This is a genomic window from Aeromonas sp. 75A (assembly GCF_051919425.1).
Taxonomy (GTDB): Bacteria; Pseudomonadota; Gammaproteobacteria; order Enterobacterales; family Aeromonadaceae; genus Aeromonas; species Aeromonas veronii.
Window position 1 is genome coordinate 2,285,001 of record NZ_JBQBES010000002.1, and the last position, 110,193, is coordinate 2,395,193.

The following is a 110,193-nucleotide window of genomic DNA, read 5'->3' on the forward strand; positions in this document are numbered from 1 at the left end:
TGAAGATGCGGTGTACCCGCGGCTAGACGGAAAGACCCCGTGAACCTTTACTACAGCTTGGCACTGAACATTGAACCTACATGTGTAGGATAGGTGGGAGGCTTTGAAGGCGTGACGCCAGTTGCGCTGGAGCCGTCCTTGAAATACCACCCTTGTATGTTTGATGTTCTAACGCAGGGCCCTGAATCGGGCTCGCGGACAGTGCCTGGTGGGTAGTTTGACTGGGGCGGTCTCCTCCCAAAGAGTAACGGAGGAGCACGAAGGTTGGCTAATCCTGGTCGGACATCAGGAGGTTAGTGCAATGGCATAAGCCAGCTTAACTGCGAGACGGACAGGTCGAGCAGGTACGAAAGTAGGTCATAGTGATCCGGTGGTTCTGAATGGAAGGGCCATCGCTCAACGGATAAAAGGTACTCCGGGGATAACAGGCTGATACCGCCCAAGAGTTCATATCGACGGCGGTGTTTGGCACCTCGATGTCGGCTCATCACATCCTGGGGCTGAAGTCGGTCCCAAGGGTATGGCTGTTCGCCATTTAAAGTGGTACGCGAGCTGGGTTCAGAACGTCGTGAGACAGTTCGGTCCCTATCTGCCGTGGGCGTTGGATGATTGAAGGGAGTTGCTCCTAGTACGAGAGGACCGGAGTGAACGAACCTCTGGTGTTCGGGTTGTCACGCCAGTGGCACTGCCCGGTAGCTAAGTTCGGAATCGATAACCGCTGAAAGCATCTAAGCGGGAAGCGAGCCCTGAGATGAGTCATCCCTGACCCCTTGAGGGTCCTAAAGGGCCGTTGGAGACCACAACGTTGATAGGTGGGGTGTGTAAGCGCGGTGACGTGTTGAGCTAACCCATACTAATTACCCGTGAGGCTTAACCATACAACACCCAAGAAGTGTTCTAAGGCTTGTAGCAAATACCAAGCGAACTACTTACGTCAGCTTTCTCAGATTGAAGATTTTTGCCTGGCGGCCATAGCGCCGTGGAACCACCTGATCCCATGCCGAACTCAGAAGTGAAACGCGGTAGCGCCGATGGTAGTGTGGCATTCGCCATGCGAGAGTAGGACACTGCCAGGCACCCAATTAAACAGCGATGTGAAGAATCACATCACTGGCTGCGAGGATGACACCTCACTGACGCGGCAAACAATTTAGCGCAAGCTAACCGAATGCGGAGCGGTAGTTCAGTCGGTTAGAATACCGGCCTGTCACGCCGGGGGTCGCGGGTTCGAGTCCCGTCCGCTCCGCCACTAATTTGAAGGCCTTCCCGATTGGGAAGGCCTTTTTGCTATGGGCGGTTTTGTCCATAAAACCCACAGGTTTGCATACCAGAACGAACGTCAAAGCCCAGTCTCACGACCGGGTTTTGATGTTTTTAGCCTGCTGGTGAGCTGCCGACGTCCCACCACGATGACAATACCTTCCCCTGTTGGTGTTCTTGCTACTGTTTCCACCTCTGTATCGCAACACATCCCATCTTGGCCATATTGTTCTGCTGCGAGCTGATAGAGCTTGAGGATTAAATCAGGCCATCTTGCAACGGTACGTCATCGCTTCCACTTGTTTGTGTAATCCCCTTTTTTGCTTATGGATTTATTCCATTAAAACAGTCTCTTATCAAGAATTAGCGATTCTGCGGCAGGAATACCACACGAATCAAATGATAATGATTATTGTTTGAATGATCGGGGCGGGGTCGTTACAATGCGGGCTGATTAATAAAGTGCTTTTCAAATGAGCCTTTTCTAATACTGCGTCTGGCCGGATGCCAGGGCGTTGTAACGAATGAAGTAAGGGAATACGCCACCTTCCTACTAAAAACGTTCAGGCTAAAACATGACAACAGTGAAACCGAACAAGCTTGCCTTGCTGATCTGCTCCCTTCTTGCGACCCAGGCCTATGCTGCCAAACAAGAGGTGATGGTCGTCACCGCTTCCGGCTTCCAGCAGAAGATTGAAGACTCAGCTGCCTCCATCTCTGTGATTACCCGTGAGCAGCTGGAAAAGCGGGCATATCGCGATGTGACCGATGCCCTGAAGGATGTTCCCGGTGTTGTGGTGACCGGCGGTGGCAGCAGCAGTGATATCAGCATTCGCGGTATGGGGTCGAAATACACCCTGATGCTGGTTGATGGCAAGAAGGTGGATAGCCGTGGCACTCGTCCGAACAGCGATGGTCCGGGTATCGAGCAGGGCTGGCTGCCGCCACTGCAGGCGATTGAGCGCATTGAGGTCGTCCGTGGTCCTATGTCATCCCGCTATGGTTCAGATGCCATGGGGGGCGTGATTAACGTGATTACCCGCAAGACCACCGGCCTGGCCTGGCAGGGCTCGGTTCATGCTGATTCGACCTTCCAGGAGAACAAGGATGCCGGCAACAGCTTCCAGACCGATGCCTATACCGCAGGTTCACTGATCGATGGCGTGTTGGGGTTGCGTTTCAATGGTCAGCTCGCCCATCGTGGTGAAGACAAATTTACCCAGGGTTTTGCCGAGCAAGAGACTCGTAGTGGCACGGCAGTGCTCAGCTTCAAGCCTGATGACCATAACCGCTTCGATCTGGAAGCCAGTCGCAGTCTGCAGGATCGGGATCGCACGGCCGGCAATTCGCTGGCTGCCAAGGCGAAAGATAGCCTTAACCGCTACGAGCGCACCAACTATGCGCTGACCCATGATGGCCAGTATGATTTCGGCTCTTCCAGCAGCTATCTGCAGCAGGAGACCAACACCAACCCCGGCCGCAAGATGGAACTTACCAACACCATCGCCGATACCCATACCCAGTTTATTCTGGGTGATCACTACCTGAGTGTCGGTGGTCAGTATCGCTATGAGGATCTGCACGATCAGGGCAATACCCTGAAAGTGGCCAACCCTGCCGAGCAGCTGACCCGCTGGAGTTGGGCGATGTTTGTCGAGGATGAGTGGTCACTCACTGACAGCTTTGCCCTGACCGGTGGCGCCCGCATGGATCGGGACCAGAACTACGGCTCTCACTGGAGCCCGCGCCTCTATGGCGTCTGGCATCTGGATGACAGCTGGACCCTGAAAGGGGGCGTATCAACCGGTTACCGCTCCCCTGACTTGCGGATGTCGGCGGCCAACTGGGGCCAGGTCACCGGTGGTGGCAGCCTGGATGGCATGCTGGTCGGTAACCCGGACCTCAAACCCGAGACTAGCGTGAGTGAAGAGATCGGCCTGCTGTGGAACGGTCATCAGGGCTTCAACGCCGGTGTTACCCTGTTCAACACCGACTTCAAGAACAAGATCTCCGAAGTGCGTCGCTGCACCAGCAAGAGTGATCCCGCTTGTACCCTCAATGGTCACAGTTATGACTTCATCAGTGATCGGGTCAACGTCGACAAGGCGAATATGCGCGGTGTCGAGGGGATGATGGATTGGGCCATCAACGAGGATTGGTCGGTCAGCTCCAGCTACACCTTTACCCAGTCCGAGCAGAAGAGTGGTCCACTGGCGGGCCATGCCCTCAACCAGATGCCCCGTCACATGTTCAACGGCAGTGTTGACTGGCAAACCACCGAGGATCTCAGCCTCTGGTCACGGGTCAACTTCCGTGGCGAGACCTCCGAGTACCTGAGTCGTGTGAAGATGGCGGAAGGGACCCCTTCCTACACCTTCTTTGATATGGGCCTGGTCTACAAGGCCAACAAGCATCTGGATATGACTGCCGGCGTCTACAACCTGTTCGACAAGACAGTAGATTACAGTAGCTATGGCACTGTGCTGGATGGTCGCCGTTACAACCTGGGCGTGACTTACAACTTCTGATAGGGAACCTGTCATGCGGCCGCCATCTTCCGATGGTGGCCGTTTTTATTGCGCGTCCGTCAGGGGGCTATGCCTGATAGGGGGCGGCTTGCCAGGTATTGCGCCCCAGTCCCTTGGCCTGATACATGAGGGCGTCAGCCTGCCGTAGTAGCTGGTCGGCATCAGCCTCTCTCTCTGCGGCTACCCAGACTGCCCCGGTGCTGATGGAGAGGGTCACCTCGCCGCTGCTGGTGTACAGGGTTTGCCGGTTGCTCTCCAGGCAGATACGCTCGGCCCATTGTTCTGTCTCTGCCAGTGTGGCCAGCGGCAGCAGCAGGCAAAACTCCTCGCCGCCGATGCGAGCCAGCAGAGCCTCTTCGGGCAACAGGTTGGTCACAGTCGTGGCCAGCTTTTCCAGCAACAGATCCCCGATGCCATGACCAAAGCGGTCATTGGTCTCCTTGAAGTGATCCACATCGAACAGCAGCAGAGCACAGGGAGCCCCGCTTGCCAGTCGTTGGTCCATGGCGGGCATGAATGCCCGTCGGTTGAGCAGGCCGGTCAGGGGGTCGGTACTGGCTTGTTTCTCCAGTCTGGCGTTGGCGCGGCTCAACTCGGTGGTGCGGCTGGCAACGGCGCGGCGCAGTTGCACTATGTAGGCCACCATGATTAACACTCCGGCAAACAGTAGCCAGGGACCGAGATGGATGGGGTAGACGGTTTCGACATGCATCCACTTTCGGATGATCCGCTCTCGATCGCTCTCTTTGAGCTTGGCGAACCCCTCTTCCAGCCGGTGTAACAGGGCAAGGTCGCCCTTTTTCACTGCAAAGCGGATCTGGTCGGTATAGAGGTGGCGAACCGGAATAAAGCGGGTGGGATCGTCGGAGGTATAGATGTAGAAGTTGGCGACCTGCAGATCGGCGATAAAGGCCTTTATGTCGCCCCGAAAGGCCGCCGCCAGCAGGGTGTCATTGTCATTGAAGGTCTGCAGTCTGGTGCCGGGAAAGTAGCGTCTGGCGTAATACTCCTCGTAGCCACCGGCTACCACACCGACCGTTTCATGGAGCAGGTAGTAGTGGACATCGGTGCCGCGCAGTTCGCTCGAGAAGAAGAGTTGGGAGTCGAGCTGGGCGAGAGGCCGGCCATAGTCGAACAGTTTGTCCCGCTCCGGTGACCAGAGCAGTCCGGCGTGAACGTCCGCTTTCCCCTCATGGAGCAGGTCGAGGGAGCCTTGCCAGTCGACCAGCCTGAACTCGATCTTCTGGCCGGTGACCCTGGCATATTCACGCCACAAATCGATCAGCAGGCCATCCGGCTGGCCCGACTCATTGATATAGGAGAAGGGCTGCCAGGCTTTGGAGTTGGTAATGATGAGCGGCTCTTCCGGGGCTTTGGCCCAGGCTGGCAGGGCAAGGGCGAGCAGCAGGAGCCCCCATCCGATACTGACTATGACTCCTGTCCTGGAAGAGGCCATCCTTGCTCCAATCCGTTGCCGTATACCGTCCCGTGGTCACCGATTATCACCGTCTTTCTGATCGAAGAACAAGCGCTCAAATGATGAAGTTTGCATGATGAAAATGGCGCCATGACAAGGCTGGCGGATAGAGTGACTACTTACAGCGGCAGGCTGATCCGCGCCTCCAGTCCCCCTTGTGGCCGATTGAGCAGGGTCAGCTCGCCGCCGTGCTGATGGACCAGAGTGCGGGCAATGGAGAGCCCGAGCCCCACGCTGCCTGACTCGGTGTTGCGCGCTTCATCGAGCCGCACGAAGGGTTTGAACACATCCTCGAGCCGCGCCGGATCGATCCCCGGCCCGTTATCGCAGACCCGGATCAACAGCTCCTCCTTGCGCCGCTCCAGCGACACTTCGGCGCTGCCGGCATATTTGATGGCGTTGCCGATCAGGTTCTGCAGCACTCGGCGCAGGGTGTTGGCCCGGCAGGCGTAGACCTCTTTGCCTTCCGCCAGACAGGTGACCGGCTGGCCGGTATCGGCATAGTCATCGCACAGGCTGACCAGCAGGCTGACCAGATCCAGCTCGCGGGTGGCCTCCTGCTGCCCCTCCTCGCGGGCAAAGCTGAGGGTTGCCGCCAGCATCTGTTCCATCTGTTGCAGGGTCTGCTGGATGCGCTCCTTGTCCTCGCCATCGGCCAGAAACTCGGTGCGCAGCCGCAGGCTGGTGATGGGGGTGCGCAGATCGTGGGAGATGGCCGCCAGCATCCGGGTTCTGTCCTGCACGAAGCGGTCGAGTCGGGTGTGCATCCGGTTGAAGGCCTGAATCGATTCGCGGATCTCGGTTGGCCCTTCCTCTTTCAAGGGCTCGATATCCTCGCCCCGTCCGAGCCGCTCCGCATTGCCTGCCAGCTGCTTGAGCGGGCGGGTGGCGCGGCGAAACAGCAGCACCATCAGCCCGATCACCAGACTGGCGACCAGCATCAGGTTGAGGGTGGTCTGCCACGACCAGCTGCCCGCCTCCTTGTCGACCAGCGAGCTGAACTGCAGCCAGCCCCCCTGCGGTAGTTCGATGGAGCCATAGAGCCGCATATCCCGCGGTGGGGGCGGTCCCTTGCGATCCCGCATCATGCGAGCATGATGTTCCCACGCCTTGCTGCGCTGAGTATCCTCTTTCAGCTCGGCACTGATCTCGACGGTGAGGCCGGGGGGGTAGTTGAGGCGCGAGCGCACCAGCTGCTCGAAGCGGGGGCTGCGGTTATCCGGTTGCAGCGGTTCGTCGGAGAGGCGCAGCAGCAGGGTCTCGCTGCGGCTCGCCTTGAGGATCTCGTCATAGAGGGACGGGGGGAGAGGGAGAGCAGTCTGACCACAGAGATGATCCGCTGCATGGCGTTGCGGCTGTTGACGAAGCCGAGCGCCTCCTCCCGATCCGTGCGGTATATCTGGATGCTGAGCAGCTGGATCAGGATCAGCCCCGCCAGCGCCACCAGAATGATCTGGCCGGTCAGCCCCTTGGGCCACATCCGTGCCCACAGTCGTCGCAAGGCACCCACTGTTTAAACCTGCGTCACGTCGGCGGAGAACATATAGCCGCCACCCCAGATGGTCTTGATCAGCTCCGGATTCTTGGGATCCCGCTCCAGCTTGCGGCGCAGGCGGCTCACCAGGGTATCGATGGCGCGATCGAAGGCTACCGCCTCGCGGCCACGGGCCAGATCCAGCAGTTGATCCCGGCTCAGCACCCGTTGCGGGCGTTCGAGAAACACCTTGAGCAGATCGAACTCGGCGGTGGAGAGGCTCAGGCCCACCCCATCCTCATCGACCAGCTCCCGGCGATTGACGTCGAGCAGCCAGCGATCGAAGCGCAGATCCCGGGTCAGGGTCTCGGCGGCGGGCTGGGTCTCGGCCTGGGTGCGGCGCATCACCGCCTTGATGCGCGCCAGCAGCTCGCGCGGATTGAAAGGCTTGGCCAGATAGTCGTCGGCCCCCATCTCCAATCCGATGATGCGGTCGGTCTCTTCCCCCATGGCAGTGAGCATGATGATGGGCAGGTTCGATTTGACCCGCAGCTCGCGGCAGAGGGTCAGACCATCTTCACCCGGCATCATCAGATCCAGCACCAGCAGGTCGAACTCCCGCTCCTCCAGCAGTCGCTTCATCTCCTTGCCATCCCGGGCGCAGCTGACCCGCAGTCCGTGCTGTTCGAGAAAGCGTTTCAAGAGATCGCGGATCTCGCTGTGGTCATCGACCACCAGAATGTGGGTGTTGCCCTGGTTCATGAATACCTCCCCTGCTTGGCGTTGGCACGAGTATACGAAAATCCGCCCGGCGGTTTGTGTCAAAGTGTGCCAGATCCGCACGATGCCACACTCTGCTACAAAAAAGGGTGAGGCTGGCAAAGTTCAGACACCGATAGGGTGTTTACTTGAGGGCAAGGCAAGAGCGCCGAACCAGAATTATCCCTACAGGAGATAGACCATGAAAAAGCTGACCAAAACCCTGCTGACCGCCGCCCTGATCCTTGGCCTGCCGCTGGGTGCCTATGCAGCCAGTGAAGCGGCCCCCACTGGCCAGCCCGGTGCCATGGTGGATTGCCCGATGGACGGCGGCGGCATGATGGGTGGCAAACACCACGGTGGTCGCCACGACAAGATGGCCCGCATGCAGAACATGACCCCGGAGCAGATCCAGGCCAACCTGCAGCAACGTTATGACCGCATTGAAGATCCGGCCAAGAAGGCGGAGTTCATCAAGAAGCTCAACGAGCGTGCCGCCGGCATGACCAAGCACGCCGAAGCGATGAAGCAGTTCGCCGAAGCGAACCAGTAACAGCACCAGCTGTTATCAACCCAAGGGTGGCCGAGGCCACCCTTTTTGTGATCGTATCGATCCATTTTCGCCCGAATCCTTATCTTGCTGTCGCTTATGTGAGCGATGGCAAACGCGCCGTGAGCGAATTGCAAGATAATGCCCGCTCATATAACAAGCTGCAGTTAGCAGTGGCCGAAAACAGGAGGGGGTATGGGTTGGGATCTGGGGACAATCAAGGGGCGATATACCGCCGTTTTTCTGGGATTCATGGTGGCGGTCTGTGTGCTGACCGTAATCGGCATCCAGTTATGGGTCAAACCCGAGCTGCAACGGGCGGGTGAGCAGAATCTGGTGCTGCGGGTCAGCGAGATTGCGACCGACATTCGCGATCAGCTCAACGGGGTGCAGAGCCAGTCACGCAGTATCACTCAGCTGGTTGCCCAACTGCCGAGTGAGCAAATCGATGCTGTTCTCCCTGCTCTGATCGATCAATATGGCAATGCCATGGTGTTTGGTGGCGGCATCTGGCCGATGCCGGATCAGCGGGAAGCCGGTCGCATCAAGTTCAGTACCTTCTTTCATCGGGATGGTGCCAACAAGCTGATCCCCAACACCTACTGGAACTCGGCCGAGGCGCCCAACTATTTCGAGCAGCCCTGGCACAGAGCCGGGCAGCAGGCGGCGAAAGGCATGTGTGTCTGGGCGGCGGCTTACAAGGATGGTGCCAGCCAACAGCCGCGCACCAACTGTGCCATGGGGATCTATCGTGACGGCTCCCTTTACGGAGTGTCTACCATCGATGTGACGCTGGGTTTCTTCAATGATCTGGTCGCCAAAAAAGAGCAGGAGATCGGTGGTCAGGTGATGATCGTCGAGGCCGACGGCAAGATCCTCAGCAAGAATGGTCGTTTGAGCGGGGATGTGGTGCTGGGCAACCTCTCATCTCACGGGGACTATCCCTTTGCCAGCGCCATCGCTAGCCTGCTGGGGCCGGGTAATGGCGCCGCGTTGCAGCGCACTACCTTTCAGGATCTGGGTGAAGAGCAGACATTGCTGATGCAACCCATCGAAGGAACCCCCTGGCTGTTGGCGGCGGCGCTGCCGACCAGCACCCTGACCCACGACAGTCAGGAGGTGCTCAAGACGCTGGCTGCGATCCAGCTACCGCTAGTGGTGCTGCTGTTTGCGCTGATGTTGATGGCCATCAAGCAGCTGGGCAGTCGACTCGACACCCTCAAGCAGAACATCGATGCGCTCTCGGCCGGAGATGCTGATCTGACTGCCCGGATCCGGGTCAAGGGGCACGATGAGCTGGACCATATCGCTCAATCGGTGAACCGCTTTATCGCCTATCTGCAGCAGATGATGTTGCAGGTGACCGAGACCACAGAGCTGATTACCCGTGAATTGGCCCAGCTGGATCAGCAGACGGGGCAGGCCAGACGCATTCTCGGTGAGCATGCCGCCGAGACCGATCAGATAGTGACAGCCCTGACCGAGCTCAGCTCCACTGCCGACAATGTGGCGCACCACGCGAGCGATTCCGCCAGCTTTACCGAGTCTGCCAATGGTCAGGCGATTCAGTCCCGTCAGGTAGTGGGTCAGGCCTCTGCCAGTGTGGCGGCGCTGATCGATGAAGTGGATCTTGCTGCGACCAAGGTATTGGGGATGCAGGAAGATGCTCGCCAGATCAGCAGTGTACTCAGCGTGATCGGCGATATTGCTGCCCAGACCAACCTGTTGGCACTCAACGCGGCCATCGAGGCGGCGCGGGCCGGTGAGCAGGGGCGCGGTTTTGCCGTGGTTGCTGATGAGGTGCGCGCACTGGCGGCGAGAACCCAGAATAGCACTGCCGAGGTGGGGAGCATGCTCTCCCGGTTGACGCAGGGGGTGGCCGAAGCCGTGGTGGCCATGGAGCACACCAAGCAGAGCTGTCAGGCGGCGACCGAGCATACCGAGCAGGTGACAGGCGGGCTCGACAAGATGGCGGATGCCGTGGTGCAAATAAACGATCTGGGTACCCAGATTGCGACTGCGGCAGAGGAGCAGAGCCGGGTGACCGAAGAGATCAACCGCAACATGGTCACGATCCGCGACATGGTCAATTTGCTGGTGGATAACGGTCAGAATACCGAACAGAGTTCGGCCACCCTGCTGGAGTCCAATCGCCAGCTGGTGGCGTTGGTACATCGCTTCAAGGTGTAACAAACCGATAATGAAAGAGGGGGAGCCCGGTGCTCCCCCTCTTGCTATCTGTGCCGATGCGGGCGTGCAGCCACTCCACCGGACGAGCAAACTTAGCCCTGAGCCTTGTCGGTCAGGTCTACTTTCTTGACGGTATCACCTTCGAACTTGATAACGACGTTCTTCTTGGCTGCGTCGGTATCTTTCAGCAGGGTTTTGGTGGTTTCTGCCAGCAGCGGAGAGGCCTTCTTCAGGGCATCCAGATCATAAGTCCACACTTCCAGACCGGATTCGGTCTTGGTGGTGGCAGGAGCACCCAGCTTCTCTTTAATAGCCTGCTTGTTGGAGCCGCCTTCCTTGATATCCAGTGCCGTCTTGATGGCTTCGTTGGATGCGCTGTCCACTGCACCGGATACGGCGGTATTAGCTGCATCCTTGACGCTGCTGGTGACGCTGTCGGTCAGCGAGTCCATCAGGCCAGCATTGGCAAACAGGGGCAGGGTGGTGAGGGCTACCAGCAAAGTCTTTTTCATTTTTTACAGATTCCATTGGTTCAAATGAGGCGGCTATGGAACCAATAAAAGAGCTGGGTGTCAAGTGAGGCAGCTATTGAGCGGTCTGTTAACTGTGTCTCATTTTTCACCAGCTGCAAATAGTTTTGGTATCTCCCGCACCAGCCAGCTTTTGGCCTTGCCCATGGTGTCTCGCCGCCAGGCCAGCACGACCTGGAGCTGATGGCGATATTCGGGGCTGATCACCTTGAGCCGTCCGGCCCGGATGTCCTCCTCAATCCAGCTTTGTGGCATGGTACCGACGCCAATTCCTGCCAGCAGGGCATCGCGTTTCTCCGCCATGGTGCTGACGGTGAGGCGTGGCTGCTTGTCCAGCAGGCGGTAGGTGAGCACCGGCTTGCGCAGGGCGGTATCGGCGACGGCGATGGCGCGATAGCGACGCAGGGTCTCGTCGGCCAAGGGTTCGGGCTCCTGATGCAGCGGATGATCGGGATGGGCGACGTAGAGCATCACCTCGTCCTTGATCACCTGATGCTTGATGCCGGTCATCATGATGTCCGGGTTGATGGAGGAGATAAGCAGGTCGGCGCGGCCATCTTCCAGACACTCCCAGCTACCCGCCAGCACCTCGGCCCGCAGCCGTAGTCGGGTATCGGTCTGCTCGGCCAGCTTCTCCACCAAGGGGTAGAGGGCCTGCACCGGGACCAGCGCATCGACGGCGACTGTGATGTCGGTCTCCCAGCCACGGGCCAGCGCCCGGGTCTCTCCCACCAGATGCTCGGCTGCCTCCAGCAGCACCCGGCCGCGCTCCAGCAGCATGCGTCCGGCCGGGGTGAACTTGGTGCGGTGGCCGCTGCGGTCAAACAGCATGGCATCCAGTTCGTCTTCCAGCTTCTGCACCGTATAGCTCAATGCCGAGGGCACCTTGCCCAGCTCGTCGGCCGCCGCCGCAAAGCTGCCGCGGCGGTCGATGGCATCCAGCACCCGGATTGCCTCCAGGGTCAGCGCCCGCTCTTTGTTCGATTCCTTGGCCATTCCTCACCTTCAATTTTTTTGAATATGTTTGCCAGTTTATCTCGCTAACAAGTTAGGTCATGTCACTTTAATATTCAATCAACGCTTAGGCAGGAACGTCGAGCGGCCAAATATGCGGGTAGTTCCGCACTGTGACACACCAAATCGGTCTGTCTGATGTCGGTGAAAGAACAACACACTATTTGAATAACCTCTTGCATGGATGCATTGATTCTGGCCGAAAAGGCCTTGGCAATGACATATAAAACAAGAGAGTGAATGAACATGAAAAACGTAATCAAGATGCTGGCCGTTGCAGGCCTGATGACCACTGGTTTCGCCCAAGCTTCCGTACCGGCTGACTTCAATGCCATGCCCGGCGTGCTGTTTGTGAACTGGAACGCCACTGCCGCAATGGATGGCAAAGCCAATCCGATGCTGGAAGTGCGTGACGAGTCTGGCGATCTGCTGGCATCAGTCCACGCCAATCTGACAGGCACCCAGCAGGTGCGGATCCCGAGCCGTACCCAGGGCAACCTGACCGTCAGCCTGGCTGACCAGAGCAGCGAATACCGTATTCCGTTCGGTATCGGCAGCGGCAAACAGCGTTAATCAACCGTCCCGGTAGGTGAGGAGCAGACCATGATGCAATTGAGGGCCGCAGAAGCGCGGGGCAAGGCCAACTTTGGCTGGCTGGACGCGCGCCACAGTTTCTCCTTCGGTCACTACTATGACCCGGAGTGGATGGGGCACTCGGTACTGCGGGTGATCAATCAGGATCTGGTTGCGCCGGGTGGCGGATTCGCCACCCACCCTCACGCCAATATGGAGATCCTCACCTGCGTGCTGCAAGGCACCATAGAGCACAAGGACAGCCTCGGCCATGCCGAGCAGATCCCGGCAGGGGATTTCCAGCTGATGAGCGCAGGCAGCGGGATCCGCCACAGCGAGTACAACCCCTCGCAGACGGATCCTCTCTCCCTGTTGCAGATCTGGATCGAGCCGAACGAGTTCGGCACGCCACCCGGATATCAGCAGAAGAAGATCGAGTCCAGACCGGGCATGACGCTGGTGGCGTCACCGGATGGCGAGGATGGATCGCTGCGGATCCGCCAACAGGCCCGCGTATGGCGGCTGGAACTGGCCCCGGGCGAGACGCTCGAATGGGCACTGGCTGGCCGACACGGTTACCTGCAGATGATTTCAGGGGAGTTGACCGCCAACGGTCTGGCTGCCCGACCCGGCGACGGGGTACTCAGTCGTGATGAATACCGGTGGGAGCTGGTTGCGACCAGTGCCAGCCAAGCTCTGTTATTTGACCTACCCTGAAGCAGTCAGCGGTGATGTGACACAAACGAGGAAGATGAAATGGACAAGATGAAAGATGTAGCGCTGCTGGCGGGTCGTGTACTGCTGGCGCTGATGTTCGTAATGGCGGGCTGGAGCAAGATCGGCGGGTATGCCGGTACTCAGGGCTATATGGAAGCGATGGGCGTGCCGGGCTTTATGTTGCCGCTGGTGATCCTGCTTGAGCTGGGTGGTGGCCTTGCCGTCGTGCTCGGTCTCTTTACCCGCAGTCTCTCCGTGCTGCTGGCCGGTTTCACCCTGATGGCTGCCTTTATTTTCCACTATCAGCCTGCCGAACAGATGCAGATGCTGATGTTTATGAAGAACGTCTCAGTGGCCGGTGGTTTCCTGGCGCTGGCGGCGGCCGGAGCAGGGGCTTTCAGTGTGGATGCCCGTCTCGGCAAAAACTGGTAATGCCCTGAAGAGTCAAGTTTTCCAATGCCTTTTGGCCGGTGCAACTGCACCGGCTTTTTTCTGTCTGCGTTTTCCGGGTAGGTGAGGTGACGGCACAAATCTGCGGCGCCCCTCATGGTTCGGCGGTTTACCCGCCTGCTGGCCACAAGAGCCTTTTGCATCTTCCCCCCCGATCCCCGACAATTCCCTCTCTTGTGAAGTGACGGAAATGGCTCGCCTTTTCCCTCGCCCCCTCTCATCCACAGGCGGGAATTGCTCATGTTTACCCTCTACCACTCCAATCAGCTGGATCTGCTCAAAGAGCTGCTGGTGAGCCGCATCCGACAGGCCCCCCTCTCTCACCCTTTCGATCGGGAGCAGATCCTGGTGCAGAGTCCGGGCATGGCCCAGTGGCTCAAGCTGGAGCTGGCCAAAGCCTTCGGCATCGCCGCCAATATCGACTTTCCGCTGCCCGCCAGCTTTATCTGGGAGATGTTTACCCGGGTGCTGGCGGATGTGCCGCGCCAGAGCCCCTACAACAAGGGATCCATGAGCTGGCAGCTGATGACCATTCTGCCCGCCTTGCTGGATTGCCCCGCCTTTGCCCCGCTCGCCGCCTATCTGGGCGGGGGAGATGAGGAGGAGCCTGCCAAGGAGCCCGAGCAGGTGCGGCTGTGGCAGCTCTGCCAGAAGGTGGCGGATCTCTTTGACCAGTATCTGGTCTACCGGCCGGACTGGATCGCCCGCTGGGAAGAGGGGGAAGGATTGAGTCAGGAGCTGGCCGGGGTGAGCGGTCAGGATTGGCAGCCCGAACTGTGGCGCGAGCTGGTGGCTCGCACCCTGGCGCTCTCTCCGAGCGGTTACCACCGTGCCAACCTCTACGAGGAGTTTATCCACGAGCTGGCGCGTACCGCCGATCTGCCGGGCAAGCTGCCGCAGCGGGTCTTCGTGTTCGGCATCTCGGCGCTGCCGCCGCGCTATGTGGAGGCACTGCTGGCCCTCGGCAGCCGACCGGAGGTAGAGGTGCACCTGTTCGTCACCAACCCCTGCCGCTACTACTGGGGGGATCTGCTGGATCGCAAGACCTTGGCGTGCCTCGAAAACAAGCTCAAACCCGGCACCGATATCGAGACCTTGCAGGGCCCCGCCAACCCGCTGCTCGCCTCCATGGGCAAGCTGGGGCGCGACTACCTGCATCAGCTGATGGAGCTGGAGGTGCCGCAAATCGAGGCCTTCGTCGATATCGACGAGGTGGATGCCAAGGGCAATGTCAGCCTGCTGCGCGCCATCCAGAAGGATGTGCTGGAGCTGGCCGAGCGAGGCGCCGGCCAGTTCGATCTCGACTGCAGCCACCACAAGAGCCCGATCGATCCGGCGGATGGATCCTTGCAGATCCACGCCTGCCATGGCCCGATGCGCGAACTCGAGGTGCTGCACGATCGGCTGCTGGCGCTGTTCGAACAGGATCCCACCCTCACCCCGAAAGACGTGGTGGTGATGATGCCGGATGTGAACAGCTACGGCCCCTACATTCAGGCGGTGTTTGGCGCGCGCGGTCAGATCCCGTTTGCGGTCTCGGATCGGGCGGCGAGTCAGGAAAGCCCGCTGCTGCAAAGCTTCCTCGCCCTGCTCAGACTGCCCAACGCCCGTTTCGGGGCGGGGGAGCTGCTCGCCATTCTCGAGGTGCCCGCCGTGCTGCGCCGCTTCGAGCTGGATGACGACGAGTTCAACCAGCTGCGGGTCTGGGTGCAGGAGACCGGCATCCGCTGGGGGCTGGACGACGGCTACCCCGTGCGGTTCGATCTGCCGCCCATGTCCGGCAACAGCTGGCTGTTCGGCCTGCGCCGCATGCTGCTCGGCTTTGCCATGGGGGATGGCGAGCCGGTGGCGGGCATCTTGCCCTACGCCGATATCGAGGGTCAGCAGGGGCTGGCACTCGGCAAGCTCGCCTGGTTTGTCGATTCGCTGGCCGAGTTTTTGCCCCGCCTGCAACAGGCGCAGCCGCTGGCCGAGTGGAATGCCTGCCTGCGGGCACTGCTGGAGCGCTTCTATCTGGCTGACGAGGATGAAGAGCGTCAGCTTCAGCTTATTCGCAGCCAGCTGGCCGAGTGGCAGATCCGGCTCGGCGAGGCTCGCTTCGAGCAGCCCATCACCGCCGACCTGTTGCAGGACTACCTCGGCAGCGTGCTGGGAGAGTCCCGCTCCAGCCAGCGCTTCCTCGCCGGTCAGGTCAACTTCTGCACCCTGATGCCGATGCGCTCCATCCCCTTCAAGCAGGTCTGCCTGCTCGGCATGAACGATGGCGTCTACCCGCGCACCCTGGCCCCCATGGGGTTCGATCTGATGGCGGTGGCGTCGCGGCGCGGGGATCGCTCCCGTCGCGATGATGACCGCTACCTCTTCCTTGAGGCGCTGCTGAGTGCCCAGCAGGGGCTCTATATCAGCTATCAGGGCTTCAGCGCGCAGGACAACAGCGACAAGGTGCCCTCGGTGCTGCTGGCTGAGCTGATCGACTATGTGCGGCAGGGCTTTGTGCTGGCGGGGGATGAGGATCTCGATGACGAAACCTCCGGCAAGCGGCTGCTCAACCACCTGATGGTGGCGCACCCGCTCACCCCCTACAGCCGCAACTACTTCTACCCGGAGGCGGGTTCACGCCTCTTTACCTATGCCGCCGACTGGCTGCCCGCCCTCAATCCGGTGCGCGGCGCGGCCAACTTCCAGAGTGGCGAGCTGCCGCTGCCCCCCGAATGGGGCAAGGAGCAGGGGCTGGAGCTGGCGGAGCTGCTGCGCTTCTATCGCCAGCCCACCAAATATTTCCTCAACCGTCGCCTCAAGGTGTGGTTTGAACTGAACGAAGCCAACATCGAGGACAGCGAGCCGTTCGAGCTGGATGGCCTGCAACATTATCAGCTGAAAGATCTGCTGCTCGATGCCCATCTGGCGGAAGGTGAAAGTACCGAGCGTCGCGAGCGGTTGCAGCTCACCGGCCTGCTGCCGCAAGGGTGGTTCGGCAGCCTGCTGCTGGACGATCTGGATGCCGAGATGGGCAAGCTGGCGGATCGGCTGCGGCCATGGGTTGCTGCCAATGAGTCAGAAAAGCAGGCGGTGGAGATCGATATCGCCCTCACTCAGGGCCAGCTGCAAGGGTGGATCGACACCCAGAAGGGGCGCTTGCTGGTGGTCAAACCCGGCAGCTTCAACGGCAAGGATCTGCTGCTGGGCTGGATCCAGCACCTCTGCCTCTCATTGAGCAGCGCCCCCGGCGACACCCTGCTGTTCGATGCCAAACAGAGCCTGCGACTGCCTGCGCTCGCTGCCGACGAGGCGCGGCCCAAGCTGGCAGCGCTGGTGGCGTGCTGGGCGCAGGGGATGAAGCGGCCGCTGCCCTTCTTCCCCAACACTGCCTGGGATTGGCTCAAGGCGATCGAGAAGGATCCCGACAAGCCGGAGGCGGCCGACAAGGCGGCTCTCACCCGTTTCAACGGTGGCTGGATGATCAATGGGGAGGGGCAAGACGTTTACGTCGCCCGCTGCTTCCCCGAACTCGATGACGAGGTGCTGGGCCAGTTGCAGGCGCTGGCCCGCGAACACCTGACCCCGCTGCTCAAGACCCTGGAGGAGCTGAAATAATGGCTAACCCGCTCAATACCCTGCGTTTTCCCCTCCATGGTGAACGACTGATCGAAGCCTCCGCCGGTACCGGCAAGACCTACACCATCGCCGGTCTCTATCTGCGTCTGCTGCTGGGCCATGGCCCGCTCATCGAAGAGGGGGCTGATGCCGGTCAGCCGAGTGCCCACGAGCGGCCGCTCTCGGTGACCGAAATTCTGGTGGTGACCTTTACCGAAGCGGCCACCGCCGAGCTGCGCGGGCGGATCCGCGGCCGCATTCACGAGGCACGGCTCGCCTTTATGCGCGGCCATAGCAGTGACACCCTGCTGGCCCAGCTACTGGAAGAGGTGGAGGATCACGAGCTGGCGGCCCGCCGCCTGCTGGCCGCCGAGCGCCAGATGGACGAGGCGGCGGTCTTTACCATCCACGGCTTCTGCCAGCGGATGCTGAAACAGAACGCTTTCGAGTCGGGCGCCCTCTTTGAAACCGAATTTCTTACCGACGACAGCCAGCTCAGGCTGCAGGCGGTGAGCGACTACTGGCGCGCCGAGTTCTATCCGGTGGATAAAGCCCTCGCCAGCGCGGTGCGCGCGCTCTGGCCAAGCCCCGCGGCCCTGCTGCGGGAGATGGGCAGCTGGCTCGACAACAGCGAGCTGGAGATCCACCCCGCGTTGGGGGACGAGACCCTCGCCGCCCGCCATCAGGCGGCTATGAGCCGCATCGCGGCGGTGAAGAGCGAATGGCTGGTGCAGACGGACGAGATCCGCCGCCAGACCGACGGGCAAGTAAGCCGCTACACCGGCAAGAACTACGAAGGGTGGCTTGCCAAGATAGCCGACTGGGCACAGGACGAGAGCAGTGGCTACGCCATCCCGAAGGAGCTGGAACGCTTCGGCCAGACGGTGCTGGAGGAGAACCTCAAGAAGGGGGGGGCAGTGCCGACCCTGCCGCTGTTCAGCCAGATCGATGAACTGCTGGCGAGCCGCCCCGGTATTCGGGATCTGATCCTGCAACGGGCGGCCAAGGTGGTGCGCAGCCGGATGCAGGCCAGCAAGCGCCAAGCCCATCAGCTCTCGTTCGATGACCTGCTTAAAGACCTCGATGGGGCGCTCGGCTCAAGCCTTGGCGAGCGGCTCTGCGAGCGGATTCGCGCCACCTACCGGGTGGCGATGATCGACGAATTTCAGGATACCGATCCCCAGCAGTACCGCATCTTCCACCGTCTTTACGGTGGCCATAGCGACACGGCGCTGTTGATGATCGGTGACCCCAACAGGCCATCTACGGCTTTCGCGGCGCCGACATCTTTACCTACATTCAGGCGCGGCGAAATGTGAGCGCCCACTACACCCTCGGGCGCAACTGGCGCTCCAGCAGTGCGCTGGTGGGGGCGGTCAACGGCCTGTTCGAGCGGGCAAAAGATCCCTTCATCTACGAGGCGGATATCCCCTTCCTGCCGGTGGAGGCGCAGGGCAAGAGCAAGGCGCTGCTGCTCGATGGTGCCACCGCCCCTGTGCTCCACTGCTGGCAGCTGACCGGCCAGCCCACCTTCAACCGGGGGGATTACCAGAGCAAGATGGCCCGCGCCACCGCCGCCGAGATCCACCGGTTGCTGACCCTGGCCCGCGAGGGCAAGGCGCTGATCGGTGACAAGGCGGTGAAGGCCGGGAATATCGCCGTACTGGTGCGTACCGGCGCCGAGGGCAAGCTGGTGCAGCAGGAATTGGCGCGCCTCGCCATCGCCTCCGTCTATCTGTCGAACCGCGAGAGCGTGCTGGAGCAGACGGAGGCGCGGGAGATTTTGCTGATTTTGCACGCCTGCCAGAACCCGAGCGAAGAGCGTAGCCTGCGGGCGGCGCTGGCGACCGGCCTGTTTGATCTCGACGCCAAGGCGCTCGATGGGCTGGCCAGCGACGAGCGGGCGTGGGAGAGCGCGGTGCAGGAGTTTATGGAGTACCGCAAGATCTGGCACCGCCGCGGTGTGCTGGCGATGCTGCGGGCCCTGCTGCACCGGCGCAATCTTGCCTCTTCGCTGTTGGCGAGCCCCTATGGCGAGCGGCGGCTGACCAACTTCCTCCATCTCGGCGAGCTGCTGCAACAGGTGAGCAGCGAGCTGGATGGGGAGTATGCCCTGCTGCGCTGGCTGGGGGAGGCGGTGAGCCGCCCCAACGGGCAGGATGCGGAGCAGGTACTGCGCCTCGAATCCGAGCGCAAGCTGGTGCAGATCGTCACCATCCACAAATCCAAGGGGCTGGAGTACCCGCTGGTATTCCTGCCCTTTATCTGCAGCCATAGAACCGCCGAGACCCCGCTCTATCACGAGGCGGACGAGGCGGGCAATCGCACCATTCTCGATCTGACCGGCGCCGACTCGTCGCTCGCCGAAGCGGACAGGGAGCGGCTTGCCGAAGATTTGCGGCTGCTCTATGTGGCGCTGACTCGGGGCGTTTACGCCACCTGGCTGGGGCTGGCGCCGGTGCGGGCCGGGGCGGGCAAGTCGGAGAAGACCGACCTGCACCACACCGCCATCGGCTACCTGCTGCAAAAGGGCGAAGAGGGGGATGCACAGACGCTGTCGACCGCCCTCACCGAGCTGGCGCAGGCGCTGCCCGGGGTGGCTGTCGGTGAGCCCTCGCTCACCCGTCCAGCCCCGCTGCCGCCAGAGGAGGAGCTGCTGGGCGAGCCGCAGGTGCGCCACTTTACCGGTTCCCTTGAGCGGGACTGGTGGATCAGCTCCTACTCCGGGCTGGCGGCGCAGGGCCATGGTCACAGCAAAGGTGTCTTGGCCAACCCCGGCTTCGATGACGAGGTGGTGACCGAGGCGGCTGCATTGGCTTCCGAGCAACCGGAGGAGGCCCCCCAGCCCTCCATCTTCACCTTCCCGAAAGGGGCGCGCCCCGGCACCCTGCTGCACAGCCTGTTCGAGACCATCGACTTTCAAAGTGCCGGCGGCGAGCCGCTGGCAGAGCATATCGCCAGCTTGTTGTTGCAAGACGGCTTCGACGAGAGCTGGGCCCAAGTGCTGCAACAGCAGGTCGAAGCGGTGCTGGATACCCCGCTCGATACCGGCTTTGGTGAGCCGGTGCGGCTGCGGGATCTGGCGCCCGAGCGCAAACAGGTGGAGCTGGAGTTCTTCCTGCCCATGGGGCGGGTGACGGCACCGGCGCTGACGGCCCTCTGCCAGCAGCACGACCCGTTGTCGCGGGGCAACAAGCCGCTCAGCTTTGCCACCGTGCAGGGGATGCTCAAGGGCTTTATCGATCTGGTGTTCGAGTGGCAGGGGCGCTGGTATCTGCTCGACTACAAATCGAACCACCTCGGCATGAGCCCCGCCGATTACAGCCGTCCGGCGCTGGAGCGGGCGATGGCCGAGCACCGCTATGACCTGCAATACCAGCTCTACTCGCTGGCGCTGCACCGGCTGCTCACCCTGCGCCTGCCGGGCTACGACTTCGAGCAGCACTTTGGCGGCGTTTTCTATCTGTTCCTGCGCGGCATGCCGCAGGGGGGCATTTTCCATACCCGCCCGAGCCGTGAACTGGTACTGGGGCTGGATGAGTTGTTTAGAAATGGTGATCGCTCTGGCGGTGTTTCATCAGCAGAATTAAACGAGGTAGAGGCATGAGCGGCACCATGATCAGCACCGCAGCCAGCGCAATGATGGTTGAACGGTTGAAAAAACTGGCGCTGGCTGGCCGCATCCGCCAGCTGGATCTGCAATTTGCCCGGCTGGTGGCCGACCTTGGCGGCAGCCCCGAGCTGGTGCTGGGGGCTGCGCTCACCTGCTTCGAACTGGGGCGTGGCCATGTTTGTCTGCCGCTGGAGATGCTCGCTGCCGGATCCCTGCGCCCGTTCGGGCTGGATCCCCAGCAGAGCCGGGATCTGTTGCTGGATCTGGCGGAGCCTGCCCGCTGGCCCGCCCTGTTTGCGGCAAGCCCGCTGGTTGGCTGTGAGCAGGATGACGGGCTCGCCCCGCGCTGGCCGCTGCGGTTGTGGCACGGGCGGCTCTATCTCACCCGCTACCACGATTTTGAACTGGGGGTGGCCCGCCATCTGCGCGCTTTGAGTGAACGTGCCGAATGGCCGGAGATTGCCGCGGCCCTGTCGCGGCTGTTTGCCCGCGACTATGGGTTGGTGTTCGCGGCGCTGCTCAAGGCCCGCCTCGCGCCCGACTTCTCGGCCCGTCACTTTATCGAGAAGTATCTGGATCTGGTGTTCCCCAATGAAGTGGATTGGCTCGCCATCGAAGGGCTGCTGGCCAGCGCCCAGGCGGCGAGCGATCTTGGCAAGCTGGATGCGCTGGTGCCCGAGGCGCTCTGCTGCAACGGCCAGAAGCTGGCGGCGGCCACCGCGGCGGCGCGCCCCTTTGCGGTGATCTCCGGCGGCCCCGGCACCGGCAAGACCACCACGGTCGCCAAACTGCTCGCCATTCTGGTGGAGACCGGCCTGCAAGCGGGCAAGGCCCCGGCGATCCGGCTGGTGGCCCCCACCGGCAAGGCGGCGGCGCGCCTGACCGAGAGTATCGGCTCTGCCCTGCAGGCCCTCGATTTGCCCCCCGAATGGGTCGAAGCGATCCCCACCGAAGCGGGCACCCTGCACCGGCTGCTCGGGGTCATTCCGGGGCGCAGCCAGTTCCGCCACCACGCGGGCAACCCGCTGCACCTCGACTTGCTGGTGGTGGATGAGGCCTCCATGGTCGATTTGCCGATGATGGCGCGCCTGCTCGATGCGCTGCCGAGCCACGCCCGCCTGATCCTGCTCGGCGACAAAGATCAGCTCGCCTCGGTGGAGGCGGGGGCCGTGCTCGGCGATATCTGCAGCTTTATCGAACAGGGCATCAGCCCGGCGCAGGCGGATTGGCTCTCCCGCCAGACCGGCTACCGTTTGCAGGGCACGCCCGCGGGGGCGCCGGTGCGCGATAGCCTCTGTTTGCTGGCCAAGAGCTGGCGCTTTGATCAGCATTCGGGCATCGGCCAGCTGGCACGCGCCTGCAACAGCGGCGATGCCGCGGCGGTGGAAGCTGTCTGGGGCATGGGCTTTGCCGATATCAGCCTGCACCCCTGGGCGGGGGAGGCCTACGACGCCCTGATTGCCCAGGGGGTAGCCGGTTACGGCAGCTATCTGAAGGCGGCCCGCGCGGGGGAAGCGCCCGCCGCCGTGTTCAAGGCATTCAACAGCTTCCAGATCCTATGCGCCCTGCGCGATGGCCCGTTCGGGGTGCTGGGGCTAAACGAGCGGCTGGAACTGGCCCTGTCACGGGCCGGCCTGATCGCCCGCGATGGCGACTGGTATGCCGGTCGCCCGGTGATGGTGGTGCGCAACGACCACGGGGTCGGCCTCTACAACGGCGATATGGGGCTCTGCCTGCCCGATGAAAGTGGGCGGCTCAAGGTATGGTTTGAGCAGCAGGATGGCACATTGCGCGCCCTGTTGCCCAGCCGCTTGCCGCCCCACGAGACTGTCTACGCCATGACCATCCACAAATCCCAGGGATCGGAGTTTGCCCATACCGTGCTGGTGCTGCCCGACAGCCCCAGCCCGCTGCTGACCCGCGAGCTGGTCTATACCGGCATCACCCGCGCCAAGGCGCGGCTCGATCTCTACGGCGATCGCGCCCTGCTGGCCCAAGCGGTACGGAAAAAGACCGGGCGTTATTCCGGATTGGCACAGAGGTTGGGGGAGTGAACTATTGGACAGCGGTAAAGGGATTTGCTGCTATCTAATAACGGCTTTGTTAAGTTAAACCATAGTTCTAAGAATAAATTAAGTATTGACTTAATCTTAAGGGTTGCATAATGAAATATAACGAAAGTCACTTGGATAGAAATTTGAGAAGTTGGTTTGAAAATGACAATACACATCAGCTTTTGAGAAGTATAAATCTATCTGAAGGGAGCTTACGAGGGCTAACTAAATGTCGTCTTGATATAGACTTTCCAATTTTGGCTATTGCAGGTAGAAATGGTGTTGGTAAATCAACAATGTTAGCACTTGCTAGTTGCGCATTTCATGGAAAAAAGGATTTTTTCAAATTACCTAATAGACGAATGCCTTATTACACATTTGCAGATTTTTTTATACAACATTCTGAAGATGTGCCACCAGAAGGAATCAGCATTTGGTATGGTATTGCTCACGACAATTGGAGAGTAACAGATGCTCTACCTAATAAAATGGGTGTTAGATATCAAGTAAGAAAGAAAAAACGTGGTGGTAAATGGAATGATTATGGGGACAGAGTTAGACGAAATGTTGTCTTCCTCGGTATAGATAGAATTGTTCCACATAATGAAAAAAGTCAATCAAAAAGTTACTCTAGATCCTTCTCTTATGCAGGAGGCCATGGGTGGGAAGATAAGGTTAAGAGTGCAGTAGGTTTTATTTTAGGGAAAAATATGATGACTTTAAATTTGTTTCATATTCTAAGTATCGCCTCCCCATTGTGACTGTAAATGGTAAAACCTATTCAGGTTTCAACATGGGTGCTGGTGAAAATGCTTTGTTTGAAACATTTTCAGTTATGTATTCTGTTGCTGAAGGTGCACTGGTAGTGATTGACGAAGTTGAGCTGGGATTGCATGCTGAGGCACAGAAGAAATTTATGCAATCGCTGAAACAAATATGTAAAGAAAGAAGGATTCAAATTATATTCACGACCCATTCCAAAGAGATATTTAGCTCACTTCCTGATGATGCCAGAGTATTTATAGATAGTGTTAATGGTGTCTCAAGTATATTAAGTGGCATATCGCCAGAGTTTGCTTTTTCAAAATTGAGTGCAGAATCATCAAATGAGCTTTCCTTATTAGTAGAGGATGATGTCGCAAAAATAATAATTCAGGCTGTCATTCCAAAATCTTTAAGAACTAGGTTGTCTGTAGAGGTTATAGGTTCGGCATCTGCTCTTTCAAGACAGCTTTCGGCGAATTATAATAGAAACAAAAAAGAAAATATAATTGTGCTTTATGATGCTGATCAAAAGGCAAAAGAAAAACATAATCTAACTCATGCTTATGAAATGACAGAGTCTAGTAATGATAAAGAAGAAGTAAAAGAATGGCTAAAAAGTCGAATGTTATATTTGCCTGGTAATACATGGCCAGAGAGATGGCTTATCGACAGATTAATGGAAAAAATAGATGTTGCTTCACACTTATTTAATGTGGATGCTGATGAGTTTTCTGATATTTTAAAGACGGCTCGCGGCTCAGAGAAGCATAAGGAAATATATGTCATAGCCAGTCTAATAGGCTTGGATGAGGCGTATGTATTAAATGCAATAAGTGGGTTCATATGTACGGGGTTTAAGTGTGAGTTTGATGAGATCATAGCCTCTTTGAGTGAGGCTTTATGAATGTCCATATAAAACAATGAATACCGGCTTCATAGATGTTGGGCTTCGCAGGCTCAGCACCAACCTACCGATTGTGTAGGTTGGTGCTGAGCGTAGTGAAGCCCAACGTTTACCGCGAAATCTCTTTTTCCTTCCCCTCATCACCGACCCTTCTCCTCCTTTTCTAATAAACGGGAGAAGGGAGTAATGCCGTCACCGCTGTCCGATTACGCTTCGCTAATCGAACCTACGTGGCTGGCGAGCATACTTCCGGTGCTGCTTTATCCCCTCTCCCTCTGGGAGAGGGTGAGGGGAGCGGGTTGGCACAATATGCTGCACTTGGTCGCCCCTCTTGCGCCGCCCGATTATTCCATCCCCCAAATGACTGAATCGTGAGTTAAATCCGGTAAATGGGGCGCGCTTGAGCCACACTTATGACCACCCTGACTCAGCCTGCGCCGTGAGTGGCCGATAACCGGGGAAACGTGGTGCGGTGGGGTTCTGGCTGACAGATCTGTTGCAATATGCCAAGGTAGCGCCTCACGACAACAGCGCGATTCCCCGTGGTGGCGCGGGGCGGAAGAACAAGGATAACTGCTATGGTGCAGGACAGTGACACGATCAGGATCTCGGATGTCAGCGAGGCCGTGGTGCATGGCATTCTGGAGGTGACCAGCGATGGCATCTGGGATTGGCATGCCAATACCGGTTTTGTCTATCGCAACCCGGGCTGGTACCGGATGCTGGGTTACGAGCCTCACTCCCTCGGCAATACCGTCTTCACCTGGGAGAACGTGATCCACCCCGACGATCTGGCGGCAGTGATGGCGAAGTTCGATCTCTGTCTGAGCGGCAGCGCCCACGAGTATCGCGCCGAGTACCGTTGCCGCTGCCGGGATGGCAGTTACCTCTGGATTGAGGATTGCGGCCGCATCATTGAGCGAAATCCCGACGGGTCTGTGGCGCGGATGATCGGCGCCCATCGCGATATCCACGCCAGCAAGTTGTTGCTGGAGCAGCTGGAGCGGCGCAATCAGTCGCTGGAGCAGCAGGTTGCCGAGCGCACCGCCGAGCTGGTGCGACTCAACGAGGCGCTGCAACAGAAAGCCGAGGAGAACCGTCTGCTGGCAGAGACCGATGCCTTGACTGGCGCCGCCAGCCGCTATCGGCTGGAGCGGGCGTTGCAGCTGGAGTGCGAGCGGGCGCGCCGCTTCCATCAGCCGTTTACGGTGATCGCCATGGATGTGGACAACTTCAAGCAGATCAACGACAGCTATGGCCACAACGCCGGGGATCAGACCCTGATCAACATAGTGGCGCTGGTGCGCCGCCATATCCGCGAGATCGATCTGCTGGCCCGCTGGGGCGGTGACGAGTTTATGGTGTTGTTGCCCAACACCGGCCGCGAGGATGCGCTGGTGGTGGCGAGCAAGTTTCAGGCATTGATGGCGAGCGAGCCCATCTGCCCCCATGCGCCCGCTACCATGAGCTTCGGGCTGGCGGAGTATCAGCAGGATGAGCAGAAGGAGAGCCTGATGGTGCGCGCAGATCGGGCGCTCTATCAGGCCAAGCAGCTGGGTAAAGACCAGATCTGCTAACGCGGGGTACGGAAAAAGAGCAGTAAAAAGGGCCGCAGGTTTGAAACCTGCGGCCCTTTTGTATTGTGACTGACGCGGCGCGACTTAGAAGTGGTAGCGCAGACCCAGCTTGAAGGTATCCAGAGAGTAGTGCTCGTCACCCAGGCTCAGGGCGTTGAACTGGCGCTCGTAACCGATACCGGCAGAGAAGTGGTCGTTGAAGGCGTAGTCCAGACCTACTTCCAGATTGGGGTGTACCTTGCTCTTGGTTGCGCTCTCGTTTACCTGACCGCTGAAACCGAGGAGGGTGGCGTTGCCGACAACTTCCACTTCGGTGCGGGTGTAGGCGATACCCGGTTTGGCATAGGCGCTGAAGCCCCAGGCCAGCGGCTGGCTCAGCTTGGCGGCCAGGCTGATGCTGCGGGTTTCGATGGTGGTGTCGGCAAAGCCGGTTGCAATCGGGGAGGTCACCCAGGTCAGCTGATCCATCTGCTGGGCGTGCAAGCCACCTTCAACGGCCAACCAGGGTTTGAAGCTGTAACCCACGATCAGGCTGCCGCCGTCGAGCTGGTCGTCGATCACTTTGGCGTCATAGGCGTCTTTGGCAGCACCATCGAGATCCATCTTGGAGGTGGTCAGATCCAGACCTGCATACCAGCCTTCGGCATGGGCGCCGCCATTCATGGCCAGAGCAAGCAGGGAGAAAGCGGCAATTTTATTAAACTTGTTCATGGATAAATAACCTTGTGTTGCGTGAACTGCGTGTGATTTATATTGCTCAATCCATGAAGCTTTTTATATTTCCGTCATCGCTCTGCTTTCACAGAGGGGCCGCAGTATAGTCAGCACATTTCTGAATAACAAGAGAGTGATTTCCCCATCTTTCTAAATATGACTGGCTGCAAGCAGGGTCATTTTGTTTAATAAATGGTGTTATTAGAGTTTTAGCTTTATTGAGATTTAAATAATTAACTGGTGAGGTAAATGACAGGCTGAGAGTTCGGTTTTGATTCTATGTGATTGATTTGTATCGGCATTAAATTTTCATTCGAGCGTGGCCGTGATGAGTTGTCTAAAAATTGGCATCTCAGATATCACTGATTGGCATCAGGTTCTTTTCGATGTTTTTTTGAACGATTCACAAGGTGAAACCGTGAGAAAAAATCTATCTTTTTGCCTGTTTTTTGCTCTTTTTGAGGCTTGGGATTGTTCCCATTGAGGGTTTCGGTGGTCTTTTGAGGCTGTTTTTGCGTTGGCCGTGTTGCCCACCAGATGAGTGGGTGGATTCTTATGGGTGGCTTTTCTCTTCACCCGGTAGCAGTTGTTGGGGTGGGCATGGGGTGTGATAAGCACATATGGGGCGTGCGGTCTGATTAATTTTGTTTGCTTATATACACAAGCCATTTAAAAGATAGTTTTTTGGAGTTTTAAATAGCTTTATTATATTCGTTTTTATATTTAATGAAGCTTTCCAAGCAAGCCATTTAAATATATTGAATGGCAATGAGACGGTATTGATAGTCGTTTAGGATACCTTGCCAGAGAGAGCGTGGTGGCTGGCGCATCAGTGGGCGGCGGGTGGTCTGTGACACTTCCCCTTGCCGGGGCCCTTGACCTGACCTGCGAATTCAGGGAAAAGAAAAGGGCGGTGCTATCAGCGCCGCCCAATGCCAGGAAAGAGAAAAAACCTTACGGTTTAAAAGATAAAAATTTGGAAGCAAACAATCGATTTCTCAACCAGGAAGGGTCTTGAATTCGATACGTTTCGATTATGCGCGATGTTCTATGCAGCACTAGCAAAATGTTTGCGGGTTGAAAGATATGCACTGTCTGGTGTCAGATTTTGCGACCTCATCGTTCAACTGGTCTGTCCTGATGGGCGTTGTAGGCGATTTTTTCTCTAGGCTGTTTTTTCGGTGTCAATATCTGAGCCTTGAAGGTAAAAACAGGTCAGAAGCTGACTCGGCATAACCATGCAATGAAAGTGCGATAACAAGGAAGAGTGGCATGACCTACAGCCAGACCCTGGCCAACAATATTCTCGACACCCTGAAGAAGACCCTGACCGACAAGGGGATCCGCTATCAGACCCTGGCGGAGGCGATGGGTGTCTCCATCGCGACCGTGAAACGGATGATGAACAAGCCCTCGCTGCCGTTCGATACTCTGCTGGAGATCTGCCATCTGGTGGGGCTGTCGTTCGAGGAGTTGCTAGATCGCACTCAGGACGCCCAGAGCCGCCGCGCCGTCTTCACCCAGGAGCAGGACGAGGCATTCCACAAGGAGCCCGGTCTCTACGCCTTTCTCGCCAACATCTTCTGGCGCGACAAGACGCTGATCGATCTCAAGCGGGAGTACGGCCTGACCGATGCCTCATGCTACCTCTATCTGCGCAAGCTCGAGAAGCTCGGTATCTTGCAGCTCGGCATCGACAACAGCTACCACTTCCTCATCAGCGAGCGGATCAGCTTCGAGCAGCACAGCCGCTTCGCCCGCCAGCAGGCACGCCAGGCCATGTCCGTGCTGGGGGACTATCTGGTGGAGAACATGCACAAGTCCAACAACTACATGGCCCTGTGCCAGCTCCACCTGGACGAGAGCGAGGCGATGACGCTGATCGAGCGGATGAAGGAGTACTGGCACCAGGAGCTCAAGCTCAATCGTCCCGCCATCGGCCAGCGGGAGGGCAGCAAGACCTACACCATGTCACTGCAACTGGCCGACTGCGGCTACCAGAGCTTCGACGACATGATCCCCAATATCGACAACTGATCCTGGCGGATCCTGCGGGATCCGCCATGTTGGAGTCTGGTTATTCCGTGAGTTGAACGGTATGCGATCTGCTTGCGACCGGTTGCAGCACCCGGTTATCGAGGCAGATGCGGATCGCCACTGTGCTCGACAGTGCTCTGGATATTTTCCCTAATCGGCGACCCGGGTTTGTTGCAGCTTGCCTGCGAGCGGCTGCAACGCTCGCGTATCCAGACAGATACGGATCGCATCCGGTCGCCAGTGCTCGATGTCGCAATCCACCAGCGCGCCCCGCTCATCGTAGTTGACCCGCACCAGCCGCAGCACGGCGCTCCCCTCCGCCAGATTGAGGGCGCGGGCGATGGCCCCCCGCGCCGCCGAGGGGGTGATCTCGAGACTCGCCCCACCCTGGCCTATGCCATAGCGCTGCTGATAGAGCTCGGTGAGGGAGCTGGCCAGCGGCGCACTGGCGATATCGGGAAAGCGGCTGGCCAGCAGATGGTGGCTGACGTGGAGCACCGGGCGACCGTCGATCAGCCGCTGGCGGCGGATTTCATAGAGAGGCGTGAAAGGATCCAGCCCCATCCAGCGGCAGAGTTCACTGCTGGCCAGCTCGCTGCCGTGGGCCAGCACCCGGGTCTCGGCGGTGCGCTGCTGCTCGCCGATCCACTGGTGAAAGTGGGTGTGGATGGCGGGATCGTAAGTGAGGCGAGGCGGCGCCACGAACCAGCCACGCCGCTCGGCCCGGTAGATGAGGCCATCCGCTTCGAGGCTGGAGAGCGCCTCCTTGATAGTGATGCGGGTGGTGGCGAATCGCTCGCTCAGGGCCCGCTCGGCGGGCAACTGCTGCCCCGCCCCCAGCTGGCCGCTGCCGATATAGCGGCGCAGGGTCTGGCAAATCTGTTCACACTTGGAGGCGCGGCCATCGGCCGCGACTCGCTCGCTCAATCTCGATTCAATCACGCTCATGTCCCTGTTCTGGCTGCGCGGGCTGGCCTGGCCCTTGTTGGTTCAGCCCTTGCTGGAGTAGTCCAGCTTCACTTGGGTTCAGAGTTGTAACCGCTGTGGATGACAGCGCCATGACAGGGTGATTGTCATCAAACTGCCATTAAAGCGCCCCGCCACCGTCACAATTCCCCTCTAGCATCCCTCTCGAACCTTAACTGACCTAGTCCAGAGGGATGGGATGATGAAAAGCGTGATCGCAAGTGCACTGGCCATGGTGGCCATCAGTCAACCGCTGTTTGCCGCCGAAAATATCGCAGATCTTGAGAAGGCCGCCCGTGGCGAAGGCCAGCTCCACAGCATCGGCATGCCCGACAGCTGGGCCAACTGGAAGGATACCTGGCAGCAGCTGGGCAGCATCTACGGCATCAAGCATCAGGATACCGACATGAGCTCGGCGCAGGAGATCGCCAAGTTCGCCGCCGAGAAGGCCAATGCCACCGCCGATATCGGCGATGTGGGCGGCGCCTTCGGTCCGGTTGCGGTCAAGCAGGGGGTGACCCAACCCTACAAACCCTCCACCTGGGCCGATATTCCCAACTGGGCCAAGGATGCGGACGGTCACTGGATGCTGGCCTATACCGGCACTATCGCCTTCCTGATCAACAAGGATCTGGTCAAGGCCGCCCCCACCAGCTGGCAATCCCTGCTGGGTGGCGACTACAAGGTGACCCTGGGTGATGTGGGCGTTGCCTCCCAAGCCAACAACGGCGTGCTGGCGGCGGCCTATGCCACCGGTGGCAGCGAGAAGAATCTCAAGCCCGCCCTGGAGTTGTTCGGTCAGCTGGCCAAGCAGGGTCGTCTCTCCCTGAACGATCCCACCATCGCCAATATCGAGAAGGGCGAGGTGGAAGTGGGGGTGCTGTGGGACTTCAACGCTCTCAACTACCGCGATCAGATCGACCCCAAGAAGTTTGATGTGGTGATCCCGAGCGATGGCTCCGTCATTGCCGGTTACACCACCATCATCAACAAGTGGGCCAAGAACCCCAACGCTGCCAAGCTGGCGCGGGAATACATTCTCTCCGATGCCGGTCAGATCAACCTGGCCCGTGGCTATGCCCGCCCGATCCGCAGCAACGTTGCGCTGCCGGATGACGTGAAGGCCAAGCTGCTGCCGGCCGAGCAGTATGCCAAGGCCAAGCCGGTGCAGGATCACGCCGCCTGGGAGCAGAGCTCCAAGGCCCTGCCGCGTCAGTGGCAAGAGAACGTCATGATCTACATGCAGTAAGGAGCGGCCAGTGCAACACAAGGTGATAGTGGTACTTGTGGATGGCCTCTCTGCCGAGGTAGCCCATGGGATGGGCTACCTCGCAGGCATGGTGGAGGCGGAGCGCGGCCTCTATACGACCCTCAGCTGCGCCCTGCCATCCCTCTCCCGGCCTCTCTACGAGTGCATCCTGACCGGCGTCCCGCCGGTGGCGAGCGGCATCACCCACAACGAGGTGAGTCGCCTCAGTCTGCATGACTCCATCTTCCATCTGGCCCGCGCCGCGGGTAAACGCACCGCAGCGGCGGCCTACCATTGGGTGAGCGAGCTCTACAACCAGAGCCCCTGGCTGGCGGCCCGCGATCGCTTTACCCACGATGAGCAGCTGCCGATCCAGCACGGTTGCTTCTACTGGGATGACAACTACCCCGACAGCCATCTGCTGATGGATGGCGAGTGGCTGCGCAGCCAGTACGATCCCGATTTTCTGCTGATCCACCCGATGGGGGTGGACGATGCGGGCCACAAGTTTGGCTTCGACTCCCGCCAGTACCGCAATCAGGCGCGCCGCATGGACAGCCTGCTGGCCGACCTGCTGCCCCAGTGGCTGGCGGAGGGGTATCAGGTGGTGGTCACCTCGGATCACGGCATGAACAACGATCTGAGCCACGGCGGCACCCTGCCTGAAGAGCGCACCGTGCCGCTCTGGCTGTTTGGCGATGCCTTCGTCGAACGCTGGCCGGATGGGGTGGCGATTGCCCAGACCCAGCTCTGCGCCCTGATGGCCGACCTGCTGGGCATTTCCCACGACAAACCGGCAGCGCCACCGCTGCTCAAGGCGGCCTTTATGCGCGAGGTGCACTGATGATGCCTGCAACCACCGAGATCCTCGAGGATCAACCCGTGGCAACCAAGCAGAAGGTGCGCCGCCACTGGCTGCCCGCGCTGGTGCTGCTGCCGTTTATCCTGCTGATGATCCTGTTCCAGCTCGCCCCCATGGTGTGGGTGCTGGTGGGCAGCTTTCAGACCCCCGATGGCTGGGGCCTCGACTACTACCGGGAGATTTTGAGCTCCCCCTTCTACCTGCAATCCTTCGCCAACTCGTTGCGTATCGCCGGAATCGCCAGTCTGGCGGGGCTTGCCATCGGCACCCTCGGGGCGGCGGCGCTGCGTCACAGCGGCGAGCGGGTCAAACGGCTGCTGCTGGCCTTTGTCACCATGACCGGCAACTTCAGCGGGGTGCCGCTGGCGTTCGCCTTCATCATCATTCTCGGCATCAACGGTGCAGTGACCCTGCTGCTGAAATCCTGGGGATTGATCGACGGCTTCAACCTCTACTCGGGGTCGGGCCTGATCCTTATCTACACCTATTTCCAGATCCCGCTCGCCCTGCTGCTGCTCTATCCGGCGTTCGATGCGCTGCAGGATGAGTGGCCGCAGGCTGCGGCGCTGCTGGGGGCGAGCAAGGGGCAGTATGTGTGGCACGTGGCGCTGCCGGTGCTCACGCCCGCCCTGCTCGGCACCCTGATCATCCTGTTTGCCAACGCGGTGGGGGCCTACGCCTCTGCCTACGCCCTTACCACCGGCAACTTCAATCTGGTGACCATCCGGGTGGCCAGTCTGGTCTCCGGCGATATCTTCCTCGAGCCCAATATGGCAGCGGCGCTGGCGGTGATCCTGATGGTGCTGCTGGGGGTGGTGACGGCCGCCAACCAGTGGCTGTTGAAAAAGAGCTATGTGAACAGGGGGCAATCCCATGCATGATTTGACGCCGCGCTGGCCCAAGTGGGTGCTGGGTGGGCTGGTTGCCACCCTGTTGCTGCCGCTGCTGGCCACCTTCCTCTATTCCATCTCCACCCGCTGGGGGGCGACCCTGCTGCCGGATGGCTTCACCCTCGACTGGTATCTCAAGCTGTGGGGCGACCCGCGCTTTCTGGCGGCGTTTGGCCGCAGTCTGCTGGTCTGCTTCGCCACCCTGCTGCTGGGGACGCTGGTGCTGGTGCCGACCGTACTGGTGGTGGCCTATTACTTCCCCAAGCTGGATCCCTGGATGAACCTGCTGATCCTGCTCCCCTTCGCGGTGCCGCCGGTGGTCTCCTCGGTGGGGCTGCTGCAGATCTACGCCGACGGCCCGCTGCCGATTATCGGCACGCCGTGGATCCTGATCGGCACCTGGTTCACCGTGGTGTTGCCCTTCATGTACCGGGCGCTGGCCAACAGCCTGCAAGGGGTGCCGCTCAGGGATCTGATGGATGCCGCCCATCTGCTGGGGGCGAGCAGTCGGCGCGCCTTTCTGCTGGTGGTGATCCCCTGCCTGCGCAAGGGATTGCTGGCGGCGCTGTTTCTCTCCCTCTCCTTCCTGCTCGGTGAGTTCGTGTTTGCCAACATGCTGGTGGGCACCCGCTACGAGACCCTGCAGGTCTACCTCTACAACATGCGCGCCACTTCGGGCCACTTCACCAGTGCGCTGGTGATGAGCTACTTCCTGCTGACCCTGCTGCTCACCTGGGCGGCCAACAGATTTCATCGGTGATCCAAGATGTTTCATTTAGAAGTCAATCAGTTGCATAAATCCTACGGCGATACTCCGGTGTTCGAGGGGATCGAATTCGGCATCCGCAAGGGGGAGTTGGTGACCCTGCTCGGCCCCTCCGGCTGCGGCAAATCGACCCTGCTGCGGGCGCTGGCCGGGCTTACCCCGGTGGATGGCGGTCAGGTGCGGGTGGCCGGTGAGGACATCACCTGGCAGGCGCCCCAGAAGCGGGGCATCGGCATGGTGTTCCAGAGCTATGCGCTGTTCCCCAACATGACGGTGTGGGACAACGTCGCCTTCGGCCTCAAGATGAAACCCCAGCCGGGGCGGGAGCTGGCAGCCAGTGTGAAAGAGGCGCTGGAGCTGGTGGAGCTGACCGGCTTCGAGCGCCGCTATCCGGGCGAGCTCTCCGGCGGCCAGCGCCAGCGGGTGGCACTGGCCCGTGCTCTGGTGGTACGGCCAAGGATCCTGTTGCTGGACGAGCCGCTCTCTGCGCTGGACGCCCGCATCCGCCGCAGCCTGCGCCAGCAGATCCGCGAGATCCAGCAACGGCTCGAACTCACCACCATCTTCGTCACCCACGATCAGGAGGAGGCGCTCACCATGTCGGATCGGATCTTCCTGATGAACAAGGGATCCATCGTGCAGAGCGGTACGCCGGAGCAGATCTACACCCGTCCCGCCAGCGAGTTTGTGGCGGGCTTTATCGGCAACTACAACCTGCTTGGCGCAGAGCAGGGCAAGTCGCTGTTCGGCCCCCGTTTTCAGGGCAAGTTGGCGCTGCGGCCAGAGTCCATTACCCTGCTGCCCGCCGGGGCGACCAGCAGCGAGCCCAGCCTGCCCGGCATCATTCGCCAGCAACAGCTGCTCGGCAACGTCATCCGCTATCAGGTGGAGTGCGAGGCGGGACTGTTGACGGTGGATTGCCTCAACCGCTCGGCTGGCGATCTGCTGGCCACCGGCAGTGCCGTGACCCTGGCGGTGGCCCGGGATCAACTCTGTGAGGTAGCATGACGCCTCGTTTCATTTTCGTTGTTACCGCAAGGAGCCCTCATGGCACTGGCACTGTTTGATCTGGACGAGACCCTGATTGCCGGGGATTCCGCCAGCCTTTGGCTGGAATACATGGTGGCCGGGGAGCTGGCTCCGGCGGACATGGTGGCCGAGGAGCAGGGGATGATGTCCCTCTACCATCAGGGCAAGATGGATATGCACCAGTACATGGCTTTCACCCTGCAGCCGCTGGCGGGCAAGTCACGCCAGTGGCTCAGCCAGCAGTGCCACCACTTTGCCGAGCAGGTGCTGCGCGAGCGGCTCTACCCCGAGGGGTTGGCACGTATCGAATGGCATCGGGAGCGGGGCGACGATCTGGTGCTCATCTCCGCCTCCGGCGAGCATCTGGTCGCCCCCATGGCGAAGATGCTGGGGATGGATCACTGCGTCGCCATCCTGCTCGATGAGGAGCAGGGGATGCTGACCGGCCAGACCCGCGGCACCCTCAGTTTTCGGGAGGGCAAGGTGGCCCGCATCAATCAGCTGTTTGCCGGCAGGGACAACCTCTGGCAGGGGAGTTTCGGCTACAGCGACTCCCACAACGATCTGCCGATGCTGCGGGCTGTGAGCCATCCCCATGCGGTCAATCCGGCCCCTGCGCTGCGCCAGCAGGCCGAGGAGCTGGGCTGGCCGGTGTGGGAGTGGCAGCGCTGAGTCGCGCGCCACACTGGCTTAACGTGCGGCAAGAAGCACGATAAACAAAGAGAGAGGCTGGAGCCTCTCTCTTTGTTTTTGCTGACGGCGTTGTGGTTGGTGCTGGCCGCTGGGGCTACCCCTCGTTGGTTTGTTGCTTAGGCTCGCCAAAGGCGGGAATGTCCTCCTCGGCCCTCTGGTGAGGGGTGTGGCGCAGCGGGAAGCAGATACGGTTTTTCCCCTCCCGCTTGGCCTGATAGACCCCCTTGTCGGCCAGCTCCACCAGCTCTTTGGCCGAGAGCCCGGAGCGGCTGAAAGCCACCCCGCCGCTGATGGTGATGGTGAGATCGGGTTCGCGCCACTCCAGTTGTTCCACCCCGAGCCGGAACGCTTCCAGCAGGGAGGGGAGCATCGGCTGCTCTTCGCCGTAACGGAAGATGAGCACCAGCTCCTCGCCGCCATAGCGGCAGAACCAGCCCCACTCGTGGAACAGATTCATGCCCAGCTTGCTCACCCGCTTGAGCACCACATCCCCTGCCTGATGGCCATGGGTATCGTTGACCCGTTTGAAGTTGTCGAGATCGAACATCACCACCCCGAAGGGAGCGCCACTGTTGAGCTGCTTCTGCAGGCACTCGTCGAAGAAGCGACGATTGTAGAGCCCGGTGAGCTTGTCCTGATGGGCTTGCAGGCGGATCTGGGCAAAGTCCTGACTGGCGGCATCCATCTCTTCATAGACCTTGGCCAGCTCCAGCATACGGCGGCCGTTGTAGGCGATACCGCCGGAGCGGCTGGCGCGGATCAGCAGGGTGATCTCCCCCAGCATACGGCGAAAGTAGCGGGACCAGAGCAGTGCCAGCAGCAGATAGAGGATGCAGGCGACGGCAATCATTAGCTGCACGTTGATGGAGACGCTGTCGATCACCTGCTGCATGCTGGCAGTTGGCTCGACGCTGAGCAGGATCCAGCGCTGCTCGGGGATGCGGTAGTAGGAGACCATCAGGCCGCTGGCATCATCGAGGAAAAAGCCCTGCGCCTGTTGCATCCGGGCCAGCCAGTCGGGGTGAGCGAGGGGTTTGAATACCCGTTCGCGATCCGGATGGGCCAGCACCAGTCCATCATGGTTGAGCAGGATCTGATAGCCATTGCCCAGATGATGACTCTGATCATGCCGACTGTTTAGCCAGCTGGCGAGGGGGGGAGTTGGGTATCCAGCGAGAGTACGCCAACCCGCTTGCCGTCAGGATCTTCAATTACCCGGGCCAGCGCCATGGTGAGAGTGCCCAAGGTGTAGTCGTAATAAGGATCGGTCCAGACAATCTGTCCGGGATGGCTGGATGCCAGCAGATACCAGGGGCGGGTTCTGGGATCGAACTTCTCGTCGGCCTGCCAGGATGGGTGGATCAGCATCTTGCGATGCTCGGTGCCCACGTAGACGTAATCGAGTTCCATCACCTTGTGATAGGCCTGCCACTGTTGCAGGTAGCGCTCGCCGTTAAGGATCTCCGGGCCGCTGAAATCCTGATAATTTACCTGCTGATAAATGAGCGTAAACTGGCGTTTGAGGGTCGCCAGATAGGGTTCGATCAGGGTATGGAAATACTGGGTGTTGCGAGCAATCAGATATTGTTGCTGCTCGTGGCGCAGGGTGCGCTCCATATGCAGGTAGTAGATGCTGCCGAGCAGCAACACAGGGATAAAGAGCAAGAGGAGGCCCAGCCGCATGCGGGTGATCAAAGACCAAGTGTTCTTGGGCTTGGCGGGGGACATGAACAGATCCTTTTCGTCTCGGGTGACACCAGCATATATGATGCGGTGCGGCTCGTCTAAAGGCAGAAAATGAGATGTTTCCGATGCTGAACCACACTCTGCTCTCAATGATTCATTATGGCAGCATAGCGGTGCTAATCCTTGCCCTCTGTGTCGAGTATCTGATCTTTCGGCGCGGCCTGAACATGCTGCGAGTGCGCCGCCTGCTGCTGGCAGATGGGGTGGCTGCGCTGGCGCTCTTCTCCATCTTTGCGACCGGGTGTCTGCTGGCCCTCGAACATGCCAGCTCGGTGGCAGAGATCTTTGCCCATCCTGCCCACAGCCTCAAGATGGGGCTGTTTCTGCTGATTGTCGGCTCCCTCGTTTATCCCAGCCGCCTCTTCTATCGTTGGCGTCGTGCCCTGCGTCTGGGCAAGGCGCCGATGATCTCCATTCAGCAGCACTTCCGGGTGGTGTGGATCCTGCGGGGCAATCTGCTACTGATTGCCCTGTTGGCCGTGTTCACCAAGCCCTCGCTGCTGTAACACTCGCTGTGCTCAAAAGCCGTGCGATGCAGAGCATGGGGAGCGAGAGCGAAGACAAAGAGTGAAGACAAGAGGATAGGGAGGCGGGTATCTTGGATCGGATAACCCGTCACGCGCCGATTTAAGGAAGAATCGCCATGCGCTCCAATCTGATGTTGCTGATGGCTGCCACCATCTGGGGTATGGGCTTTGTCGCCCAGCGCCTCGGGATGGATCACATGGGGCCCTATACCTTCAATGGCCTGCGCTTTCTGCTCGGCGCCCTCTCCCTGCTGCCGCTGCTCTGGTGGCTCAAATCCCGACAACCTGTTGCCGTCGCGGGCGACCATCGCCAACTGCTGATCGGTGGTGTGCTGGCCGGGCTGGTGCTGTTCTGCGCCGCCTCCCTGCAGCAGGTGGGGCTGCTCTATACCACCGCCGCCAAGGCCGGTTTCATCACCGGGCTCTACATCATTCTGGTGCCGGTACTGGGGCTGCTGCTGCGCCACAAGAGCGGGCTCAATACCTGGATCGGCGCCATCATCGCGCTGGCCGGTCTCTATGTGTTGAGCGTTACCGACGAGTTCACCATCGGCTTTGGCGATCTGCTGCAGGTGGTCGGCGCCCTGTTCTGGGCCGTTCACCTGCTGCTGGTGGATCACTACTCCAACCGGGTTGCTCCCATCAAGCTCGCCGGAGTGCAGTTCGTGGTCTGCGGCCTGCTCAGCCTTGCCACCGCCTTTGTTATCGAAACCCCGACGTTAAGCGGCGCAGTGGCCGGTTGGCAGGCGCTGCTCTATGCCGGGCTGGTGTCGGTCGGGGTGGGTTATACCCTGCAGGTGGTGGGGCAGCGGGGCGCTCATCCTGCCCATGCCGCCATCATCCTCAGTCTGGAGACCGTCTTTGCCGCCGTGGGTGGCGTGTTGCTGCTGGGTGAGACGCTGGATGAGCGTGCCATTGCCGGTTGCGCCCTGATGCTGGCAGGGATGCTCATCTCCCAGATCCGCTTGAGATGGTGGTGGAAATCGCGTCGGGACAAGGTGCCCGCGACCAAGTAAACCGCAGCTCGCTGCATAACAAAAACGCCCCGACAGTCGGGGCGTTTTGCATGATGGCGATTCGAATCAGGGGCGCTGATCCAGCTCGCGCTCCAGCTCTACCGCCTTCTGACGGGCCGGATGGGTATTGAGACGTTCCCGGTAGGCTTGCAGATGCGGGAAGTGGGCCAGCTGGCCGCTTTGCGCCAGCAGATCCACCAGGAAGGAGTTCATGATGTCGGCGCCGGAGAGACGATCCCCCACCAGATAGTGGCGATTCGCCAGTACCTCATTGAGGTAGCCCAGCACCTTGGCACACTCCGCCTTGGCGTAGTCCGGCAGGAAGCGCATCGGGCTGCCATCCTTGCGCACGAACATGTCGAGCAGCAGCGGCAGAATGCCGGAGCTCTCGGCAAAGTGAAGCCACTGCAGGTATTCGGGATACTCCGGGCTATCTGGTGCCGGTGCCAGCCGATCAGCGGCATAGCGGACAATCAGGTACTCGGTGATGGCGCCCGATTCCGCCAGCACCCGGCCGTCGAACTCGATGACCGGCGACTTGCCGAGGGGGTGGATGGCTTTTAGTTCGGGCGGTGCCAGAAAGGTGGTGGCATCGCGCTGATACGCCTTGATCTCATAGGGCTGGCCCAGCTCTTCGAGCAGCCAGATGATGCGTTGGGAGCGGGATTTGTTCAGGTGGTGCAGGACTATCATAACGACCTCGATTCGGTGGCAGGATGGGGTATACGAACGGGCGAGGGGGGGCGGTTCACCGGCAGTAAAAAAGAGCGGGCTTGATGCCCGCTCCCTCGTTGACTGACTCAGGCCTCCAGCGCCTGATCCAGATCCGCCAGTATGTCCTCGATGGCTTCGATCCCGACCGACAGCCGGATCATCTCGGGTTTGACGCCAGCCTTGGCCTGCTCCTCCTCGCTCAACTGGCGATGGGTGGTGGAGGCCGGGTGGCAGGCCAGCGACTTGGCGTCACCGATATTGACCAGCCGCTTGAAGATCTTCAGTGCATCGTAGAAACGCACCCCCGCCTCGTAACCATCCTTCAGGCCGAAGGAGAGGATGGCCGAGGGGCGACCGGCCATGTACTTCTCTGCCAGTAGATAGTGGGGATGACCCGGCAGACCGGCGTAGCTGACCCAGGCCACCTTGGGGTGATGCTTGAGGTGGTGGGCTACCCGCAGGGCGTTGTCCACGTGGCGCTCCATGCGCAGGCTCAGGGTCTCCAGCCCCTGCAACAGCAGGAAGGCGTTCATCGGCGCCAGCGCCGCGCCGGTATTGCGCAGCGGCACGGTACGCACCCGCCCGATAAAGGCGGCCGGGCCAAAGGCCTCGGTATAGACCACCCCGTGGTATGAGGGCTCGGGTTTGGTCAGTTGGGGGAAGCGCTCGGCGTGATCCGCCCAGGGGAAGTTGCCCGAGTCGACGATGACGCCACCCAGCGAGTTGCCGTGGCCGCCGACATATTTGGTCAGGCTGTGCACGACTATGTCGGCGCCGTGTTCGATGGGCTTGCAGAGCACCGGGGTGGCGACCGTGTTGTCGACGATAAGCGGCACGCCACGGGCGTGGGCTGCCTTGGCCAGCGCGGCCAGATCGACTATGTTGCCCGCCGGGTTGCCGATGCTCTCGCAGTAGACTGCCTTGGTCTTGTCGTCGATCAGGGCGGCGATGGCTTCGGCGCTGTCATCTTTGGCAAAGCGCACCTCGACCCCGAAACTTGGCAGCATGTGGGCGAACAAGGTGTAGGTGCCGCCATAGAGCTGGGGCGTGGAGACAATGTTGTCACCGGCGGCGGTCAGCGCCTGAATGGCGTAGGTGATGGCGGCGGAACCTGCCGAGACCACCAGCGCGGCGATCCCCCCTTCCAGCGCGGCCATCCGCTGCTCCAGCACATCATTGGTGGGGTTCATGATGCGGGTGTAGATGTTGCCCGGCACCGCCAGATTGAACAGATCCGCCCCGTGCTGGGCGCTCTCGAACTCGTAGGCCACCGTCTGGTAGATGGGCACGGCGACCGCCTTGGTGGTGGGGTCGCTGGAAAAGCCGTGGTGCAGGGCTAGGGTCGCATCTTTCATCACACACTCCTTGTTGGATGTTGCTTGTCGCAGTTATAGATGGATAGACGTCCAATCTATCAGGCCCGTGGCCGATGTAAACAGCAAGATCCGGCAAAGCAATGTCGCCCGCAGGGGATGCGTGTCCCGAGTGGTTGGCATGGCCCGCACTCAGAAACGACGGCGATACTCCTTGTCATCGATCTGGTTCATATCCCACTGCATCAGGCGGTTGAGCTGCTGCATGGGATCTTCGATAAGTGGCAAGGGGCGCGGCAGGATCCGCTTGAAGTAACGGCGCAAGGTCTGCTGGATCCGGTTCGGTTTGAGGGGGTTGGCGTGGATCATGATGGTGCTCCTCTACTGTGGTTCTCACGTTCATCAGCAGTATTGAGCTAAAATGCGGAAGTAAAAACTGATGACTTACAGCAACAGGATTTCCTCTTTTATGCCGACCGGCCGCCTCTACCAGCAATTTCAACGACTCGCCCAGCTGCTTGGCAGCGATGAGCGGGAGATCAGCCTCGCCGAGGTGGCGGGTCTGCTCTGCTGCACCCCGCGCAACGCCCGCCTGCTGCTGCGGCGGATGCAGGATCAGGGTTGGCTCAGCTGGTCGGCGGAAGCGGGGCGGGGGCGGCGCTCCCGGCTCACCCTGCTCGATAGTCAGGAGAGCCTGACCCGGCGCCGTTTGCGGGATCTGCTCAGTCAGGGCCAGCTGGCGCAGGCGGTGCGGCTGGCCGAAGATCGCCTCGATCTGCTCACTCCGCTGCTGATCGAACAGCTCGGTCAGGCCACCCGCGAGGGGCGCCAGATCCTGCGGGTGCCCTACTACCGGCCGCTGCCGCAGTTGCTGCCCACCGGCCCGATGCGCCGCTCCGAAATCCACCTGAGCCGCCAGATCTTCAACGGCCTGACCCGGCGAAATGAGGAAAATGGGGAAATCGAAGGGGATCTCGCCCACCACTGGGAGTGTCTGGGCCCCTGCCACTGGCGCTTCTACCTGCGCCCGGCGGTGCGCTTTCACCACGGTCGCGAGCTGGTGGTGGAGGATGTGATGGAGAGTCTACTGGCTTTGCGGGATCGCCCGCTGTTCGCCCATCTGGACCGGCTGGAGAGCCCCTGGCCGCGCACGCTGGATCTCTATCTCGACAGCCCGGATCCCTGGCTGCCCCACCTGCTGGCGGAGCCGGTGGCGACCATTTTGCCGCGGGAGCTCAAGGGGGAGGCGGGCTTTGCTCTGCAACCTGTGGGCTCCGGCCCCTACCGGGTGGCTGCCAACGATCCCCTGCATCTTTGCCTTGCGGCGTTTGACGACTACTTCGGCCTGCGGGCCCTGCTCGACGAGATCGATATCTGGATGCTGCCGGAGCTGGCGGAGCGGCTGGAGACCCACCTGCAGCTGGGGCGCGACAGCCCGGAGCTCGGCACCATGCGCGGCGAGTCGGAGCTCGAATCGGGCTGCTACTTCCTGCTGCAGGACGATCGTTCCGGATCCTTGCAGGATCCCGCCCTGCGGCAGTGGCTCGGCCAACTGCTCAATCCGGTGGCTCTGATGGGGCGGGTCGCCCCCGAGTTGCAACGGGGCTGGACCAGCGCCCTTGGCCTGCTGCCCCACTGGCGCGAAGCGCTGCCCGCGCCCTTGCCCAGACCGGCGCAGTTGCCGACGACCTTGGTGCTTGCCTGCTTCAACCAGCATCTGGAGTTCAACGAGTGCGCCAACGCCATGAGCAGCCTGCTGGCCGAACAGGGGATCCGGCTCGAGGTGCGCACCCTCGATTACGGTCGTTGGGTGAGTGGCGAGGATGAAGACGTGGATCTCTGGCTCGGCACCCTCAACCTCGAACATGCCGGCCCCTTTGCCCCCTACGCCTGGTTGCAGGGCACCCCGTTGCTGCGCAAGGTGTGGAGCAGTCAGCATGAGTTGTGGCAAGGGTTGATGCAGTGGCGCGCCAGCGGTGAGGAGCCTGGCCCCCGCGCCCTGCTGGCAACTGTGCAGCAGCAGAGCTGGTTTGTGCCGCTGTTTCACCACTGGCTGGAGCTGGAGAGCCGGGTCGGCGTGCACGGGGTGCGGATGACGGCGCTCGGCTGGTTCGATTTTCGCAGCGCCTGGTTGCGGCCCGAGCCGACCCATCAGCCCGCAGAGGCGCCATAGTTCGTCCAATTTCTGTCGCGGCCGATGGCCGCTCCGTGGCCGCTTGTGTGAAAGATCCATAAATCGGCCGCTGCTGCACAGTTTGTGTCACGTCTCTGTGCCATGCTGTTTCAGGTTATGGACAGCAGAGCAAATGAGGAAAACGATGAGCAACAATTCAGACAGTTCCGCAGGAAAATGCCCGGTCATGCACGGGGGAACCACCTCCGTCGAGACGTCCAGAATGGAGTGGTGGCCGAAGAGCCTCAACCTCGACATTCTTCACCAACACGATACCAAGACCAATCCGCTGGGGGCCGGTTTCAACTATCGGGAAGCCTTGAAGGGGCTCGATATGGCGGCCCTCAAGCAGGATGTGACCGCCCTGATGACCGACAGTCAGGATTGGTGGCCCGCCGACTGGGGCCACTACGGCGGCCTGATGATCCGCATGGCCTGGCACTCGGCCGGGACTTATCGCATCGCCGATGGTCGCGGTGGTGGCGGCAGCGGCAACCAGCGTTTTGCCCCCCTCAACTCCTGGCCGGATAACGCCAACCTCGACAAGGCCCGTCGCCTGCTGTGGCCCATCAAGAAGAAGTACGGCAACAAGATCAGCTGGGCCGATCTGATCATTCTGGCGGGCACCGTGGCCTATGAGTCCATGGGGCTCAAGACCTTCGGCTTCGCCTTTGGCCGCGAGGATATATGGCACCCGGAGAAGGATATCTACTGGGGATCGGAGAAGGAATGGCTGGCGCCCAGCGGCAAGCCGGGTGGTCGTTACTCCGGCGAGCGGGATCTGGAAAACCCGCTGGCGGCGGTGATGATGGGGCTTATCTACGTCAACCCGGAAGGGGTGGATGGCCAGCCCGATCCCCTGAAAACCGCGCAGGATATGCGAGTCACCTTCGCCCGCATGGCGATGGATGATGAAGAGACGGTAGCGTTGACCGCCGGTGGCCACACCGTCGGCAAGGCCCACGGCAACGGCGACGCCAAACAGCTTGGGCCCGAGCCGGAAGGGGCCAGCCTCGAGGAGCAGGGGCTCGGCTGGATTAACCACCACAGCCGCGGCATCGGCCGCAACACAGTGACCAGCGGCATTGAGGGGGCCTGGACCACCCACCCGACCCAATGGGACAACGGCTACTTCGAGCTGCTGTTCAAGTACGACTGGTGGTTGCAAAAATCTCCGGCGGGGGCCCATCAGTGGGAACCGATCAATATCGCCGAAGAGGATATGCCGGTGGATGTGGAAGACCCGTCGATCCGCTGCAAACCCATGATGACGGATGCCGACATGGCGCTCAAATTCGACCCCGAGTATCGCAAGATTGCCGAGCGCTTCCGCGATGATCCGGCGGCCTTCTCCGACGCCTTTGCCCGCGCCTGGTTCAAGCTGACCCACAGGGATATGGGGCCGAAGAGCCGCTATGTCGGCCCCTATGTGCCGACAGAAGATCTGATCTGGCAGGATCCGGTGCCAGCCGGGCGTGCCGATTATGATGTGGCGGCGGTGAAGGCCAGGATCGCCGCCAGCGGCCTCTCCATCAGCGAGCGGGTCACTACCGCCTGGGATAGCGCCCGTACCTTCCGTGGCTCCGACAAGCGGGGCGGTGCCAACGGCGCCCGCATCCGGCTGGCGCCCCAGAAGGATTGGCCGGGCAACGAACCGGCGAAGTTGGCGAAGGTGCTGGCGGTCTATGACAAGCTGGCGGCCGAGTGTGGCGTCAGCGTCGCGGATCTCATCGTGCTGGGGGGCAACCTCGCCATCGAGCAGGCAGCCCAGGCCGCCGGGGTGACGGTGAGCGTGCCGTTTGCGCCTGGCCGGGGGGACGCCACTCAGGCTCAGACCGATGTGGCCTCGTTCGAGGTGCTGGAACCGCTGGCCGACGGCTTCCGCAACTGGCTCAAGCAGGACTATGTAGTGACGGCGGAGGAGTTGCTGCTGGATCGCGCTCAGCTGATGGGGCTTACCGCCTGCGAGATGACGGCGCTGGTCGGCGGGATGCGGGTGCTCGGCACCAACCACGGCGGTACCGGGCACGGGGTCTTTACCGATCGGGTCGGGGTACTCAGCAACGACTTCTTCGTCAACCTGACCGACATGGGCTACCAGTGGCTGCCGAAAGCGAGCAATCTCTACGAGATCCGCGATCGCCGCAGCGGCGCGCTGAAGTGGACGGCCACCCGGGTGGATCTGGTGTTCGGCTCCAACTCGGTGCTGCGCGCTTATGCCGAGGTCTATGCCCAGGATGACAACAAGGAGAAGTTTGTCTGTGACTTCATCACCGCCTGGAACAAGGTGATGAATGCGGATCGCTTCGATCTGTTGGGCTAGTCCCCGAGCCGTTTGGTTATCTGCATCAGCCCCGCACACCCTAGGTGTGTGGGGCTTTTTACTGCCCGCTTTTCTGTGCAGCCCTACAATCCGCCGCACTGCGACACCCGCTGGCCGGTCGCGCAGGGTCGTGGGCATCCCTGTGCTTGGGCCAGCAGTATCATGTAACATGCTGATCCGCTGGTGATGCCCGGCTGCCACCTATTGGCCACTGATGTCCAATCAACAGGACAAGGACAGAAACAAAGAGACAAGGAGTCAACTCATGCTGGAAATGCAGATCCAACCCCGCTTTCAGGAGACGGATGCCCTCGGCCATATCAACAATACGGTGCCGGCGGTCTGGTTCGAATCGGCGCGGGATCCCCTGTTCCGGATCTTCTCCCCCGATCTGGATGTGCATAACTGGCACCTGATCATCGCGGGCTACACAGTGCAGTTCAAACGGGAGCTGTTCTACGGCCAGCCGGTCACCATCAAGACCGGCGTGCGCCGCATCGGCACCAGCTCATTTACGGTCTGGCAGGAGGCCTGGCAGGGCGGCGAACTGGCCGTCACCGCCGAAACGACCCTGATCCATTTTGACTACCGGGCCCGCCAATCCCTGCCCCTGAGCGATGCTCACCGGGAAGGACTGCGGGCCTGGCTGACAGAGAGTTAACCACGGGCCGGATGGCCCATCACAGGAGTGTTATGTACAACTCAATGCGCAACACAGCGATCGCGCTGACCCTGGGATTCTGCTCCCTCCCTTCTCTGGCCGCTTCTCTCGCCGAGCAGTTTACCCTGATGGAGAAGGGGGCCGAGAGCGCCCTCGATACCCGTCAATTCAGCCATGACGGCGTCGATATCAAGGCCTGGATCGATGGCGCCCCCGTCATCATCGCCGTGCCCATCATGAACGAGCTGGGCAAGCTGGAAGGGGAGAGCCGCTACTACTTCAAGGGCGGCAAGCTGTTCGGGGTCAAAGAGCCCGCCGCCCAGTTCGCCTTTGATGACAGCGGCAAGCTGACCCAATGGTTGGACGAGAAGGGGCAGCCCGCCGAGTTCGTCAGCAAGATGAGCATGCAGCAGCGTCAGGAGTGGCTCACCAAGCGGGCCGCCGAGCTGAGCAAGCTGTTTGTGGTGAGCGCGGCCGAACAGAAGGCGGCCAAGGGGGGCGTCAAGCTGAAGGGGGCGGATCTCGCTCACTGGCTCTGCAACGGCAAACTGATGGATCTCGCCCATGGCGACAAGGTGATCTTCGAGCAGGATAAGCTGAAGATTGGCGAGCAGGGGATCGAGGGAGAGGTCTCCCTGCGTCAGGAGAAGGGGTGGCAGGAGCTGAGCCTCAAGTGCGAGGTGCAGGGCACCCAAGTGACCCGCCTCACCTGGCAGCCGCTGCCGGGTGCCAACAAGCCGCAATAAGCGCAATAGCAAGGGGGCCCATCACGGGCCCCCTTCTCATTCGGTGTGTGGCTCCCCCAGCTTGAGCCGGGTGAGTGCCTCGACCCGGCGCCACTGTCCGGGCTCGAACCAGCGGGCCAGCAGCTCCTGCTGCTGTTCGGCCCGGGCCTCGTTCGGCAGTTGTCTGAGCTCGACCAGAAAGCCGCTGAGCTGCTCCTCGAACCCTTGCCGGTTCTGCTCCAGCTGGCGCATCCGATCCACCGCTTCCGGCCCCCCTGTCTCCAGCAGCAGCGCCTCCCGTTTGGCCGGGTCCATCTGCGCCAGCTCTTGCAACTCCTCAAGCAGGCGGCTGTTGGCCTCCGCCTCGCGAAACCAGCCCGGTTGCTCCGCCAGCCAGAGATCCAGCTCGCTGGCCAGCTGCGACTTGTCGCTGTCTCTTGCCTCCGCCAGCGCCCTGCGGCGCAGGGTCAGCTGCTCCATCAGCCGATCCTCGGCAAACAGCTGGGCCTGCTCGGCCGGGGTAAAGCTCTGCTGGCGCAGCTGCTCCCGCTCGTCAAACAGGATCTGCAGGCTGGCGAGGGAGATCTCGGTGGGCACCGTCAGGCTGCTCTGGGCGGAGACAAAGGTGCGATAGCGCGCCTGCAGGGCATCGGCGGCCTCCTGCTCGGGATCGTGCGGGTGGCTCTGTGCATGCTGGCTGGTTTGAGCGGGTGATGAGTCTGCCGTCGGTGCAGTGGGCCAGAGCAACACCCCGCCAAGCAGCAGGGTGATGGCGCAGGGCACGACGAGCAGGGTGGCTATCTTCATAGTCCCAGCTCCTTGAGACGGTTGGCATGCTGGCGATAGAGGGTGACCGGATCGGTCTCGAACAGATGGTGGATGCCGAAGGACTGGTTCACCTCATCCAGATGGTTCATCCGGTAGCCGGTGCCGATCACCTTGCCGAGGTGACTGCTGCAGACTCCGACCAGTCCGTCATTAGGCTCCTTGAAGAAGGCGCCGGTCAGCGCCAGAGCAGGATCCACCGGATCCAGCAGATTGGTCAGGTTGCCGCGCCCGCTCCAGGAGAAGTAGTAGACGCCGTTGCTGGCCTGCATCGGCCCCTCGCCGCAATAGCGGCTGGGCAGCCCCTCCGGGTAGCGCTGGTTGAACTGGCTGGCCCCCTTGCTGGTGAGGGCATCGAGGGCTGCGACCGGATCTTGCGGCAGCTGGCTCCCGCCCGAGAGCAGTGAAATCATGCCGGAGAGGGCGTGGGCTGCGGCGGCAGCCAGCTTCTCGGCGGCCGAGCCGGGGGCGGCATTGGCCCGCACCAGATCGGCAATCTCGGATCCGTAGTTGACCCCGCCGACGCTGGTGGCGGAGGCGACCAGCTCGGGGGCGACCGAGGCGACATAGCGGATGGTAGGGCCGCCGTGGGAGTGGCCGATCAGGTTGACCTTCTCGGCGCCGGTGGCCGCCAGCAGCAGCTCAACCTGGGCGAGCAGCTGTTCGCCCCGTTGCTCCGAACTGGCGGTGGCCGATACCTGAGCCACGTAGACTTTGGCACCATCCCGGCTCAGGGCCTGGGGAATGCCGTAGAAGTAATCGACCCCGAGCAGCTTGTCGAAGCCGAACAGGCCGTGCACCAGCACTATGGGGTAGCGGGTCTGGGTGTATCCGCTGGCGTGTGCCAGCATGGGCAGGGTGCAGAGCAGCACCAGAAGCCATCTCTTCATCATCAGCATCCTTGTTGAATCGTGAGGAACAGATTGTGTGGCGTACTCCATGTTCGCCGGTGCCAGTATGGTGGCTGCTGACGGGAGAGGCTGTGAGGGGGATCGCAACTCGGGATTCAAAAGGGATTCAGGGGGCGGGCGGGGAGGCTGAGCTCCCCGCCCTGTGGCTTATTGCCACTCCACCAGGTGATACTGCTTCTTGCCCCGGCGTAGCAGCAGGTAGCGACCAAACAGCCGATCAGTGGCACTCAGCTGATCATCCTGCTTGAGCACACCATTGAGGCTGATGGCGCCCGCCGCCAGCAGCTCACGGGCGATACGCCTGGAGTTCGCCAGACCGCAGCTGACCAGCAGGCTGACCAGATCCGTCTCGCCGCTGACGGTGCTACACGGCATGCCATCCTGCGCCAGCTGGGCCAGATCGCTCTCGCCGAGGCGGGCCACATCGCCGCTAAACAGCAGCTCGCTGATGCGCTGCACCGCAGCCAGCGCCGCCTTGCCGTGTACCAGCTCGGTCAGCTCGTTCGCCAACACCTGCTGGGCCTGCTTGCGCCCCTGCCGCTTGGCATCTTCCGCCTCCAGTGCATCAATCTCGCTCAGCGACATAAAGCTGTAGTAGCGCAGGAAGCGGTAGACATCCTCATCCGCGGTGCCGAGCCAGAACTGGTAGAAGGCGTAAGGGGAGGTGAGCGCCGGATCGAGCCAGACCGCGCCCCCTTCGGTCTTGCCGAACTTGGTGCCGTCTGCCTTGGTGATGAGGGGCAGGGTCATGCCGTGCACCTGCGCCTGATGGAGGCGACGGGTGAGATCCATGCCGCTGGTGATATTGCCCCACTGGTCGTTGCCGCCAATCTGCAGGGTGCAACCGAGCCGCTGGTGCAGCACCGCAAAGTCGTAGGATTGCAGCAGAGCGTAGGAGAACTCGGTGAACGAGATGCCCTGATCCGGACGGGCCAGCCGCTGGCGCACCGATTCCCGCGCCAGCATGGCATTGACCGAGAAGTGCTTGCCGATATCCCGCAGAAAATCGAGGGCGGACATCTGCCCCATCCAGTCGCCATTGTTGACCAGTTGCGGGGCCGACAGGCCATCATCGGCGGGCAGCAGCGCCCTGATTTGGGCCGACAGGCTGGCGACCCAACCCTGCACGGTATCGGCACTGTTGAGGCTGCGCTCGGTCGCCTTGAAGCTGGGATCGCCGATAAGGCCGGTTGCCCCGCCCACCAGTGCCACCGGGGTGTGGCCCGCCAGCTGGAAGCGGCGCAGCATCAAGAGCGGCACCAGATGACCGATATGCAGGCTGCCAGCGGTGGGATCGAACCCGCAATAGACGGTGCGCGGGGTGGCAAGATGATCGGCCAGGGCCGCCGGGTCGGAATTCTGGGCCACAAGGCCGCGCTCGGTCAGCTCATCGAGCAGGTGGGGGTTGATCATGGGTTCTCCAACAGCAGGGGGAAAAGCCGTCATCCTCGCCGTTCTGGCCGGTGGCGGATATGTCCCCTGAGGGACAGTTTTGCCACTCTCGTGCTAGCATTCAGCCATAGCGGGGAATCGCTCCCCGCCACCGGAAACGTGTCACCATGACCCAGCCGTTCACCACAGATGCCTTGACCCGCAGCATGACCGAGGTGGTCGATGCCCTGCACAGCAGCGCCTTTGCGGCGGCGCTGGTGCGGCTGATCCAGCAACAGGTGGCGTTTGATTGCGCCCTGCTGCTCGGGGTGGGGCAGCGGCCAGTCTACCTCTACGACAACCTCAACCATCAGCGGGCTCTGCTGTTTGATCGCTACCTCACCAGCCACTTCAGTCAGGATCCCTTTATGCAGGCGCTGGAACAAGGCTTGCCTGCTGGCGTCTGGACGCTGGCGCAGGTCTCCCAAGGGCGGCTCGATCCCGAATATCGTCACCACTTCTATCAGGCCACCGGCTGGCAGGAGGAGGTGGGGCTGATCCTGCCGGTGCGGGACGGACTGACGCTGATGCTGTTTCTGGGGCGACTCGACAAGCGCAGCACCCTCAGCCGTGACGAGCTGGCAAGGCTGGAGCAGCTGTTCCCGCTGGTACATTCGCTCTGTCGTCAGCAGTGGCGGCAGAGCCAGCCGCTGTTGGCCCAGAGCACTGTGCTGCCAGACAGCGCCAGCCTCCGGAGTGCGGTGGAGCAGGCGATGGCGAGTGTCGGGGGCGATAGGCTTACCCGGCGCGAGCGACAGGTGGCGGAGTTGCTGCTGAAGGGACTGGATACCGAGGCGATTGCCGCAGCGCTCGGGATTGGCAGCGGCACGGTGAAGAATCACCGCAAGCATCTCTATGGCAAGCTGCGGCTCGGCTCGCGGGCCGAGCTGTTCAATCTCTTTCTGAACCACCTCATTACGGCGCCGGTGGAGGCATCGCAGGCGTCATCGGCGGGAGATAGAGAGAGCCCGCCATAGGGCGGGCCGGAGTTACTCGAGGCGCGGGATGGGGGGATTGGTTTCGGGCAGGATACTGAGCAACTGGTAGCGCTTCATCAGCTGCTTGTATTCATCCCCCTGTTTGACCTTGTCCAGCGCCTGTTGCAGGCGGGCAACCTGTTGCTTGTCTGCCCTCAGGTTGAAGGCGAAGCAGTTGTCCTGCTCTTCAATGATCGCGACGGTGACAAAATCCTCGCTGGGGAAACCCAGCTCTTTGGCCTGATGGCGCAACATCACCTCGTTGCCCGCCACCAGATCGGTACGTGCCATGATGAGCTGGCGCACCACCTGATCCATGCGCTCCACCGCCATCATATTGCCCGGACTGATCCCGCGGTTGAGCAGCAACTGCTCCCCGACATCCGCCTGCATCACACCAATCTGCAGCTTGGCGAGATCCGCTTTGCTGGCCACTTTGGGGGCATCCTGCTTGCGGCCGACCAGCGCGACCCTGGAGTGGCTGATGGGGCAGACCCAGAGGAAGTGGGGATCCCGCTCCTTGGTATGTGCCGTGGTAAAGAGCACGGCCTCTTGCTGCTGGGTCAGCAGATACCAGCCGCGGGCCCAGGGCAGAAAGTGGATGGGGTGCTCCGGCTCCCCCATTTCGCGCCACATCAGGCGCAGCAACTCGACCGCCAACCCCACAGGCTGACCATTTTTATCCTGGCCATTGAGTGGCATGTTCTGCTCCGAATAGTAGATAAGTGCCGGAGCAGGGAGTGCGATAAACAGGGCGAGAGAAGCGAGAGCAGGGAGCAGACGACGCATGATGCACTCCTTGTGCGGGTAGTTACCTAACAGTCTATGTGGCCTTTTCCATAACGTCATGATCCGGTAGCGGGATAAAAAACAGGCCACCTTGCGGTGGCCTGTCGGTTTATTTGAGCAGGGCTTCCATCTCCGCCTCTGCCTTGGCGCGAGCCTTGGCTTCCGCCGCTCTGGCGGCATCGGCGACGCTCTCTCCGGCCGTATGGGATGCGGCACTGACGGCCTGCCGGGCTGGTTCGGCAACGGCCTTGGTTGCCTCTTGCGTCGCGGTCGCAGCGGCGCTACTGACGACTTGCTTGGCTGGAGCGGCTACGGCCTTGGTCGCTTCTTGCGTCACGGTGGCGGCAGTGCTGCTGACGGCCTGTTTGGCGGGAGCGGCCACAGCCTTGGTGGCCTCTTGCGTCGCGGTCGCAGCGGCGCTGCTGACGGCCTGTTTGGCGGGAGCGGCCACAGCCTTGGTGGCTTCCTGCGTCACGGTCGCAGCGGCACTGCTGACAGCTTGTTTGGCAGGAGCGGCAACGGCTTTGGTCGCTTCTTGCGTCGCGGTCGCTGCGGCGCTGCTGACGGCTTGCTTGGCAGGAGTGGCAACAGCCTTGGTCGCTTCTTGCGTTGCAGTCGCAGCGGCGCTGTTGACGGCTTGCTTGGCCGGAGCAGCAACGGCCTTGGTCGCTTCTTGGGTCATGGTCGCAGTGGCGCTGCTGACTGCTTGCTTGGCAGGAACGGCAACAGCCTTGGTCGCTTCTTGAGTTGCAGTCGCAGCGGCACTGCTCAGCGCCTGCTTGGCTGGCGCAGTGACTGCGGTGGTTGCACTACGGGTCAGATCGGTCGCGCTTTGGCTCACCGCTTGAGTTGCCTGCCCTGTGGTGTTGGCGGCTGCGCCGCTGATAGCCTGACTTGCGCTGTTGGTCAGCGAGCCGGTGACGCCGCGGGTCACTGTGCCCAGCGCGCTGCCAAGGGAGAAGGGGGAGGTGCCACTCTGGCTAGTTGCCGCACCGGTCAGGGCATTGGCCGCCGGGGGGAGCTGGCTGCTGGGGGTCTGCCAGCCCTGCATGGCGGTTGGCCAGGTCGGTGCCGTGCCTGCCAGATTTTCGCCGAAGGTCAGGGTGGTGCCATCCCCTTTTTGCAGCAATACCGACATCTGGTTGGTTTGCGAGTTCCACACCATCCCCGCCTGCTTGGCAATATCCGGCACCGGCGCATACTCGGAGACCACATAGAAAAGCGGCCCCTCCTGCTGTAACTTGTCGGCAGTCTTGAGCAACTGCATGGTGCTGTCGTAGTTGGGGCCAAGGATGGCGGTCATCCGATCCTTGATCAGGGGTTGTTCGAACAGATTGACCTCGTTCGGGTCAAAGCCGACCAGCGGCTTGAGCAGGGCCCACATCAGCTGGCTGGTGGGGCTCATCATCAGCAATGGGGCAACGCAGGCGGACAACATCAGGCTCAGGCAGGCCGCCTGAAGCAACGGCATGATACGCATTGGGATAATATCCAAATAACGATTTGATAAATAAGGTTATATTTTGTCAGGACGTGACAAATTCACCGGAAGTTTGCGCGTGGCAGCGAGAGACTGCCCGCAGGCGCTGGCAGGCTACCATATTGGTTCCACAATGCCAGCAGGCAGTATGATTGTCAGTCAAGTAAACCCCGGGGCTGGTCGACTCTTCGAGAGTGCCCCCATCGCAACAGGATCCCTCTCATGAAAAATGTACTGCTCTGCCTGCTGGCCTCCCTCTGGCTCGCCCCTGCTCTGGCCGCGTCCAAAACCACTGTGGTGGGCGAGTCTGCCAGTCCCGAGCTGGTGTTGCCGCTGGGCTCATTGCCCGAGCGGGTCTGCTGGTTTGCGGATCAGAAATATTCCGAAGGGGCCCGCATTCTGCAGGGAGATATCTGGCTGGAGTGCGGCCCGCAGAACGACCTCGAGAGCAATGGCCCGTTGGCCTGGCGCTCTCCTGCGGTGGTGTTGCCTGCCACCCGGGGAGCAAAAGATCAGAAGACGATTTCCGTGGGTCAGTGAGGCTTTTCTTGATCCAGCTAAAGACATGGACGTGATCCCTGTCGCATAATGCAGCTCCTTTCTTCTCTTGGCTGGAACCTAAGAAATGGCTCGTCGCTCTTCCAATGCACAACGTCGTCGCAGTAGCTGGTGGTACAAACGCCTGTTGGCAAGGGAGCGGGAAGAGCGTGAAGCGCGTTCCGTCCGGGATTGATACAGCATTGAAAAACGGAGCCTCGGGCTCCGTTTTTGCGTTTATTACTCTTAGCAGAATAACAACGGGGGCCATCAGGCCCCCGTTTTGTTTTTGCAGATGTTGCCTGCTTGCGGCTTAGCGCTGCAAGGCGGCCAGTGCCAGTTCGACCCGCTTGGCGTATTCGGGGTCGGCCTGCTCGAAGTGTTTGAGCTGGGCCGCGACGATGGCGTCATCCTCCACATTGATGAGGGAGCGGGCCAGGTTGGCGGCGAGCCGCGAGCGCTGCCCCTCGTCCATGATGCGGAATAGGTTACCCGGCTGGCTGTAGTAGTCGCTGTCGTAGTCACGGAAGTCGTAGTGCAGGGCGGCCCCTTCCAGACTCAGCGCCGGTTCGTGCTGTTCGCTCGGCTGCTGGGTACCGAAACGGTTCGGCTGATAGTTGGGGCTGGCGCCGCCATTGCTGTCCGCCCGCATGGCACCGTCACGATGGGCGCCGTGATGGAACGGGCAGCGTGGGGCGTTGACCGGCAGCAGACCGTGGTTGACGCCGAGGCGATAGCGCTGGGTGTCGCCGTAGGAGAAGAGTCGCCCTTGCAGCATGCGATCCGGCGAGAAGCCGATACCGGGCACCACGTTGGCCGGGGTAAAGGCGGCCTGCTCCACATGGGCGAAGTAGTTGTCCGGGTTCTGGTTAAGCTCAAGCACGCCCACCGGGATCAGCGGGTAGTCGCTGTGCGGCCACACCTTGGTCAGGTCGAATGGGTGGATTTTGTAGGTCTTGGCCTCGGCCTCCGGCATCACCTGCACATAGACCTTCCAGCGCGGGAAGTCGCCCCGCTCGATAGCGTTGAACAGATCCGCCTGACTGGTCTCCCGATCCTGCCCGACGGCGGTGGCGGCCTCTTCATCTGTGTAGAAGCTGTGGCCCTGTTCGGTCTTGAAGTGGAACTTGACCCAGAAGCGCTCGTTGGCATCGTTGATAAAGCTGAAGGTGTGGCTGCCGTAGCCGTTCATCTCCCGCAGGCTCTTGGGGATGCCGCGATCGCTGAACAGTATGGTGACCTGATGCAGGGATTCCGGATGGCGTGACCAGAAGTCCCAGGCGGCGGTGGCGCTGCGCAGGTTGGTGCGCGGATCCCGCTTCTGGGTGTGGATGAAGTCAGGGAATTTCAGCGGATCGCGGATGAAAAAGACCGGGGTGTTGTTACCCACCAGATCCCAGTTGCCCTGCTCGGTATAGAACTTGAGGGCGAAGCCGCGCACATCGCGTTCGGCATCGGCGGCGCCTTTCTCACCGGCCACGGTGGAGAAGCGCAGGAATACAGGCGTCTGCTTGCCGATGGCGCTGAACAGATCGGCCTTGCTGAACTGGCTGATGTCGTGGGTCACGGTAAAGGTGCCGTAGGCGCCCGAGCCCTTAGCGTGAACCACCCGCTCGGGAATGCGCTCGCGGTCGAAGTGGGCGAGTTTCTCCATCAACCAGATGTCTTGCATCAGGATGGGGCCGCGCGGACCGGCGGTGAGGCTGTTGTTGTTGTCGACGACGGGGGCGCCGTTGGCGCTGTGCAGGGTCTTGTCAGTCATGGCTTCTCTCCTTGTTGATATGGGGTCAGCCTACGGATCTGCGCCGTGCTCGGCCAATGGGCCTTTCCTCGCCCTTTGATAGGCAAGACAAATGGGTGCAGGTGGGGGATGTGTAACCGCGCTGGATATTGCATGATGGAGGTTTCGAGAAGGAGCCTCATATGCAGATTACTATCCATCATGCCGAACCCACCGATGCCCCCGCCTTACGGGATCTCTACGCCATGCCTAATGCCCAGGCGGGCACTTTGCACCTGCCTATGCCACCCCTTAGCCAGTGGCAGAAGCGGTTGGAGAGCGACAGCGTGGTGGCACTGGTCGCCGACGTTGACGGCCTGCTGGTAGGCCAGCTCTCGCTGCTGGTTGAGCCCAATCCCAGACGCAAGCATGTGGCCGGGATTGGCATGGGAGTGCGGGATGACTGGGCTGGCAAGGGGGTGGGCTCTGCCCTGATGGCTGCGGCGCTGGATCTGGCCGATAACAGGCTCAACCTGCACCGGATTGAGCTGACCGTCTATACCGACAATGAGGCCGCACAGGCGCTTTATCGCAAGTTCGGTTTTACCGAGGAGGGGCGAGCCCGTGACTATGCCTTCCGCCAAGGGCGTTATGTGGATGCGCTCTATATGGCCAGAGTCGCGGGGGGCGCCAGTCGCTAACGGTATGGTCGATTATCAGGCCAGATTGCGCCCGGTGATCCGGGCGCTGGAGCAGAATCCCGATCTCTCCATCGAAACGCTGGCAAGCAGTGCCTGCTTGTCTTTCTACCATTTTCACCGGGTGTTTACGGCTGTGGCGGGGGAGACGCCCGGGGAGATGTGTCGTCGTCTGCGCATCCAGAGGGCTGCTTGGCAGCTCTGCTATACCGATGCCAGTGTCACGGCCATTGCGTTGGGGGCGGGGCTCGCCAGCTCCCAGGCGTTTGCCAAGGTATTTCGCCGTTACTATGGTTGCACGCCGGGAGAGTTTCGCCGCGACAAGAGCAAGAATGGACACTTGATGAGCAAGGATGGACACGCATTTGTGCAGCCGAATCCTTATGCTGAGGGTCACTCATCAGCAAGGAGCAATATCATGAAAACCATCGAGATGGACGCCCGTACTCTGGCCTATATGCGTGTCACCGGCCCCTATGGCGAGGGGTATGACCCCGTCTGCCGCCAGCTGCATCAGTGGGCCAGCGCCCGCGGTCTGGAAGGTGGGGAGTGGATCTTCATCTATCACGATAACCCCGAGGTGACTCCGCCAGCTCAGTGTCGCACTGACATCGGGGTGACGGTGCCTGCGGGGACGGTGGGGATGGGAGCGGTCGAGATCCAGCTTATTCCCGCCGGTCGTTACGCCCAGTCCCGTTATCTTATTACCGACCGCAGTCAGTATGGCCCTCGTTGGCAGGAGCATATCGGCGACATCGTTGCTGCCGGGCTGGAGTTTGGTAATGGTCCCTGCTTCGAGCTCTATCACAGCATGAGCGATGATCCGGTGCTGGACGATGTCAGCTTTTGCTCCAGCCTCAAGGGGTAGGGCACAACAAGATGGAAGAGGCTGTGCAGAACATCGCGCAGCAACGAGAGAGCCGGACAGTGTCCGGCTCTTGTGCATCTGGCGGCTGGGCGGCGGTTAGCGCTGGAACCCCTTCTGGGCGAACTTGGGTCTGGCATTCATGATCTGCTCCACCTGCTCGTCGCTCATCTTGCCGCGCGACAGCCCCAGCACCTTGTAGGTGAGCAGCGGTCGGGCGGGCAGGGCGATCATCAGGGCGCGGATCTGGTTCTCGTCATCCTTCTCCCGGGTCGGCTTGCCGTAGGCGTAGGTGAGGACGCCGGCATCCATCAGGTTTTTGACGGCGGGCTCGGTGATCGGCAAGTTTATGACGCTTTTACGCTGCAGCACGAACTCGCGCAGCACCGCCTTCTCGTTGAAGTCGAGGAAGCCGATCATCTGGGCCAGCTGGTCCTGCTGACGGCGCGCCTGCCACTCTTCGCACGCCCACTCCCAGGCGATCAGGAAGCCCTGACTGCAGAAGTAGGAGATGGCGATCAGCATGCCGACCCCCAGCCAGGCCGCATGATCCGCAGCCCACTGGCTGACGGCCCCTTTCATCAGCCCGGCCGGAAACAGCAGAATGATGCTGCAGCAGAGCAACAACCAGACCATCAGCCAATTGAGGCGGTTCAGTTGATAGAAATGTTGGATCCACCGTTTCATTGTTCATCCTTCCCAAACTGTTGTGGATAGTGAACTACCTACAGCAATCGGTGTGCCAACAGCGCAATAGCGGCGGGGAGGGAGGGCAGGCGAGGTTACATTCCCTTACAACTTATTGAATGAGTTGTCATTAATTTGCCTTGTGAGGCGGCGGTCGAGTTGCTAAAACGTCCCCTCAGTCATTGGGGAGTAGCAACCCGCCCGCATTCCGGGCCGGGCCCATGTCAACACTCTTGGATCCTCGTATCCATGGCATGGGCGGCGATAGGCACTATCGCTCTGCAAGACCTTTGGCCTCGATATGCACGCCAGCCGGGCGAGCCATGTCGGGTCCATCGGTTATTCTGCTCGCCTGGCGGTATCTATTATGTTGATTACCCTGCTGTTATTTCTCGTCTCTGCGGTCACCATCTACCTTGCCTGCGAATATCTCGTCAATGGCATCGAGTGGACCGGCCACCACTTCAAACTCTCGCAAAGTGCCACTGGCTCGCTGTTGGCCGCACTAGGCACGGCACTGCCCGAGTGCATCGTGACCCTGACCGCCCTGCTGATGGGCAACACGACCGCCCAGCAGGAGATCGGCATTGGCGCCGCCCTCGGCGGGCCGCTGGTGTTGGCCACCATCGGCTATGCAGCGGTCGGTGTTACCCTGCTGCTTTGCATGGGGCGTACCGAGCGCGCCATCGACGGCGGGGTGCAACGGGAGATTGGGCGGGATCAGCGCTGGTTTATCGGCATCTTTCTGGTGGCAACCGCGCTGGGGCTGGTCGCCTTCACCGGCAAGAGCTGGCTGGCCCCGCTCTTCCTGCTGGTCTACCTCGTCTATGTAAGGCGCGAGTTGAAACAGAGTGACAGCCACGAAGTCGAATTGCCGGAGCCCCTCAAGCTGGCCCCAGATGCCGGGATCCCACCCCTTGGCAAGGTGTTGCTGCAGACACTGGCTGCACTGGTGGTGGTGGCGCTGGCGGCTCAGCTGTTTGTTCATCAGCTGGAGAGCATGGGCGAGCTGTTTGGCCTCTCGCCGGTGCTGGCGGCCCTGCTGCTGAGCCCGGTGGCGACCGAGATGCCGGAGCTGATGAACGTGCTGATTTGGGTGCGACAGGGCAAGAACCGGCTGGCGCTGGCCAATATCTCCGGGGCCATGATGATCCAGGGCACCATCCCCAAGGCGTTCTGTCTGCTGTTTACCCCCTGGCTGCTGGATGGCGCCATGATGGCCTCCTCGCTGGTGACGTTGCTGGCGGTCGGGTTGCTCTGGTGGGGGTTCAGAAAGGGAACCATGACCGCCGGACGGCTGGCGCTGGTCGGTCTGCTCTATCTCGGTTTTTGCGGCTGGTTGCTGATGAGCTGAAGCGGGGAGCGCGGATATGAAAAAGCCCCCTTGGCAGGGGGCTTTGTTGTATCGGTTGAGGCGGTGCTTACAGCGCGGCGATTTCGGCCTGCTGGGCTTCCAGCTTGGTCAGCTGGAGACGGTAATCTTCCAGCTTCTCGCGCTCTTTGGCGATGACCGCTTCCGGCGCCTTGGCGACGAAGGCTTCGTTGCCGAGTTTGCCTTCGATACGGCCGCACTCGCCCACCAGACGGGCAACCTCTTTGGCCAGACGGGCCAGTTCGGCATCCTTGTCGATGAGACCGGCCATCGGGATCATCAGCTCGGTGGCACCGATCAGCTTCTTCACTGACAGCGGGGCGGTTTCACCGTCCGCCAGTACGCGGATGGACTCCAGACGGGCCAGCGACTTGAGGAAGGCCTCGTTGTCAGCGGCGCGCTGGGCATCCTTGGCATCGCACTGGAGCAGCACGTTCAGGGGCACGCTCGGGGCCACGTTCATCTCGGCGCGGATGTTGCGGATGCTGACGATGAACTCCTTCACCCACTCCTGATCCGCCATCGCGGCTTCGTCCACCTTGGCGGCGTCGAACTCCGGGAAAGCCTGAATCATGATGGTGTCGGCGTGAACGCCAGCCAGCGGGGCGACCGATTTCCAGATGGTCTCGGTGATGAACGGGATGATCGGGTGTGCCAGACGCAGCAGGGTCTCGAGGACGCTGACGAGGGTGTGGCGGGCAGCGCGCTGCTCGGCCTCGGAACCCTTGGTCAGTACCGGCTTGGTCAGCTCCAGATACCAGTCACAGAACTGGTTCCAGATAAACTCGTACAGCACGCCAGCCGCGATGTCGAAGCGGTAGGTATCGAGGGCGGTGCGGAAGTCACGGATGGCCACTTGCAGCTGGGACTGGATCCAGCGGTCCGCCAGACTGAACTGCATCTCGCCGCCATTCCCTTGCGAAGAGAAGCCGCAATCCTGATCTTCGGTGTTCATCAGCACATAGCGGGAGGCGTTCCACAACTTGTTGCAGAAGTTGTTGTAGCCGTCCAGGCGCTTCATGTCCCAGTTGATGTCACGACCGGTAGAGGCCAGCGCTGCCAGCGTGAAGCGCAGGGCGTCGGTACCGTGGGCATCGATCCCTTCCGGGAACTGCTTGGCGGTACGCTTGGCAATCTTCTCGGCCATCTGCGGCTGCATCATGTTGCCGGTGCGCTTCTCCAGCAGATCTTCCAGCGAGATACCATCGATCATGTCGAGCGGGTCCAGCACGTTGCCCTTGGACTTGGACATCTTCTGGCCCTCTTCGTCACGGATGAGGCCGGTGATGTAGACGGTCTTGAAGGGGACTTGCGGCTGGCCGTTTTCGTCCTTGATGAAGTGCATGGTCATCATGATCATCCGGGCGATCCAGAAGAAGATGATGTCGAAGCCGCTCATCAGCACGTCGGTCGGGTGGAAGGTCTTGAGTGCCTCGGTGTTGTTCGGCCAGCCCAGGGTGGAGAAGGTCCACAGAGCGGAGCTGAACCAGGTGTCGAGCACGTCTTCGTCCTGACGCAGTACGGTTACGGCCGGGATGCTGTGCTTGGCGCGCACTTCGTCTTCGCTGCGGCCAACGTAGACGTTGCCGGCGTCGTCATACCATGCCGGGATGCGGTGACCCCACCACAGCTGACGGGAGACGCACCAGTCCTGAATGTCGCGCATCCAGGAGAAGTACATGTTTTCGTACTGCTTCGGCACGAACTGGATACGGCCATCTTCCACCGCTTCGATAGCGGTCTTGGCCATCGGTGCCACGCGCACGTACCACTGGTCGGTCAGCATCGGCTCGATGGGCACGCCACCGCGATCGCCGTAAGGCTGTTGCAGCACGTGATCCTTGATCTCGTCCAGCAGACCCAGCTCTTCCAGCTTGGCCAGAATCGCCTTGCGGGCGGCGAAGCGCTCCAGACCGGCGAACTCGGCCGGCAGGGCCGCGTCATAGGCGGTGCTCGGGTTGCCGTTGGTATCGACCACTTCGGCCTCGGCACGCACGTGGGCATCCAGGGTGAAGATGTTGATCATCGGTAGGCTGTGGCGCTTGCCCACTTCGTTATCGTTGAAGTCGTGGGCCGGGGTGATCTTCACGCAACCGGTGCCCTTCTCCATATCGGCGTGTTCATCGGCAACGATGGGGATCAGGCGGTTCACCAGCGGCAGCAGGATGTGCTGGCCGATCAGCGCCTTGTAGCGCGGGTCTTCCGGGTTCACGGCCACGGCGGTATCGCCCAGCATGGTCTCCGGACGGGTGGTGGCGACGATCAGGTAATCCTTGCCTTCGGCAGTCTTGGCGCCGTTGGCCAGCGGATAGCGCAGGTGCCACATGTGGCCCTTGATCTCGCGGTTTTCCACTTCCAGATCGGAGATGGCGGTGTTGAGTTTCGGATCCCAGTTCACCAGACGCTTGCCGCGGTACATCAGGCCATCTTCGTAAAGACGAACGAACACTTCCTGCACGGCGGCGGAGAGACCCTCATCCATGGTAAAGCGCTCGCGCTCCCAATCCACGGAGTCGCCCAGACGGCGCATCTGGCGGGTGATGGTGCCACCTGACTCTTCCTTCCACTGCCAAATCTTGTCGATGAAGGCATCACGGCCGTAATCGTGGCGAGTCTTGCCCTCTTCTGCGGCGATCTTGCGCTCAACCACCATCTGGGTGGCGATACCGGCGTGGTCGGTACCTGCCTGCCACAGGGTGTTCTTGCCCTGCATGCGGTTGTAGCGGATCAGGGTGTCCATCAGGGTTTGCTGGAAGGCGTGACCCATGTGCAGGCTGCCGGTGACGTTCGGCGGCGGGATCATGATGCAGAAGGAGTCTTTGCTGGTGTCGCTGTGGGGCTTGAAGTAACCCTGGGCTTCCCAGTGCTGATAGAGCGCCTGTTCGATGGCGTTGTGATTAAAAGTCTTTTCCATGGTCTCGCCGTAATCTGGATGGATGGAGTCTGGTGTTGATTCTTTATGGATCAATTGGTTGCAGTCAGGGCTGCGCCGGATCCGGTGCGGCAAGGACGGGCTGATCCCTCATTTCGAGGGTATGGCCTGCCTGGCGATAGTGCTTGTAGCGCTCGCGGGCTTGCTGCTTTTGTGTTTCGTCAGTGGGGACAAAATCTACCACTTGAGCGAAGTGTCCTGCAAACAAAGGTGTCTGTTTGGCCAGATTGATGAGGCGGGCGTAGCGCCGTTTCGGTGGCTGATAGCCGATCTCCACCGGGGCCATGCCGCTTTCGCCTTGCAGCTGATGCGGCACGAAGCGCTCCGGCGGCAGCTGCCACAACAGCTCGTCCAGACGCAGGGCCTGCGCTTCATCGTCGCAGAACAGGTAGATATGGCCCGCGCCCCACGATTCGGCCGCAAGAGTGCAGGCCAGTCGCTCGACCGCAGAGGCCTGCGCGTGATCCTGTTCGCTCATCAGGTAAAAGGTCACTTGGCTCATCAGGTTGATCCCGTTTTGCGGTGACGGACTGTTGACCGCCTCATGAGGCTGACGGGGCGTTTCCCGTCCGCAGCTCACTGATTCAAGAATGAAACAAGGAAGAGGCGGGCCTCTTCCTTGTGGTTCAGGGTAACGCCAACCCCGTTGATGTACGCATCAGACAGGGTGGGAGAGTTACTCTTTCTCTTCGATATCCACGCCAGCCCGGTTCAGCAGGAACTGGGTCAGCAGGGGCACCGGACGACCGGTGGAGCCTTTATCCTTGCCACTCTTCCAGGCAGTCCCGGCGATATCCAGGTGGGCCCAGTTGTACTTTTTGGTGAAGCGTGACAGGAAGGCGGCCGCGGTGATGGTGCCGGCCGGACGACCACCGATGTTGGCCATGTCGGCGAACGGGCTGTCGATCTGCTCCTGATACTCGTCAAACAGCGGCAGACGCCATGCGCGATCGCCAGCCTGCTCGGAGGCGTTGAGCAGCTCGTGGGCCAGCGGGTTGTGGTTGGCCAGCAGACCCGAGGTGTGGTGACCCAGCGCGATGACGCAGGCACCGGTCAGGGTCGCCACGTCGATCACGGTTTCCGGATCGAAGCGGTCCACATAGGTCAGCGCATCACACAGCACCAGACGACCTTCCGCATCGGTGTTGAGCACTTCGATGGTCTGGCCTGACATGGAGGTGAGGATGTCACCCGGACGATAGGCGTTGCCACCCGGCATGTTCTCGCAGCCTGCCAGCACGCCGATGACGTTGATCGGCAGTTGCAGCTGGGCCAGCGCATGCATGGTACCGAGCACGGAGGCGGCGCCACCCATGTCGTACTTCATCTCGTCCATGCCATCGGCCGGTTTGATGGAGATGCCGCCGGAGTCAAAGGTCAGACCCTTGCCGACCAGCACGATGGGCTTGGCATCCGGATGACCCTTGTATTCGATGATGGCCATCATGGCTTCGTTGTCGGAGCCGCGGGCCACCGCCAGATAGGAGTTCATGCCGAGCTCGGCCATCTCCTGCTCGCCCACCACCTTGGTGGTGATGTTGTCGTAGGCATCGGCCAGACGACGGGCCTGGGAGGCCAGATAGGCCGGGTTGCAGACGTTGGGCGGCATGTTCGCCACGTCGCGGCAGACCCGCACACCCTTGGCCACGGCCAGACCGTGAGCGATGGCTTTTTCACCAATGGTCAGTTCCCGACGCGTCGGCACGTTGAATACCAGCTTGCGCAGCGGGCGACGTGGCTCGGCCTTGTTGGTCTTGAACTGATCGAAGCTGTAGAGGCCCGCCTTGGTGGTTTCTACCGCCTGGCGCACTTTCCAATAGGTATCCCGACCCTTGACGTGCAGCTCGGTGAGGAAGCAGACCGCTTCCATGGAGCCGGTTTCGTTCAGGGTGGTGATGGTCTTGTTGATGATCTGCTTGTACTGGCGTTCGTCGAGTTCCCGCTCCTTGCCGCATCCGACCAGCAGTACGCGCTCGCTGAGCACGCCCGGTACTTGATGCAGCAGCAGCATCTGGCCTGGTTTCCCTTCCAGGTCGCCACGGCGCAGCAGCGAACTGATATAGCCATCGCTGATCTTGTCCAGTTGTTCGGCAACCGGAGAGAGGCGACGCGGCTCAAATACGCCGACTACGACGCAGGCGCTCCGTTGCTTCTCTGGACTGCCACTCTTTACACTGAACTCCATGGAATCTCCTACATCCTAAAGACAAAAGGCACCTTTTATTGAATAATGCGGTGCTTGTTGGGGTATCAGAGGCGGAGCGAACAGCCACAGGCTCCGCAGTTCAAACTGGTAAAAATCCAATATACGGCCCTATTTTTCAGGCATTCGACTAAAAACACAAGTTTACTTGGGAATGACTGTGATCGTTTTCCGATATTTGTTCAGGGAAACCCTGAAAACCCAGCTGGCAGTGTTATTCGTATTGCTGCTTATCTTTGTCAGCCAACAATTTATCAAGATCATCGGTGATGCCGCCGATGGCGAGGTGCCGACACGTCTGGTCTCCACCCTGCTGCTGCTCAACTTGCCCAATATGGCGTTGTTGATGCTGCCTATCAGTCTCTTTTTAGCCATTTTGTTTGCCCATGGTCGCCTCTACGCCGAAAGCGAGATGACGGTGATGCATGCGGTCGGCTTCAGCCACCGTTTCGTGATGCGCAGCGCCATGTTGCTGGCCTTGCTGACGGCAGTGGTCGCGGCGTTCAACACCGGCTGGATCGCCCCGCAAGCCAAGGAGCGCGAGTATCAGGTGATCGACGAGTTCAAGGCGGACCCGGGTATCTCCTTCCTGCAGGCGGGCCGCTTTATGGAGCTCGACAAGGGGCGTCTGGTTGCCTATATCCAGGATTTGAACGACAACGGCTCAAAACTGCAAAAGATCTTCGTGCTGCAGCGGGCGGAGGGGAACAATCCTCCCTCGGTGGTGGTGGCGAGCGAAGGGGTGGTGACGGTCGACGAGAACGGTCTGCAGTGGCTGACCCTGATGGATGGCTCCCGCTACGAAGGGAACTTCTCCGGCAAGCAGTTCCAGATCTCCGATTTTCGCGAATATGGTCTGGTGATCCGTCAGCAAGAGATGGAGCGTTCCAACCGCAAGGCGGCGGCCAAGCCGACCATGGAACTGTTCGGTACCCAGGACAACGCCATGATGGCGGAATTGCAGTGGCGTATCTCGCTGCCCCTCTCCATTCCGGTGCTCACCCTGCTGGTGGTACCGCTGGCGCGGGTCAATCCCCGTCAGGGGCGCTACGCCAAGCTGTTGCCGGCCATCATGCTCTATCTCTCCTACTTCCTGCTGCTCAGCGCTGCCCGTTCGGCCATCGACAGCGGTCGGCTGCCCTACTGGCCGGGGATGTTCCTGGTGCCGCTCGGTTACCTGCTGTTTATCGGCCTGCCCCTCAATCTGCAGGGCACCAGCTGGTGGAACGGGGTGAAAGGGCGCTATTTCAACAGAAAATCAGCATGATGCTGCAACATAGGAACTTCTGCTGATGTTTGGCATTCTCGATAGATATATCGGTAGGGTCATTTTCATGTCGATCCTGCTGTGTGAAATCACGCTGGTTGGCCTTGCGGGGCTCATCAAGTATGTGGAGCAGCTCAAGTCGGTCGGTGACGGCAATTACGACATGATCAACGCCCTCTACTATGTGCTGCTCTCCATGCCCAAGGAGGCGGTGCTTTTCTTCCCGCTGGCCGCGCTGCTGGGTGGCCTGATTGGTCTGGGTCAGCTGGCGACCAGCTCCGAGCTGGTGGTGATGCAGGCGGCGGGTCGCTCCAAGATCAGTATCGTGATGGCGGCGCTCAAAACGGCGATCCCGCTGATGATCATGGTGGGGCTGATGGGGGAATATGTGGCCCCCATCGCCAAGCGGATGGCAGATGACATCAAGGCGGGCGCGCTGTCCGAAGGTCGTCTGACGGTTTCCGCCTACGGGGTGTGGGCTCGCGATGGCAACAACTTCGTCAATATCAACGGGGTGCGTAACGATGGCGCCCTCACCGGCATCACCCTCTATCGCTTCACCCCCGAGCGCAAGCTGATCGACGTGGTGCAGGCGCAGGAGGGTGTGTTCGAGCGCCACCACTGGCTGCTCAAGCAGACTCAGGTTACCCGCTTCGACGACCCGGCGCAGATCCGCAGCGAACAGCATGACAAGATGGAGTGGAGCTCGGAGTTGACGCCCAAGCAGCTGGGGGTGGTAAGTATCGACCCCGAGAACCTCTCGGTCTCCGGTCTGCTCGACTACATCGGCTATCTCGATGCCAACAAGCAGGATGCCGGTCGCTACAAGCTGGAGATGTGGCGCAAACTGCTGTCACCGCTCTCGGTGGTGGCGATGATCCTGCTGGCCTCCTCCTTCATCTTCGGCCCGCTACGCTCGGTGAGCATGGGGGCTCGGATGCTGATGGGGATCATGACCGGCTTTGCCGTCTATGTGAGTGATCGCGTGTTCGGCCCCATCAGTCTGGTCTATGCGGTACCGCCGATTCTGGCGGCTATCGCGCCCAGCTTGCTGTTTGGCGGCATCTCCTTCTACATCCTCAGCCGCAAGCAGTAATCCGCACGAGGTTATGAGGAAATGCAAAGAGGGCACCTGTTGGTGCCCTCTTTCGTTATTGCATTGATCCGGGATTACTTGTTCAACAATTCCAGATTTGCCTCTTTGCTCAGCAGGATCACTTCGCACTCGGCCCAGATATCCTGAAACGCCCGCGGACGCTGGCGGTTGAACAGGCACATCAGGTTGCCCAGACCAAAGGCGGCGGTGGCGAGACGGATCAGCGCCTGGGTAACGCGGATGTGGCTGCCATCCTCGTTCTGAATGCGCAGCCGCCAGGCGCGCATGCCGACGGTCTGGCCAGCGCGGGTCCAGAACCAGGTGTAGAAACCACAGATGACGAAGGCGAGCCACAGGGTGTAGATCAGACTCAGGTGGTGGCGGGTCAGCAACCAGACGGTATCTTCACCCGCCGGTACGCTGGCCATGCCGGTGACCAGCAGCAGCTTGGCGACACCCATGCCGATAAAGCCGGCGATGATCAGCAGCGAAGTCACCACCAGCGCATCATAGATCAGGGCGCCGAGGCGACGTAGCAGACCCGCTGACGGGTATGGCTGAGTGGCGGGAGAGGGGGATTTTTGTTGGACTTTTTTAGGCTTGGCCATCGTTTTTATTCCATTAAGATGATGGCGGCATTCTATGTAACTGGCCTCGCATCGGCAAGGCGTTGAATAAATGAACAAACGGGAGTGTTCAATCGAAAAACACCTTGCATGGCATCGCGCCATTCGTATAATTCCTCGCAGTTGCCCGGGTGGCGAAATCGGTAGACGCAGCGGATTCAAAATCCGCCGATGAATAATCGTGTCGGTTCGAGTCCGACCCCGGGCACCATTAGAATTCAATGACTTAAGGCCATCCAATCGGATGGCCTTAAGTTTTTATGGCCCCAAGTGGCGGCAAAATGGCGGCAGTGAAATCTGATGATCGGAAAAGGCGGCAGAGCGTTGGCTCTGCCGCCTTTTTGTTTTGGGCTTGGTTATTCCTCGACTTCCGGCAGGTCGTCGATCGCCACTTCGAGGTTGATGTTGTTGGTGTAGCCGCTGTTGCTCAGGCTGTGGCTGACTTTGGTCAGCACCCAGCTGGCCTCGTCGATCTGCGGTTTGAATCCCCTGACGGTGGTGGGTTGTTCCGGGTAGAGCTCTGGCCGACCGGTGGCGAGGGTGATCTCGAACTCGGCAACACCACGTTGCAGCCGTTCCCACTCGGCGCGGGCGGCGCGCATGGCGTTGGTCTGGTTGGCGTAGATGTGGCGCAGTACCTTGACGTTCTCGCTGTCGCCAATCAGCAGTTCGCGCCCCTCTTTGTCGACTGTGGTATCACTCGGCAGTGCCTGCTCCGGCTTTGGCTTCTTCTTGCGTTTGCGCTTGAGGGTCGAGCCTTCGGTGGTGGCCTTCTTCGGGTCGTGCCAGTTGGCTGATACGCCGGTGTAAGCGTCGCGGTCTGCGACGGCGAAGCGGTGCTGATCGCCGTCCTGGCGGGTGATGGTGACGGAGGGGAGCGGTTTGCCGCTGGCGGTGAGCCCCTTGCCCTGGCCGATAAAGAGCAGTCGCCCCGATTTGATGGTAGTGATGGCGCCGCATTGACCGGCCAAGCGGGTGAGGAAGGCGGGATCGCTTTCGTTCTGCTGGTCGATGTGGTCAATCTGCATGCCCTTGAAGCGTTCGGCGCAGGCGGGGATCAGGCTGTGGCGCTGGGCGATGGCATCGACAATGCTGCCGACGGTCTGCTGGTGATAGCTGGTCTGGCGCAGCTTGTTGAGGTTGCCGCGCAGATCGGCCGATTTGCCCCTGATGGAGAGCTTGTCCGGGGTGCCGGCGTGCTCCACCTCATCGATGGTGTATTCCCCCTTATCAACTAGTGGTTGGCCTTGCCAGCCGATCATGACGCGCATTCTGGCGCCACGGCGTGGCATAGCCAGCTTGCCGTCGCTGTCGTCGAGTTCGATGTCGATGGTGTCGGCTTCAAACCCGCGATTGTCGGTGATGTTGAGGCTCATCAGGCGGGGCCTGATGGTGGCGGATACGTCCGTGCCGTCGATCAGCAGCTGGTAAGCCGGGGCCGGATGATCGGCCCCGGTGATGCTGAATTGCCCCAGCTGGCTGGTCAGGGTGCTGGTGACAGCCGTCACCACGTTATCTGTCAGGCTCACAGCAGGCCCCCGATCTTGTTGCCGATGGTGCCGACGATGTTGCTGATGCCCAGCCGACTGGCGATGCCACCGATGGCTCGGCCCATCAGCTTGTTCATGAGTGATGATTCATCATCATCAACTCGTTTCAGGCTCAGGCTGAATTCGATTTTACGGGCGGCACCGTCCGAGAAGAACTCGGAGCGGGTGACGCTGGTGTTAACGATGACGAAATAGCCTCGCATCACGCCATCCCCCTGGATCAGGGGGAAGGCTTTTCCGGTATCTGCCATTTCATGGAGCAGGTCGAGGGTGACCGGCCCGCCTGTCAGTTCGGGGTAGAGTGTCGCCGACAGGGTGGTCGTCTCGTCGTCTGGTCCGGTGTACTGATAGGCCGGACGGGCGCCGACCCGAGGGTTGCCCGGGTGGCGCCAGGCGCGCTCGTCTTGTTGTGATTGAGGGGCCACGGTGGATCGCATAAATACGAACCAGCCCAATGTCATCATCATTGTGTGCCTCCTTAGTTGGTGTCGCGCAGGCTGGCGCGGGTGCGGGCAGATGCCTGCCGTTCGCGGCGGTCCAGCTCGCGGCTGATCTCTTGCGCGACATCGGTGGCAGACTGCCCCGGTTGTTGCACGATGCTAATGGGGGCACTGATGTGAGTAGATCCCCCCTTTGCCTGAGCCTGTGCCAGCTTGGGCGGCTGGTACATGGTCGGCCCGTAGCCACTGGCCCCGGCCATCGCGGGTGCCGTGGTGTGGTAGCCGCCTGCCAGCTGCGCAGATTGGTTGACCGTTGCCTTGAGCTCACTGCCCCCTTTCATCCAGTCAGGCAGGTAGCTGGTTAGCTCAGCCAGCTTGGCTTTCAGCTCTTGCCACTTTGCCGAGATGCCGCCGATCAGGCCGTCTATGATGGCCTGCCCCTTGGCGGCCGCCCCTGCCGGCAGGGTGTCGAAGAATGCCCAGATGGCCGACCAGTTTTGTGTCAGCAGGCCGAGCGGGGAGAATGCAAAGGCCGCCTTTAGAAACTCCCAGAATGCAGCCAGAGGTGGTTTGCATTGCTCCCATATGCCCACAAACCACTCTTTGACGCCGCTCCAGTTTTGGTAAAGCAAGAAAGCGCCAGCGGCGATGGCGGCTATGCCCATGATGATCCAGCCGAGCGGGGTGGTGAGCATGGCCACTCCGAGCTTAAGCACCCCCAACGTCAACCCATTGAGTAACCCGAGCAGGGGGCCGCCCATGGTTACCATCATGCCAAGCCCCATTTTGACAGCGGCGATTGGGCCGAGCATGCCCGCCAGCACCAGCAGCAGGCCGCCGCCCACGGCAGCGGTGACGGCAATGATGGCAGCTATACGGGTCAGGGTCGATGTGAGCTCTGGGTTGGCCCGCATCCAGTCTCCTGTGACCTGGATGATCTCGGTGACTCGCTGGATAATGCCGCGCATGGGGCCGTTCTCAGTCTCCATCATCTGGATTCCTACGTCGTCCCAGGCTGATGTTAGGTTGTCCAGATCTCCGATGGCGTTATCGGCCATTACCTTGGCAACTTTGCTTGACTCACCCTGTGCCTGTTTGAGAGTAGCGATCAGCTCCTGCAGCTTGCCTGTACCTGCTTGCTCGGTCAGTACTGTCAGGGCGGCAAATGCCTCCTCGCCTGCAATGGCCTTGAAATAGCCCGCGCGGGTGGTGTCTCCCATCTTGCTGGTTTTTTTATAGAGCTCGTCCAGAATTTCTGGCAGGGAGCGCAGGTTACCCGCCGCATCAGCGGTCTTGACGTTGAGGGCGGCCAGCGCATCGTGCGCGGCCTTGGGCGGGGACGCCAACCTGCCTAGAATGGCGCGCATGGCAGTACCGCCCATGCTTCCTTGAATACCCGCATCCCCCAGCTTGCCAGCCATGGCTGAAGCGGTTTCAAGGTCTACCCCGAGCCCCGCCGCTACCGGCCCCACGTATTTCATGGTTTCACCCAGCATCTGCAAGTCGACGTTTGCGCGGGTGAAGGTGCCGACCATCACATCCCCCAAGCGGTTCATCTGGTTGGCCGGCAGCTTGAAGCCGGTCAGGATGTTGGATCCGATATCTGCGGCAGCAGCAATCTCTACGCCGCCCGCCTTGGCGATATCGAGTATTCCTGGCATGGCATCTAGGATTGCCTTGGGGGCAAAGCCTGCCATGGCTAGAAAGCCCTGCCCCTGTGCTGCCTCACCAGCTGTGAATGCGGTATTGGCGCCGAGCTCCCTAGCCTGGGCCCGCAGGGCTGCCAGTTCGCCACTTCCTTTGTCTAGCCTGGTCAGTGCCTGCACTTTTGACATATCGACATCAAATCCCATTGCCTTGCTGGCGACATTGGTTCCCTTGTAGATGGCGGCTGCCCCGGTGGCCATCCCCGCAGCACCATAGCCCGCCAAGGTGCCGCGCATCGACATGGTTTTGTCGTAGTTGGCTTTGACCTTGGCGAGGCGCTGTTGCTGGGCTGCGACTTGTGTCAGCTTGCTGCGCTGTTGTTCCAGCTGGGCGGTGGTGGCGGCCAGATCGGTTTTAAGCTGTCGTTGGTGCTGGCTCAGTTGCTTGGTGTTGATGCCCGCCTGCAGCATGGCTGCTTTCATGGCGCCATGACGGCTGACCATTTCCTGCTCTTTGCTGGTCAGGTCGCGGACGGCGGCTTTTGCCCGTTCCAGATCACGGGTCATGGCTTTGGTCGGGTTGGCGGTGGCGCTGAGTTCGCGGGCCATGCGCTGGGCGGTTTGCTGGGCGCTGGCCAGTTCTGCCCTGGTTGCGCCGATCTGTTTGCCGAGGGTGCGATAGCCGTCAATCTGGCCGCTCTGTTTTTCCAGATCGCGGACTTTGGCTTTGGCGTCTGCGAGGTCTTTGGCGGTAATGCGGCTTTGTCCGGTGACGGCCTTGAGGGGGGCGGTGAGTTTATCCACCGCCCCGAGCAGGATTTGTAACTTGAGGGTGCTCATGATTCGTCTGCCCCGTTGATGTGGTTGTATCGCTCAACAAGGCGTTGGTGCCAGCCCATCAGCTCGTCGAGCTCCATGGCCGCCATTTCAGACGGCGGCCAGTGGGCGATGATGGCCAAGTCGGCCATCAGGTCGTCTATGCAGTGAGGTAAGCCTCCTGCTGCGAACCCATCAAAAAACCGACCACCACTACCCCGGCTTTGAGCAGATCAGCCGGGTCCATGTCGTTCACCTCTTTTTCGGTCAGGTCGGTGATGCGGGGCAGCAGTTTGATGAGGGTGTCTACGTTCATCTGCACGATGTCCATGGTGTTGAGGCCGCGCAGGTGGCCTGCCTTTTTTGGGCTGCGGACAATCAGGCTGTTGAGGGTGGTTTCGCCGCGCTGGATGGGGGTATCGAGGGTGATTTCTTTCTGTTCCATGGTGTTTTTCCTGTTCGCTATGTAGTAACGGGCGGCCATGCCGCCCGGATGTGGTTGGGTGGATTAGAGGCCGATGGCCTTGCGGTGTGCTTCCATGCGGTCGACGCCATCGGGGCCGATTTCGATCATGTTGACCAGATCGATTTCGTGGATGACTTGGCCGTTGATGGTCAGCTTGTAGTAGGTGTTGACCATGCTGACCTTGGCCTGGCTGTTGTCGCCGACTTTGGCGGTGCCCCAGTCGATCTCTTTCATGCGGCCGCGGGTGACGATTTCGACCGGCTGTACTTCGGCAATGTCGTCACGCTGGATGGAGCCCGCAAAGCGGAGCATGACGCCGTCGATTTTGCTGCTGCCCATCTTGCCGACGATCTCGGCGTTGTAGCCGCCCATGGTGAACTCGGTGTCGAGTGCGCTGTCATCGAGCCCCATGTCGATATTGACGGCGCCCGGCATGCCGCCGCCGCGATAGGATTCGAACTTGCGCGACAGTTTGGCAAAGGTGAAATCTTCCGCTTCACCAATCCAGTTGGTGCCGTCGATGAAGATGTTGAGCTGTTTGACCTTTCTTGGCAGTGCCATTGTTGATGCTCCTTATGCTGCGGCCACGCGGGCGGCGAAGTCGACCAGATAGCGGTCGGTGATGCGCTGCTGGAACATGAGGTTTTCAAGCGGCGGCACGGGGGTGTAGTCGTAGTCGATGTAGAGCTTGCCCGCCTTGAGGGTGTCTTTGTCGTTGACCTCTTCGTTGTACCAGCAGTCGAACCCGATGAGGTAACCGAGGGTGACCAGCTCGCGGCCCTTGGCCTTGATGCCTTCGATGATGTCTTTGACCAGGGTGGGGGTCATCGGCTTGTCTACCGCCCACATGTGAGCCTCGGCGATGGTGTCGGCGAGGATCTGGGCGGTGCGGGTGTAGTTCTCGAACTGGAACAGTGGATCATCCGAGCAGGTGCGGGAGCCCCAGAAACGGAACCCTTCGGACTGGATCAGGCAGGTGATGTCTTTTTCGTTGAGCAGGCCCGCGTCGGTGTCCGGGTCTTGCAGACTCCAGAACACTTGCTTGGTCAGCCCTTGCACACCAGTGACAGCGACGTTGGAGAGGGTTTTATGCCAGCCAACCTCTTTGTCAATCTTGGCGCGCATGGCCATGGCTTTGGCGGTGGCCCAGACCGGCGCCTCTGCGTTGGTAGCGGTATCCCACTTTTTAAAGTCGCCGTGGATCAGCATGACTTCGCGCTGGCCGAAGTTCTGGCGGTAGGCCAGCGCCTCGGTCGGGGTGTTGCAGCCGTGGGTTGAGACGTAGGTGAAGGCGCGCAGCTTGACCGCCACGGCGGCCAGTTCAGTGGCGACCGGCAGGGTGTCGAGCCCCGGAGCGCCGATGATGCGCGGGGTGATGCCGACGGCAGAGCTGGCCCGTTGCAGGGCCTTGAGGCCGGTATAGCTGCCATCCGGCTTGGCGGTGCCGATGACGTTGGAGGTGGTCTCTTCGTCGGTGGCGCCTTTGGGGACGCGCACAACGATGGTGATGGTGTTGACGGTGTCGGCGATCGCTTGCAGCGCTTTAGCCAGGGTGCCCTGGGTTCCTGCTTTGCCAACGGCTTTTTGCACGTCGGTAATGATGACCGGGGTGTTGAGCGGGAAGGTGGCGGCGTCGGCATCTTCCGCATGGCCAAGCAGGCCGATCACGGCGGTGGCGATGGTGCGGATGGTGCGGGTGCCTTCGTTGACTTCGACGACGCGCACGCCGTGGTGGTAACTGTCGAGTGCCATGGTGGCGGTTCTCCTGTGTCCGGACGGAGGTGATCAATATGAGCACGGTCAGGATGCAGGGGCGGCGCAGGTTGGGCGAGTTGGCGCGGGTGTGTGGGGCCGCTACACACCCGCAGACGGTGGCAGGCAGAAAGAAAACACCCCGCACAGGGCGGGGTGGTTGGTTTGGTCAGATGACCTTTTCCGGTTCTGTGGGCCATTGCGGCGACTCAGGCCAGCCGGTTTGTTCCGGCACCAGCGTCAGCTCGTAGCGGTAGCGCTGCCAGTCGGCCAGCAGCTGGGTGTGCTCTGGCTTGGCGTAGCCGCCATCGACGGCTGGTTTTAGCGTTGAGATTTGTTGATTTGCATCTGATATCCTCATGGATTGCTCACGAATCGCTTTTTCTTCTGCTGAAGGCTGACTCTGTGCAACCAATGTGGGATATCCGCTCTTATCTGGGACAATTTGAAAGCCATCCACTTGAGAATCAAGGAGGCGCTGATATTCGTCATACTGTATTTCAACCGCATCGGCGACAGACGCATCAAAAATAAATCCAAGGAGTGATTTTGAATAAAATACTTTTCTCATACTTTATCTCCCGACTGCAATATAAGAACCTGTGCCAGTGGTAACCGTTCCAGTCATATTATTGTGAGCTTGAAAGCTTGCCAACGCATTCCCACCACCTGCGTTCAATAGTGCGTTGATGCAACCACTTGTGCCGGCAATAGGTATGGTGACAAATAATGAATTAGGAAAGACCGTTGGATATGTAATCACAGCGCTGGCGCCTGGCGCAATTGGTGGAATGCTCCCCCACTGGATAATCAAACCACCAAGCCATGATGGAAGTGCAATAAATCCATTTCCGCTGGCAATAAAGTTAAAGCCAAGCTTCAATTTCTTTGGGGTCACCGCGACGTCGTCCGCTGTTCCTGCTGTTGTTTGTGATGCCGTGGCGACCTTAATCAACCCCAATACGCTTTCAGTGGCCTGCTTTACCCATGCCTTTAATTTTTTAGGAGTAATTGCAGTGGCATCATCATCCCCTGTGTCTGTCTGCTCCTGAGTCGCAATTCGGATCATCCCCTCATCATCTGTTGTTGCATTCGGATGATTAGACCCTGCAGCATGCAGTTGGAGCAGATGAGCCAGCTGATATGTGAGCGATGCCGTCGCATATTTTTGCGAACTACCATCTTCTAGTGAAGTTGCAACTGGGTAGTTATTCACTGCCCCCAGTCCAACATTAGCCGCGGAAGGTGGTGATAGCGTCGTGAATGAACGATGTACTATCGCTGTCACAGCGCCAGCTGGAAAATCTGTAGTCGGAGGTGAAAGAACTACACTGCAGTTATTTTCACTCAAGATCTGCATCGCTGCTGGGTATGGATAAGAATAAACCTGTATCCACAACTCAACTCGCACTCCCGTATCTCGAACCAAAAATGAGACGGCTGAAGAGTGTTCTCCGGGCCCCATATGTATGACATGTATGTGACGCAAAAGCGTCGATGGGTCACCACTGTATCCCCTTGTGGAGAATGAAATCAGATAGCTTGGGATCAAGGTCCCAGCATAATCACTACCTCCTGAAACGAGAGCGCAAAGCCCAGTGCAAGAATCCGCTGGGTCTCTTTTCATATCACATAACTTGGTGAATGAAGCGCCTTTTCCGTAATGTGACTCGATGATCCGGCGTGGCTGAGCTAGCGCCTTAAATAACGATGGGGTGATGGCGAAAGGTTCTTCTGAGCCAGATATCGCGTCTTCTGCTGTTGCCAGCCTCATAAGACCAGCCAATGCTGTGGTTGCGTATGGATGGTCTCTGCTCTCCCTATGTTTTTTCATTACATCATCAACATATTTGCGGGTTGCCAGCACTACGGCTGGATCAATCTTGAGCTCGACTGAGCTGGTATCGCTGACGATCAGCACCATTCGGATGATTTGGGTGCGGCCCGCTCCACTTGTGAGTAGCGGCTTGTAGGTATCCGGCACATTGGCGATGGCGATCAGGGTGTTGCTGTCATCGTACAGGCCGACGCAGCGGATCCACCATCCGCCCACGTCTTCCGGGATGATCTGCTCTGCAACCAGTTGGGATGCGGCGAGCGGGTCGGCGAACAGGGTGTTGATGGCGGCGCGGCGTTTTTCGCCCGGGATGGCTGTCATTGCCGGATCGGGGGCGACCGGTTGGCCGTTGCCATCGCCCACCGCCATCTGGGTGAGCTTGAGCGGCACCCCCAGCGCGATGGCGTTGGCGAGCTTGGCCGCTCCGGCATTGGTCAGGATGGCTCCAAAGTTGCTCATGCTGTCCTCGTGTTGTTGGTAAGTGGGTTGATGGTGATGGTGTCGATGGTGTGGGTGATACCGCTGTGCCAGCTATGACCAGAGACCACGATGGGGCCCGGCTGGTATGGGTAAATGGTCAGTTCCTCCCCCAGATAGCAGGCGGCGCCCAGATAGGCTTTGCCTCTGGTTTCCAGACTGATGGCGAGGCCCGTCAGGTGTCTGGTCAGTCCCTTGGCGTCGTCAATGAGCCGTTCCAGTTCGGCGTACATTTCGGCGGTGATGCCGGTGTCGAGCACGCCGACATCTAGCTTGAAGGTGCCCGGCTCGGCGTTCGGGGTTTCTTGGTACCAGTGCAGCACCCGGATCAGGTAGCCGAGGGGTTCGACGGCGCGGCGGATGGCGCCGACGGTGCCCTTGTGCCGGTGAACAAACGGGGCGTTGGCAATGACCTTGCGTTTGGTGGCTTCCGGCCAGTTTTCATCCCAGCGATCGACCGAGCGCTCGGCGGCCAGACTGGGCAGGCGCCAGACCGGGCAGGTGTGCGGGTTCCAGAGGGTGCGCAGCACATCGACAGGCAGATCGCAGGCTTTGGCGTTGACGGTGGCCAGCTTGCGCTCGGTCGGCGTGGCAGAGGGTGGCAGCAGGTCGGTCATGGTGCGACCTCTACGGTGTAGCCGGTGCAGTAGGCTGCCTGGGTGTCGGTCGGGATGATGTCGGCCCAGCCGATCAGCTCAACCCAGACGACGCCCGGCACATGCAGCACGGCATCAATGCCTGAGCGCGCGATGCGCACGCCGATCCGTTTGCGCGGGTTGACCCATGCGGCCAAGGCGTCACGGGCGGCGGTCAGTGCCAGTTCTGCCTCGGCACCGGTGAGATCCATGTGCAGTTTGGCTGTGATGGTGTAGGTCAGAATGCCCGCACTCTGCACGGTGAGTCGGTCGGCAACCGGCAGGCGGTCTTCGTCACTGCATTCGGCGGTGGCTTTGGCGATCAGTTCCTGGCTGGCGGTGCCGTTGCCCTCGCTGCTGATGATGGTGACCACGGCGACGGCCGGACTGGGGCTGATGGCTTTGGCGTCGATGATGCGACCATCTGCCGAGCGGGCCCAAAATTCGTAGGCGCCGCGCGGGCCTGCGGTGCTCATGGCATCCCACGCCATCAGAGAACGTTCGCGCAGTGCTTCGTCACTTTCCATGATGGTGGGGATCGGCGGGGTGGCGGTGTCGTCCCCCTGTTGCACGACCAGCCTTGCGACATCCCAGTTTGCTACCAGTCCATCGAGATCACTGCCTTTTGACCATGCCACCATATTGGCCACGGCGGCGTTGTTGATGCGGCCGCGCAGGATCAGCTCACGGTAGGCGTTCTCTTGCAGGTGTTTGGTGATGGGTTCCGATTCGAGCGCCAGCGTGGCGGTGATAGCTGCCTGCTGGTCTGCCGGATAGAGGGCGATCAGCGCCGCTTTACGCTCGGCAAGGATGGCCTCGTAGTCGAGCAATTCTACGGCATCCGGGGCGGGCAGTTTTGACAGGTCTATGATGTTCATGAGGTTGCTCCGGTCGGTAGCTGGACGGTGCCGGATTCGAGCAGGCCGTTGTCGGCGCGGCGCCATGTGAGGGTGACGGCGCAGCCGCCGCCCAGTTCAGGAGCGCCAATCTCGACCTTGGTGATGCTGATGCGCGGCTCCCAGAGGGTGAGCGCGTGAACGGTGGCGGCCATCAGGCGCAGGCGGGTTGCGCCGTGCTGTGGCTGGTCGATAAGGCTGAATATCTCGCTGCCGTAGTCTCGGCGCATGATGCGGGTGCCGATGGGGGTGGTGAGAATATCCCGCACCGATTGCAGGATGTGGGCGGTCTCGCTGATGGCGCGGCCATTGGCTGCGTTCATGCCCTGCCAGTTCATACGGGGCCCCCGCTGGTGCCGCCGCCCGGCATGGTCTCTTTGTGCTTGTGGGTGGTGACCTCGACGCCGCCAATGTTGGCATTTGGAGCGGTAATCTTGCCGCCTGCGCTGATGGTAGTGCCGACCTTGAGCGCCTTGGTGCACTCGACTAGCGGAGTGATCAGCTTGACCGCCACGCTGGCGGTGATGGCGGCGGTTTTGATGCCTGATGCGGTGAGTTCACCGGTGGTCGGGTTGTATTTGATGACCGCACCATCCGGGTATTCGACGCCATCGAGATCGTCGTTGTCATCGTCGGCCAGCGGCTCTGGGTGTTCGTCCTGGTAGATGCCCGCCAAGACAAAGGCGTTGCGCAGGTCACCGCCAAGGCTTAACAGGATCACCTGCTCGCCGACGCTCGGGCGCATGCGGCGGCGGGTTTTACCTGCGCGCAGCACCAGATAGGGCCGCCAGTTGGTGTGGTTGCCCTTGGTTTTGACGCGGCATTCACCGGATCGCACTTCTGTCACGGTGCCGATGCGGATCAGGTCGTCGATTTTGCTGAGTAGCTCGATGATGTTCATGTGGGGGAGTGTGTAGCGGCGTCGTTTGCGCTGACCAGCGGCGGCGGGTGTGTGGCGGCGCTACACACCCGCGCTAGGTGGTGAGGTGTTTAAGCAGGGCGTCTTCAACGCGGTCGATGTCGGCGTCGGTGATGCCGATCAGTTGGCGCTCTGGGTATTGCACCTCTTTGCCGTTGATTTTGTCGCGCAGGCCGAAGTGATGGACGGTGGCGAGCCGGTTGGCGCTGCCTTTGAACTCAACGGCGGCCTCGGTAGCGGTGGCGGCAGCCTTGAACCATGCAGGCTTGACCAGTTTGGCGAACATCTTGCGGCGGGTGCCACCCCGCCGATCGCGCAGCCTTGGCTGTGGTTTGCGCGGGGTCATGGCGGTGCCATCCGGCTGTTTGTTGGCGCGGATCCGTTCTGCCTGGGTGGCCCTCATGGTGCGGGCCAGTTCGGCGGCCAGCTTGCGGCGCTCGGTGGCGCTGAGTCGCTGCAGCAGGGCGGCGGCTTGGTCGCCTAGTTGCTGGAGGGCGTCGGCGGCCATGGTTAGTGCTCCCCGTTGATAAAGAGTTCCCAGGTGATGCCGTCATAGGGGTCTTCTGGCGGTTCTGGTACGTGCTGCCAGCCGATCCCCTCTTCGGTCTGCGTGACGATGACCCGCTCGGTGAGGGGGATGGTGATCAGCAGGTCGTAGAGATCACCGGCCAGCAGTTCAGACTCGACCTTGATGGCGTTCTCCCGCTTGTCCGGGTTGGTGAACAGCTCCGGCTGGTGTTGGCGCAGCCATGCCAGCAGCGGCACGACCAACTGATCCGGGTGACCCGCAAAGTCGATGACGCCGATGGATAGCGGGTATTGCCACTCGAACGAGAGTGACTGGGCGCCGGTGGCAACGATGCGGCCATCGCCCACGGAGAGGATCAGGCTCTCGGGGTTTTGCGCCAGTTGCGGCGAGCAGCGGGCAAGCACGTCACGGATTGCGGCTGGTTTGAGCATGGAGCCTCCGGTTGCACTGGATCACGTCATCGACCTTTGCCGCGCAGGTTGCCCAGGCGGCCTCTGTGGTGGTCAGCAGGTCGAGCAGATCGCCGTTATTGACCGGATCCGCTGGCGGCAGCTGGCAGGGGGCCGGAGCGGGACAGGTGAGCCTGATAATCTGCGGCGCCGGTGAGGGCGGGGCGCTGGAGCAGGCCGACAGCAGCAGCAGGCAGAGGGCGATCAGCCCAAGACTTAAGTTCAGCATTTTCACGTTTGAGCCTCGCGATGGTTTGTTCACGGGTGGCGGCGGTGGTGGCCAGCTGGTCGAGCTGGCCCTGCAACTGCTGGGCGGCGGTGGCCTGCGCTGCCAGCTCGATGGTGAGGGTGTTGATGGTGCTGTCTTTGGCGCTCTCCCGCCGTGCGGCCTCTTTGGCCTTGTCGTCGGCGGCCTTGAGGTCGCTTTGCAGGGTGGTGACCTGCCCCTCTGCCTTGGCGGCAGAGCGGGCCGACCAGCCCCAGCCCCCCAGGGTGACGGCCAAGGCCAGCAGCAGCCAGGTGAGGGGTGAGCGCAGGAGATTAAGCCACATCAGCCACCTCCTGCACCGGATAGACCTTGGCAAAGTGGTCGTATGCCTCGGCCAGCTTGGTGTCGTAGCGGTTTTCTTTGTAGGCGGGGCCGTTGTAGCGGCGGGCCACGTCTGCCCACTTGCCCACCTTGAGCGCCTTGTGCAACTGCGGGTCCAGTTCGATAAAGCCGACCACGGCGCGCAGGTGATCGCGCTCGCTTTGCAGCATTGCCGTCATCCAGCCGCTTGCCGATGCATAGTCCAGCGCCTGCCAGTGGTAGCCCATCACCTGGAACATTCCCCAGCTTGCCGACTCGATGGCGGCGGCGCGGTGCAGGGTCATGGCGGTTTGCAGGCGGGCCCATTCAGCCGGGCCGCCCTGATAGCCGCCGCGCTTGGGGTTGCAGAGGGCCGGATAGAGGCCCGCGAGGCGGTTGGCCTCGGCTTCGCCTTGCTGCTTGGCGATCTGCTTGAAGAACACATGGCGCTCGAACAGCAGGCGCGGGCGCTGGCAGTCGTCGAACCCTTCGCCAGCGGCTTCGACCTGGGCGAAGGCGGCGAGCTTGGCCAGTTCGACACCGAGGCGATCGGCTGCTTGCTGCAGATCGGTGATGGTGAGCTGGTTACCGATGGCGGCACCGCGCAAGGCGGCCATGGTGCGCGGCCCTGCCTGCCCGATGGCGACGATGAGGTGGTCGCGCTGGAAGGCGAGCACGGCTTGCTCGGTGGCGTCACCGAACCAGCCATCGGCGGCTACTTGGTAGCCTGCCCTGGTGAGCAGTTGTTGCAGTTCGGCCACCGGTGCGCCAATGGCGCCTTTTTTGAGGGTCATGGTTGATACCTCCGGTAGATGTCAGTGGCAGGCTTGGGGCGCTGGTGTCGGCGCGGCAGCAGGTGATAGACAGAGCCACGGGTTTTGAGCACGGCGCACAGCAGAAAGAGGGCAAGTCCGAAAGAGGCCGGATCCGGCGCAGTGATGCTGCCGAATAAAAACCGCAGCGGAATGGAGCCTGACAGCACGCACAGGCCCCAAGCCAGCCAAGCAGGCAGGGCGCGATACTCACCCCCTTTGCGGTCAAACAGCATGACTCGCAGGAAGATTGCGGTGCAGATTAGGGCGTACAGGGCGGTGTAGATAAACACGCCGGTTGGACTGGTAGGGATCATGGTTACCCCCTCCTGTTGAGCAAGATGTTCAAGAGCGTGCCGAACTCTGTGCGCATGATGATTTGCAGCATGCGGACCATCAGCGCGGACGAAAGCAATGACCCTACTGCTTTGCTGACTGGCACCCCCATTGGTAGGGCCATAACCAGCAGCTGACAAACGAGGTCAGCCAGTAGCAGGCCACCGATAAAAGACGCCACGAACAGGGCGATTTTTCGCCATCTGCTGTGTTCTTCTGTGGCAGAAACAAACAGGACTGCCCCAGTCAGTGCGCCTAGCACCATGGATGGGTCAACTCCCGGCAAGGTGAACAGCAGGGCCAGACCGGTGAGGGCGCTGGTTGCTGCACTGGATGAGATGGGTTCGGGCATCGTGCTCTCCTGGTGCTGTTGTTATCGTCTGCCGCCAAATTGGCGGGCGGTCTTGAATTCGTGGGTGGTCTGGCAGTCGGCGCAGCGCTCGCAGCCCCGGATCGCTTCTCTGCGCTCTTGCGGGATCGGGTCGTCGCAGTCGATGCAGTAGTGGGGTCCGGTGCCCGCGATGCGGGCGGCGTGGATGCGGGCCGCGAGTTGCTGCTCGCTGATCTCTGCCAGTCGTTCAAGTTCGTCGTCGAGGCGGCTCATGTCAGTGCTCTCATGGGTTAATCCCATAGCTGGATCAGTGGCGCGGCGGCTTGAGTCGGGGTATCCGGCAGGGTGATGAGAGTGCCCATCGGCAGGATGGGCCCCTTGTCTGCCAGCCCCGGATTGAGGGTCAGCACCTGTTCGGTGATGCCCGCGGTGTAGCCGTAGTGCCGGTTGATGATGAGGTCGAGGGTTTCCCCCTGTTGGGCGCGCAGTTGCATCAGATCAGCTCAACCGTGGTGTGGGTTTCGCCAAGGATGTCGCGGATGGCGAAACGGGCGTCGCGGTAGAGGTCGTTTGCGGTCTGGTCGCGGGCGTCGGTGTCTTTGACGGCTTCTGCGGTGGCCGAGCTGTCGAGGTAACGCTCGTAGAGGTTGGCGCGGGCCATGCTGTAGACGGCGCGGCGATACCAGTGAACCAGCACGGATTCAGCGTTGACGGTCTGGGATGGCACATCGGCCAGCTGCTCGTAGCCTTCGTCCTGGCGGTTGATGGCCCAGCCGCTCAGATCGCTGTTGACGGCTGCGACGGCGTCAATCACGGCATGGCGCAGCCGTTCGGTGGTGATGGTGCCGTCGGTGCGCATGATGGCGCGCAGGGTGTTGAGGTTGATGACCGGCCAGAACTTGGCGCTGGATACTTCGCCTTCGTCTTTGTTGGTCGGATTGGTGGGGATGAATCCTGATGTCATGGATGCTCCTTCCCCCGTTTGTTGGGCGGTGGTCGGGCCGTCTGGTATGCCGCTGGCATTCGTCAGGCCCGAGCCGCCCAGGGCGCGGGGTACGCTCGGTTAGCTGGTCTCGCCGTCGGCGGGGCCTTGCTGTTCGGTGGTTGGCTCTTGCTCCGGGCTGGCCTCGGCGATAGCCGGTGCCGTAACAGAGGCTGCGCTAACGTCGCTGGCGACTGGCAGTTCTGCGGTTTTCTGCTTCTTAATCTCCCGTTCCAGCACTTCCAGATCCTTTTTGAGGCCGACCTTGTCGTGCAGTTCGAGGGCGCGGCGGTAGTGCTCGGCTGCCGGCTCTTTGAACCCTTCGGCCAGTGCGGCACGGCCCACGGCCTTGTGCAGCTTGGCGTGTACCTGGTCGAACATGTCCGAGCCTTTCAGCAGCTCGATGTAGGCCGAGAGCAGGCCATAGCTTGGGCCGGTGCCCGCCTCTTGCAGCTTGATGGCGGTGTCGGCCACTTCTTCGGCAATGAGGGTGGGGGCGGTGCGGTCGTATTGATCCGGGGTGTTGAGGCCATGGCGGATCACGTAGTCGGCCATGTTGAAGGCCCCTTCCAGATCGCCGGTGTCGAGGTGCCAGAGCATGATGGTCACCAGTACGTCATCCTGACCGCCGCGATCGGCAGCCAGCAGGCCGTCAATCCACGGTTTGTAGGTAGCCAGCATGGTGCGCTTGGCGTCGATCTTGCGCTCGATGCTCTGAATGCCCTTGAGGGTGCGGCGGTGCTCTGCCAGCTGCATCAGCTGGAGTTCGTAGGCGTTGGCGGCGGTGCGGTCCTGTTCAGGAGAGGCCGCCCCTTGCAGGGCGGCCAGCATGCGTTCGCGGTGAGCGCGGGCGGGTGATGTCATGTCATTCCCCTTACGCGGCCGGTTTCGGTGCGACGACGATGTTTTCAACCAGCGCCGCGCAGTCGTAATCCTCAACCACGTAGGCATCGTTGGAGCTTTCGTAGTTGACGATGCGGTTGCGCTTCGGCTCTTCTTCGATGTGGCGGCGGCGGGCGCCTTCCTGCCAGTAGATGGAGAGGTTTTCCAGCTTGGTGACCAGCAGGGCATCTTCCGGGAAGAAGGGGACGCGCACGGCCTTGAGACCACCGATCTGCTTCTGGCTGACCAGCACTTGGGCGGCCAGTTTGTTCTGGTTGTCGCCCGCGTCGTTGATGATGGGGAAATACTTGTCAGACAGCAGTTTGCGACCACAGATGACCACCAGATCGGTGTCGTCCTGATACCACGGCTTGATCATTTCGCTGACGACGTCGAACACCACGGCATCGATGTTCTTGTAGTCGCCATTGGTCGGGTCGATGTAGATCTTGCCGCTGCCCTGCTTGACCTCTTTCATGACCTGGGCCGGTGCATCCTTGCGGATATGCTCCAGCCAGCCGATGTTGACATCTTGCAGCAGCGGGTTGGCGTTGCGGTCGGTGTCTTTGGCTGCACTGGTGCCGTGCCAGCCGATCATGATGCGGTCAAGACCCTGACGGGTGATGATGGCGTCGCGGATGCGGGTCTGGAAGTCGGTGAACTTGGCCCATGCGTCCAGTTTGGCATAGCCGATCATGGTGTCGTAGTTGGTCTGGGCGCACTCATAACTGTGGTCATAGAGGGCGCTCGGATCGTTGGGCTGGCGGTCTTTGGTGCTGGTGTCGGTGCGACCGGCGATGGTGCTGCTGATACCCACGCCCACCTTTTCGCCTTTCATGTCGTTGACCGGGATGACGTTAATCATCTGCAGGAATTCGACCGACTCCTGCATTTTGGTTTCCAGCGTCTGCTGGACGCTCGGCTGCACGTTGAATTGCACCATGGCGCTGGTGATGGCGTTGAGCTTGGCCAGCTGACCGGTGTACTCGTTGAACTTCACGCGGGTTTCGTTACGCATTGATGATGCTCCTTAGCAATCGGTGGATACGGTGGTGGTGCCATCGCCACCGGTGGCGGGATCGCGCTTGTGGCTGAAATCTTCCTGGCGTTCCAGCGAGGCTTTCAGGGCGGCCAGCTCTTTTTCTGTGCCTTCCAGCTTGCTGGTCAGTTCGGTGATGGTGGCGTCCTGCTTGTTGAACTGCTTTTGCAGGTCGGCGCTGATGGTGGTGACTTCTTTGGCCACGGCTTCGACGGCTTGGTGCACGTCGCTGAACTGCTCGGCGGTGGCCTTTTCGCCCGGGGCCAGCAGCTCTTTGATGCGGCTGAACAGGCTGGGGCCTTTGTCGCCCTTGTCGCTGTCGTCTTCGAATTCGATGACGGTTTCCAGCGCTTCGGTGAACAGGCATTCCTTGTGCTGCTTGCGATCGCCCAGCGGGTTGACCTTCGCTTTGCTGCAGAACTGGAGCATTTCGGTGCCGAGGCTGGCCGGGCTGTCGGTGACGGCCAGACCCATGAGGTAGGCGCCTTTGTCGTTCATGTTCGGGTGGATTTCGACGGAGGTATAAACCTTCTGGCGCTTCTTGTTCAGTTCGACCAGTTCGGGGGTCGGGTCGATTTGCACGAACAGGGCCAGACGCTTTTCACCTTCGAGATCGACCTCTTCGGCCTTGGCTGCGGTGATGTCGCCGTACATCTTGAACTGACCGTTGGGGTCATAGCCCCGGATGTGTTCCATATTGACCCGCGCGCCATAGGTGGACTGGTTGTAGCGCGCGGCCATCTGTTCAATCCATTCGCGGGTGATGGTGCGCCCGTCGGTCGTGCCCCCTTCGACGGCGACGCGGAAAAATTTGGACTTAGGCATGAGCTGGGATCCCTTTGGTAATTGGGTTTCTGGTCGGGCTCATGGTCTGTCTGGTGCGCTAGATCCTTCAATCGGTTGCGGGTGTGTGGCGCGCCTACACACCCGCGCAGCCATCCTTTCGGCATTGACGGGCGGTAGGCTGTCGCCATGACTACAGCACCCTTACTTTTCCCCCATATCGAACCCAGACGGCAGGCCATGCACCTGTTCTTTCAGGGCTACTCGCTCCGCGCCATTGCTGAATTGCTGCAGACGCCGGAGGGGACAGTGTCGACCTGGAAGAAGCGCGACGGCTGGGATGACATCAAACCGATTGACCGGGTCGATTTCGCGCTGGAGGCGCGGTTGTGCCAGCTGATCGCCAAGGAGATGAAAACCGGCGGCGATTTCAAGGAGATTGACTTGCTGGGTCGCCAGCTGGAGCGGGTCGCCCGGGTCAACAGGTATAGCAACGGCGGCAATGAGGCCGATCTCAACCCGAAGGTGGCGAACCGCAACAAGGGGCCGAAGAAGGCGCCCGAGCGCAATGTGGTGGAGCCCGAGCAGCAAGAGCGGCTGATCGAGCGGTTCGAGTCGACGATGTTCGATTACCAGCGAGTCTGGTATGAGGCAGGGCAGCAGTACCGGATCCGCAATCTGCTTAAGTCGCGCCAGATCGGGGCGACCTACTTTTTTGCCTTCGAGGCGTTTATCGACGCGCTGGTAACTGGCCGCAATCAAATTTTTATGTCTGCCAGCAAGGCGCAGGCCCATGTGTTCAAGCAGTACATCATCCAGTTTGCCAAGGAGGAGGGGGTCGAGCTGAAAGGTGACCCCATGGTGCTGCCGAACGGGGCGCACCTTTACTTTCTCGGCACCAACGCTCGCACGGCGCAGAGTTACCACGGCAACACCTACATGGATGAGTATTTTTGGATCCATGGCTTTATCGATTTCCGCAAGGTGGCGTCAGGCATGGCAATGCACAAGAAGTGGCGCCAGACCTACATTTCCACCCCTTCCAGCTTGTCACACCCCGCTTATTCGTATTGGTCTGGTGCCCACTACAACCGTGGCAAGGCGAAGGCCGACCGGGTCGAGATTGACCTGAGCCACGGCAATCTGGCCAGCGGCAAGCTGTGCGCAGATCGCCAGTGGCGGCAGATCGTCACGGTTGAGGATGCGGTGCGCGGCGGTTGTGACCTGTTCGACCTTGATGAGCTGCGCGGCGAGTATTCCGATGATGAGTACCGCAATCTGCTGATGTGCGAGTTTATGGATGACACGGCCAGCGTATTCCCGTTGGCGATGCTCATGCGCTGTATGGTCGATAGCTGGGAGGTGTGGGATGACTACAAACCCTTTGCGATGCGGCCAATGGGTAACCGGCCGGTGTGGATCGGTTATGACCCGGCGAAGGGCGGACAGGGGGACAGCGCAGGCTGTGCCGTGCTGGCGCCGCCTGCGGTGCCCGGTGGCAAGTTTCGGGTGCTGGAGCGCCACCAGTGGAAAGGGATGGATTTTGCGGCGCAGGCCGAGGCCATCCGCCAGATGACGATTCGCTATAACGTGGCCTATATCGGCATCGACACGACGGGGATCGGTGAGGGGGTCTATCAGAATGTGAAGGTGTTCTATCCGGCGGTGACTGCCATCCAGTACAACCCGAGCGTGAAGATCCGCATGGTCATGAAGGCGCTCGACGTGATGAACAATGGGCGGCTTGAGTTTGATAGCGGGTGGAATGATTTGGCGGCCGCGTTTATGAGCATTCGCCGTGGGGTAACCGCCGGCAAGATGCCGACCTTTGAGTCGAGCCGTTCCGAAGAGGTCAGCCACGGCGATATTGCTTGGGCGACGATGCAAGCCCTGTTACATGAGCCGCTGGCAGGCGCCAACGGTACCAATACCATCATGATGGAGTTTTACTGATGAAAAAGCGCCGTAATCCGCGCAAGACCCCGCCGGTGACGGCGACCCAAGCGCCCGCCGCTGATGCGATCGAGGCGTTTTCCTTTGGCGAGCCGGTGCCGGTGCTGAGTCAGCGGGAGGTGTTCGATTACCTGGAGGCGATGCACAACGGCCGCTGGTATGAGCCGCCACTGAGTTTGCAGGGGCTGGCGCGGGTTTATCGTGCCGGGGTGCATCATGCCTCGGCCATTCAGGTGAAGCGCAACATCTTGCGCTCTTGCTTTGTGCCCCATCCCAAACTGAGCCTGACGGCGTTCACCGGGCTGGTGAATGACTATCTGATCTTCGGTAATTGCTACCCCCACGCGGTGCAGAACCGGCTGGGCGGGGTGCTGCGCTATGACCATCTGCGTGCCAAGTATGTGCGGCGCGGGCTGGATCTTGATGCCTATTGGTGGATTGCGCAGCCCGGGAAGGAGCAGCAGATGCCGATCGGTTCGGTGGGCCATGTGATGGAGAGCGATATCAACCAGGAGATTTATGGCATCCCCGATTATGTGGGCGGCCTGAACTCGACACTGCTGAACGAGTCGGCCACGCTGTTCCGGCGTAAATATTACGAAAACGGCAGCCATGCCGGGTTCATCATGCATATCACTGATGCGGTGCAGAACGAGGACGACATCAAGAAGCTGAAAGAGGCGCTGCGCCAGAGCAAGGGCCCCGGCAACTTCCGCAACCTGTTGCTCTACACCCCGAACGGCAGCAAGGACGGGGTGAAGTTGATCCCGGTGGCCGAGGTGGCGGCCAAGGACGATTTTCTCTCCATCAAGAATGTGAGCCGCGACGACCAGCTGGCGACCCATCGGGTACCGCCCCAGCTGATGGGGGTGATGCCGAACAACACCGGCGGTTTCGGTGATGTGACCAAGGCCGCCCAGGTGTTCGATGTGAACGAGGTGGACAGCCTCAAGGCCAGCCTGCTGCAGATCAACGACTGGGCAGGGGAGGAGGTTATCCGGTTCAACCCCTACAAGCTTGCCGTCGGTGAGACGGCCAGCCATAGTGACCGGCTGATCTGACTTTGCCAGCCCGATGCGGCTGATGTAGTATCCCCATCTAACATACCCGCCATGCCTCTCAACGATGCACAAATTGGCGGGTTTTTTATGCCCGCGTCATAGCTCCTGTGCGGCCCGTTGTTGAGGCGGCGGCGCTGGGCGTCCGCTAACCCTCGCGGATCCTCACGCGCGCACCCTGAGCGGCTGGCGCAGCCTGCCGACCCCCGCCAGCACCCAGCGCGCGCAATCGGAACCCCGCCCCGCCTGCCCGCTTTATGTGTCGATTTCCATGCAGGTGAATGACTGGTGGCGGCTATCTGCTCCCCGCGCCAGCACTGGCCGCGCGCAGCTTTTCAGATCTTTTCTGCGATCATTCAAAATCCGTCAGATCCTTTCACTTTTACGATCCCCGGATTCTGGGAGCGCAAAGCACTGCTTTAACCAGTTGTGTCCGGTCACGTTTGCCGTTTCGTGACCGGACACATTTCGCGTTTTGGCTCTTATAGCGCGATCGTCTTGTCGCCCAGGGTGTGCCAGCACTCTCGCTGCCCCTTGAAGGCGCCGCCGCATCCGGTCGTCAGTTGGCATTCGCAGTGCGGGCAAGTCTGCTTTTTCAGCTCGGCCTCCTGCTCCAGCCAGCGTTCCCAGTCTCGCCGGATCAGGGTGCTGATGTACTCGTCTGCGCTGTATGGGTCACCGGCGCCAGCCCTGGCGATGCGCAGGTGGTCCAGCTGCTGGCGCTCCCGTTCTGAGAGTGCCACCTCTACCCGCTTGATACCGAGAGCCGCCCGTCTGGCCCGCTGGGCCTGCTTGCGCTTGGTGGCGTCACTCATATCTTGCCCCTTCGGCATTCCCCAATTGCCACACCGCCCTTACCACAATGGCATCCTGCTTGGCCCATGCTCGCCAACTAGAGATAGCGGTCTCCTTCGCTGGGGCGAGGTGAGACTGACCGGGATGTTCGTATATCACATGGGTCACCGTTCCTCGGTCGTTGCGCTTGATTGCGGTCACTTCCCTGGTGGTACCGAATCTGGTGATCACATCACCCGGTACCGGATTTTTGCGAGGGTCTCTCATTCAGCACCCCCAACCATGCTGCAGCCGTTGATCGCTGCCTGCATCCGCTGATAGATGGCGCTGACATAGCGGGCCTGATGCTTGGCATCATCCAGCGCTCGATGGGCTACGCCCTCGAATGGCATGTCTTTTTTCGGGTCAAAGCCCAGCAGGTCACGCCCCATATCAACAACGGTGCGCACGTCCCGATCCTTAAATCCGTTCCAGTAGCCAACAAAGTGCCTTTTGTTCACGGCTGTATAGGCGTTGGCCATGATGGTGCAGTCAAATCCCGCGCCATTACCCCACACATAAGGGCGCTTGTCCCCTTGCCCGTTGGCCAGCAGCCATGCCTGAAACTTTTGCAGCGCCTGAATCAGCGCCATCCGTTTTTCGCCGTCCACGTTATAGGCAATGGCCTTGCGTGCCTCATCACTCTGCCCCAACCACCACAGCACGGTGTCAGGGTCTATCTCCCCAAACCGTGCGCTATCTCGTAGGTCGATATGCGCCTCAAACTCGGCGCCCAGTTCACCGGTCATCGGGTCAAAGAACACGGCCCCGATGGTGACGATGGCCGCGCGGGGGCCTTTGCCCATGGTTTCCAGATCCAGCATTACGTGTTTCATCTTCACTCTCCTTACTCAACGCCCAGGCGCGCCCGCGCCTTGGCAATCTCTGCGCCGTGGCGCTGGTTGTCGGCTTGCAAGCTCGCAACGCGGGCCTGCTCCTGTTCGGTGGGCTGATAGCGCCCGCGATCCTCTTCGTCATCCACCAGACGGGTGAGGGTGGCGATCGCCTCATCGGCCTGTTGCAGCGGCAGGCTGGCCAGCCAGTCGGTCACGCTGCCGCCGTTGTGCATCAGCTCGCGGGCCTGCTGTTTCAGCTCGCTGCTGCTGGCGGCGCGGTTGCGGGCCAGTTCGGCCTCGACCTCTGCGGCCACCGCATCGCCTGCCCCTGGCCAGTTGCGGGTCACAATCAGCCGATCGCCGACCAGTCGCACATATTGGCCGTCTGCGTTGATGATGCAGCCCCGCAACAGCAGGTCTTCGTTACTCACATCAAGACCCATGCGAATCAGCTCTTTAGCCAGAGCGGATCCTTTAACCCCTGATTTAGATCCTTCCGTACAGTTATTGACAGAACTCCGAGGGGCGCGGCTGCCGCCGCTTGAGTGCAACTCGCTGCGCTCGCCAACTGCAGGCTCGCGCTGCTCGCCCAAACCCGACACAGCGGCACCCTTGCGCACTATCTGCCAGCCTTCGGTTCTAGTGACGGCGGTGGTCTGGCCCACGTCGGAGATCACCCCCATCAGGCGCAGCACATCCTCGCCGTATTTGTTGGCGCCCTCGTCCAGACGCTTGGAGAGCTTGATCAGGTGGTCTTTACGCGGGGTCTCGATGCCGCCCATCGCCTCGATAAAGCGGGCCCAGCGTTTGTTATCTGCGGCATAGCGGGCCGCCTCCAGCACGCAATCCCATTCGATCACCTCATCGCCCAGGCGGCGCAGCTCGCGCCAGACCGACACAGACGGCCCGCCGATCTGCTGAAACTGGCGAATGCGCCAGCAGCTTGCCCAGGCGGCGACCGCGATGGTGGTATGGTCAACCGGCGCCTCGGCTTCGTAGTCCATCCCGACCTTATGGCCGTCGATGTTCTTGGCGATGTATTTGGCGATATAACCGGTGGCGCTGCCCTTGGTCGGGTCGATCTCCTTCCAGTTCACGCGCGGGTTGATGGCCTTCACCACCGCTGGGTTGTTCACATCCAGCAGCCACTTGATGCGCGGCAGCTTGTTGCGGATTTTCATCTCGGCCAGCTGGTCGAGCAGATCGCCGTTCGGCATCTTGAGTTCTGCCCGTGCGGAATCGGTGAAGTGGTAGGCCAGCAGGGTCAGGAAGTCGTGCTGATGAACCGGATCGATAAACAGCAGGCAATGCCAGTGCGGCGTTCCGTCGTGGTGCGGCTCCACCACCCGAAAGCCGAAGGCCATGATCCCCTCGCGGGCCAGTGCGGCACGAAAGCGGGCCCACTGTTTGCACAACAGGCGGTTGGTCTCGGTCGGGGTGCTGCCGTTGAAATCTTCGTTCTGGTAGGTCTTGCTCTTGTCTTGCTTGCCCTGGCGCCATGCGTGATAGCCAGACGGCGCGGTCAGGGTCAGAAACAGGCCCAGCTTGCCCTGTTCCTGCGCCATATCTTCAAAGCCCCGCATCCGCACCATCAGCTCATGACGGCGAATGGCCGGATTTGCCACCGATGCCATGATGGCGTCGGCCAGATCAATCTCTTGCCCCAGCTCCTCATTGACGGCGCTCATGCTCTCCATCCATGCCCGCTGGGCCGCCTTGCGCTGGGTAAACTCGCGCACCGCGTGGGCGCTGGCGTAGGGGCTAACCCCCTTGCGCACCTGTCCGGTGATGATGGCGACCAGCTCGCAATAGACTGCCCAGGCGCGGTTAATCTTGCGCAGCCACCACGATTCATCGAGCAGGCGCACCAGCAAGCTGGCGGCGGCACCCTCGAACTTCTCAACAGCTGGCTCCATATCTGCCCGCTCTTCGTCGGTCAGCTGGCGGCCAAGCAGTTTTCTGGCGGCTGTGCGCGGGTCGTTCGGCAGGGGCGGGCAGAAGTGCCACGCCTGCGCCTGCGACCCCAGATCGGCCAGCAGCTCGGCGGCGGTGCGCTCGTTCGCGCCCGTCGTCAGCAACTGCTGGCAGCGGCGGGCCCACTCGGCAGCGACCAGCTCGCGGCGAATGTCGTTGCGCAGGTGATGCACCGGGATCGGGAAGCGCGATTGCGCGGCGGCGCAGGCATCCACCATCCGGCGCAGCCAGACGTTTGCCGTCTTGTGGTTGGCGGGGTAGCGGCGCAGGTAGGTCTTTGCCAGCGGCTTGGCAACGTGCCACTCGACGCGGGCCAGCTGATTGGCCGCCTTACCCATCTGGATGGCATCAAAGCCGGTGCAGTATTTCGGCGGCAGCTGGATGCCGCACAGGTTGGTGATGGATTCTTTCACTTGCACACCCCGCACTTGCCGTTGGTGTATTCGTTCGGTTGCAGATAGCGGCCGCACTGGTTGCAGGTGGGGACTTGCTCCAGCGTGGACAGACGGTCAGACCAGCAGGCGCGCTCGCAGAACACGAGGCTGGTCAGGCGATCGCCAGACAGGATCACCGGCCGCACATGGCCGAACTCGCCGCAGCAGCTGCAGCGCATCAGCGGGCGGCTGGCTGGTTCAACCTTCACCACGGTTTCACTGGCAGCACGGGCCAGCGGCCAGCAGGTTTCGACACAGTAGGGATAAGCGCGGCGACCGTGACGGCCAGCCACAGGCAGGCAAACAGCGGTCTGTTTGCACTTGGTGCAGGGCTCCAGCGTGACCTGACCGGTGGTGTCGATGCGGAATGCAGGGCGCACGCCGCCCAAAGCCGGGGCATGCCCGGCTGTTTTTTGGTGAGTCATTAGATGGCGCCTCCGGTGTGGAGTGAGCGTACTTTGCTGGATGCCGCCTTAACCGAACGGCGGGCCAGACGGCACAGGGTCAGATGGGTTTTTGCCGGAGTGCGCTGGCCGTGGGGGCCATCTTTGCGCAGGTCGAGCAAGTCACGTTGCAGGTCGCGCAGCTCGTTGCTGGCGTTCAGCATCCGGTTTACCCACACGTCGATCAGCTGTTGATGGCTCATTGGAAGATCTCCTCCAGCGTGCGGACTGGGCTGCCAGCTCTAATCCGATATATTTCCTCAATGAGTTTCTCGTCTTGTTCGATTTGATTGATCGCAAAATCAATCCATTGCCGTTCATTACGGCAGGCAAACAGCAGGGCTGATATGGCAAAGCTATTGGTGGTCGGCTTTCGCGACTGGCGCAGGGAGACCAGTTGTTTTTGAAGCTGGTGAATAGCTCCTTGTCTTACCTGGATGATGGCCTTACTTGCATCCATGGACGCGATCAACGCCATTTCACTGGTGCTGCCTTCTTGTTCCAGCTTGCCCATATCGATCATTTGATGGCTCATGCTGCATCCTCCGCAATAAAATGGCTCAGGCCGTTCGGCAGGTTCACACGGCCGCCGTTATCCCAGACAAACCAGCTGTATTCGCAGGAGTCAGACCCGCCACTCACAAAGCGCGGGCGCGGTACCAGGATCGGGGTTTTGTCCGGAAAGCCGACTTCTGCCCAGAACGGCACCCGCTTCTTGCTGCCCAGGAAGTTCACCCGCTGCAAATAAATCAGGGTTCCATCAGGCGCGAGCTCAGACAGGCTCTTTCTCAAAAACTCCTCGGTCAGACTGAACGGTGGGTTGGTGATGATGACGTCGAACTTGCGACCAAAATCCCACGCCAAGTAGTCACGGCCATGGCGGATCTCGGCCCACTCTTTCTGTTCGGCAGGGAGCGGCACAGGGTCAAAGATGTTCCCCTCTGCTCGGCACGGCTCCATAAAGTGATCGCCTGCGCGAAAGCTGATGCACTTCAGCAGCGCAGCAACGGCGCTTGGCGGGGTAGGGTAGAGCTCGCGCTCGATGACATTGCCGGTTGTACTGCTCATGCTGCTACTCCTTCCAGAACCCGAGCGCGGCCAGACGGCAACAGCTCGATGCGGGCGGCGTGACGCTGGCCACGCAGCCAGCTGTTTTTCACGTTGATGTAGCCGTGACGCACCAGATAGGCGACGGCAGCGGCCGGTGATGGGGCTGTGTGTTTGGCGGTGATGGCGATCATTGGGCACCCCCTTGCAGCTCATGAGCGAAGGGCGGCTGGAACCATGTTTTTGATGCCTTTTCAAAGGCGCGGCGACCATCAGCACGGCCTTGCTCATAAATGCCTTGGTCGATTCCGGGAAACTGCTTGATGGGGTGAACGGCGGCCTCAGTCCAGCCACGGTTAAACCCCTGGGTGTAAACTGACCCCTCTTTGTTTTCGTGATGGTCTGCGAGCATGTGCGGCTTGGCTGCGGCCATATCCAGCACCGGCGGCCGCTGGCCACCCTGCAGAATCTCGAGTCGCTTGGTCAGCTCGGCGTAGATATCGATCAGGCTCAACTCGTCGGCCAGTTCGGCCAGTGCCTCAAGGCTCGCCTCGACGGCGGTGCTATGGCAGGCGCCCAGCTGGGGGCGGTGGGTATTAATGAGGCTGTTCGCTACTTTGCGGATCGCCTGTTCTGCGGTAACATTGTTCATGAGGTTTACCTCGTTGATTGATTGAAAGCCCCGCTGGTGTGCCAACACCGATAGCGGGGTTTTTTATTGGCCGTTTCCGGCCACCTTTCTCAATGCCGCCAAGCGGCTTTCCAATGTGCCAGCCTGAGCGCTCAGCTCTGCCCGGCGCTTATTCTCAAGTTCTGCCTGTTCCAGCTCGCTGCGGGTCGGCCCATCAATGTGGCGGGCGGTGCGGTGCCACTCGCGGCGGTTCAGCACCGAGCCATCAAACTCCCGCAGGGTGGCGAGCAGGTCGCCCAGTGCGAGCCGGATTGCTTCTTGTTGGTCAAACTCGAACTGGCCCAGCTCCTGCGCTGCTGCCGACGGCGAGATCCCCGCGGCATAGCAGATGACGGCGCGGGCCCGAGTCGGCAGGCGTGACCAGCGGCTGGCCGCCCCATTGCGGCCGAAGCGGGCGCGCATTTCTGCCAGTGCTGCCTCTGCGGCGCTTGGCTGTTGAACGAGCGGAATTACCTTTGCTGTTGCGTTCATGGGGTGGCCCTCCGGTTATGCCTGCAGCAGCTGGGTCAGCCAGTGCGGGCGCGGTGTTTTGCCTGGGTTGCGCGGCGCAAAGCGCAGGGTGCCGCGTCTGCCGTGATGGTCTTCCAGATAGCTGCCATCAAAGCGGGTGGTGTTGCGCATCACTGGCTCGTCGCAATCGCTCACGACGGTGGCGCGGGTCATCAGCAGGAACGGCAGCGGGATCAACCCCGGCTGCTCGGCGCGTAGTCTCATTGGGCAGTCTCCTTTGCCTTGCGTTGAAACATGGGCAGCACCACGGACGGGTTAGGCATGGCGCTGGGTGAAAGGGTCTCGGTGATCTCGAACAACACCTTGAAGGTGTGTCCGCACTCGACATTGCTGCACTGATAGCGGGCCGAGCCGCTCAGTGGCCCCATATCCCGGCTGGTACGGATGTTGGCGCGGGCGTTGCAGTGGGGGCATTTCAGTCTCATGGTGTTCTCCTATGCGCCCAGGCTGGCGCGCGCGATATCAGCGGCACAGGCGAGGGTGGGTATCGAATTGAATTTCTGTTCGATTTCGGTGGCGAGCAGCACCATGTGCTCGATGCCCGCCATCAATCCGGTCATCACGGCATTGCGATGGTGTTTGGTGACGCGGCCAGTGTTGAGCACCTGGGTAGCCTGAGCCGTGACGCCGAGGATGTTGGCGCCAGCGTTGAGCGCCTGCTGGGCGCGGGCCTCTGGCGGGAGCGCCGCATCTGACGCAGGCAAGCGATAGGCGGTGAGGCCGCAATCAAGCAGCAGGCCATCAAACAAAATGTCGTCACCGGTGGCGTGGTAGAGGGCGATCAGATCGAGGGCGGTGATCTTGTGCTTTTCATTGGCCGGGTCGAACTTGTTGTGCAGCACCCCTTTCGACATACCAATCTCTCTAGCCAGCTGGCTGATGTTGTAGCTCCCAGTGAAGGCATCGCAGGCCGCTGCGAAGTGGCTGTGTGACAAGCAGGTCTGGTTTGACACTCTGATTTCCCTCCAAAGGTCGCTATGGTTAAAGTGCGCGTTTGAACTGGGGAGCCAACACGGAGCCAGCCATCTGTTTGGCGATGAACACATGCACCTTGACCATCACCAGCTCGTTGCCTCTGGTTTTTTCCATCACATCGAGGCGGCCGGCTTTGACCCATGAGCGAGCGGTATCAACAGACACGCCCACCCAATCGGCAAACTTGGCGATGGTCATCAGCGGTGGGGTATCAGGGGAGATCACGATATTGATCGCACTGACAGCCGCAGCAGGGGCAGATGAAGCTGCAGGGTTGATATGGCGAGGTGGCATAGGATTGTTCCCCTTATTCTTCTGTGCGGGGTGGGATGGGGTCGGCTTTCAACTGGCCGCCGGTCAGCACTTCAATCTGGTAGGCGCGGCCTTGGGGGATGGTTTCGCCCCATTGAGAGATGGCTGCCTCTGAAATGTTCAGCTTCCTCGCCAGCTCAGCCGCTGAGCCGAAGTAGTTAATGACATCTGCTTTTTTCACACTCACTTACCCAAACCTTAAGTTTTGATATGGGCGATCCTAACTTAGGGTTCAATCATAAACAAGCTTAAGTTTTGGTTTATTTAACCTTAAGGTTTTCCATTGAAAGTTAAGCTAGGTTAATGCACATATCAGATCGAATACTCAGCAGAAGAACTGCTCTCGGCCTTTCCAAAACCGCACTAGCCAAGGCGATTGGCATAAGCGGTGTTTCGGTAGGGAAATGGGAATCAGGGCTGAACCAACCCAAAGGCCGCTATCTCAACGATTTAGCGGCGGCGCTGGGCGTGTCTGTTGATTGGTTGCTGACCGGCAAAGAAGAAGGCACCACTGGCGTGGCGGAGCCTTCGTTCCCGGGTTACCGCAATGTCGAACCCGCCGAGATCCCGCGCGGGTCGCGGGTGCCGATCCTCAGCTATGTGCAAGCAGGTAACTGGCGGGAGATGTGTGAACAGGCCACTACCTTCGATGGCAATGTTGAGTATGTGTCTGCCAGTGTCGATATTGGCCCTTGCGGGTTTGGCCTCTGGCTACGTGGCAACTCTATGACCCCGCAATTCAATGAGGGGGATTTGGTGATCGTTGACCCTGACGAACAGCCCCGCCCTGGTGATTTCGTGGTGGCCAAGAACGGCAGTGATGAGGCTACTTTCAAAAAGTACCGGCCCCGTGGCATCGATGAGCACGGGCAAGAAGTGTTTGAACTGGTCCCGCTTAATGACGATTACCCGCCCATGTACTCCGACCGGCAGCATATCGAGATCATCGGCGTGATGGTCGAGCACCGCATTTTTAGAAAACGATAGGGCTCAGGTACGCCCTTATTCATGTAACTAACGAAATGGATGGCTACATGCGCAATCCCAAAAACATCATCATCGCGATGGCTTGTGCCTTCACGATGCTCTCCACCGCTCCCACCTTCGCCAAAGGTCGAGAGCCCTGCTCAGGCAGCAAGGGCGGGATCTCTCATTGTGATGGTGAGCTGTTTGTTTGTAATGACGGCACTTACAGTGCGAGCAAAAAAATTTGCTCAGCCAGCCATTATGGAGATGAAGGTCAATCGGCATCGAAAAAAACAGTCAACAAAAAATCCGAGGCAAAAAAATCAGATGCCAAGGTCATACCTAAACAGTGACAGTTCGCAAACTCGATGACCGTGGCCGCGACCGAAGGTGGGGGTGGTTTTTCGGCGCACCTCATCCAGTGCTCCGGCTAGCGCTTCGGCCAGTGCTTCGGCCAGTGCTTCGGCCCCTTCTCGCTCGCTCAGGTTAGGAAGGTGAGTGCGCCAAAAAGCTCTAGCACGCACGGCGTCCACGGAGCCGTTGAGCTGCGACACGATATGGTGGCGCATGATGCCAGTCAGTTCATAGCGGCGTTCATGTTCAGCAAGCAATTCTCCTGATGAAGGTTTCATATGGTCTCCAATATTGAGAGGTTTGATCGTACGGTGGTGCTGGCATTGGCCGAGCTTTATAGCCGTTTTCCGGTGCGGCATTCCCTATCAGCCAGCAAGTTCATCGTAACCGAGGATGGCGAGCATATTGAAGACCTTTCGCCAGAAGCAGAAGGGCAGTTGTTTGCTGATGATCCTTACCTCAAAGACCCTTACTTCAAGCGCAAGCAATTTTCATTTGAGTGCCTGCACTGGCTGGTTGAGACGGGGTATCTCCACGGTGAGCCAAAGGCATACGACCGCATTGCCAATGCCGTGCTGACGGCAAAGGGGCTGGATGCGTTGAATGCGACGCCAGACAGCCTGCAAGAAACCCTTGGCGAGCGTATCCAAGCCGTGGCCAAGAACGGTTTATGGGAGACGAGCAAGGTTCTGATTGGGCAGGTTGTAGGGTTCGGCGTTGGATTGGTGACATGACAGTCCGCAAGCTCGACGACGGCAAGCCTAAGCTCTGGCTTGCCGAGGTTTATCCCCAAGGTCGTGACGGCCCCCGCAAGCGCAAGCGCTTCGCCACCAAGGGCGAAGCCTTGGCATGGGAAAAACACATGCTGGCCCAGCCCTGGCAACAACCAGAGGCTGGCCATGCGGATGAGCGTCGGCTGAGTGACCTCGTGGCGCTTTGGCATGGTCGCCACGGCCAAACCCTGACCGACGGTGATCGACGCCGCGACAAGTTGAATTGGCTGGCAGATGCATTGGGCAATCCCTTGGCGACCGACTTCACCGCCCAGCAGTTTGCGGCCTACCGCGAACGGCGATTGGCAGGCGAACTTTATGTGCCCGGTCAGCGCAAACAGGTATCCCCGACCACCATCAATCGTGAATTGCTCTACCTGCAGGCCGTGTTCAATGAACTTGGCCGCCTGGGTGAGTGGGCTCATGGCAACCCGCTGGAAGTGCTGCGCCAGTACAAGGTGCAAGAGTCCGAACTGGCGTTCCTGAATCAGGATGAAATCGAGCAGTTGCTGGCGGCCTGTGCGGGGCTGAACGACTTGTGGCTGATTGTGATGCTGTGCCTGTCGACCGGTGCCCGGTGGTCTGAGATTGAAAAGCTGACCCGCTCACAGGTTGGCATCGGGCGGTTGACCTTCACCCGCACCAAGGGCAAGAAGAACCGCACCGTGCCGGTGGCCGGCTGGCTGTTGGCATTGCTGCCCAAGCGCACCGGCAGGTTGTTCGGCGACTGCTATGCCGAGTTCGAGAAGGCAATACGGCGGGCCGAGATTGAATTGCCTGCCGGACAGAGCACCCACGTACTGCGCCACACCTTCGCCAGCCACTTCATGATGGCGGGTGGCAACATCCTGGTGTTGCAACGGATCCTCGGCCACACCGATATCAAGATGACCATGCGCTATGCCCACTTTGCCCCAGACCACCTCGAAGATGCGGTAAAACTCAACCCGATCACCGCGCTGAAAAATGGCGGCAAAATGGCGGCAGCGCTCACCAGCGATACCCAATAAACCCCATTAAACCCCAAGCAAACCCGCGAAAACACGGCAAGTCATTGATTCAACATGACTTGCGATGGTTTCAAAATCCGCCGGTGAATAACCGTGTCGGTTCGAGTCCGACCCCGGGCACCATCAAATTCATGACAAAAGGCCATCAGCAATGATGGCCTTTTGTTTTTTGGCGTTCCTGCGCATTGGTGCGTTGCTGCTGAGCAGGCAGTACTTCCCGTTACCTCTTGGTATCCCTTCTCTTTTTCCGCTCTCCGTTATTTCCTTTTCTTGATGTGGCCGCTGACGACATCACCGCCAGCGGCCTGTTTCTATTGCGGTTTTCTTTCCAAACCTTGCTGCATCAGATCATGATTGCTGCGTTACCCCAGCAGGGCAAACAGCAGGGTGCCGAGGCTGCCAGCGAGTGTCAGCGCTATGATGGCTCTGGGGGTGCCGTGCAGCTTGGTCCACATAAACAGGCTGGTGAGGGCGAGCAGCAGCAGGGCCAGGGCGGCGATATCGCCAAACAGCTGCCAGCCGAGGCCGGTGCCCATGCCGCGGTGCAGCCGGTTGAGGCTAGCGGCAAAGTTGGCCAGTTGCAGGTCGGTACGTACCAGCAGGGTACCCTCAACATAGCTGGCGGCCACGCTTTGGCTGAGGGTGACGCCGCGCATCTCCCACTTGGCGGGCAGGGTGAGCGGGCCGTTCGGGGTGGGCAGGGTCTGGGCCGGGGTGATCATGGTTCGCCCGTCGGCAAAGGTATCGGGATAGCGCTGTTGCAGCAGGCTTTTCAGCTGCTCCGGGCTGGCGAGTGGCGCCTCCAGCACTATCTCTTCACTCGATTTGTCGGTGTGGGGGCCGGGGATGGGCAACACGGCACGGTGTTGCAGCCAGAGACCGGTGATGCCGTACATCAGCATCAGGGCGAGGGTAAAAAAACCGGCCCAGGCATGGAGGCGGCGTACCCATTTGTTGTTGTGAAGGGGAACTCTTCTGCGTTTCATCGTGGTTGCTTCATAAAAAAACTGGCCAGCAAGGGCTGGCCAGTCGGGGTGGTTGTCACAGAGATCAGAAGCGGTATGTTCCGGTCAGACTCAGCTGACGGGGTGTGCCCGGCATGATCTGGTTGGCACTGGTGGCGCTGACGAAGTACTCGTGATCGGTCAGGTTTTCGGCGCTCAGCTCGGCTTCCCACTGCTGCCAGCGATAACCGGCGCGCGCATCGAAGCGGGCGTAACCGGGCAGTGTGGTGGTGTTGGCGTTGTCGGCGAAGCGATCGCCCACCGCCGTTACGCCGGTTTCACCGAACCAGCCCTGCTCGCCACTCTTGTAGCCGAGATAGAACTGGCCATTCTGGCGGGAGACGTTCATCGGGCGCTTGCCCTGCAGATCCGCATCCGCCTTGACCTGCTCCGCATCCTGAATGGCGAAGCCGCCACGCAGGTAGATCTCGTCGGTCAGCTCGGCACGGGCGCTCAGCTCGACCCCCTCGGTACGCTGCAGGCCGGTGAGGATCACCTTGGTGGGATCCAGCGGATCCTTGGTGCGCTTGTTGTACATCTCCAGTCGATAGAGGGAGAGAGTGGTCGCCAGCTTGCCGTTCAGCCAGTCACTCTTCACACCACCTTCGTAGAGGCGGGTGTGCTGGGGTTCCAGCCCGTTGTTCTTGTCACCCGGGGTGATGCCGATCAGCTCGCCGCCCACCGGAGTGAAGGTCTTGCTGTAGGAGGTGTAGAAGGCGTGATCCTCGAGGGGATTCCACACCAGACCGAGGCGCGGGCTCAGGCTGTTGACCGAGACGCTCTCCTCCTTGTTGAGGTCGTAGCGGCGACTGGTGACGGTGAAGTCGTCACGGCGCAGCCCGCCAACCAGATGCCAGTCACCCAGGCTGAGCTGATCCTGCAGATAGAGGCCATTGCCGCGCACCTTGTGTTTGGCGTCGCTGGAGAGCTTCATGGCGCCATTGTAGGTGGGCAGCGAGCCCGGATCGTAGAGATTGCCAGACGGGATGGCGGTGGCATTTTGGTAGAGCTTGGGTGTGCGCTCCTGCCAGTTCTGCTCGAAGCCAACCAGCAGGCGATGTTCCACCGGGCCGGTCTGGAACAGACCTTCGGCCTCGGTGTTGCTGATCAGGTTCTTCGCTTTCAGATCCTGCTGCCAGCGGGAGCGGGTCACCTGATCCCCTTTGACGCTGGTGACATAGGTGTTGTCAAACTGGCTGTCGAGGGTGGAGTACCCGAGCTGCTGGCGCAACTGCCACTGATCGTTGATATCCCAGGAGAGGCGGGAGCGGGTGGATTGCGCCACGTCATCGATGAAGTCGCGGCTGGTATCGCTGTAAACATACTCTCGCGGCACATCGGCCGGACGGCCATTGACCCCGGGAATGCCGCGATCCGGGGTGCGGTCATGTTCGTTGCGCTCGTACTGCACCAGCCAGTTGAGGTTGTCGCTGATCTCCCAGTTGGCGGAGGGGGCCAGCAGAGTGCGCTTGCTCTTCACTCCGTTGCGGAAGCTATCTTTGTCCTCTTGCGCCATGTTGAGGCGCAGTTGCACCTGCTCACTCGCCTCGCCATTGAGGTCGGCGGCCAGCCGCTGGCTGTCAAAGCTGCCGACCCGGGCGGTGACGCTGGACTCCTGCCCTTTCTGTGGTTTCTTGCTGACCCGGTTGACGATGCCCCCCGTGCTGCCTCGGCCGTAGAGCACGGCGGCCGGGCCCTTGAGCACTTCTACCCGCTCGATGTTGCCGAGATCCCGGGTGTACTGCATGTCGTCGCGGAACCCGTCGAGATAGAAGTCGTTGCTGGCGCTGAAGCCGCGGATGTTGACCCCGTCGAAGCGGGTATCACCGCTGGCGTTGACCCCGGGAATGCCGCTCAGGGCTTCGCTCAGCGTCGGTTGGCCGAAGGCGGTCAGCTCGCTGACCTTGACGCTGTCGATGGTCTGGGGCACCAGCTTGGCTGGCGTATTGGTACGGGTTGCGGTGGCAACTTCCTGATGCTGGGATCGTTTGCCAACCACTGTCATGGTTTCATCGGCGGCCTGGGCAGTGAAGCCGGTGCCCAGCAGTGCCAGCGAGACCAGCGTTCTGCGAAAGTGAGGGTGCTGCATATTCAATATTGACTCTTTGGATGTCGACCTGACGGCTCGAACATATTGATTTAATTATAATTAGCCTGACCCGCTTAAGCGGGATGCCAATGATATTGATTTTCATTTGTCTGGCAAGGTGAAAATGGAGGGGGCTTTGGGTGCGTGTTGTGTGGTCGGCAGAGCTCGGCTGAAAAGCAGAGCCATTACAGCAAACCGCGAGAACGAAGCGAGGGAAAAGGGCGTAGCGGAAGAAAAAGGTGCGAAATGTGAAGCGATATCCGGCCCGATAGGACGGGCCGGATATCGGACTCAGCGAGTGCTCAGCAGTCGGCGGGTGAGGGGGATAGTCGCCAGCAGGCGATAGACCAGCAGAGACGATCCCAGCAGCAGCGGCACCTTGGTGATCTCCCACAGGATGGATGCGCCCTGCGGGCCGAATACGAAGAGCCAGACCACCAGCATCATGTGCAGGCAGTAGATCCCGAGCACTTTGGGGGCCTGGCGCTCAAGCCAGCTGCCCTTGCCCCACTCGGGGTTGGCCAGCAGCAGGCCAAACAGGCCGATAGTCCAGGGAAGGGAGCCGAGCAGGAAGTCGTGGCGGGTGAGTGGCACCCCGGCGAAGTGCTGCAGCGCCCAGGCTTCACAGCCATAGAGCGCCACGCCCACCAGCAGCAGTTGCCAGCCGGTGCGGGCATCGGGCTGCCACTGACGCTGGCGCAGCAGGGCACCGAGCGCCACAAACAGCAGGGAGAAGAAGGGGCCGTTACGGGTGAGCAGTGGCCACTCGGCGCCTAGCAGCGGCTTGGCATAGGAGCCCCCCAGCAGCGCCAGCAGGTAGAGGCCAAGACCCAGCCAGAGGGCGAGCGCTGGTCTGCCAAGCCGGTAGCAGAGTGCCAGCAGGGTCACCGCCATGATCAGGGCTGGCAGGAACCAGAGGTGGATCATGCCGCCCACCAGCCAGCCATTGAGGGGGTCGCCGAGCTGGAATTGCCACTGCCCGCGCAGGGAGGCCAGATAGCCTTGCTGCACGGCATCCAGCGGATTGAACGGCACCAGCAGGTAGACCAGACTCCACACCAGCCAGAGCAGCAGCAAGGGGTGGCAGTAGCGCCAGGCAACGGTCAGCGGCGCCTCGCGACTCAGTCTCGGCTGCAGAAAGTAACCGGCACAGAGGAAAAACAGCGGCACGGCAAAGCGGCATAGCTGGTTGATGGTGCCGCTCAGCCAGAGCCAGGATCCGCTTCCCCACAGGGCGGGGTTGAAGGGGTTGGCGAAGGGGGATACGTGAATGGTCATCACGGCCAGAATGGCCAGTACCCGCCCGCACTCGATACTGGAAATACGCATGGTGGCTCGTCGCTACAGGGGTTGTGATGGCACGCTAAAATTCTTGCCGAAAACTTACAACCAATTGATTCTATTAGTGTGAATCACGCTGTTGAGTAGTTACGTTTTGTAACGGGATGGCGGAAGGTGTTACCTGTAGCGGGAACTGGATCCCATTTTTTGGGCGCGCTCATGCAGATAAAAAAAGCGAGGCATGTGCCTCGCTTGGTTGGGGATCTCGAGCTTACTGGTGAGTCAGCATGCTGCTCTGGTTGGCTGCAAGGGTGGTTCTGCCCGAGCTCTCCAGCCATGTTTTGATCCGCTTGGCGTCGGCGACCCGATCGTTGGTGGTCTCGGCATTGAGCAACACCATGATCACCGGCTCACGATTGACCTTGGTGCCCAGCACCAGACAGCGGCCCGCTTCGCGGATATAGCCGGTCTTGGAGAGAGTGAACTCCCATTGCCCTTCGCGGATCAACCGGTTGGAGTTGAGGTAGTGCAGCTGACGCTTGTTGGTACGCACATAGCTCTGCTCGTCGGTGGAATATTGGCGGATCAGCGGATAGGAGGCCGCTGCGGCGGCGAGTTTGGCGAGATCCTGCGCGGTGGAGACATTGCGCGGGTTGAGCCCTGTGCTGTCGGCGTAGCGGGTATTCCACATACCCAGCATGCGGGCCTTGGCATTCATCGCCTCGACGAAGGCACGCTGGCCGCCGGGATAGTGGCGGGCCAGCGCCGAGGCGGCGCGGTTTTCAGAGGACATCAGGGCGATATGGAGCATTTCGGCGCGGCTGAGCCTGGAGCCGATGGCCAGGCGCGAGCCGGTTCCCTTGATGCGGTCGATGTCGGCATTGGTCACGGTGAGCATTTCGTTGAGGCGCAGGTTGGCATCCAGCACCACCAGCGCCGTCATCAGCTTGGTGAGTGAGGCGATGGGCATTACCCGGTTGCCGTTGCGCTCGGAGATCACCTCGCCGGTTCTGTGGTTGGCCACCACGAAGGCAGCCGAGCTGAGGTTGGGCACATCCCGTCGCTCGAGAAAGCCGCTGCTGCTCTTGCTGCTGGCGGAAAAGGGGTTGGCATGGGCACTGTCCATAGTGGCCGGCAGCATTACTGCGCCAAGCAACAGGGGAAGGAGGGAACGCATCATCATGATCAGCTCTACCGGACGAAATACAGGGATATCTCGCTAAGTTATATGTCGTGAACTGGCGCTTCACAATCATTCTCACCTTGATATTGATAATTTACGGCGTTGAGCGTGCTTTGACGGCGAGGAGTGCGTAAAAGAGGTCTCCATGGAGTCTTTTTTTGCATTGAAACTATGGGCTGGCCGTGATGATGAGCGGAAGCCAGCGCTAAAAAAATCGGGACCAGAACGGTCCCGATTGGCATGGAGCATTGCCTGCCGGTTAGTGGGCATCTTCCTGCTTTATCTTGAAGCGCATGGCGATCACCACGAACAGCAGCGGGCCAATGATGGTCCAGACGCCGGTGGAGATATCGCCGGAGATAAAGGGGGCGACCACGGTAAAGACGTTGCCGAAGGCGACCAGGATCAGGCTGATGATGGTGGCAAGCAGTACCGAGCCCGCGCTCTTGAAGAAGGTCAGGTCCTTGCCCAGCGCCGGGTTGTTGCGATAGCGATACCAGGCGTAGATGAGGAACATGTAGGGCAGGGTCATGCCGACGTTGGTCATGGTGATGATCAGCTCATAGAGGGCGGCGGCCCCTTCCGGGTTGATCAGGGTAAAGATGGACTTGGCGGCAATGAACAGACAGACCACCCAGGCTTGCACCTTGAGGGCTTCAATCCGCACGCCATTCTCGTTCTCGCGCTGGAAACGCTCCGGCCAGAAGTAGCTCGGGGTGCCGGTGATGAACTGGCGCAGCGGTGCGTAGGAGAGGGCGATAAAGGCACCCAGATAGCTCAGGAACATGCCCAATCCGGCAAAGCGCATGAACACCTGTCCCAGCCACTCGCCACCAAGATGGCGCCCCAGCTCCAGCATGATGATGAAGAGGGCGGAGAGAGAGGTGATCCCCTCGGCCGGGAAGTCGCTCCAGCGCATGATGGAGCCGACCGCCAGAAAGCCGATGATGTAGCAGAGCACGATGAAGGCGCCGGAGAGGAAGATGCCGCGCTTGAGGTCACGCTCCGGATCTTCCAGCTCGTCAGCCACCCCGGCCATCGCCTCGACCCCGCCGTAGGCGAAGATGGCGAACACCATAAAGCCGAGGAAGGGGATGATGTCGTTGAAAGCGGCATTGGGAGAAGCCGTCAGCGATGCCTGGGTGAAGGGCTCCTGCAGAGTCATGCCGCTCACCGCGAAGGTGAAGACGCCACCGACCAGCAGCAACACGTTGAGTGCCACCACGGAGAGACCGCCGATGGCCGCCACTTTGGCGAAGCGGGCGCTACCCAGGGTGATGAGCTTGGTGACGGTGGCAACCAGAGCGATGGCGACCACTCCCAGAATAAAGGGGCCGAAGTCGATGCCGGTGCCCAGGGTGACCGGGATGACGGTGATGTCGCGGCCAAACAGCATGAAGGAGAGGGGCACCCACATGGAGAGCGCCTTGCCAAACATCCAGATGACGTAGGAGGCGAACCACATGGTCAGACCGATAAAGGCGAATCGGGTCGAGACCGAGTGGCGCATCCAGGTAAAGATGCCGCCCGCCTCTTTGCGAAAACCGGTACCAAACTCAATCATCATCAAAATGAACGGGATGAAGAAAAACAGACCGCCGATCACGAACATCGGAATGGCGGCATATCCCATTCGGTAAAAACCGATCCCGATATTAGTGACGCCAAATACCGATGTTAATATCATCAATATAAAGGCGCCCAACTTCAGCTTTTTTGCTGACATATTAAAAACTCCCTGATGGTGCTGGATTTAAAATAATCAAAAATTAAACGGACGAAACCGGACCCATTAATAACGCGGTAGCGCCATGCCATCCTGCTGTGGCGGGCGCGATCGGGTCATCTCTGACCGGGCTGGCTTACCCGTCAGGCGGTCAATGAATGTATGGGCGGAGCGGCATGGTCTGTGCCATGCGCGGTATTGGTCAGCGTTGCCGAAAATTAACTGTGAACGATTTTATCATTAATGTTGCTGGGCAGGTAAGTTTCCCGAATGAAGCTGTGGTTGAAATAAACAGACCTGCCAGTTAATTGATACGTTGCGGATGTAAACATTTACGCCCGGGCCGACACTTATTTCCATTATTCGTATTCGGCATATTTGGCGGAGTGAATTACGCCATCCTGCCTGATAAATCCGCACCAATGGCGACAGCGCTTATCCTCCCAGCCGGGTCAGCAGCACGCCGCCAGTGATAATGGCCGCCGCCGTCAGCCGCATGCGCCCGAGCGGCTCTTTCAGCAGCCAGACCGAGAGCAGCATGGCAAACAGCACACTGCTTTCGCGCAGAGCCGCGACCACGCCAATGGGGGCTTGGGTCATGGCCCAGATAACAATTCCGTAGGCGAGCAGTGACATGGCACCTCCTGCAATTCCCGCCATCGCATGGCGACGGATCTGGCGCCATGCGTTGCGTTTCTGGTGGACGAGCAACACCAGCAGCATCGCCAGCCCGGTACAGGCAAAGAGCCAGAGGGTGTAGCGTACCGGTTCACCCCCTGCGCGGGCGCCGGCTCCATCCGAGAGGGTATAGGTCGCCGTGAACATGGCCGTGATCAGTGCTGCCCGAACTGCCTTGCTGTCAAGGCGCTGCTGCCCGCCTCGCCAGGCCATCAGCAAGACCCCCATGATCAGCACGCAGGCGCCGATGATGCCGCCGTAACCGGGGTAGTCCCCCAGCAGCAGGGCACTTAACGCCATGGCGAGCAGCGGGGCACTGCCACGGGCCAGCGGATAGATCTGGCCAAAATCGCCCTGATTGTAGGCATGGCTGAGAAACAGGCAGTAACCGATATGGAGCAGGACTGAGAGGCCGAGCCAGGGCAGCTCGGCAGCAGAGGGAAGCCCCATGGGGAGCAGCGCCACGGCGGCGATAAGCCCTGAGAAGATCGCCACCAGTGACACGCCCACCAGCCGCTCTTCGCCAATTTTGACCAGCGCATTCCAGCTGGCGTGAAGCAGGGCTGCCAGCAGAACGGCAAAAAAGACGGTGGTGCTCATGGGAAAGGGCTCTCGGGCGATGGGGGTCAACAGCATACCCGCCCGGAGCCTGATTGGCCGAGATCTTTATCAAGGCTTCGGCTTTTCGGGGCTCGCCTCCTGCGTGGTGGCGTTACCCAGTTGCCCCAACACCAGTTTGGGATGGGGATCGGTCTGCAGCGGTATATCCTGCAGTGCTGTTCCCTGCTGGTGGCGGTGGATGATCCCGGCGGCCATCTTGCCCAGTGCCTCGTAGCTGCTGATGGTGCCAATGCTGCAGCCGTGCTCGACGAACAGCTCGGCACTGCAGATGGTAGGGATGGCCGCTGCGTTGAGCGCATTCAGCAAACGGGGGGCGATGGAGAGCAGATAGCTGTCTGCGGCCAGAAAGACGATGTCGTTTTTGGCATCCTGTTGCAGCCGCTTCAGTTCGTTGTCCAGCCGCCGTGGGTCAGGGGCCATTCGCCAGGTGACCATCTGCCACTGATAGCGTTTCGCTTCATTGAGCAGCATATCGGCCACCAGCAGGGTGTTCTGCTCACGGGGGTTGAAGGGTAGCAGCAGCCGTTTGCCGGTGGCCAGATGCTCGCTGGCGTTGGCCAGTTGCAGCGCCATCGGCACCATGTTGCTTACCCCGGCTACCATGCTGTTCTGGGCTTTGTCTTCCGAGAGAATGTCAGCCCCGACCGGATCGGAAACCACATTGAAAATCAGAGGCTTGCGGTTGGCCACCAGACTCTTGGTCATGGTGGTGGCGGTGGTGCCAAAAGTGTAGATGTAGTCGTATTCGGCCAGTTTCGGCAGCATCTGCTGGCGCAGCATGGTTGCCAGCGCCGTACGATCCTGATCGGCGTTATAGGTGGTGATGGTGGCCTGATAGCCAAGGCGGGTCAGCTCTGCCCGAAAGCCCGCTTCGGCTGCGGTTTCACCGCGCCACAGCACCATGGCGATAGAGAGGGCGTGAGCGGGAAGAGCCAGCAGCAACAGCAGGACGAAAGGCAGCCTGACCATGATCATCTCTCCGGCGATACATCTACTGTTGAGCCTAGGCCACTTTCTCCGGTCGTGAGCGACGCCCAGCAAAAAGCGCGATGGCAAGCCATCGCGCTTTGGGGATCCGCAAAACCTCGATTAGAAGTCGTAGCGGGCAGCCAGCTGGAAGTCATCCTTGACGTTGAGCTTGCCGCTCTCCTTGCTGTCCAGATTGTTGATACGGTACTCGCCAATCACCCGCAGGTTCTTGTTGAATTTGTACTGGGCACCCAGGGTGTAGTAATCCACGTTGTCTTTCTTGATGCCAGCCTTGTCCTGCTCCTGTTTGTTCCACAGCGCCATCAGACCGAAGCCGTTCTCGAAGTTGTAGCCCAGCGCGGCTTCCCAACCGGTGTGATCGGTGCCGGTCGCCAGGAAGTCGCTGCCATCGGCATAGCTCAGGGCGGCGTAGGCGGCCTTGTTGTCGAACTTGGCGGAGATCAGCCACAGCTTGGCATCTTCTTCACCGCTTTTGTCGCGGATACCGACGTTGTAAGCGGTACCCAGAGACAGGTTGAACGGGAAGGTGTAGGCCACGGCAGCACCGTAGGCGGCGTCGCTATCCTTGCTGGTGGTCTCTTCGGTGTCACCACCGTCGAACTTGTAGCTGGTGTCGAGCTGGAAGCCATTGAACAGGCCGGAGTATTTCAGTACGGAACCGGCGCGGTTGGTGGCGAAGGTGTCGGTCTTGGCGCCCAGCGCTTCGTTGCCGTAGCCGTCGGAGAGGGAGACATCAGTCCAGTCGGCCAGGAAACCCGGGGCCCCTTTCTGGCGACCGAAGGTCACGGTGCCCCAGTCAGCGCCGACACCGGCAAACGCCAGACGGGTGCGCAGGTTGTCGGAGTTCTCGCTGATGGTCTTCTCGCTGTCATTGATATACATCTGTACTTCGTACTGAGCCAGAGCCTTCAGGCCACTCTGGATTTGGGTCTCGGCCTTGGCGCCGAAACGGACAAACTGGTTGGCACCCTGCTTGTCGCTGTATTCGCTTTTCGGTTTGCCGCTGGCATCCAGTTCCTTCTTGTCACCAAAGAAGTGGCCAGCGTAGATACGGCCATAGAGATCCAGCATGGAGGTGTCATTTTTGTACACTTCAACGGCTTGAGCCTGGAAGGCTGCGGTGAGAGCCAGTGCCACTACAGTCAGCTTTTTCATCTTAATCCCTTGTGGTGTTGCAAGCTTTTGTTTTGAAAACGGGGTCATGCTAGGCAGCGGGGATGACAGCGGGGTGACAGTTGGATGAAGAGTCGATGGCAATTGGGTTGCAATTGGATGAATTGGCTACATTCTTGCTCGCAGTGGCTACTTTTGTGCGCAAAGGTTTGCCCTTGTGGTAGAATGCCGCCCGTTTTCGAGCTCCATAGGTTGGATATGCGATGAGACGTGAACTGGCAATCGAGTTTTCCCGAGTGACGGAAGCGGCTGCACTGGCTGGCTACAAGTGGCTCGGACGTGGT

At 60.4% G+C, this 110,193-nt stretch carries 108 protein-coding genes, 2 tRNA genes, 2 rRNA genes, 3 pseudogenes and 1 riboswitch (2 of these 116 running past the window's edge); of the genes and pseudogenes, 43 read left to right on the forward strand and 72 right to left on the reverse strand.

Annotation, left to right across the window (positions count from 1 at the left end; genetic code table 11):
- The 4 genes from ACTG2T_RS10570 to ACTG2T_RS10585 all read left to right on the forward strand — a co-directional run.
- Positions 1-878, forward strand: a 23S ribosomal RNA gene (locus ACTG2T_RS10570); it begins 2,012 nt to the left of the window's first position.
- An 83-nt stretch (positions 879-961) separates the two neighbouring features.
- Positions 962-1,076: ribosomal RNA gene (gene rrf, locus ACTG2T_RS10575) — 5S ribosomal RNA — on the forward strand.
- Positions 1,077-1,172: 96 nt separating this feature from the next.
- Positions 1,173-1,249, forward strand: a tRNA-Asp gene (locus ACTG2T_RS10580).
- Between the two features lie 586 nt (positions 1,250-1,835).
- On the forward strand, positions 1,836-3,788 hold the full coding sequence (locus ACTG2T_RS10585; protein WP_330124759.1) for a ligand-gated channel protein: 1,953 nt from the start codon (positions 1,836-1,838) through the stop codon (positions 3,786-3,788).
- Positions 3,789-3,855: 67 nt separating this feature from the next.
- On the opposite strand, the gene ACTG2T_RS10590 is transcribed toward ACTG2T_RS10585, so the two are convergent.
- From ACTG2T_RS10590 to ACTG2T_RS10600, 3 genes and pseudogenes are all read right to left on the reverse strand, one after another.
- Positions 3,856-5,244, reverse strand: a complete 1,389-nt coding sequence (locus ACTG2T_RS10590) for a transporter substrate-binding domain-containing diguanylate cyclase (RefSeq protein ID WP_330124758.1) — start codon at positions 5,242-5,244, stop codon at positions 3,856-3,858.
- Positions 5,245-5,384: 140 nt separating this feature from the next.
- Positions 5,385-6,745: pseudogene (locus ACTG2T_RS10595) on the reverse strand (ATP-binding protein).
- A 33-nt stretch (positions 6,746-6,778) separates the two neighbouring features.
- Entirely contained in the window at positions 6,779-7,501 is a 723-nt protein-coding gene (locus tag ACTG2T_RS10600) for a response regulator (protein ID WP_005336534.1), read from the reverse strand.
- Positions 7,502-7,700: 199 nt separating this feature from the next.
- Here ACTG2T_RS10600 and ACTG2T_RS10605 point away from each other — a divergent pair, with 199 nt between their 5' ends.
- Positions 7,701-8,051, forward strand: coding sequence for a hypothetical protein (locus tag ACTG2T_RS10605; RefSeq protein WP_257699998.1), 351 nt, complete (start codon positions 7,701-7,703; stop codon positions 8,049-8,051).
- Between the two features lie 192 nt (positions 8,052-8,243).
- Entirely contained in the window at positions 8,244-10,238 is a 1,995-nt protein-coding gene (locus tag ACTG2T_RS10610) for a methyl-accepting chemotaxis protein (RefSeq protein WP_330124757.1), read from the forward strand.
- A 92-nt stretch (positions 10,239-10,330) separates the two neighbouring features.
- Here ACTG2T_RS10610 and ACTG2T_RS10615 read toward each other — a convergent pair whose 3' ends face one another.
- Together ACTG2T_RS10615 and ACTG2T_RS10620 are read right to left on the reverse strand one after the other, a co-directional pair.
- Positions 10,331-10,750 carry a hypothetical protein gene (locus ACTG2T_RS10615; protein ID WP_330124756.1) on the reverse strand — a complete coding sequence of 140 codons (420 nt, stop codon included), beginning with the start codon at positions 10,748-10,750 and terminating at the stop codon, positions 10,331-10,333.
- A 99-nt stretch (positions 10,751-10,849) separates the two neighbouring features.
- The gene (locus ACTG2T_RS10620; protein ID WP_330124755.1) at positions 10,850-11,764 is read right to left on the reverse strand and encodes a LysR family transcriptional regulator; all 915 of its coding nucleotides are present in this window, start codon (positions 11,762-11,764) and stop codon (positions 10,850-10,852) included.
- A gap of 258 nt (positions 11,765-12,022) precedes the next feature.
- Between ACTG2T_RS10620 and ACTG2T_RS10625 the strand changes: the two genes are divergently transcribed.
- The 9 genes and pseudogenes from ACTG2T_RS10625 (at position 12,023) to ACTG2T_RS10665 (ending at position 26,029) form a co-directional block, all read left to right on the forward strand.
- A complete protein-coding gene (locus tag ACTG2T_RS10625; protein WP_013723379.1) occupies positions 12,023-12,355 on the forward strand; it encodes a hypothetical protein in 333 nt (110 codons plus the stop codon).
- 30 nt (positions 12,356-12,385) lie between these two features.
- Positions 12,386-13,072 carry a pirin family protein gene (locus ACTG2T_RS10630; protein ID WP_005355292.1) on the forward strand — a complete coding sequence of 229 codons (687 nt, stop codon included), beginning with the start codon at positions 12,386-12,388 and terminating at the stop codon, positions 13,070-13,072.
- A gap of 39 nt (positions 13,073-13,111) precedes the next feature.
- Entirely contained in the window at positions 13,112-13,504 is a 393-nt protein-coding gene (locus tag ACTG2T_RS10635; RefSeq protein ID WP_005336513.1) for a DoxX family protein, read from the forward strand.
- A gap of 258 nt (positions 13,505-13,762) precedes the next feature.
- Positions 13,763-17,116, forward strand: a complete 3,354-nt coding sequence (gene recC / locus ACTG2T_RS10640) for an exodeoxyribonuclease V subunit gamma (protein ID WP_330124754.1) — start codon at positions 13,763-13,765, stop codon at positions 17,114-17,116.
- A pseudogene (recB, locus tag ACTG2T_RS10645) lies at positions 17,116-20,723 on the forward strand (exodeoxyribonuclease V subunit beta). The gene recC and the pseudogene recB overlap by 1 nt, the downstream one beginning before the upstream one ends.
- Entirely contained in the window at positions 20,720-22,783 is a 2,064-nt protein-coding gene (gene recD / locus ACTG2T_RS10650; protein ID WP_330124752.1) for an exodeoxyribonuclease V subunit alpha, read from the forward strand. The pseudogene recB and the gene recD overlap by 4 nt, the downstream one beginning before the upstream one ends.
- 110 nt (positions 22,784-22,893) lie before the next feature.
- The gene (locus tag ACTG2T_RS10655) at positions 22,894-23,544 is read left to right on the forward strand and encodes a hypothetical protein (RefSeq protein WP_330124751.1); all 651 of its coding nucleotides are present in this window, start codon (positions 22,894-22,896) and stop codon (positions 23,542-23,544) included.
- A gap of 32 nt (positions 23,545-23,576) precedes the next feature.
- A complete protein-coding gene (locus ACTG2T_RS10660; RefSeq protein ID WP_330124750.1) occupies positions 23,577-24,452 on the forward strand; it encodes an AAA family ATPase in 876 nt (291 codons plus the stop codon).
- A 578-nt stretch (positions 24,453-25,030) separates the two neighbouring features.
- On the forward strand, positions 25,031-26,029 hold the full coding sequence (locus ACTG2T_RS10665) for a sensor domain-containing diguanylate cyclase (protein WP_058057085.1): 999 nt from the start codon (positions 25,031-25,033) through the stop codon (positions 26,027-26,029).
- Between the two features lie 84 nt (positions 26,030-26,113).
- Here the strand turns inward: ACTG2T_RS10665 and ACTG2T_RS10670 are convergent, their stop codons facing one another.
- Entirely contained in the window at positions 26,114-26,740 is a 627-nt protein-coding gene (locus tag ACTG2T_RS10670; RefSeq protein ID WP_139463672.1) for a porin family protein, read from the reverse strand.
- Between the two features lie 1,275 nt (positions 26,741-28,015).
- Here ACTG2T_RS10670 and ACTG2T_RS10675 point away from each other — a divergent pair.
- Positions 28,016-28,780, forward strand: coding sequence for a helix-turn-helix domain-containing protein (locus ACTG2T_RS10675; protein ID WP_330124749.1), 765 nt, complete (start codon positions 28,016-28,018; stop codon positions 28,778-28,780).
- Between the two features lie 150 nt (positions 28,781-28,930).
- On the opposite strand, the gene ACTG2T_RS10680 is transcribed toward ACTG2T_RS10675, so the two are convergent.
- Positions 28,931-29,728 (reverse strand): UTRA domain-containing protein, encoded by a 798-nt coding sequence (locus tag ACTG2T_RS10680; protein ID WP_330124748.1) that lies wholly within the window; start codon positions 29,726-29,728, stop codon positions 28,931-28,933.
- A gap of 220 nt (positions 29,729-29,948) precedes the next feature.
- Between ACTG2T_RS10680 and ACTG2T_RS10685 the strand changes: the two genes are divergently transcribed.
- From ACTG2T_RS10685 to ACTG2T_RS10710, 6 genes are read left to right on the forward strand one after another with little or no spacing between them, the layout of a single operon-like run.
- On the forward strand, positions 29,949-30,995 hold the full coding sequence (locus tag ACTG2T_RS10685) for an ABC transporter substrate-binding protein (RefSeq protein ID WP_330124766.1): 1,047 nt from the start codon (positions 29,949-29,951) through the stop codon (positions 30,993-30,995).
- Between the two features lie 10 nt (positions 30,996-31,005).
- The gene (locus ACTG2T_RS10690; RefSeq protein ID WP_330124747.1) at positions 31,006-31,839 is read left to right on the forward strand and encodes an alkaline phosphatase family protein; all 834 of its coding nucleotides are present in this window, start codon (positions 31,006-31,008) and stop codon (positions 31,837-31,839) included.
- A complete protein-coding gene (locus tag ACTG2T_RS10695; protein ID WP_330124746.1) occupies positions 31,839-32,738 on the forward strand; it encodes an ABC transporter permease in 900 nt (299 codons plus the stop codon). Before ACTG2T_RS10690 ends, ACTG2T_RS10695 begins: the two co-directional genes overlap by 1 nt.
- Positions 32,731-33,507, forward strand: coding sequence for an ABC transporter permease (locus ACTG2T_RS10700; protein WP_042053433.1), 777 nt, complete (start codon positions 32,731-32,733; stop codon positions 33,505-33,507). The genes ACTG2T_RS10695 and ACTG2T_RS10700 overlap by 8 nt, the downstream gene beginning before the upstream one ends.
- Before the next feature lie 6 nt (positions 33,508-33,513).
- Positions 33,514-34,521 carry an ABC transporter ATP-binding protein gene (locus ACTG2T_RS10705; RefSeq protein ID WP_330124745.1) on the forward strand — a complete coding sequence of 336 codons (1,008 nt, stop codon included), beginning with the start codon at positions 33,514-33,516 and terminating at the stop codon, positions 34,519-34,521.
- Positions 34,522-34,560: 39 nt separating this feature from the next.
- Positions 34,561-35,214, forward strand: a complete 654-nt coding sequence (locus ACTG2T_RS10710) for an HAD family hydrolase (protein WP_330124744.1) — start codon at positions 34,561-34,563, stop codon at positions 35,212-35,214.
- A gap of 115 nt (positions 35,215-35,329) precedes the next feature.
- Here ACTG2T_RS10710 and ACTG2T_RS10715 read toward each other — a convergent pair.
- Positions 35,330-36,963 (reverse strand): annotated as a pseudogene (locus tag ACTG2T_RS10715) (sensor domain-containing diguanylate cyclase).
- Positions 36,964-37,046: 83 nt separating this feature from the next.
- On the opposite strand from ACTG2T_RS10715, the gene ACTG2T_RS10720 reads away from it, so the two are divergent.
- Both ACTG2T_RS10720 and ACTG2T_RS10725 read left to right on the forward strand, forming a co-directional pair.
- Positions 37,047-37,487 (forward strand): DUF2214 family protein, encoded by a 441-nt coding sequence (locus ACTG2T_RS10720; RefSeq protein WP_075115790.1) that lies wholly within the window; start codon positions 37,047-37,049, stop codon positions 37,485-37,487.
- Positions 37,488-37,624: 137 nt separating this feature from the next.
- Positions 37,625-38,524: a DMT family transporter gene (locus ACTG2T_RS10725; protein ID WP_106843426.1), complete on the forward strand. Its 900-nt coding sequence runs from the start codon at positions 37,625-37,627 to the stop codon at positions 38,522-38,524.
- Between the two features lie 66 nt (positions 38,525-38,590).
- Here ACTG2T_RS10725 and ACTG2T_RS10730 read toward each other — a convergent pair whose 3' ends face one another.
- The 3 genes from ACTG2T_RS10730 to ACTG2T_RS10740 form a co-directional block, all read right to left on the reverse strand.
- Positions 38,591-39,217 carry a glutathione S-transferase family protein gene (locus ACTG2T_RS10730; RefSeq protein ID WP_204480713.1) on the reverse strand — a complete coding sequence of 209 codons (627 nt, stop codon included), beginning with the start codon at positions 39,215-39,217 and terminating at the stop codon, positions 38,591-38,593.
- Positions 39,218-39,324: 107 nt separating this feature from the next.
- On the reverse strand, positions 39,325-40,593 hold the full coding sequence (locus tag ACTG2T_RS10735) for an O-acetylhomoserine aminocarboxypropyltransferase/cysteine synthase family protein (protein ID WP_219296996.1): 1,269 nt from the start codon (positions 40,591-40,593) through the stop codon (positions 39,325-39,327).
- Positions 40,594-40,743: 150 nt separating this feature from the next.
- Positions 40,744-40,920, reverse strand: coding sequence for a hypothetical protein (locus ACTG2T_RS10740; protein ID WP_204480717.1), 177 nt, complete (start codon positions 40,918-40,920; stop codon positions 40,744-40,746).
- Between the two features lie 100 nt (positions 40,921-41,020).
- On the opposite strand from ACTG2T_RS10740, the gene sgrR reads away from it, so the two are divergent.
- The 4 genes from sgrR (at position 41,021) to ACTG2T_RS10760 (ending at position 46,454) form a co-directional block, all read left to right on the forward strand.
- Entirely contained in the window at positions 41,021-42,724 is a 1,704-nt protein-coding gene (gene sgrR / locus ACTG2T_RS10745; protein ID WP_219296998.1) for an HTH-type transcriptional regulator SgrR, read from the forward strand.
- A gap of 145 nt (positions 42,725-42,869) precedes the next feature.
- Positions 42,870-45,047 carry a catalase/peroxidase HPI gene (gene katG / locus ACTG2T_RS10750; protein ID WP_219297003.1) on the forward strand — a complete coding sequence of 726 codons (2,178 nt, stop codon included), beginning with the start codon at positions 42,870-42,872 and terminating at the stop codon, positions 45,045-45,047.
- Positions 45,048-45,312: 265 nt separating this feature from the next.
- Positions 45,313-45,708 carry an acyl-CoA thioesterase gene (locus tag ACTG2T_RS10755; protein WP_005336457.1) on the forward strand — a complete coding sequence of 132 codons (396 nt, stop codon included), beginning with the start codon at positions 45,313-45,315 and terminating at the stop codon, positions 45,706-45,708.
- Positions 45,709-45,752: 44 nt separating this feature from the next.
- Positions 45,753-46,454 (forward strand): hypothetical protein, encoded by a 702-nt coding sequence (locus ACTG2T_RS10760; protein ID WP_042081272.1) that lies wholly within the window; start codon positions 45,753-45,755, stop codon positions 46,452-46,454.
- Positions 46,455-46,490: 36 nt separating this feature from the next.
- On the opposite strand, the gene ACTG2T_RS10765 is transcribed toward ACTG2T_RS10760, so the two are convergent.
- The 3 genes from ACTG2T_RS10765 to tyrS form a co-directional block, all read right to left on the reverse strand.
- Positions 46,491-47,240, reverse strand: coding sequence for a lipase secretion chaperone (locus ACTG2T_RS10765; RefSeq protein ID WP_219297005.1), 750 nt, complete (start codon positions 47,238-47,240; stop codon positions 46,491-46,493).
- On the reverse strand, positions 47,237-48,148 hold the full coding sequence (locus ACTG2T_RS10770) for a lipase family alpha/beta hydrolase (protein WP_136501650.1): 912 nt from the start codon (positions 48,146-48,148) through the stop codon (positions 47,237-47,239). Before ACTG2T_RS10770 ends, ACTG2T_RS10765 begins: the two co-directional genes overlap by 4 nt.
- Before the next feature lie 168 nt (positions 48,149-48,316).
- Positions 48,317-49,582: a tyrosine--tRNA ligase gene (gene tyrS, locus ACTG2T_RS10775; RefSeq protein WP_323906412.1), complete on the reverse strand. Its 1,266-nt coding sequence runs from the start codon at positions 49,580-49,582 to the stop codon at positions 48,317-48,319.
- A gap of 146 nt (positions 49,583-49,728) precedes the next feature.
- On the opposite strand from tyrS, the gene ACTG2T_RS10780 reads away from it, so the two are divergent.
- Positions 49,729-50,577, forward strand: coding sequence for a helix-turn-helix transcriptional regulator (locus ACTG2T_RS10780; protein WP_330124742.1), 849 nt, complete (start codon positions 49,729-49,731; stop codon positions 50,575-50,577).
- 12 nt (positions 50,578-50,589) lie between these two features.
- Here ACTG2T_RS10780 and ACTG2T_RS10785 read toward each other — a convergent pair whose 3' ends face one another.
- Complete coding sequence (locus ACTG2T_RS10785; RefSeq protein ID WP_287867999.1) at positions 50,590-51,366, reverse strand: substrate-binding periplasmic protein; 777 nt, start codon at positions 51,364-51,366, stop codon at positions 50,590-50,592.
- A gap of 109 nt (positions 51,367-51,475) precedes the next feature.
- A complete protein-coding gene (locus ACTG2T_RS10790) occupies positions 51,476-52,846 on the reverse strand; it encodes a hypothetical protein (RefSeq protein WP_330124741.1) in 1,371 nt (456 codons plus the stop codon).
- A 222-nt stretch (positions 52,847-53,068) separates the two neighbouring features.
- Between ACTG2T_RS10790 and ACTG2T_RS10795 the strand changes: the two genes are divergently transcribed.
- Positions 53,069-53,386: a YnjH family protein gene (locus ACTG2T_RS10795; RefSeq protein WP_021231798.1), complete on the forward strand. Its 318-nt coding sequence runs from the start codon at positions 53,069-53,071 to the stop codon at positions 53,384-53,386.
- A gap of 310 nt (positions 53,387-53,696) precedes the next feature.
- Here the strand turns inward: ACTG2T_RS10795 and ACTG2T_RS10800 are convergent, their stop codons facing one another.
- Positions 53,697-55,145 (reverse strand): catalase, encoded by a 1,449-nt coding sequence (locus tag ACTG2T_RS10800; RefSeq protein ID WP_330124740.1) that lies wholly within the window; start codon positions 55,143-55,145, stop codon positions 53,697-53,699.
- A gap of 161 nt (positions 55,146-55,306) precedes the next feature.
- On the opposite strand from ACTG2T_RS10800, the gene ACTG2T_RS10805 reads away from it, so the two are divergent.
- Together ACTG2T_RS10805 and ACTG2T_RS10810 are read left to right on the forward strand one after the other, a co-directional pair.
- On the forward strand, positions 55,307-55,804 hold the full coding sequence (locus ACTG2T_RS10805; protein WP_330124739.1) for a GNAT family N-acetyltransferase: 498 nt from the start codon (positions 55,307-55,309) through the stop codon (positions 55,802-55,804).
- Between the two features lie 4 nt (positions 55,805-55,808).
- Entirely contained in the window at positions 55,809-56,669 is an 861-nt protein-coding gene (locus ACTG2T_RS10810; RefSeq protein ID WP_330124765.1) for an AraC family transcriptional regulator, read from the forward strand.
- A gap of 96 nt (positions 56,670-56,765) precedes the next feature.
- Here ACTG2T_RS10810 and ACTG2T_RS10815 read toward each other — a convergent pair whose 3' ends face one another.
- The gene (locus ACTG2T_RS10815; RefSeq protein WP_005336432.1) at positions 56,766-57,353 is read right to left on the reverse strand and encodes a superinfection exclusion B family protein; all 588 of its coding nucleotides are present in this window, start codon (positions 57,351-57,353) and stop codon (positions 56,766-56,768) included.
- Between the two features lie 172 nt (positions 57,354-57,525).
- Positions 57,526-57,633, forward strand: a riboswitch (yybP-ykoY riboswitch).
- Positions 57,634-57,720: 87 nt separating this feature from the next.
- On the opposite strand from ACTG2T_RS10815, the gene ACTG2T_RS10820 reads away from it, so the two are divergent.
- On the forward strand, positions 57,721-58,707 hold the full coding sequence (locus ACTG2T_RS10820) for a sodium:calcium antiporter (RefSeq protein WP_330124738.1): 987 nt from the start codon (positions 57,721-57,723) through the stop codon (positions 58,705-58,707).
- A gap of 67 nt (positions 58,708-58,774) precedes the next feature.
- On the opposite strand, the gene ACTG2T_RS10825 is transcribed toward ACTG2T_RS10820, so the two are convergent.
- The 3 genes from ACTG2T_RS10825 to pepA all read right to left on the reverse strand — a co-directional run bounded on the left by ACTG2T_RS10825 (position 58,775) and on the right by pepA (position 63,842).
- Positions 58,775-61,639: a valine--tRNA ligase gene (locus tag ACTG2T_RS10825; protein WP_330124737.1), complete on the reverse strand. Its 2,865-nt coding sequence runs from the start codon at positions 61,637-61,639 to the stop codon at positions 58,775-58,777.
- Between the two features lie 64 nt (positions 61,640-61,703).
- On the reverse strand, positions 61,704-62,159 hold the full coding sequence (locus tag ACTG2T_RS10830) for a DNA polymerase III subunit chi (RefSeq protein ID WP_330124736.1): 456 nt from the start codon (positions 62,157-62,159) through the stop codon (positions 61,704-61,706).
- A gap of 174 nt (positions 62,160-62,333) precedes the next feature.
- Positions 62,334-63,842, reverse strand: coding sequence for a leucyl aminopeptidase (gene pepA, locus ACTG2T_RS10835; protein WP_005336423.1), 1,509 nt, complete (start codon positions 63,840-63,842; stop codon positions 62,334-62,336).
- Positions 63,843-64,014: 172 nt separating this feature from the next.
- Between pepA and lptF the strand changes: the two genes are divergently transcribed.
- Entirely contained in the window at positions 64,015-65,127 is a 1,113-nt protein-coding gene (gene lptF, locus ACTG2T_RS10840) for an LPS export ABC transporter permease LptF (RefSeq protein ID WP_162515121.1), read from the forward strand.
- A gap of 25 nt (positions 65,128-65,152) precedes the next feature.
- Positions 65,153-66,223, forward strand: coding sequence for an LPS export ABC transporter permease LptG (lptG, locus tag ACTG2T_RS10845; protein WP_005355217.1), 1,071 nt, complete (start codon positions 65,153-65,155; stop codon positions 66,221-66,223).
- Between the two features lie 74 nt (positions 66,224-66,297).
- On the opposite strand, the gene ACTG2T_RS10850 is transcribed toward lptG, so the two are convergent.
- Entirely contained in the window at positions 66,298-66,831 is a 534-nt protein-coding gene (locus ACTG2T_RS10850) for an RDD family protein (RefSeq protein WP_330124735.1), read from the reverse strand.
- 143 nt (positions 66,832-66,974) lie between these two features.
- On the opposite strand from ACTG2T_RS10850, the gene ACTG2T_RS10855 reads away from it, so the two are divergent.
- Positions 66,975-67,060: transfer RNA gene (locus tag ACTG2T_RS10855), tRNA-Leu, on the forward strand.
- A gap of 145 nt (positions 67,061-67,205) precedes the next feature.
- Here ACTG2T_RS10855 and ACTG2T_RS10860 read toward each other — a convergent pair.
- From ACTG2T_RS10860 to ACTG2T_RS10985, 26 genes are all read right to left on the reverse strand, one after another.
- Positions 67,206-68,378 (reverse strand): phage late control D family protein, encoded by a 1,173-nt coding sequence (locus ACTG2T_RS10860; protein ID WP_330124734.1) that lies wholly within the window; start codon positions 68,376-68,378, stop codon positions 67,206-67,208.
- Positions 68,375-68,866, reverse strand: a complete 492-nt coding sequence (locus ACTG2T_RS10865) for a phage tail protein (protein WP_330124733.1) — start codon at positions 68,864-68,866, stop codon at positions 68,375-68,377. The genes ACTG2T_RS10860 and ACTG2T_RS10865 overlap by 4 nt, the downstream gene beginning before the upstream one ends.
- 11 nt (positions 68,867-68,877) lie before the next feature.
- Positions 68,878-71,325: a phage tail tape measure protein gene (locus ACTG2T_RS10870; protein ID WP_330124732.1), complete on the reverse strand. Its 2,448-nt coding sequence runs from the start codon at positions 71,323-71,325 to the stop codon at positions 68,878-68,880.
- Positions 71,322-71,453, reverse strand: a complete 132-nt coding sequence (locus tag ACTG2T_RS10875) for a GpE family phage tail protein (protein WP_108572652.1) — start codon at positions 71,451-71,453, stop codon at positions 71,322-71,324. Before ACTG2T_RS10875 ends, ACTG2T_RS10870 begins: the two co-directional genes overlap by 4 nt.
- Positions 71,454-71,461: 8 nt before the next feature.
- Positions 71,462-71,746, reverse strand: coding sequence for a phage tail assembly protein (locus tag ACTG2T_RS10880; protein WP_279454111.1), 285 nt, complete (start codon positions 71,744-71,746; stop codon positions 71,462-71,464).
- A gap of 63 nt (positions 71,747-71,809) precedes the next feature.
- Complete coding sequence (locus tag ACTG2T_RS10885) at positions 71,810-72,328, reverse strand: phage major tail tube protein (RefSeq protein ID WP_167573843.1); 519 nt, start codon at positions 72,326-72,328, stop codon at positions 71,810-71,812.
- Positions 72,329-72,340: 12 nt separating this feature from the next.
- Positions 72,341-73,519 (reverse strand): phage tail sheath protein, encoded by a 1,179-nt coding sequence (locus ACTG2T_RS10890; RefSeq protein WP_330124731.1) that lies wholly within the window; start codon positions 73,517-73,519, stop codon positions 72,341-72,343.
- A 169-nt stretch (positions 73,520-73,688) separates the two neighbouring features.
- Positions 73,689-74,090 carry a tail fiber assembly protein gene (locus ACTG2T_RS10895; protein ID WP_330124730.1) on the reverse strand — a complete coding sequence of 134 codons (402 nt, stop codon included), beginning with the start codon at positions 74,088-74,090 and terminating at the stop codon, positions 73,689-73,691.
- 3 nt (positions 74,091-74,093) lie between these two features.
- Positions 74,094-75,815 (reverse strand): phage tail protein, encoded by a 1,722-nt coding sequence (locus tag ACTG2T_RS10900; RefSeq protein ID WP_330124729.1) that lies wholly within the window; start codon positions 75,813-75,815, stop codon positions 74,094-74,096.
- Positions 75,812-76,450, reverse strand: coding sequence for a phage tail protein I (locus ACTG2T_RS10905; protein ID WP_199427936.1), 639 nt, complete (start codon positions 76,448-76,450; stop codon positions 75,812-75,814). The genes ACTG2T_RS10900 and ACTG2T_RS10905 overlap by 4 nt, the downstream gene beginning before the upstream one ends.
- Entirely contained in the window at positions 76,447-77,346 is a 900-nt protein-coding gene (locus ACTG2T_RS10910) for a baseplate J/gp47 family protein (RefSeq protein ID WP_330124728.1), read from the reverse strand. The genes ACTG2T_RS10905 and ACTG2T_RS10910 overlap by 4 nt, the downstream gene beginning before the upstream one ends.
- Positions 77,343-77,702, reverse strand: a complete 360-nt coding sequence (locus ACTG2T_RS10915; protein WP_330124727.1) for a GPW/gp25 family protein — start codon at positions 77,700-77,702, stop codon at positions 77,343-77,345. The genes ACTG2T_RS10910 and ACTG2T_RS10915 overlap by 4 nt, the downstream gene beginning before the upstream one ends.
- Positions 77,699-78,265, reverse strand: coding sequence for a phage baseplate assembly protein V (locus ACTG2T_RS10920; RefSeq protein WP_330124726.1), 567 nt, complete (start codon positions 78,263-78,265; stop codon positions 77,699-77,701). Before ACTG2T_RS10920 ends, ACTG2T_RS10915 begins: the two co-directional genes overlap by 4 nt.
- Positions 78,266-78,338: 73 nt before the next feature.
- Complete coding sequence (locus ACTG2T_RS10925; RefSeq protein WP_330124725.1) at positions 78,339-78,791, reverse strand: phage virion morphogenesis protein; 453 nt, start codon at positions 78,789-78,791, stop codon at positions 78,339-78,341.
- A gap of 2 nt (positions 78,792-78,793) precedes the next feature.
- Positions 78,794-79,243 carry a phage tail protein gene (locus ACTG2T_RS10930; RefSeq protein WP_330124724.1) on the reverse strand — a complete coding sequence of 150 codons (450 nt, stop codon included), beginning with the start codon at positions 79,241-79,243 and terminating at the stop codon, positions 78,794-78,796.
- A complete protein-coding gene (gene lysC, locus ACTG2T_RS10935; RefSeq protein ID WP_439973824.1) occupies positions 79,218-79,454 on the reverse strand; it encodes an Rz1-like lysis system protein LysC in 237 nt (78 codons plus the stop codon). Before lysC ends, ACTG2T_RS10930 begins: the two co-directional genes overlap by 26 nt.
- Positions 79,339-79,812: an Rz-like lysis system protein LysB gene (gene lysB / locus ACTG2T_RS10940; RefSeq protein WP_330124723.1), complete on the reverse strand. Its 474-nt coding sequence runs from the start codon at positions 79,810-79,812 to the stop codon at positions 79,339-79,341. Before lysB ends, lysC begins: the two co-directional genes overlap by 116 nt.
- On the reverse strand, positions 79,802-80,623 hold the full coding sequence (locus ACTG2T_RS10945; protein ID WP_330124722.1) for an N-acetylmuramidase family protein: 822 nt from the start codon (positions 80,621-80,623) through the stop codon (positions 79,802-79,804). Before ACTG2T_RS10945 ends, lysB begins: the two co-directional genes overlap by 11 nt.
- Positions 80,620-80,958 carry a phage holin family protein gene (locus tag ACTG2T_RS10950; RefSeq protein WP_330124721.1) on the reverse strand — a complete coding sequence of 113 codons (339 nt, stop codon included), beginning with the start codon at positions 80,956-80,958 and terminating at the stop codon, positions 80,620-80,622. The genes ACTG2T_RS10945 and ACTG2T_RS10950 overlap by 4 nt, the downstream gene beginning before the upstream one ends.
- Before the next feature lie 2 nt (positions 80,959-80,960).
- Positions 80,961-81,329, reverse strand: coding sequence for a putative holin (locus ACTG2T_RS10955; RefSeq protein ID WP_108572605.1), 369 nt, complete (start codon positions 81,327-81,329; stop codon positions 80,961-80,963).
- 21 nt (positions 81,330-81,350) lie between these two features.
- On the reverse strand, positions 81,351-81,581 hold the full coding sequence (locus ACTG2T_RS10960) for a TraR/DksA C4-type zinc finger protein (RefSeq protein ID WP_330124763.1): 231 nt from the start codon (positions 81,579-81,581) through the stop codon (positions 81,351-81,353).
- Between the two features lie 17 nt (positions 81,582-81,598).
- The gene (locus ACTG2T_RS10965) at positions 81,599-81,802 is read right to left on the reverse strand and encodes a tail protein X (RefSeq protein ID WP_201907647.1); all 204 of its coding nucleotides are present in this window, start codon (positions 81,800-81,802) and stop codon (positions 81,599-81,601) included.
- Positions 81,802-82,272, reverse strand: a complete 471-nt coding sequence (locus ACTG2T_RS10970) for a head completion/stabilization protein (protein ID WP_330124720.1) — start codon at positions 82,270-82,272, stop codon at positions 81,802-81,804. The genes ACTG2T_RS10965 and ACTG2T_RS10970 overlap by 1 nt, the downstream gene beginning before the upstream one ends.
- Before the next feature lie 99 nt (positions 82,273-82,371).
- Positions 82,372-83,154 (reverse strand): phage terminase small subunit, encoded by a 783-nt coding sequence (gpM, locus tag ACTG2T_RS10975; RefSeq protein ID WP_330124719.1) that lies wholly within the window; start codon positions 83,152-83,154, stop codon positions 82,372-82,374.
- A gap of 10 nt (positions 83,155-83,164) precedes the next feature.
- Positions 83,165-84,190: a phage major capsid protein, P2 family gene (locus ACTG2T_RS10980; RefSeq protein ID WP_330124718.1), complete on the reverse strand. Its 1,026-nt coding sequence runs from the start codon at positions 84,188-84,190 to the stop codon at positions 83,165-83,167.
- A 12-nt stretch (positions 84,191-84,202) separates the two neighbouring features.
- Positions 84,203-85,036 (reverse strand): GPO family capsid scaffolding protein, encoded by an 834-nt coding sequence (locus tag ACTG2T_RS10985; protein WP_330124717.1) that lies wholly within the window; start codon positions 85,034-85,036, stop codon positions 84,203-84,205.
- A 147-nt stretch (positions 85,037-85,183) separates the two neighbouring features.
- Between ACTG2T_RS10985 and ACTG2T_RS10990 the strand changes: the two genes are divergently transcribed.
- Together ACTG2T_RS10990 and ACTG2T_RS10995 are read left to right on the forward strand one after the other, a co-directional pair.
- Positions 85,184-86,947 carry a terminase ATPase subunit family protein gene (locus ACTG2T_RS10990; RefSeq protein ID WP_330124716.1) on the forward strand — a complete coding sequence of 588 codons (1,764 nt, stop codon included), beginning with the start codon at positions 85,184-85,186 and terminating at the stop codon, positions 86,945-86,947.
- Positions 86,947-88,008 (forward strand): phage portal protein, encoded by a 1,062-nt coding sequence (locus tag ACTG2T_RS10995; RefSeq protein WP_330124715.1) that lies wholly within the window; start codon positions 86,947-86,949, stop codon positions 88,006-88,008. Before ACTG2T_RS10990 ends, ACTG2T_RS10995 begins: the two co-directional genes overlap by 1 nt.
- Before the next feature lie 479 nt (positions 88,009-88,487).
- Here the strand turns inward: ACTG2T_RS10995 and ACTG2T_RS11000 are convergent, their stop codons facing one another.
- The 15 genes from ACTG2T_RS11000 to ACTG2T_RS11070 form a co-directional block, all read right to left on the reverse strand.
- On the reverse strand, positions 88,488-88,820 hold the full coding sequence (locus tag ACTG2T_RS11000; protein ID WP_330124714.1) for a hypothetical protein: 333 nt from the start codon (positions 88,818-88,820) through the stop codon (positions 88,488-88,490).
- Positions 88,821-89,063: 243 nt separating this feature from the next.
- A complete protein-coding gene (locus tag ACTG2T_RS11005; RefSeq protein WP_439973787.1) occupies positions 89,064-89,675 on the reverse strand; it encodes a 3'-5' exonuclease in 612 nt (203 codons plus the stop codon).
- Between the two features lie 11 nt (positions 89,676-89,686).
- Positions 89,687-92,062, reverse strand: coding sequence for a replication endonuclease (locus ACTG2T_RS11010; RefSeq protein ID WP_439973788.1), 2,376 nt, complete (start codon positions 92,060-92,062; stop codon positions 89,687-89,689).
- Complete coding sequence (locus ACTG2T_RS11015) at positions 92,059-92,508, reverse strand: hypothetical protein (RefSeq protein ID WP_330124711.1); 450 nt, start codon at positions 92,506-92,508, stop codon at positions 92,059-92,061. The genes ACTG2T_RS11010 and ACTG2T_RS11015 overlap by 4 nt, the downstream gene beginning before the upstream one ends.
- On the reverse strand, positions 92,508-92,729 hold the full coding sequence (locus ACTG2T_RS11020) for a hypothetical protein (protein WP_139746596.1): 222 nt from the start codon (positions 92,727-92,729) through the stop codon (positions 92,508-92,510). Before ACTG2T_RS11020 ends, ACTG2T_RS11015 begins: the two co-directional genes overlap by 1 nt.
- Complete coding sequence (locus ACTG2T_RS11025) at positions 92,726-93,061, reverse strand: hypothetical protein (RefSeq protein WP_330124710.1); 336 nt, start codon at positions 93,059-93,061, stop codon at positions 92,726-92,728. Before ACTG2T_RS11025 ends, ACTG2T_RS11020 begins: the two co-directional genes overlap by 4 nt.
- Positions 93,058-93,594, reverse strand: a complete 537-nt coding sequence (locus tag ACTG2T_RS11030; RefSeq protein WP_330124709.1) for a DNA methyltransferase — start codon at positions 93,592-93,594, stop codon at positions 93,058-93,060. The genes ACTG2T_RS11025 and ACTG2T_RS11030 overlap by 4 nt, the downstream gene beginning before the upstream one ends.
- On the reverse strand, positions 93,591-93,767 hold the full coding sequence (locus ACTG2T_RS11035; RefSeq protein ID WP_167573867.1) for a hypothetical protein: 177 nt from the start codon (positions 93,765-93,767) through the stop codon (positions 93,591-93,593). Before ACTG2T_RS11035 ends, ACTG2T_RS11030 begins: the two co-directional genes overlap by 4 nt.
- Positions 93,764-94,225: a hypothetical protein gene (locus ACTG2T_RS11040; protein WP_330124708.1), complete on the reverse strand. Its 462-nt coding sequence runs from the start codon at positions 94,223-94,225 to the stop codon at positions 93,764-93,766. The genes ACTG2T_RS11035 and ACTG2T_RS11040 overlap by 4 nt, the downstream gene beginning before the upstream one ends.
- Before the next feature lie 63 nt (positions 94,226-94,288).
- Positions 94,289-94,735 (reverse strand): hypothetical protein, encoded by a 447-nt coding sequence (locus ACTG2T_RS11045; protein ID WP_330124707.1) that lies wholly within the window; start codon positions 94,733-94,735, stop codon positions 94,289-94,291.
- A 15-nt stretch (positions 94,736-94,750) separates the two neighbouring features.
- Positions 94,751-94,978: a hypothetical protein gene (locus tag ACTG2T_RS11050; RefSeq protein WP_167573871.1), complete on the reverse strand. Its 228-nt coding sequence runs from the start codon at positions 94,976-94,978 to the stop codon at positions 94,751-94,753.
- Positions 94,975-95,199, reverse strand: coding sequence for an ogr/Delta-like zinc finger family protein (locus tag ACTG2T_RS11055; protein ID WP_167565849.1), 225 nt, complete (start codon positions 95,197-95,199; stop codon positions 94,975-94,977). The genes ACTG2T_RS11050 and ACTG2T_RS11055 overlap by 4 nt, the downstream gene beginning before the upstream one ends.
- A gap of 9 nt (positions 95,200-95,208) precedes the next feature.
- Positions 95,209-95,727, reverse strand: coding sequence for a phage regulatory CII family protein (locus tag ACTG2T_RS11060; RefSeq protein ID WP_330124706.1), 519 nt, complete (start codon positions 95,725-95,727; stop codon positions 95,209-95,211).
- 28 nt (positions 95,728-95,755) lie between these two features.
- Positions 95,756-96,043, reverse strand: a complete 288-nt coding sequence (locus tag ACTG2T_RS11065; protein WP_330124705.1) for a hypothetical protein — start codon at positions 96,041-96,043, stop codon at positions 95,756-95,758.
- Between the two features lie 13 nt (positions 96,044-96,056).
- Positions 96,057-96,242: a Cro/CI family transcriptional regulator gene (locus ACTG2T_RS11070; protein WP_330124762.1), complete on the reverse strand. Its 186-nt coding sequence runs from the start codon at positions 96,240-96,242 to the stop codon at positions 96,057-96,059.
- A gap of 122 nt (positions 96,243-96,364) precedes the next feature.
- Between ACTG2T_RS11070 and ACTG2T_RS11075 the strand changes: the two genes are divergently transcribed.
- Both ACTG2T_RS11075 and ACTG2T_RS11080 read left to right on the forward strand, forming a co-directional pair.
- On the forward strand, positions 96,365-97,048 hold the full coding sequence (locus ACTG2T_RS11075; protein ID WP_330124704.1) for a LexA family protein: 684 nt from the start codon (positions 96,365-96,367) through the stop codon (positions 97,046-97,048).
- Between the two features lie 47 nt (positions 97,049-97,095).
- Positions 97,096-97,380 carry a hypothetical protein gene (locus ACTG2T_RS11080; RefSeq protein ID WP_330124703.1) on the forward strand — a complete coding sequence of 95 codons (285 nt, stop codon included), beginning with the start codon at positions 97,096-97,098 and terminating at the stop codon, positions 97,378-97,380.
- On the opposite strand, the gene ACTG2T_RS11085 is transcribed toward ACTG2T_RS11080, so the two are convergent.
- Positions 97,351-97,659 (reverse strand): hypothetical protein, encoded by a 309-nt coding sequence (locus tag ACTG2T_RS11085; RefSeq protein WP_330124702.1) that lies wholly within the window; start codon positions 97,657-97,659, stop codon positions 97,351-97,353. The genes ACTG2T_RS11080 and ACTG2T_RS11085 overlap by 30 nt on opposite strands.
- Here ACTG2T_RS11085 and ACTG2T_RS11090 point away from each other — a divergent pair, their 5' ends adjacent.
- Positions 97,660-98,115 carry a hypothetical protein gene (locus tag ACTG2T_RS11090; RefSeq protein ID WP_330124701.1) on the forward strand — a complete coding sequence of 152 codons (456 nt, stop codon included), beginning with the start codon at positions 97,660-97,662 and terminating at the stop codon, positions 98,113-98,115.
- A complete protein-coding gene (locus ACTG2T_RS11095) occupies positions 98,112-99,164 on the forward strand; it encodes a site-specific integrase (protein ID WP_330124700.1) in 1,053 nt (350 codons plus the stop codon). Before ACTG2T_RS11090 ends, ACTG2T_RS11095 begins: the two co-directional genes overlap by 4 nt.
- Before the next feature lie 362 nt (positions 99,165-99,526).
- Here the strand turns inward: ACTG2T_RS11095 and ACTG2T_RS11100 are convergent, their stop codons facing one another.
- From ACTG2T_RS11100 to ACTG2T_RS11135, 8 genes are all read right to left on the reverse strand, one after another.
- A complete protein-coding gene (locus tag ACTG2T_RS11100) occupies positions 99,527-100,150 on the reverse strand; it encodes a PepSY-associated TM helix domain-containing protein (RefSeq protein ID WP_047438769.1) in 624 nt (207 codons plus the stop codon).
- A 64-nt stretch (positions 100,151-100,214) separates the two neighbouring features.
- Positions 100,215-102,257: a TonB-dependent receptor gene (locus ACTG2T_RS11105; protein WP_139740491.1), complete on the reverse strand. Its 2,043-nt coding sequence runs from the start codon at positions 102,255-102,257 to the stop codon at positions 100,215-100,217.
- A 291-nt stretch (positions 102,258-102,548) separates the two neighbouring features.
- Entirely contained in the window at positions 102,549-103,586 is a 1,038-nt protein-coding gene (locus ACTG2T_RS11110) for an acyltransferase (protein ID WP_330124699.1), read from the reverse strand.
- Positions 103,587-103,809: 223 nt separating this feature from the next.
- Positions 103,810-104,721, reverse strand: a complete 912-nt coding sequence (pbpG, locus tag ACTG2T_RS11115; protein WP_005336410.1) for a D-alanyl-D-alanine endopeptidase — start codon at positions 104,719-104,721, stop codon at positions 103,810-103,812.
- Positions 104,722-104,980: 259 nt separating this feature from the next.
- Positions 104,981-106,447: a glutamate/gamma-aminobutyrate family transporter YjeM gene (gene yjeM, locus ACTG2T_RS11120; protein WP_330124698.1), complete on the reverse strand. Its 1,467-nt coding sequence runs from the start codon at positions 106,445-106,447 to the stop codon at positions 104,981-104,983.
- 435 nt (positions 106,448-106,882) lie between these two features.
- On the reverse strand, positions 106,883-107,761 hold the full coding sequence (locus ACTG2T_RS11125) for an EamA family transporter (RefSeq protein WP_201943756.1): 879 nt from the start codon (positions 107,759-107,761) through the stop codon (positions 106,883-106,885).
- Between the two features lie 33 nt (positions 107,762-107,794).
- Entirely contained in the window at positions 107,795-108,715 is a 921-nt protein-coding gene (locus ACTG2T_RS11130) for an ABC transporter substrate-binding protein (RefSeq protein ID WP_330124697.1), read from the reverse strand.
- Positions 108,716-108,835: 120 nt separating this feature from the next.
- Positions 108,836-109,891: a porin gene (locus tag ACTG2T_RS11135; RefSeq protein WP_019444867.1), complete on the reverse strand. Its 1,056-nt coding sequence runs from the start codon at positions 109,889-109,891 to the stop codon at positions 108,836-108,838.
- Between the two features lie 221 nt (positions 109,892-110,112).
- Between ACTG2T_RS11135 and glpX the strand changes: the two genes are divergently transcribed.
- Positions 110,113-110,193, forward strand: the start of a protein-coding gene (gene glpX / locus ACTG2T_RS11140) for a class II fructose-bisphosphatase (RefSeq protein ID WP_005336386.1). It continues 930 nt past the right edge of the window; 81 of the gene's 1,011 nt are visible here — the first part of the coding sequence; its start codon is at positions 110,113-110,115; the stop codon falls past the right edge of the window.

Coding starts and splice junctions, on each gene's coding strand:
- ACTG2T_RS11100 (WP_047438769.1), bottom strand. CDS start 100,150: ATGAAACGCAGAAGAGTTCCCCTTCACAACAACAAATGGGTACGCCGC.
- ACTG2T_RS11000 (WP_330124714.1), bottom strand. CDS start 88,820: ATGAGTGACGCCACCAAGCGCAAGCAGGCCCAGCGGGCCAGACGGGCG.
- ACTG2T_RS11005 (WP_439973787.1), bottom strand. CDS start 89,675: ATGAAACACGTAATGCTGGATCTGGAAACCATGGGCAAAGGCCCCCGC.
- ACTG2T_RS11075 (WP_330124704.1), top strand. CDS start 96,365: ATGCACATATCAGATCGAATACTCAGCAGAAGAACTGCTCTCGGCCTT.
- ACTG2T_RS11105 (WP_139740491.1), bottom strand. CDS start 102,257: ATGCAGCACCCTCACTTTCGCAGAACGCTGGTCTCGCTGGCACTGCTG.
- ACTG2T_RS10805 (WP_330124739.1), top strand. CDS start 55,307: ATGCAGATTACTATCCATCATGCCGAACCCACCGATGCCCCCGCCTTA.
- ACTG2T_RS10600 (WP_005336534.1), bottom strand. CDS start 7,501: ATGAACCAGGGCAACACCCACATTCTGGTGGTCGATGACCACAGCGAG.
- ACTG2T_RS11035 (WP_167573867.1), bottom strand. CDS start 93,767: ATGATCGCCATCACCGCCAAACACACAGCCCCATCACCGGCCGCTGCC.
- ACTG2T_RS10965 (WP_201907647.1), bottom strand. CDS start 81,802: ATGCAACTGCGCGCCCAACAGGGGGAAACCCTCGACCTCATCATCAAC.
- ACTG2T_RS10720 (WP_075115790.1), top strand. CDS start 37,047: ATGCTGAACCACACTCTGCTCTCAATGATTCATTATGGCAGCATAGCG.
- lysB (WP_330124723.1), bottom strand. CDS start 79,812: ATGTGGCTTAATCTCCTGCGCTCACCCCTCACCTGGCTGCTGCTGGCC.
- ACTG2T_RS11085 (WP_330124702.1), bottom strand. CDS start 97,659: ATGAAACCTTCATCAGGAGAATTGCTTGCTGAACATGAACGCCGCTAT.
- ACTG2T_RS10875 (WP_108572652.1), bottom strand. CDS start 71,453: ATGGCCGACTTGGCCATCATCGCCCACTGGCCGCCGTCTGAAATGGCG.
- ACTG2T_RS10820 (WP_330124738.1), top strand. CDS start 57,721: ATGTTGATTACCCTGCTGTTATTTCTCGTCTCTGCGGTCACCATCTAC.
- ACTG2T_RS11015 (WP_330124711.1), bottom strand. CDS start 92,508: ATGACTCACCAAAAAACAGCCGGGCATGCCCCGGCTTTGGGCGGCGTG.
- ACTG2T_RS10885 (WP_167573843.1), bottom strand. CDS start 72,328: ATGGCACTGCCAAGAAAGGTCAAACAGCTCAACATCTTCATCGACGGC.
- ACTG2T_RS10995 (WP_330124715.1), top strand. CDS start 86,947: ATGAAAAAGCGCCGTAATCCGCGCAAGACCCCGCCGGTGACGGCGACC.
- ACTG2T_RS10905 (WP_199427936.1), bottom strand. CDS start 76,450: ATGACCGACCTGCTGCCACCCTCTGCCACGCCGACCGAGCGCAAGCTG.
- ACTG2T_RS10790 (WP_330124741.1), bottom strand. CDS start 52,846: ATGCGTATCATGCCGTTGCTTCAGGCGGCCTGCCTGAGCCTGATGTTG.
- ACTG2T_RS11110 (WP_330124699.1), bottom strand. CDS start 103,586: ATGCGTATTTCCAGTATCGAGTGCGGGCGGGTACTGGCCATTCTGGCC.
- sgrR (WP_219296998.1), top strand. CDS start 41,021: ATGCCGACCGGCCGCCTCTACCAGCAATTTCAACGACTCGCCCAGCTG.
- ACTG2T_RS10665 (WP_058057085.1), top strand. CDS start 25,031: ATGGTGCAGGACAGTGACACGATCAGGATCTCGGATGTCAGCGAGGCC.
- ACTG2T_RS10950 (WP_330124721.1), bottom strand. CDS start 80,958: ATGATCCCTACCAGTCCAACCGGCGTGTTTATCTACACCGCCCTGTAC.
- ACTG2T_RS10955 (WP_108572605.1), bottom strand. CDS start 81,329: ATGCCCGAACCCATCTCATCCAGTGCAGCAACCAGCGCCCTCACCGGT.
- ACTG2T_RS10985 (WP_330124717.1), bottom strand. CDS start 85,036: ATGCCTAAGTCCAAATTTTTCCGCGTCGCCGTCGAAGGGGGCACGACC.
- ACTG2T_RS10615 (WP_330124756.1), bottom strand. CDS start 10,750: ATGAAAAAGACTTTGCTGGTAGCCCTCACCACCCTGCCCCTGTTTGCC.
- ACTG2T_RS11055 (WP_167565849.1), bottom strand. CDS start 95,199: ATGAGACTGAAATGCCCCCACTGCAACGCCCGCGCCAACATCCGTACC.
- lptG (WP_005355217.1), top strand. CDS start 65,153: ATGTTTGGCATTCTCGATAGATATATCGGTAGGGTCATTTTCATGTCG.
- ACTG2T_RS10695 (WP_330124746.1), top strand. CDS start 31,839: ATGATGCCTGCAACCACCGAGATCCTCGAGGATCAACCCGTGGCAACC.
- ACTG2T_RS10830 (WP_330124736.1), bottom strand. CDS start 62,159: ATGAGCCAAGTGACCTTTTACCTGATGAGCGAACAGGATCACGCGCAG.
- lptF (WP_162515121.1), top strand. CDS start 64,015: ATGACTGTGATCGTTTTCCGATATTTGTTCAGGGAAACCCTGAAAACC.
- ACTG2T_RS10970 (WP_330124720.1), bottom strand. CDS start 82,272: ATGACATCAGGATTCATCCCCACCAATCCGACCAACAAAGACGAAGGC.
- ACTG2T_RS10625 (WP_013723379.1), top strand. CDS start 12,023: ATGAACATGAAAAACGTAATCAAGATGCTGGCCGTTGCAGGCCTGATG.
- katG (WP_219297003.1), top strand. CDS start 42,870: ATGAGCAACAATTCAGACAGTTCCGCAGGAAAATGCCCGGTCATGCAC.
- ACTG2T_RS10930 (WP_330124724.1), bottom strand. CDS start 79,243: ATGCTCAAACCAGCCGCAATCCGTGACGTGCTTGCCCGCTGCTCGCCG.
- ACTG2T_RS10800 (WP_330124740.1), bottom strand. CDS start 55,145: ATGACTGACAAGACCCTGCACAGCGCCAACGGCGCCCCCGTCGTCGAC.
- ACTG2T_RS10795 (WP_021231798.1), top strand. CDS start 53,069: ATGAAAAATGTACTGCTCTGCCTGCTGGCCTCCCTCTGGCTCGCCCCT.
- ACTG2T_RS10735 (WP_219296996.1), bottom strand. CDS start 40,593: ATGAAAGATGCGACCCTAGCCCTGCACCACGGCTTTTCCAGCGACCCC.
- ACTG2T_RS10780 (WP_330124742.1), top strand. CDS start 49,729: ATGACCCAGCCGTTCACCACAGATGCCTTGACCCGCAGCATGACCGAG.
- ACTG2T_RS10660 (WP_330124750.1), top strand. CDS start 23,577: ATGGGTGCTGGTGAAAATGCTTTGTTTGAAACATTTTCAGTTATGTAT.
- ACTG2T_RS10890 (WP_330124731.1), bottom strand. CDS start 73,519: ATGGCACTCGACAGTTACCACCACGGCGTGCGCGTCGTCGAAGTCAAC.
- ACTG2T_RS10655 (WP_330124751.1), top strand. CDS start 22,894: ATGAAATATAACGAAAGTCACTTGGATAGAAATTTGAGAAGTTGGTTT.
- ACTG2T_RS11095 (WP_330124700.1), top strand. CDS start 98,112: ATGACAGTCCGCAAGCTCGACGACGGCAAGCCTAAGCTCTGGCTTGCC.
- ACTG2T_RS10960 (WP_330124763.1), bottom strand. CDS start 81,581: ATGAGCCGCCTCGACGACGAACTTGAACGACTGGCAGAGATCAGCGAG.
- ACTG2T_RS10895 (WP_330124730.1), bottom strand. CDS start 74,090: ATGAGAAAAGTATTTTATTCAAAATCACTCCTTGGATTTATTTTTGAT.
- ACTG2T_RS10670 (WP_139463672.1), bottom strand. CDS start 26,740: ATGAACAAGTTTAATAAAATTGCCGCTTTCTCCCTGCTTGCTCTGGCC.
- ACTG2T_RS11040 (WP_330124708.1), bottom strand. CDS start 94,225: ATGAACAATGTTACCGCAGAACAGGCGATCCGCAAAGTAGCGAACAGC.
- recC (WP_330124754.1), top strand. CDS start 13,763: ATGTTTACCCTCTACCACTCCAATCAGCTGGATCTGCTCAAAGAGCTG.
- ACTG2T_RS11065 (WP_330124705.1), bottom strand. CDS start 96,043: ATGCCACCTCGCCATATCAACCCTGCAGCTTCATCTGCCCCTGCTGCG.
- ACTG2T_RS10990 (WP_330124716.1), top strand. CDS start 85,184: ATGACTACAGCACCCTTACTTTTCCCCCATATCGAACCCAGACGGCAG.
- ACTG2T_RS10705 (WP_330124745.1), top strand. CDS start 33,514: ATGTTTCATTTAGAAGTCAATCAGTTGCATAAATCCTACGGCGATACT.
- pepA (WP_005336423.1), bottom strand. CDS start 63,842: ATGGAGTTCAGTGTAAAGAGTGGCAGTCCAGAGAAGCAACGGAGCGCC.
- ACTG2T_RS11080 (WP_330124703.1), top strand. CDS start 97,096: ATGCGCAATCCCAAAAACATCATCATCGCGATGGCTTGTGCCTTCACG.
- ACTG2T_RS10740 (WP_204480717.1), bottom strand. CDS start 40,920: ATGATCCACGCCAACCCCCTCAAACCGAACCGGATCCAGCAGACCTTG.
- ACTG2T_RS10610 (WP_330124757.1), top strand. CDS start 8,244: ATGGGTTGGGATCTGGGGACAATCAAGGGGCGATATACCGCCGTTTTT.
- ACTG2T_RS10925 (WP_330124725.1), bottom strand. CDS start 78,791: ATGGCCGCCGACGCCCTCCAGCAACTAGGCGACCAAGCCGCCGCCCTG.
- ACTG2T_RS11125 (WP_201943756.1), bottom strand. CDS start 107,761: ATGCTGTTGACCCCCATCGCCCGAGAGCCCTTTCCCATGAGCACCACC.
- ACTG2T_RS10815 (WP_005336432.1), bottom strand. CDS start 57,353: ATGAAACGGTGGATCCAACATTTCTATCAACTGAACCGCCTCAATTGG.
- ACTG2T_RS11090 (WP_330124701.1), top strand. CDS start 97,660: ATGGTCTCCAATATTGAGAGGTTTGATCGTACGGTGGTGCTGGCATTG.
- ACTG2T_RS10785 (WP_287867999.1), bottom strand. CDS start 51,366: ATGCGTCGTCTGCTCCCTGCTCTCGCTTCTCTCGCCCTGTTTATCGCA.
- ACTG2T_RS10725 (WP_106843426.1), top strand. CDS start 37,625: ATGCGCTCCAATCTGATGTTGCTGATGGCTGCCACCATCTGGGGTATG.
- gpM (WP_330124719.1), bottom strand. CDS start 83,154: ATGACATCACCCGCCCGCGCTCACCGCGAACGCATGCTGGCCGCCCTG.
- ACTG2T_RS10700 (WP_042053433.1), top strand. CDS start 32,731: ATGCATGATTTGACGCCGCGCTGGCCCAAGTGGGTGCTGGGTGGGCTG.
- ACTG2T_RS11130 (WP_330124697.1), bottom strand. CDS start 108,715: ATGGTCAGGCTGCCTTTCGTCCTGCTGTTGCTGCTGGCTCTTCCCGCT.
- ACTG2T_RS10585 (WP_330124759.1), top strand. CDS start 1,836: ATGACAACAGTGAAACCGAACAAGCTTGCCTTGCTGATCTGCTCCCTT.
- ACTG2T_RS10760 (WP_042081272.1), top strand. CDS start 45,753: ATGCGCAACACAGCGATCGCGCTGACCCTGGGATTCTGCTCCCTCCCT.
- ACTG2T_RS11025 (WP_330124710.1), bottom strand. CDS start 93,061: ATGAGCCATCAAATGATCGATATGGGCAAGCTGGAACAAGAAGGCAGC.
- recD (WP_330124752.1), top strand. CDS start 20,720: ATGAGCGGCACCATGATCAGCACCGCAGCCAGCGCAATGATGGTTGAA.
- ACTG2T_RS10770 (WP_136501650.1), bottom strand. CDS start 48,148: ATGAAGAGATGGCTTCTGGTGCTGCTCTGCACCCTGCCCATGCTGGCA.
- tyrS (WP_323906412.1), bottom strand. CDS start 49,582: ATGATCAACCCCCACCTGCTCGATGAGCTGACCGAGCGCGGCCTTGTG.
- ACTG2T_RS10810 (WP_330124765.1), top strand. CDS start 55,809: ATGGTCGATTATCAGGCCAGATTGCGCCCGGTGATCCGGGCGCTGGAG.
- ACTG2T_RS10980 (WP_330124718.1), bottom strand. CDS start 84,190: ATGCGTAACGAAACCCGCGTGAAGTTCAACGAGTACACCGGTCAGCTG.
- ACTG2T_RS11030 (WP_330124709.1), bottom strand. CDS start 93,594: ATGAGCAGTACAACCGGCAATGTCATCGAGCGCGAGCTCTACCCTACC.
- ACTG2T_RS10945 (WP_330124722.1), bottom strand. CDS start 80,623: ATGACCCTCAAAAAAGGCGCCATTGGCGCACCGGTGGCCGAACTGCAA.
- ACTG2T_RS10755 (WP_005336457.1), top strand. CDS start 45,313: ATGCTGGAAATGCAGATCCAACCCCGCTTTCAGGAGACGGATGCCCTC.
- ACTG2T_RS10620 (WP_330124755.1), bottom strand. CDS start 11,764: ATGGCCAAGGAATCGAACAAAGAGCGGGCGCTGACCCTGGAGGCAATC.
- ACTG2T_RS10870 (WP_330124732.1), bottom strand. CDS start 71,325: ATGAGCACCCTCAAGTTACAAATCCTGCTCGGGGCGGTGGATAAACTC.
- ACTG2T_RS10685 (WP_330124766.1), top strand. CDS start 29,949: ATGAAAAGCGTGATCGCAAGTGCACTGGCCATGGTGGCCATCAGTCAA.
- ACTG2T_RS11045 (WP_330124707.1), bottom strand. CDS start 94,735: ATGAACGCAACAGCAAAGGTAATTCCGCTCGTTCAACAGCCAAGCGCC.
- yjeM (WP_330124698.1), bottom strand. CDS start 106,447: ATGTCAGCAAAAAAGCTGAAGTTGGGCGCCTTTATATTGATGATATTA.
- ACTG2T_RS10680 (WP_330124748.1), bottom strand. CDS start 29,728: ATGAGCGTGATTGAATCGAGATTGAGCGAGCGAGTCGCGGCCGATGGC.
- ACTG2T_RS10675 (WP_330124749.1), top strand. CDS start 28,016: ATGACCTACAGCCAGACCCTGGCCAACAATATTCTCGACACCCTGAAG.
- ACTG2T_RS10880 (WP_279454111.1), bottom strand. CDS start 71,746: ATGGAACAGAAAGAAATCACCCTCGATACCCCCATCCAGCGCGGCGAA.
- ACTG2T_RS10865 (WP_330124733.1), bottom strand. CDS start 68,866: ATGATGATGACATTGGGCTGGTTCGTATTTATGCGATCCACCGTGGCC.
- ACTG2T_RS11020 (WP_139746596.1), bottom strand. CDS start 92,729: ATGAGCCATCAACAGCTGATCGACGTGTGGGTAAACCGGATGCTGAAC.
- ACTG2T_RS10590 (WP_330124758.1), bottom strand. CDS start 5,244: ATGGCCTCTTCCAGGACAGGAGTCATAGTCAGTATCGGATGGGGGCTC.
- ACTG2T_RS10910 (WP_330124728.1), bottom strand. CDS start 77,346: ATGAACATCATAGACCTGTCAAAACTGCCCGCCCCGGATGCCGTAGAA.
- ACTG2T_RS11050 (WP_167573871.1), bottom strand. CDS start 94,978: ATGAGACTACGCGCCGAGCAGCCGGGGTTGATCCCGCTGCCGTTCCTG.
- ACTG2T_RS10850 (WP_330124735.1), bottom strand. CDS start 66,831: ATGGCCAAGCCTAAAAAAGTCCAACAAAAATCCCCCTCTCCCGCCACT.
- ACTG2T_RS10730 (WP_204480713.1), bottom strand. CDS start 39,217: ATGATAGTCCTGCACCACCTGAACAAATCCCGCTCCCAACGCATCATC.
- ACTG2T_RS10920 (WP_330124726.1), bottom strand. CDS start 78,265: ATGAACATCATCGAGCTACTCAGCAAAATCGACGACCTGATCCGCATC.
- ACTG2T_RS11135 (WP_019444867.1), bottom strand. CDS start 109,891: ATGAAAAAGCTGACTGTAGTGGCACTGGCTCTCACCGCAGCCTTCCAG.
- ACTG2T_RS10900 (WP_330124729.1), bottom strand. CDS start 75,815: ATGAGCAACTTTGGAGCCATCCTGACCAATGCCGGAGCGGCCAAGCTC.
- ACTG2T_RS10710 (WP_330124744.1), top strand. CDS start 34,561: ATGGCACTGGCACTGTTTGATCTGGACGAGACCCTGATTGCCGGGGAT.
- ACTG2T_RS10635 (WP_005336513.1), top strand. CDS start 13,112: ATGGACAAGATGAAAGATGTAGCGCTGCTGGCGGGTCGTGTACTGCTG.
- ACTG2T_RS10825 (WP_330124737.1), bottom strand. CDS start 61,639: ATGGAAAAGACTTTTAATCACAACGCCATCGAACAGGCGCTCTATCAG.
- ACTG2T_RS10630 (WP_005355292.1), top strand. CDS start 12,386: ATGATGCAATTGAGGGCCGCAGAAGCGCGGGGCAAGGCCAACTTTGGC.
- ACTG2T_RS10605 (WP_257699998.1), top strand. CDS start 7,701: ATGAAAAAGCTGACCAAAACCCTGCTGACCGCCGCCCTGATCCTTGGC.
- ACTG2T_RS10915 (WP_330124727.1), bottom strand. CDS start 77,702: ATGAACTGGCAGGGCATGAACGCAGCCAATGGCCGCGCCATCAGCGAG.
- ACTG2T_RS10765 (WP_219297005.1), bottom strand. CDS start 47,240: ATGAAGATAGCCACCCTGCTCGTCGTGCCCTGCGCCATCACCCTGCTG.
- pbpG (WP_005336410.1), bottom strand. CDS start 104,721: ATGATGATGCGTTCCCTCCTTCCCCTGTTGCTTGGCGCAGTAATGCTG.